We start from the raw sequence: 115,343 nt of genomic DNA, 5'->3' as shown, positions 1-115,343 counted from the left end.
AGAATGTCCTTAACGCCGACGATCGGGCCGACGTCGCCGGAGACGAGCGTCGAGACGATGAGTTTCGGAAAGCCGACGGGCAGCGCCTGCATGGCGGCCGCGGCGATCGACGTGCCCCCGCCGCCGCCCATGGCGATGATGGCGTCGATGCGGCCTTCGGCCACGAGACTGACCGCAACCGCCGCCGCGCCGCGCGCCATGAGGGCAACCGCCTCGCCGCGGTCGCGGCGCGCAACCAAAGTTTCAAGATCGCCGCCGCCAGCCTTCGCCACCTCTGCGGCGGAAATATCGGGCTGGAAGGGCGGCGCGCCCAGCACCCCGGCGTCGATCACCAGCGTTTTCGCGCCCAGCGCCTCGATGCGGGCTTTGAGGAAGGCATATTCGCCGCCCTTGGAATCGAGCGTGCCCAGCAAGGCGACTGTTTTGGTCATCGGCCCTCCCCGCGCGACGGTTTTCTCCCGCCACATCGGGTTGATCGTATGCCTTAGCTGGAGGCCGGCAGACAAGCGTTTGGGATTGCTTGGCTACAGAAGCTCACATGACCGAGTTGGAGATGTATTTCAACCTCAGGGGTCGCGCTGGGACATTGCCTGGCGAATCAACCAAATCGGCGGTCACCGGCGATGCAGAAAGCAACGAATCGCTCTCCTGTGAGCGCATAGCAATTATCCACCCTTCTCAATGCTACGCAGATAGGCGCCGAGCATGCTGGTAAGATAAGTGGAATACACTAGTCAATTGTTAGGTGCAGTCTGCGCCGTCCGCCGACAAGCGCGGGGCCATGGCGGCGCGTCAAAAACTCGGCCGGCAGGGCGACGGGTCGATCCTCGAACGGGCGGTTCCTTCGTGGTAATCTCGAACCGTCATGCTGAAGATGAAGCGCGTCTACGAGCCACCGTCGAGCGAAGACGGTTTCCGCATCCTCGTCGACCGGCTGTGGCCGCGCGGCCTTGCCAAGGCCGACGCCGCGATCGATTTGTGGCTGAAGGAAGTTGCGCCGAGCGCGGAATTGCGCCGATGGTTCGGCCACGATCCGGAGAAATGGCAAGAATTTCGCCGCCGCTACCGTGACGAACTCGACGGCAACACGGAAGCAGTTGAGGAACTGCGGCAAGCCATCTCCGGCAAGGAAAAGGTGACGCTGCTCTATGCTGCGCGGGACGACGAACACAACAACGCGGTCGCCCTACGCGACTACCTGAGAGCGTTTGAAAAGTAGGGCGGACGCCGGCCGCGTTTGTCGGCCGGCGTGGCGCGGCAAAAAGATCAACCGATGGTCTGGCCGGTCTTGGCCCAGTCGGCGAGGAACAGTTCAAGACCCTTGTCGGTCAGCGGGTGTTTCACCAGCGCGCGCAGCGTCGCCGGCGGGGCGGTGATGACGTCGGCGCCGATGAGGGCCGCCTGCTTGACGTGGTTCACGGTGCGCACCGAGGCGGTGAGGATCTCGGTCTTGTAGTCGTAATTGTCGTAGATGGTGCGGATTTCCGAGATCAGTTCCATGCCGTCCGACCCGGTGTCGTCGATGCGGCCGACGAAGGGCGAGATGAACGAGGCGCCGGCCTTGGCGGCCAGCAGCGCCTGGTTGGCCGAAAAGCACAGCGTGACGTTGACCATGCGGTTCATCTCGGTGCGGATGGTCTTGCAGGCCCTTAGGCCGTCGAGCGTCAGGGGTACCTTGATGCAGACATTGTCGGCGATCTTGGCCAGCACCTTGGCTTGCTCGATCATCTCCGAATATTCGGTGGCGACCACTTCCGCCGAGACGGGTCCGGCGACGATGTCGCAGATCTGCTTGGTGACATCGGCGATCTTGCCGCCGGATTTGAGGATCAGCGACGGATTGGTGGTGACGCCGTCGAGCAGGCCGAGATCGTTGAGCTCGCGGATTTCCTTGACGTCGGCAGTATCGACGAAAAATTTCATGGCACCGTTCCTTTGCTGTCGGGATTGTCCCGGATGGCCGCCCGCGCCGCCGGTTGAGGCAGGGAAGGCGCTTTTCAGACGGCCTTTCTAGGCGATCGCAAGCCGCGCTCAAAGCGATGTTTTTGCATGGCGGAAGTTCCACGCCCGCAGACGGAAGCCGGTGCCTGCCAGCCGCCTTGATGGCGCCTGGCCTGCTTCGCTGCAGGCCTGAATCGTTTGCGCGGACCGCGCCGATTTTCTGGCCCTCGAAAGCCGGCTGTTGACAGGGCGGCCGGCTGCGGATATCTCCACTATGAAATAGATGTCACTAAGTGAAATTTATTTCACGCATGACAATTGAAGGCGGACCGGGAGGGCTCCGTCCGCCGCCATCGGAGGAGAACAGTCGCATGAAGAAATTTCTGGTAGGCCTCGCCGCCGGCATGTCGATGCTGGCCGCCACGGCCGCGCAGGCGGAAAGCAAATATCAGTGCAAGGAAGGCGAGACCTATGTGATGAACGTCATGGTCTCCGGCGTGGAATACTGGTTCCCCGTCTACGAGGCGTTCAAGCAGGCCGCCCAGGCGATGGGTTGCAAGACGGCCTATACCGGCACGCCAGAATATGACGTGACCAAGCAGATTGCCAGCTTCGACCAGGCGCTGGCCAAGCAGCCGGCGGGCATTTTGGTCCACCCGATGAACTCGGACCCGTTCATCGAGCCGATCAACCGCGCCGTCGATTCCGGCGTGTCGATCGTGACCTTCGCGGCCGATTCGCCGAACAGCAAGCGCGCCTCCTACGTCACCTCGGACAACAACAAGGAAGGTTCCTACGCGGCCGACGTGATCGCCGAGGCGCTGGGCGGCAAGGGCGAGTACGGCATTCTGGAGAATCCCGGCCAGGACAACCACGACAAGCGCGTCGTCGCCTTCATCGCCCGGATGACCGAAAAATATCCCGACATCAAGCTGGTCGGCCGCGCCGCCACCAACCAGGACCCGACAAAAGCCTACCAGGCGGTGCTGTCGATGGCGCAGGCCAATCCGAACCTCGGCGCCCTGTTCATGCCGGAGGCCAATTCGGCGCTCGGCGCCGCCCAGGCGGCGCAGGAACTCGGCGGCAAGATCAAGATCATGAACGCCGACGTCAACGGCAAGATTCTGGATATGATCAAGGCCGGCCAGGTGTTCGGCGCGGTCAATCCGAACCAGGGCATCCAGGGCTATATGGGCTTCATGCTGCTGTTCAACGCCGCCCATCCGGACCTGATCGATCCGATGAACGACTGGAAGCGATCCGCCTACAACCCGATGGGCGTGCCCTTCGTCGACAACGGTTTCGCTGTGGTCACCAAGGACAATGCCGACGATTTTTATTGGGACGCCTATCTGAAGCGGCGCGGCACCAAGGGCATCGAGGAGTAAACTCCTCCCCCTGTGGCCGGGCGGTTCAGCCGCCCGGCACGTTCCCGAAAACCAACCGGCAATCCGTCATGCATGAAACCCTCGCACTCGAAGTCAGAGGCGTCTCAAAGGCGTTCGGCCCGATCCAGGCGTTGAAGGACGTCAGTTTCGGCCTGCGCAAGGGCGAGATCCATGCGATCGCCGGCGAAAACGGCGCCGGCAAGTCGACGCTGATGAACATCGTCGACGGCATTTTGAAGCCGGATCGCGGCGAGATATTTGTCGGCGACCGCAAGGCCGAGATGACCTCGCCGGAAAAGGCGCAGGAACTCGGCATCGGCTTCGTGCACCAGGAAATCGCGCTGTGCGCGGACATTTCCGTCGCGGAGAACATTTTCATGGCCGCCACCAACCGGCGGCGGGCCCTGTTCATGAACTATGCGGAATTGCGCGAGAAGGCGCGCGCCGTGCTCTCCACGCTGGGCGACATCGACCCGGACCTGCCGGTAGAAAGCCTGTCGATTTCCGAGCAGCAGATCGTCGAGATCGCCAAGGCGCTGACGCTGGACTGCTCCGTGCTGATCCTCGACGAACCGACCGCAGCACTGACCGAGCGCGAGGCCGGAAAGCTGTTCGCCATCATGGCCGACCTGAAGCGCCGGGGCATCAGCATCATCTATATCAGCCACCGCATGGCCGAGATTTTCGGCAATTGCGACCGCATCACCATTTTGCGCGACGGCCGTTACGTCTGCACCGAGGAGATTTCCGGCATGACGCCGGAGGCTGTCGTCGGCCGCATGGTCGGCCGGCACCTCGGCGACCTCTATCCCGAGAAGAACTTTTCGAGCGCCGGGGCGCCCGTTCTGCTGTCGGTCGAGGGGCTGAGCGACGGTGAACGGTTTCGTGACGTTTCCTTCAACCTGCGCGAGAAGGAAATCCTCGGTATCGCCGGTCTGATCGGCGCTGGGCGCACCGAGATCGCGCTGGGCGTCTGCGGACTGCATCGGACAGTCAGCGGCAAGGTCACGTTGCAGGGCCGCGACGTGACACCGGAAAACTATGCCGACAGCATCACCAACGGCGTCGTCTACCTGTCCGAGGACCGCAAGGGCGCCGGCGTTTTCCTCGACCTGCCGATCGCAGCGAACGTCTCGGCGCTGCGGGCCGAGCAGGTCTCGACGCGATATGGTTTCATCGACCGCACTCGCGAACGAGCGCAAGCGAACCGGCTGGGCGACGCGCTCAACCTCAAGCGCGGGTCCATCGACGATCCCGTCTCCACGCTCTCGGGGGGCAACCAGCAGAAGGTGGCGATCGCCAAGATGCTGTCGGTCGACCCCAAGGTGATCCTGCTCGACGAGCCGACGCGCGGGGTCGATGTCGGCGCCAAGGCCGAGATCCACCGCATCCTGCGCGACCTCGCCAATAGCGGCACCGGCATCGTCGCAATCTCCTCCGAACTGCCGGAACTGATCGGCCTGTGCGACCGGGTGATCGTCATCCACGAGGGGCGCATCGCCGGCGAGGTCAGGGGCACGGACATGACCGAGGAAAACATCATCCGCCTGGCCTCCGGCCTGGCGCCGGCGGAAAGGGAGAGGGCATGACTGTCATGAGCGACATCAGAGCGGGCAAGGGCAGTCAGGCGGCCGCGCCGCGCCGCCCGTCGATGCTGCGCGGCATCGGCAACATGCGCGAACTCGGCCTTGTGCTGATCATCCTGGCGCTGTGCGTGGTGATGAGTTTTGCCTCGCCCTACTTCCTCACCTGGACGAATTTCCGGGCGATGCTGATGTCTTTTTCCGTCGAGGGCATCGTCGTCGTCGGCATGACGATCCTGCTGATCGTCGGCGCCATCGATCTATCCGTCGGCTCGGTCGTTTGTTTCTCCATGGTGGTCGGCGGCTTCTTTTTCCTTGCGGGGCTCGATCCTTGGTCCGCTAGCGCGTTGGCGATCCTGGCATCGGCGGGAGTCGGCGTGCTGATGGCGCTGTGCGTGACGAAAATCGGGCTGCATTCCTTCATCGTCTCGCTGGCCTTCATGGTGATCGTGCGCGGCCTGTGCCTGGCGATCACCGGCGGCACGCCGCTGTCGTTGTTCTCGCTGCCGCCGAGTTTCAAGTTCATCGGCCAGGGCACGGTCTACGGCATGCCTTTTGTCATCATCGTCTTCGTGATGGTGGTCGCGCTCTTTGACCTGCTGCTGCGCCGGGCGACGGTGTTCCGAAAGGTGTTCTACACCGGCAGCAACGAGAAGGCGGCGGCGTACTCCGGCGTCCGCACCGACCGCGTCAAATTCTTCTGCATCGTTCTGTGCTCGACGCTGGCCGGGCTGGCGGGGGTCATCTACATGGCGCGTTTCGGCGCGGCGACGCCCACCTTCGGCCTCGGCATGGAGCTCAACATCATCGCAGCCGCGGTGATCGGCGGCGCCAGTCTCAACGGCGGTTCGGGCACCATCCTCGGGGCCATCCTCGGCATGGCGATGCTGTCGGTCGTCTCCAGCTCGTTGATCCTGCTCGATGTTTCGCCTTACTGGCAGGACACGATCCGCGGCCTGATCCTGCTCGCCGCCGTGTCGTTCGACCATGTGTTGCACAAGAACAAGATGGCGGCTGCCCGTGCCGGTCGTTAAGTTGAAGCGCATGGGGGCGACAGAGCAGATCGACGACTATGAACGCGTGCGCAAAATCCACCGCGTACTGGTCATGCATTACGTCGAGGGTATCAGCCAGGCCGAGATCGCCAAGCGGACGGGCATCTCGCATCCGACCGTCAACCGGCTGGTCAAGGAAGGCCACGAGCGCGGCTTCGTCCAGATTTCGGTAAAATCGCCGTTCCAGTCGCTGTTCGAACTGGAGCAGCAACTGGTCGAGGCCGGCGGCCTGCGCGAGGCGATCGTCACGCCTTCGGTGTCCGAACTGGAGGAGGTGAACCTCACCACGGCCGGTAAGGCCGCGGCTGAATTCCTGCTGGCTAACCTGAGAGACGGCGACACGGTCTGCGTGTCCGGCGGCCAGGGCGTCAGCGCGGTTGTGAATGCGCTGAACCCGTCGCATGCGTATGATGTGACGGTGGTGCCGGCGACGGGCGGCGTCCAGGGAAAGCACTTCATCGACGTGAACCACGTTGCCGCGCGGCTGGCCGCCAAGCTGCAGGGCAGGGCGTTCCAGATCCACGCGCCGATCTTCGCGGCCTCGCGCGAGGAACGCGACGTGCTGATGTCGCTGCAGTCGGTGCGCGAGGTTCTGGCCCGCGCCCGCGAGGCGCGGGTGGCGCTGGTCGGCATCGGTTCGGTCCATTCGGACAAGTCGACCTATTTCAATCTGCAGACGACCGGCAAGCTGCAACTGCCGGATCTTGGGCAGAGCGGCGCGGCCGGCGAACTGGTGGCACACCTGATCGACCGCAAGGGCGAGCTTTGCGACTATCCGCTGAACGAGCGGGTGGTGGCGCTGACGCCGGCCGAATTCAAGGCCGTTCCGCTGTCGATCGGCATTTCGGCGGGCGAACGCAAGGCCGAGCCGATCGCCAGCGTTCTCAGCGGCGGGTTCCTCGACGCGCTGGCGACGGATGAGGCCACGGCCGCCCGCGTCGTCGACATCCTGAAAGGATAAGACATTGAAAACGAATGAAATTTCATCCCGTCCCTTGGGCGGATCGGGCATCATGGCGAGCAGCATCGGGCAGGGCACCTGGGCGATGGGCGGCTGGATGTGGGGCGGCACCGACGAGGCGCAATCGGTGAAGGCGATCCGCGCGGCGATCGACGAAGGCGTCACGCTGATCGACACCGCGCCCGCCTATGGACTTGGAAAAGCGGAGGAAATCGTCGGCGAGGCAATTGCCGGCCGGCGTGATGAAGTGGTGGTCGCCACCAAATGCGGTCTCGTCTGGCACACCGACAAGGGCACGCATTTTTTCGACGAGCACGGCAAGAAGGTCCATCGTTATCTCGGCCGCGACACGATCTTTTATGAGGTCGAGCAGAGCCTTCGCCGGCTGCGCACCGATCATATCGACCTTTACATAACCCATTGGCAGGACACGACAACTCCAGTTGCGGAGACCATGGGCGCGCTGCTCGATTTGAAGCGGCAAGGCAAGATCCGGGCGATCGGCGTGAGCAATGTCAACCCCGAAACATTGAAAGAATACATGGCGGTAGGCCCGGTCGACGCGATCCAGGAGCGGTTCAGCATGATCGACCGGGCGATCGAGGCGGACCTGCTGCCCCTTTGCCGCGATAACAACGTGTCCGTGCTGAGCTATTCCTCTCTCGCGCTCGGCCTGCTGTCGGGCAAGATCGGTCCCGGCCGGACGTTCGAGGGAGACGATCTGCGCAAGGACGATCCGCGTTTCTCGCCGGCCAATCTTGAGCGCGTCGCGGCCTTCATGAAGGAGATCGCGCCGGTGGCAGCGGCCAAGCAGGCAACGCCCGCGCAGGTGGTCATAGCCTGGACGGTGGCGCGGCCGGGCGTCACCTATGCGCTCTGCGGTGCGCGCAACGCCGGGCAGGCGGCGGAGAACGCGGTCGCCGGAAGGCTGTCGTTGTCGGAGGGCGAGATCGTGCTGATCGACGCGGCGATCGCAAAACATCTCGCCGGCATCGACGGCTAAGGCTTGCGGAATTCGGGATCATGAGCGGGACGCGCACCGAGAGGCTAGACAGGCTGCGCCGCATGGAGCGCGTCTCCGTGCTGGTGGTCGGCGGCGGCATCAACGGCATCAGCGCCTGGCGGGAACTGGCGTTGCAGGGCGTGGACGCCGTACTGGTTGATCGCGGCGACTTCATGAGCGGGGCGAGCGCGGCGCCTTCGCGCATGATCCATGGCGGGCTGCGCTACATGGAGAATGGCGAATTCGCGCTGGTGCGGGAATCATTGCGCGAGCGTAATCTATTGCTTACCAATGCGCCGCACATGGTGTCTCCGCTGCCGACGCTGATCCCGCTCGCCGACCGGTTTTCCGGGGTGCTGGCGGCGGCAAGGCGCTTCCTTGGCGGCAAGCCGAAACCTCGGCCGCGCGGCGCGCTCATCGTCAAGTTGGGGCTGACGCTCTACGATCTCTATTCCGGCGCCGGCAAGGCGGTGCCGCGCCATCGTTTCTACGGCAGGCGGGAACTAAACCGTCGTTTTCCGGACCTCGACCCGGCGCAGCGTTTCGGCGCGGTCTATTATGACGCCAAGATCGCCTATCCGGAACGGTTGGGCGTGGAGATGGTGCTGGATACGGAAGCCGTCGCGCCGCAGGCGTTGGCATTCAACCACCTGGGAATGGATGGCTTTTCGGATTGTAAGGCATTAGTTACAGATCGGCTGGCCGGCGAAAAATTGTCGCTGCGGCCCGACATCGTCGTCAACGCCACCGGCGCCTGGATCGACATCACCAACGGCTTGATCGCCAAGAATCCGGCGCCGCTGATCGGCGGGACGAAGGGTTCGCATCTGGTCATCGACAATGACCGACTGCGCAACGCGCTCGGCGACAACATGGTCTATTTCGCCAATCGCGAGGGCCGGGTCTGCATCATGTTCGTGCATCTCGGCCAGGTGTTGGCGGGCTCGACGGACATCAGTGTCGAGACACCCGAGGGCGTGCGCTGCGAGGCCGATGAGGCGGACTATATTCTGGCGTCGATCCGCGAGGTTTTTCCGGGCATAAAAATCGCGCCGGAGGAGATCGTCTTCCGCTTCGCCGGCGTGCGGCCGCTGCCGCGCAGCAATGCAGGCGTCAACGCCGAGATATCGCGCGATCACCAATGCGGCTGGCTGCCGGAGCAAGCCGGGCTTCCGCCGGTGCTGAGCCTTGTCGGCGGCAAGTGGACCACCTTTCGTGCCTTTGGCGAGCAGGCCGCCGATCTGGTTCTGGAAAAACTGGGGCGCAAGCGCATCGTCTCCACGCGGGATATGAGGATCGGTGGCGGCCGCGACTATCCGACTGAAGCCAATGTGCGCCGGGACTGGATTGCCGATGCGGTTGCGCACAGCGGGCTGGCGGCGGCGCGCGTCTCGGTCCTGCTCGACCGCTACGGGACAAAAGCCGCGGTCCTTGCCGTCCATCTCGGCGGCGAGGGCGACGAGCCGCTTGCGAGCCTTCCGGCCTATGGCCGGCGCGAGTTTGCCTATCTGGTCGCGCATGAGCATGTCGCCACACTTGCCGACCTCGTGCTGCGCCGCACCGCGATGGCGCTCAAGGGCGAACTGTCGCTCGACGCGATCGAGGAGATCGCTGGCCTCACGGCATCCGTGCTTGGCTGGGGCGAGGAGCGCCGCGTCGCGGAAATCGAGGCGCTGATTACCCTTCTCGAAGACTTTTACGGCGTCGACAGGGCCACGCTGGAACACAGAAACCGGAGGCAAGACCATGTACCAGTCGAAAAAAGTCCGCATGAACCGTCTGTTCGGAAACGGCAGATGTCTTGACGTCGCCATCGACCACGGGGTTTGCAACGAGCCATCCTTCCTCGACGGGCTGGAGGACATGGGCAAGGTGGTGCGGCTGCTGGCGGATGCCGAACCGGACGCCATCCAGATGAATTATGGCCAAGCCGACCTTTTGCAGGACCTGCCGGGCAAGAACAAGCCGGCGCTGGTGATGCGCATCGACATGGGCAACCCGTATAATCGCACGCGGCATCGTGAGATGTGGGCCGTGCTGCAGAATGCCCACGACCCAATCGCGCCGGCGCTGCGTTTGGATGCCGCCTGCGTGGTCGTCAACCTGTTCATGCTGCCGGACGAGCCGGGCCTGTTCAAGCAATGCGTCGAGAACATCTCGCGTGTCGGTCAGGACTGCGAAAAGTACGGTATGCCGCTGATGATCGAGCCGCTGGTCATGCAGCCCAACAGCGAGCGCGGCGGCTATCTGGTCGACGGCGACGCGGAGAAGATCGTCACGCTGGTGCGCTTGGCGCGCGAGATGGGCGCCGACATCGTCAAGGCCGACCCAACCACCGACCCCCAGGATTTCCACCGCGTCGTCGAGGCGGCGCGCTGCCCGGTGCTGGTGCGCGGCGGCGGCAAGGCGGACCTGCGCCAGGTCTTCGCCAACTCACATGCGCTGATGCGGCAGGGCGCGCATGGCATGGTCTATGGCCGCAACATTTATCAGCACGCCGACCCGGCCCGCGTGGTGCGCGCTCTGATGGCGATGATCCACGACGGCGTCGACGACGCCGAGGCGTGGCGGATCTATTCCGCATGACAAAGTTCCTCCTCGGCATCGACGCCGGCAATACGGTGGTGAAGGCCGTGCTGTTCGACCTTGGCGGCAAGGTCGTCGGCGCGGCTTCGGCGGAGGGCCGCTCGCGGCAACCGGCGCCCGGCCATGTCGAGCGCGACATTGCCGAGCTTTGGCGCGGCGCGGCGGATGTGATTGCGCGGTGCCTGAAGGAGGCCGGGGCGACCGGCGCGGACGTCGCGGCGATTGGCACCGCCGGCCACGGCAACGGGCTCTACATGCTCGATAGGGAAAACCGGCCGTTGCTAGGCATCCAGTCGCTCGATACTCGTGCGGCCGTCCTCGCAACGGAACTCAGCGCCGATGGGCGAGGCGAACGGCTTTACACCCAATGCCTGCAAAAACCGTGGCCGTCGCAGACACCGACCTTGCTGAGATGGATCAAGCAGGAGCGGCCGGAGGTCTATGCGCGAGCCGGAACAGCCTTCTTGTGTAAGGATACTCTTACATTCATGCTGACCGGTCGGCGCGTCACGGATTTTTCCGACATGAGCGGCTGCGGCCTGCTGCGCCTGCCGGAGCGGCAATACGACCGTGCCTTGCTGGAAGCATATGGTATTGCCGAGGCGGCTGATATGCTCCCCGACCTCGTCGGGCCGGATGAGGTGGCCGGGCGCATCACGGGAGAAGCCGCGGCGGCTACGGGCCTCGCCGAAGGCACGCCGGTAGCGGGCGGCTTCTTCGACGTGCTCGCCTCCATGATCGGCGCCGGCACCATCTTGCCCGGCGAGGCGGCGATCGTCGCAGGCACCTGGAGCATCAACCAGGTGGTGCTGGAAAGCCCGCTGGTGGACGAGCGCATTTTCCACGCTTCGACCTGGCGACCCGACCGCTATGTGTCCATCGAATCCAGCGCCACGTCCGCGGTCAATCTCGAATGGTTTTTGCGCGAGATCGACGGCGGCCACGGCGCTGAGGCGTTCGAACGCTGCAACGCGCTGGTCGCCTCGGTCGAGCCGGAGGCGGAACTGCCAATATTCCTGCCGTTCCTCTATGGTTCCGCGACGCACCCCAATGCGCGGGGCGCCTTTCTCGGCCTGTCGGGCTGGCATGGCAAGGCTGCCATGCTCCACGCGATTTATGAAGGCGTCGTCTTCGAGCATCGGCGCCATATCGACCGGCTGCGCGCCGCCGGCGCCCGTTTCGACAAGGCCAGCCTGTCGGGTGGTGGCTCGCGCAGCGAGGTCTGGTGCCAGATGTTTGCCGACCTGCTCGGCCTGACAGTGACGGTGGCGGAATGCCGCGAGACCGGCGCACTGGGCGCGGCGATTGCCGGCGGCGTGGCGGCCGGTATCTTTCCCGATCTTGAGACGGGCATGGCTGGCATGGTGCGCGTCAGCCGGGAGTATCGGCCGCGCACGGACGGAAAAACCCTTTCCGATGCGCGATACCGCCTCTATCGTGACCTCACTGAAATGCTGCCGGAACGCTGGGCGGCCTATGGGGAGGAGGCACGGCTCCGGTGACGGACAGAATAGATCTGGGTTCCTACGACTACGTCATCGTCGGGGCCGGTTCGGCCGGTTGCGTGCTCGCCAACCGGCTGAGCGCCGCGCCTGGCAAGCGCGTGCTGCTGCTGGAGGCGGGCGGCTCGGACAATTACCACTGGATCCACATTCCGGTCGGCTACCTCTACTGCATGGGCAACCCGCGTACCGATTGGGGTTACAGCACGGTCGCGGAGCCCGGTCTGAATGGCCGCAAGCTCGCCTATCCGCGCGGAAAAGTGATGGGTGGTTGCTCCTCCATCAACGGCATGATCTATATGCGCGGCCAGGCCGCCGATTACGACCACTGGCGCCAGCTTGGCAATCCCGGCTGGGGCTGGGACGACGTGCTGCCGCTGTTCCGTAAGTCGGAGGATCACCAGAGGCTGAACGGAGCGTTCCACGGCCAAGGCGGCGAATTGCGCGTCGAGCGCCAGCGGCTTTCGTGGCCGATCCTTGACGCGGTGCGCGAGGCGGCGGAAGAACTCGGCGTGCCGCAGGTCGACGATTTCAACGCTGGCGACAATTTCGGCTCGTCCTATTTCGAGGTGAACCAGAAGGCCGGTTTCCGTTTCAACGCCGTACGCGCCTTCCTGCGCCCGGTGCGACACCGGAAGAACCTGACGGTGATGACCGGCGCGCATGTCGAGCGCATTGTGTTCGAGGGGAAGCGCGCGGCCGGGCTGGACCTGCGGCTCGACGGCAGGCCGGCGCGCGTCGGCGTCGCCGGCGAACTCGTGCTCTCGGCCGGCGCGATCGGCACGCCGCAACTGCTGCAGCTTTCCGGTATAGGACCGGCCGACCTGTTGCAGCGGCATGGCATTCCGGTGGTGGAAGACCTACCCGGCGTCGGCGAGAATCTTCAGGACCATCTGCAGATCCGCACTGCCTTCCGCATAACCGGCGCGACGACGCTGAACGAGAGGCAGGCGCGGCTGACCGGCAAGGCCATGATCGCGCTGGAATATGCATTCCGGCGAACCGGGCCGATGTCGATGGCACCGAGCCAGCTCGGCATCTTCATGCGTTCCGACGAGCGTTTCGCCACGCCGAACATCGAGTTCCACGTGCAGCCGCTGTCGCTGGAAAAATTCGGCGAGCCGCTGCATCCGTTTCCGGCGATCACAGTGTCGGTCTGCAATCTCCGGCCGCAATCGCGCGGCCATGTCCGCATCGCCTCGGCCGATTCGCAAAAACATCCGGACATCGCGCCGAATTATTTGTCCACCGACGACGACCGGGCTGTAGCTGCCGATTCGATCCGCATCGCGCGCCGCCTGATGGCGACGAAGCGCATGCGCGAATTCGAGCCGCGCGAGTTCAAACCGGGGCCGGAAATTTCCGGGCCGGAGGAACTGGCCAAGGCGGCGGGCGATATCGCCACCACTATTTTCCATCCGGTCGGCACCGCGAAGATGGGCACCGACCGCTTGGCCGTGGTCGGCGCCGACCTGAAGCTACGCGGCTTCGAGGGCATTCGGGTGGCGGATTGCTCGGTTATGCCGACGATCGTCTCGGGCAACACGCATGCGCCGGCGGTGATGATCGGGGAGAAGGCGGCACAGATGATGCTGGGTTAAGTGCCGGGGACAGTTTGCTTTTTTCCGCTCGCGCCAGCCTTGAGGCTTCGCCGCCCTTCTGGGAAGCAAAATAAACTGTCCTCGGAGTTCATCCTAAAAAAACGAAAAAGCCTCTTGTCTCTCTAGCTGCTAGAGGAATTAGGCATGCTCCCGACACACCTTGTGCGAGAGCGATGAGCGATGAACGAGATCGTCAAGAGCAGCCGGTTCCGGATAGAGGGCATGGATTGCGCCGCCTGCGCGGCGAAGATCGACAGGGCGGCGCGGCGCGTCGAAGGCGTCGAGGACGTGTCGGTGTCGGTCACGGTAGGCACGATGACCGTTGGCCACCGCGCCGAGACCGATCTGGAGGCGTTAGCGCGCAAGGTGACCAGCCTGGGCTACAAGGTCGCTCCGTTGCCAGCCCATGCTGCAAGAGCGTCGGTCGAGGAGCATGACGCGTGCGGCTGTGGCCACGACCATGGCGATGCTCACGATCATACGCATGGCCATGGACACGATCATGATCATCCCCACGACCACGATGATCATGGCCACGACCACGCGCTTGGCGACAAGCATGATCATGCGCACGATCACAAGCACGACCATGCCGATGGACGAGCGCATCAGCATCCCCACAAGCCTGGGCATGACCACGTCCGCGACAAGTCCGGCGCGGCGGGGTCCAGGGGCGATGACGTCGTCGCCGGCCTGCATGGGCACGATCACGGTCCAACCGAAGGCCTCTGGTGGAAGACTGCCAAAGCACGGCTGACCATCGCCTGCGGCGTGGCGCTCACTGCCGCGTATCTTCTCGGACGGGCGTTCCCCGAATACCAGACGCTGCTGTTCATTGCGGCGATGGCGGTCGGCCTGATCCCGATCGCCCGGCGGGCCGTGATGGCGGCAGTCAACGGCATGCCCTTCACCATCGAGACACTGATGACGGTAGCCGCCGTCGGCGCGATGATCATCGACGCCGGCGAGGAGGCCGCGGCGGTGGTCTTCCTGTTCCTGATCGGCGAGCTTTTGGAAGGTGTCGCCGCTGGCCGGGCGCGCGCCGGCATCCGGGCTTTGGCCTCGCTCGTGCCGAAGACGGCGTTTCTGGAGAAGGACGGACGCACGACGGAAGTGCCGGCCGGAAGCGTGGCGGTCGGGGCGGTTATCCTCGTCCGGCCGGGCGACCGTGTGCCCGCCGATGGCGAAATCCTGTCGGGCGAAACCTCCGTCGACGAATCGCCGGTGACCGGCGAATCCGTGCCGAAGCGCAGGGTGCCGGGCGACACCGTGCGCGCCGGCACGATCAACCAGGACGCGGCGATCCGCGTGCGGGTAACGGCAGAGGCGCAGGACAATACGATCTCGCGAATCATCCAGATGGTCGAGCAGGCGCAGGAATCCAAGGCGCCGACCGAACGCTTCATCGACAGCTTTTCCCGATATTATACGCCGGGCGTGATGGTGGTGGCAGCACTTGTCGCCATCGTCCCGCCACTTGCCTTCGGCGGCGGCTGGGACGAGTGGGTCTACAAGGGCCTGGCGATCCTGCTGATCGGCTGCCCCTGCGCGCTGGTCATCTCGACGCCGGCCGCGATTGCCGCCAGCCTCTCGGCTGGCGCGCGGCGCGGCTTGCTGATGAAGGGCGGCGCGGTTCTGGAGACGCTCGGCAAGGTGACGAAGGTCGCCTTCGACAAGACCGGCACGCTGACCGCCGGCAAGCCCGTGGTGACCGATATCGTTGCCGTCACAGGCAGCGAGGCCGAAGTGTTGGACGGCGCGGCCGCACTCGAAGTCGGCTCCAACCATCCGCTGGCGTTGGCGATCCTCGGCGAGGCGAAGCGGCGGGGCATCGAAGCGCGTTCGGCGCAGGATGCGCGCGCCATCGGCGGCGAGGGTGTGACGGGCAAAGTTGGCGAAGCCGAGCTTTTCCTTGGCTCACCGCAAGCGGCAGGCAAGCGGACGCCGCTGTCGGACGAACTGAAAAACCACATCGTGGCGCTCAACGACGAGGGCAAGACGGTCTCCGTGCTGCTGGAGGGCAATCGTATCGCCGGGCTGATCGCCATGCGCGACGAACCGCGCGAGGACGCCGTTGCTGGCATTGAGGCGCTGAAGGCGCAAGGCATCTCGGCGGTGATGCTGACCGGCGATAATAGTCGCACGGCGGCCGCCATCGCCGCAAAACTCGGGCTGGAGCCGCGCGCCGAACTGTTGCCTGAGGACAAGCAGCGCATCGTCGGCGAGTTGCGCAAGGCGGGCGAGATCGTCGCAAAGGTCGGCGACGGCATCAACGACGCGCCGGCATTGGCCGCGGCCGACATCGGCATCGCCATGGGCGGCGGCACCGACGTGGCGCTGGAGACGGCGGATGCGGCGGCGCTCAACGCCCGTGTCAAGGACGTCGCCTCGATGGTGGCTTTGTCGCGGGCGACGATGGCCAACATCCATCAGAACATTACCATATCGCTCGGGCTGAAGGCGGTGTTCCTTGTGACGACGATTGCCGGCATCACAGGTCTGTGGCCGGCGATTTTGGCTGACACCGGCGCGACCGTGCTGGTCACCGCCAACGCCATGCGGCTGCTCGGCTGGCGCGGACTGAAGTGAGGCGTCGCCAGCACACCCACTCCGCGCGTGCGCTGGTCCAGGCCGGACGGGCGAAAGGCGTTGCCGGGAACCGGATCGCGGCATATCTATAGCGACTGGAGTTTTGGAGGTCGCGATGCTGACCATCGGCGAACTGTCCCGGCGCACGGGCGTGAAAATCCCGACCATCCGCTATTACGAGCAGATGGGGCTGATGACCGCGGCCGAACGCTCGGAGGGCAACCAGCGTCGCTATGGCACGGAGGAGCGCGACCGGCTTTCCTTCATCCGCCACGCCCGCGAGCTCGGCCTGACCATCGATGCGATCCGCGAGCTGATCGAGCTCAGCGCCCATCCCGACCGGCCCTGCGCCCGCGCCGACCGCATCGCCGCCGAGCAGCTTGATGCGGTGCGCAAGAAGATCGAGAAACTGCGGCGGCTGGAGCATGAGCTGGAGCGGATCACCACGCATTGCCACGTCGATCAGGTGAGGGATTGCTACGTCATCCGTGCGCTTGCCAACCACGACCTGTGCGAGGCGGAGCATTGATCAGCAGATCGTGATGGCTTGCCGGCCGTCCTTCTTCGCTGGCGATGGCCGTCTTACGGCACGCGTTGTGTAGAAGGAGCGGCTGCGGCGCGGGATATCCTTGCTTTTATGAAGCCTCGAAATAGTGCCCCTGATCGAGGTCCGGAATAAGGCCGGGCTGCGTCGGATGCCATCCCAGAAGCTGCTGCGTTTGCGCGCCTGAGGCGGGCAAGTTGGCCGCCGCGAACTGCGCGAGAAAGCCGAAATGGCCGGCTGCCTCTTCCGGCGTCATGCCGACGATCGTTATGTCCAGGTGCCGGCCGATGAGTTCGGCGATGTTGCGGAACGCCACGCCCTCGTCGCCAACCCCGTGATACCAGGCTTCGGGCGCGCCTTTCTCGAGCGCCAACCGGAACAGACGGGCGGCATCGAGACGGTGCACTGCGGGCCATTGGTTGAGCCCGTCGCCGACATAGGCGGAAACGCCTTTCTCGCGCGCCGAACGGATGATCATCGGGACGAAGCCGTGGTCACCCTCGCCGTGGACCGACGGAGGAAGGCGGACCACCGACACGGGTACGCCCTGCGCCGCCACCGAAGCCGCCGCTGCCTCGGTCGCCAATCGGGGATGCGCGGTGAAGTCGGGCGCGCGCTGGGTTTCCTTCTGCCGCCCGGTTCCCGAGGTGACGACGAGAGGCCGACCCGAACCGGCGAGGCCGGCGCCGAGCGCCTCGATAACCTGCCGATCCGCCTCGCAATTGGCCAGATAGGTGGAAAAATTGTGGTTGAAGGCGGTGTGGATCACGCCGTCCGATGTCGCTGCTCCGTTGCTTAGGCTTTCAAAATCTTCGAGCGAGCCGCGATGCACATCCGCACCTATCGCGGCAAGCGACGCGGCGCCTGCATCCGAACGCGCGAGGCCGAGGACCTTATGCCCTGCGGCAATCAGGTCCTGGACGATGGCAGAACCGATGAATCCGGTCGAGCCGGTGACGAAAACACGCATGAGAACTTCTCCAGCAATTCAGGAGAAGCGCATTTGCGACACTGTCTTATCCGGGTAAAGTAGTGATCTTATCCGGGTATAATACCTAATTGGGAGGGATGCCGGCCACGTCAGGCGGAGCCGGCGCTTTTCATGCGCTCCAATTCCTCGAGCGCATCAACGGGCAGGGGGTAGCCCGCCACGGCGAGATTCTCGCGTAAATGCGCGACGGACGAGGTGCCGGGGATCAGCAGGATGTTGGGCGACCGCTGAAGCAGCCAGGCGAGCGCGATCTGCATGGGCGTGACGCCGAGGCGCTCGGCGACTGCCGACAAGGTCGACGACTGCAGCGGGCTGAACCCGCCAAGTGGAAAGAACGGCACATAGGCGATGCCGTCGCGTGCGAGGTCGTCGATCAGCGCATCGTCGGCCCGATGCGCCAGGTTGTACTGATTCTGCACGCAGACGATCTCGGCGATCCGGCGTCCCTCCGCGATCTGTTTGGGCGTGACATTGCTCAAGCCGATGTGGCGCACCAGGCCCTGCCGCTGCAATTCGGCGAGGACCGTGAGCTGCGCCTCGATCGATCCCTCGGCAGGTCCATGGACGTCGAACAGCACCCTGAGGTTGACGACATCGAGCACATTGACGCCGAGATTGCGAAGATTGTCGTGCACGGCCTGGGTAAGGTCTTCGCGCGAGAAGGCCGGAAGCCATGATCCGTCCGTGCCGCGCCTGGCGCCGATCTTGGTGACGATGACAAGGTCGTCGGGATAGGGCGCGAGCGCCTCGCGGATCAGCCGGTTGGTGATGTGGGGACCGTAGAAGTCGCTGGTGTCGATGTGGTTTACCCCGCTCGCGATGGCTTCGCGCAGCACCGCCAGTGCCGCGTCAGGATCTTTGGGCGGTCCGAAAACGCCGGGGCCAGCGAGTTGCATCGCACCATAGCCGAGACGCTTCACGGTGCGGTCGCCAAGGGGGAAGGTCCCTGATTGGTCGATGCTGGACATGGTTGGATCTCCTGAGGGCGGGGCGGACTCCGGCGGTCCGTGCGGACGAGAGCCTTGTCGCTGCGCGGTCTATCCGGGTAAAGTAGTGATCTTATCCAGGTATAATGACTAACAGGACACGCATGTTGACTCCCGACGATAATCTGCTGGGAATTTACCTCAAGGATCGCCGCGCAAAACTTGATCCGGCGGCGTTCGGCCTTCCCCTGACGCGCCGCCGAACGCCGGGGCTGCGCCGCGAAGAAGTGGCGCAACGCGCCAATGTCAGTGCCACCTGGTACACCTGGCTCGAACAGGGGCGAGGCGGCGCGGCGTCGGCCGATGTGCTCGACCGGATCGCCCGCGCCCTGGTGCTGACGGAAGTCGAGCGCGAGCACCTCTTTCTGCTCGGCCTCAACCGGCCGCCCGAGGTTCGTTATCATGCGGCCGAGAGCGTTCCGCCCCGGCTGCAACGCGTGCTCGACGCGCTTCCGCTCAGCCCGGCCTATGTGAAGACCTCGACATGGGACATCGTCGCGTGGAACCGCGCCGCCTCGGTGGTGATGACCGACTATGGAGCGCTGCCGCCCGAGCAGCGCAATATCCTGCGCCTCATCTTTAGCGACCCTCGTGTCAGGGCCGCGCAGACGGACTGGGAAAGCACTGCGCGGTTCGTGGTGGCCGCATTCCGGGCGGACACGGCACGCGCCGGCGCTACGAAGAAGGTCGCGGCCCTGGTCGACGAACTCAGCCGGCTGAGCCCGGAGTTCGAGGCGATCTGGCGCGACAATGACGTCCGCAGCACCTATGGCGAGGTCGCCAAGACACTGCGGCATCCGCGCGCAGGGCTGATCGGGCTGGAATATTCGGCCTTCGCCGTCGATGGCCGGCCCGATCTCGACCTGGTGATCTACAATCCGGCGACGCCCGCGGATGCCGACCTGATCAGATCGTTGATAAGCGGGGCGGCGTCGAAGGACTGACCCGCTCGGATCAGCCAAAGCCGACAAACTGGCACACCGCGAGCAGCGCTGGCAGTTGCGCCATAGTGCCGTCATCGCCTAAAGCCCGCAGAGACAAGGCGGCGGGACGGCATGGTAGAACTCTGGATTCCAATCACCATTGGCGCGGCCTTCCTGCAGAATCTGCGTTCCGCGGCGCAGAAGCACCTGAAGGGCGTCATGGGTACGACAGGGGCGACCTTCGTGCGCTTCGGCTTCGGCGTGCCCTTTGCGGTCGCTTTCGTTTGCCTGCTGCATTTCGGCTTCGGCTATCCGCTGTCGAAACCGAATCCGACCTTCTTCGCCTGGGCGGTGCTTGGCGGGCTCGGGCAGATATTTGCCACATTCCTGCTGGTCCATCTGTTCTCCTTCCGCAATTTCGCGGTCGGCACCGCCTATTCGCGCACCGAGCCGGCGCAGGCAGCACTTTTCGGACTGATCTTCCTCGGCGAGCGCGTCACCATGGGCGCCCTTTTGGCCATCGCCATCAGCGTCTTCGGCGTCATGCTGATCTCGGTCGCGCATATGGCGTTCAGCCTGCGCACGCTGGTCACCTCGCTGTTTGCCCGCAACGCGCTGATCGGCTTGGCCTCGGGCACGGCGTTCGGCGTTTCGGCAGTTGCCTATCGGGCCGCGTCGCTGTCGCTCGGCGGGCCGAACTTCATCATGCAGGCAGCCTGCACGCTGGCGGTTGTGATCGTCTTTCAAACCGTGTTGATGCTTGCCTGGATGCTTATGCGCGACCGGGCCGAACTCGGCCGCATCGTGCGCGCCTGGAAGCCGGCGCTGTTCGTCGGGCTGGTCGGGGCGTCGGCATCCTTCGGCTGGTTCACGGCGATGACGCTGCAGCAGGCCGCCGTGGTCAAGGCGCTGGCGCAGGTCGAGATGATCTTCACCTTCGCGTCGTCGGTGTTCTTCTTCAAGGAGAAGATCAACCGGCTGGAGATTGCCGGCTGCGTGTTGATCGTTTGCGGAATCTTAACGCTGATCGCAATCGGCTAGCTGTGATTTGCGCTGGCCCGGCGCGACATGGCATGATTTTCGCTCTTTGTTCAGCAAGTGTCCCGAAATCAGAGGACACGACGCAAACCGACCTTGTTCCGGAGCGAACTCATGGCCCCCAACCGAATTGCCCCGCAGGCAACGCGTCGTACGATTCTCCAGGCGTTGCTGTCCATCCCTGCCTTCGCGCTCTTCACCGCGCATGCCGCACCTTCCAGGGAACAGCCCGCCGACGAGCTCGTCGAGGTCAATGGCTGGATCCTGAAGAGGAGTGAGCTCGCATGATATTCGACAATTTTGAGGGCTTCAGCGCCTCCGGCTTCAAGCCGAAGGTCATCCTGATCGGGTCCGGTCCTTCCGGCATCACGATTGCCCGTAAGCTGGCTGCCGCCGGCATTCCCGTCGCGATCTTCGAGGCCGGCCAGTCCGACGTCACCGAGGAGTCGCAGGACGTCTACAAGGGCAAGACGGTCGGTGACTATTATTTCGACCTCGACGTGACGCGCCTGCGTTATTTTGGCGGCTGTTCCAATCATTGGGCCGGATGGTGCCGGGTGATGGACGCGGTCGATTTCGAGCCGAAGCCCTGGGTTCCCGACACCGGCTGGCCGATCCGCCGCACCGACATCGAGCCGTATCTCGACGAGGTCCACGACATTCTCGACCTTGTGCCGTTTCGGGACGACGTGGCGATTTCCGACGACATACGCTGGGTGCAGTTGATCAAGAGCCCGGCGGTACGCTTCGCCGAAAAATACCGGACCGAGATCGAGGAGAGCAAGACGATCGCGCTGGTGCTGGATACCTATGTGACGAAGCTGCAAGGCGACGGCACGAAGGTCACCGGCGCGCATGTGTGGTCGGCGGGCAAGGACCAGGGCGTGGCGACGGCGGATTATTACATCCCCTGCACCGGCGGCCTGGAGAATTCGCGTCTGCTTCTGTGGTCGAACGAACAGTCGAACGGCGCGGTGGTGCCGCATGCGGAAGCGCTCGGCAAATACTGGATGGAGCATCCGCAGTTCGAGGGCGGCAACGCCATCATGAACAATCCCGACCAGTTCGAGATGGACGACGTTTCGGAAGCCTTCTTTTCACCGTCGTTCGAGGCAATGCAGCGCGAGCAGATCATGAATTTCGGCATCCGTTTCATCAAGATGCCCTATCACGGGGCGAAGTGGCTGGTGGCGGAGCTTGCCTGTGTCGCGCCGGAGACCGCCGAATGGGTCTCGAACGGCGTAGGCGGCAATCTGCGCTGCGCCGCACAACTCGTCATGGGCTGGGAGCAGGCGCCGCGCGCCGACAATTTCATCGCGCTGTCGGCGACCGACAAGGATACGCTGGGCATTCCGCGCATCGAACTGCACTGGAAGAAAAGCGAGCTCGAGCATCGCACGCTGCTGCAGGGGCTTCGGCTGTTCGGCAAGACGCTTGCCGAGAAGGACTACGGTCGTGTCCGCATCGACGAGTGGGTGCTGAACGACGATCCCTACCCGACCGATCAGGAGCTTGCCGGCCACCACCATATGGGCGGCACGCGCATGGGCGACGATCTCGCCAAAAGCGTCGTCGACCGCGACCAGAAGGTCCACGGCATGTCCAATCTTTATGTCGGTGGCTCGTCGGTGTTCGCCACATCCGGCCAGTGCAACCCGACCACGACGATCGTGGCGCTGAGCTGCCGGCTCGGCGATCACCTCGCCAAGCGGATCGGCCAGAGCGCCATGGCGCAATAGTTCGCGATCGGCGGTGGTCATATCCGTCGTATCGCCAAGATAAAACACGGAGCGGAAAGACACCGAGGTGCAATTCCGCCAGAAAATGCTGAAATAGGGGGCTACGGCCCCCATTTCTTTTTGATTCCGGACCGGCTACGTCTACCACCACTTCGCCGACAAAAGCTGGGGGATCGGAGCCGTTATGAGTTCATGGACGTCCGGATATGTGTCGGAGGTCGCCTATACGGCCGGCTTCTATCGTGAACTCACCCCCGCCATGCTGGAGCTTGCCGCACTCGGCAAGTCGACGCTGACGACCCAGGCGACGCAGCCGCTCGCCGTGTGCGAACTGGGATGCGGCCGCGGCGTTTCCACCAATGTGCTGGCCGCCGCCAACCCGCACAGCCAGTTCTACGCCACCGATTTCAATCCCGCCCACATCGTCGAGGCGCGCGCGCTGGCAAACGCCGCGGGATCGAAGAATGTCCATTTCTTCGATTCCAGCTTTGCCGAATTCCTCGACGAACCCAGCCTGCCGCAGTTCGACATCATTTCGCTGCACGGCATCCTGTCATGGATCAGCGAGGAGAACCGCCGCACCATCGTCGCCTTCATCGCGAAACATCTGAAGACGGGCGGCCTTGCCTATGTGTCCTACAATTCCCTGCCGGGCTGGGCCTCGGCCGCGCCGCTGCGCCGGCTGATGATGGAATTCGGGTCGCTGCATGCCGAGGGCGCCTTCACCAAGCTCGGCAAGTCGCTCGACATGCTGGGCAAGCTGAAGGAGGCCAATGCCCGTTATTTCCAGGCCAGCCCCGGCGTTGCCGAGCGCCTCGAAAAATTCAAGACGCAGAACAAGAACTATCTCATCCATGAGTTCATGAACGAGGATTGGCATCCCTTCTACCACAAGGACGTGGCGCGGGAGTTTTCCGAGGCAAAGCTGAATTTCCTGTGCTCCGCCCATCTGCTTGATCATGTCGACGCGCTCAACATGACGGAGGCACAGCGCAATTTTTTGAACGAGATTGAGGATGCCGGGCTGCGCGAGACGACACGCGACTACATCGTCAACCAGCAGTTCCGGCGCGACATCTTCATCAAGGGTGGCGTGCCGCTCGGCCTGTTCACGGCCCGCGAGCGCTGGCAGGAGACGCGCTTCGCGCTGTCGATCAACCGCGCCGACGCGCCGACCAAGGTGACCGGCGGGCTGGGCGAGGCGGCCATGCAGACGGAAGTCTACGGGCCGTTCCTCGACGCGCTGGCCTCGGGCCCGAAGACGCTGAAGACCATGCAGGCCATTCCGGCGATCGCCGAGCTGGGCTGGGCGCGCAGCATCCAGGCGCTGCTGGTGCTGGTCGGGTCCGGGCATGTCCAGCCATGCCTCGACGACAAGAACGACGGCAAGCGCCGCGAATCGACACGCCGTTTCAACCGGGCGGTTATGGAAAACGCCCGCCATTCAACGGACATACAGGCGCTGGCCTCGCCGATCACCGGCGGTGGCATCGGTGTCGACCGCTTCGAGCAACTGTTCCTCCTGGCGCGGCTGAACAAGCATGCTGACGCGCCGGCCTTTGTCTGGCAAATACTCTCCACGCTCGGCCAGCGGCTGCTGCGCGATGGTGTGCCGATCGAGACGCCGGAGCAGAATCTCGAGGAACTGCGGACGCGCCACGCAACGTTCCTGGAGAAGCGGCTGCCGGTGTTCGAGCAGCTCGGGCTGACGTGAGAAGCAGGAACGTCCGGTTCAGCCAGCAGAAATTGCCGATCCAACCGTAACCCTTCGTTTCATATCCGGCGTGCAGGCACAGGCACCGCCTCACCGGAACGGTCGGTCATCGTCACTCGCGTCGCGTTACAGGACGCCGTGGATCTCGTCGATCGAGGTATCGCCGATCCGCTTGTCCAGCACGATTTCGCCGCGCGCCATCGCCACGATGCGGTCGCAGCATTCGAAGACGTGGTGCATGTTGTGGCTGATGAACACGCCGGTGACGCTCTGCGCCTTCAGGCCGCGAACGAACCCGATCACCTTGTTGGTCTCCTTGACCGAGAGGTGGTTGGTCGGCTCGTCGAGGATCATCACCTTCGACTTGAAATGCATGGCGCGTGCGATCGCTACGCCCTGCCGCTGGCCGCCGGACAGTTCGCCTACCAGCGCGTCGGGCGAGCGCAGATGCAGATCGACGTCGGCGATGGCCTTGACGCTCTCGCTGCGCATCTTCTCCTGATCTAGGATGCCGATGCCGAACATCGACATCTTCAGCGGCTCGCGGCCGATGAAGACGTTGCGGGCGATGGTCATGGTCGGAACCATCGAGTTGTACTGGTAGATCGTCTCGATGCCGCGATCCATCGCGTCGCGCGGATTGGAGAAGCGCACCGGCTGGCCTTCCAGCCTGATCTCGCCGCCGTCCGGCTTCTGGGTGCCGGAAAGGATGTTGATCAGCGTCGACTTGCCGGCGCCGTTGTCGCCGACCAGGCCGAGCGCCTCGTTCGGATAGATGTCAAGCGACACGTTCTTCAGCGCGTGGACGCCCGAATACCATTTCTGCAGATTGCGGATTTCGATGATCGGCGCGGCCATGGTCAGGTCTCCACCTTGATCGCCCGGGCGCGCTTGCGCATCCACGCATTCACCACCACGGCGAAGATGGTCAGGAAGCCGATCGCCATCTTGAACCAGTTGGCGTCGACCTGGGAGAGCACCAGCCCGTTGTCGATGACGCGGATCAGCGCCGCGCCGACGATGCCGCCGAAAATGGTGCCGATGCCGCCGAGCAGTGACGTGCCGCCGATCACCGCCGCCGAGACCGCCTGGAGCTCCAGCCCCTCGCCGATCGAAGGCAGCGGCGCGCCGAGCCGCATAACCTGGATAGTTCCGGCAAAACCCGCCAGCACCGAGCAGATCATGAAGCAGGCGATTTTGACGCGCGCCGTCGGAATGCCCATCGATTGCGCCGCGGGCAGGAAGCCGCCCGTCGCCCGCACCCAGTTGCCGAAATTCGTGCGCGACAGCAGCACGGTGACGAGAATGGCGACCGCGAGGAACCAGAAGAACGACATGCGAAAAAGCTCGCCGGGGCCGACATAGACGGTGAACAGCCATTTCGGCAGCGAATTGGCGGGAAGGACCGGCGGAAAACCACCGGAGATTACCACCGTCAGCGACCGCGCTATGAACAGCATGCCGAGCGTGGTGATGAAACTCGGTATGGCGAATCGTATCGTGATGAAGCCGTTGATGAAGCCGATCAGCGCGGCGAGCGCCAGGCCGGCCGCGAAGGCCGGCGCAAAGGGCACGCCCGCCGCCAGCATCACGGCCATCGTCATCGGCGTCAGCGCGAAGACCGAGCCGACCGAAAGGTCGAACTCGCCGCAGATCATCAGCAGGGTCACGCCGATCGCCACCAGCCCCATTTCGGGCAGGAGGCCCAGCATGCCACGCAGGTTCTGCGGGTTCAGGAACACGCCGTTCGAGCGGATCTGGAAGACGACGAGCAGGAGAAGCAGGAACACCACCGCGGCGAGTTCCGGCTTCTCCAGGTAGATTTTCATCAGGCGCTTCATGAACGCTCCCGGTGCGAGAGGTTGGAAATACGTGGGCCCCCTCCACCGCCTCCGGCGGTCCCCCTCCCCCGCTTCGCAGGGGAGGAACCAGCGTCGCGGCCGGCCGCGCCGTTGATCCTCCCCCCGTTTACGGGGGGTCCGAAGGACGACCACGCGAAGCGTGGTTGGTGGAGGGGGTTAGCGAAGCTACCGCACGCCCTGCGCGGCGAGTTCCTTGAGCTTCGGCACGTCCTCCTTGACGATAATGCCCTTGCCGGTATCGATGTCGGCCGGCAGAAGCCCGATGTTCTTCGAGAGGTAGGCTTCCATGACCGGCATGAAACCCTGCATGTAGGGTTGCTGGTCGACCTGGACCTGGATGTAGCCGGCTTCCATCTGCTGGAGGACCTCCGAGACGATGTCGAAGCCGCCCATCAGCACCTTGCCGGGCGGAACGCCGCGATCGACCAGCACCTGCGCGACATAAGCATGCCACAGGCCGGTATCGAAATAGACGGTGGTGTCGGGGTTGGCCGACAGGTAGGCGCCGACGCGATCCGCCACCACGGCGCCGTCGGTGCCTGTGTCGAGCCGCTCGATGACCACCTCGCGGCCAGGATTGGCCGCCTTGAACTCTTCTAGGAATTTCATCACGCCGGCGGCGCGCTGCTCCGACCAGTTCTGGCCGGGAGCCGAAACGCCCACAAGCGCACGGATCTTGCCTTCCTTGGGGAAGAACTCCGACATCTTCTTGCCGAGCTCGTAGCCGGCCGGGATGAAGCCCTGGCCGATGAAGGCCTGCCGGGCATTGCCCGCCGCCCCTTCGGTGTCGTCGACATTCGATGCAATCACGGTGACGCCGGCTGCACGCGCGTCGGCGATGATCTGGTCGAAGGCGTTGTTGTCGACGATCGAGGTAATCAGCGCGTCGGGGCTCGCCGCGAGCGCGGCCTGCATGTTGGCGGACTGCTGCTCGATCGAGCCTTCAGTCTGGGTGAACACCATCTGGCAGTTCGCCTGGATTTTTGCGCAGGCGTCGTCAAAACCCTTCTTGACCGCCTGCCAGAACGGGTTGGAGGCCGAGGAATGGTGCGTGAAGACGATGTTCATCGGTTCCTGCGCGCTCGCCGCCAAGGGCATGGCGAGCAGGGCCGCGCCGAGCAGAAGTTTTGCCGTCGTTCTTTTCATAGGTAGTCCTCCCGGTTGGATTTTCAGATGGAAGCCGCGTCGGAGACGCGGCGGTGAACGGTGTAGGCGCGGCCGAGATCGGGGCTGAGTTCAAGCCCGAGACCCGGCCCGGGCGGCACGGTGATCATGCCGCCCTTCACTTCCGGCAGCGCGGTGACGAGATCGCGATACCAGGTCCGGTAGAACGCTCGCACGCTCTCTTGCACGAGGGCGTTGGGCGCGTTGAGCGACAGATGCGTGGAGGCGGCGAGCACCACCGGCCCGGTGCAGTCGTGCGGCGCCACCGGCAGCTTCCAGGCCTCGGCCATGGCGGCGATCTTGCGGGCCTCCGAAAGGCCGCCGCACCAGGAGATGTCGAGCATGACGATCCCGGCCGCACCCGTCTCCAGCAATTCTCGGAAGGCTGTGCGGCTGCCCAGCGTCTCAGACGCCGAGATCGGCGCAGGACTGACCGCCTCATAGCGCTTCAAGTCGGCGAGGCTGTCCATGCGGATCGGGTCCTCGTGCCAATAGGTGCCGTAAGGCGCCAGCGCCTTGGCGATTTTCATGGCCGGCAGGAGCTGCCACATCGAGTGGAATTCGACCATGATGTCGACCTTGTCGCCGACCGCTTTCCGGATCTTCTCGAAGGGCTGGAGCGCCGCCTTCAGATCGGCGGCGGAGATGTCGAGGCCGCGCGTCCTTTCGGCCGCATGGTCGAACGGCCATATCTTCATGGCCGTGATCCCTTCTTCCAGAAGCTCCCCGGCAAGCTCGTCGGCGCGGTGCAGGAAGCCGTTGAGGTCGTCATAGCCGCCTTTCGCGGCGAGGCCGTAATTGGCAGTCGTCTGGCCCTTGTCGTCCTTGATATATTCGGTGCCGGCGCAGGTGTTGTAGGTGCGGATCGATTGCCTGGAGAAGCCGCCAAGCAGTTGGGCGATCGGCTGGCCGGCCGCCTTGCCGAAAATGTCCCAGAGCGCGATGTCGAAGGCGGAATTGCCGCGCACTTCGGCGCCTGTCGAACGAAAACCGAGATAGCCGACGAGATCTGCCGACAGCAGGTCGATCTGCAAGGGGTCGCGGCCGATGACCCGCGGCGCTACATATTCGTGCAAATATTCCGCGACCGTGCGCGACAAGTAGAAGGTCTCGCCGAGACCCGTGATGCCTTCGTCCGTATGCACCTCCACCCAGAGCAGGTTGGGGCGCTCCTCGATGCGGATGGTTTCGATCGCCGTGATCTTCATGTCAGGCGATCCCCGCATCGATCAGCGCCTTGACGCTCATGTCGAAATGTTCCGCCATGTGGTCGGCGGCGCGGCGTGGATCGCCCGCGCCGATCGCCCGGGCGATCTCGATATGGCCCTCTATCATCTTCAACTGCTCCGCTTCGGAGGCGCGGGTGCGCCAGCCGATCACCCAGGTGCGCCGCGTCACGCCGCTGAAGGCGTTGACGATCAGGGCGAAGACGGGATTGTGCGACGCCTTGGCGATCGCCTCGTGGAAGGCGATGTCGTGCTCCATGACGATCTCAGGCTCTTTGCAATTCTCCCGCATCAGCCGGGCGCGATCGGCGATTTCGGCCGCCTCGGCATCGGTCCGCCGCAGCGCGGCGAGCGCCACGGTCCGCATCTCGATCGTGCGGCGTACGTCATAGACCTGCTGGACGCTGATCTGCTCGGTGGTGACGCCATGCTCGATCACCATCGACATGGCGCTTATGTCGAGCTTGGCCACACTGGCGCGCCGGCCCGCGCTCATGTCGATCAGGCGCATCGCCGACAGCGATCGCAACGCTTCGCGCACGACGGTCCTCGACACGTTGAGCCGCCGGGTCATGTCGGCCTCGCTGGGCAGAAGGTCGCCCGGGCCGAGGCCTTCCGTCCGGATATGCTGGGTGATGGCCTGGATGGCGGCGCTCACCAATCCGGGACTGGCGTCCTTCTCCGACCGGGAACGTTCCTCCACGCATGTCCTCCAGAAGCCGATAACCTGTATGACAGGTTTGCTTCAATTTGCGTGTAATATGGGCGGAAGCTCTATGTCAAGTGCAGTTCTACCTAGGGCGCCGATCTCGTCAAAATCCCGTCTCGCCCGTTACCGTTTTTGTTCATCAAACGGCGCCGTTTCATCGACCGAATCGGCGGTTTCATCGAGTTCCGCGTGCTTTCCGCTGCGTAACACACGTAATAGCGTATGTGGCGGTTCGCACAGATTCGAGGCGGGGAGAGGCGGGACATGGCGAACAGGATCGGCCTGCTGGGAGCAGGTTCGTTGCGGATTGCCCTCCGGGCGATCACTCCCGAAACCCTCGTCCATGGATGGTTGCCATTTTTGAACGCGCGGAGAGCGGGTGCCGGCAACGCAACGAAGCACCCATTCGCAGGCAAAGGCCAGGCCGCAAACCTCCCAAGCCGGAATGTACTCCACGTCCTGATCGTATCGGCCCTGGCGCTGTGCGGCGCGGCCATGTCCGGCCAGGCACAGGCAAGCTGCAGCGGCGCGGCAAGCCAGACCCTCGGGGAGGGCAGCTATGGATATACCTGGTCCATCTGCAACGGCGACGCCGGTACCGACAGCAGCGGCAAGAAAGACGGCGCCTGGGGCGACAATATAACGATCACCACCGAGGGAACCTACGCGACCAGCGCCGGCTCTCCGCCTTACACTTTGCCTGCGGGCGCCGTCGGCGGCGTCATCATGACATACACGCGCGGCGGCGACGGCGTTGACGAGGGCAACGCCGGCGGTGGCGGCAGCATAGGGCTCACCAGCTATAACAGCATCACCGTCAGCGGCACGGGGAATTCGGGCTACCTCGGCAGCATGATCTCCGCCTATTCCTGGGGCGGCAATGGCGATTCCGACAATGACAACAACGATTCGGATGGCGGTGACGGTGGCGCGGGCAGTGCGATAAACATCACCAATTACGGCGCCTTGTCCATCGACGGAACGGTTTCGCCGCTGAGCGGCGGCATGTACGGCATCCTTGCGGTGAGCGGCGGCGGCACCGGCGGCGAGCAGAACAACTCGGTCTCGGGCCTCGGCGATCAGGTCGGCGGAGATGGCGGATCGGCCGGCACGGTCTACGTGTTCAATTCAGGCACGATCAACATCGGCAGTACGTCGAGCCGCATGACGGGCAATGCCTCGGGCGCCGGCATCTATGCCGATTCGGGCGGCGGCGCCGGCGGTGTCCACAATGGCGGTGCCGGCAATGGCGGTTCGGTGACCGTCCAGCATGACGGCCAGATCAATAACGTCTGGAACACCACCGGGGGCGGCGGCGATATTTTCGGAATTCACGCGCGCAGCATCGGCGGCATCGGCACGGCTTCCATCGACAACAGCGATGACGGCGGCCAAGGCGGAAACGCCTCGACGGTAACCGTGACCGCGACAGGCGGCGTCCTGCTGGATGTCAGCGGCGATTTCACGGGCGGCGGAGCGGCCATCGCCGCGAGGAGCGTGGGCGAAAAGGGCGGAGACGGTCCTTCCGAGGATCATTCCGGCGGCAATGGCGGATCCGGCAGCTCGGCCACGGTCACATTGCAGGGTCCGGGCGGCAGCATCACCACCAACGGCGACAATCTCTACGGCATCCTGACCCAGAGCCTGGGCGGCCAGGGCGGCGATGGCAGCGACGACACGGCCTTGGCCGGCACCGGCGGCGGCGGTGGCTTCGGCGGCAACGGCGGCTCCGTGACGGTCACGACGGACGCCGGCACCCTCATCACCACGACCGGCGACTATTCCGCCGGCATCGTCGCGCATTCGGTCGGCGGCGGCGGCGGCACGGGCGGCGACTTCACCAGCGTGCTCGGCGGCCAGGCCGGCAATGGCGGCAATGGCGGCAACGCCGGGACCGCGACGATAACCAGCGCCGGAACCATCAACACCTCAGGCGACCATGCCTATGGCGTTCTGGCCCAGTCGATCGCCGGCAGCGGCGGCACCGGCGGCGTCGAAACCGGCGGCGTGGTCGCGCTCGGCGGCGATGGCGCCGGCGGCGGCACGGCCGGCGAGGCGATCGTCCGCAACAGCGGCGACATCACCACCGGCGGCTACAGCGCCCATGGCATCGTCGTCCAGTCGATCGGCGGCGGCGGCGGCGCTGCGGGCTCGGCCAGCGGCCTGATGAGCGTCGGCGGCGACGCCGCCGGCACCACCAAATCCAATGGCGGCGAGATTGTTGCCTCCAACATCGGCACGATCCTGACATCCGGCGACGCGGCGATCGGCTTTTTGGCGCAGTCGATCGGCGGCGGCGGCGGCAGCGGCGGCGACAGCACCGGCATCGCCGGTGTTGGCGGCAAGGGCTCTGCCGGGGGCGACGGCTCGACCGTCAAAATTACCGACCTCGGCGCCATCGAGACGGCGGGGGACTACGCTTACGGCGTTCTCGCCCAGTCGGTGGGCGGCGGCGGCGGCAATGGCGGCGACGTCCTGACCATTTCCACCATCGCCTCGATCGGCATTGGCGGCAGTGCCGCCGGCGGCGGCTCCGGCGGCGGCGTCTGCATCGACAACACCGGCACCAGTTGCACCGACAGCAGCGGGCCGGCCGGCGCGCCCGCGACGGTCGTCACGCATGGCGACTATGCCTCCGGCATGATCGCGCAATCGGTGGGCGGCGGTGGCGGCAATGGCGGCAGCGTTGAGAATTACAGCCTGGCCTCGTTCCTGGCGCTGCAGGTCGGCGGCAACGGCGGCGATGGCGGATTCGGCAACGACGTGACCATACGCCAGAACGACCTGACGCTGGCCACCAGCGGCGCCCATGCCATCGGCGTGCTCGCGCAGGCGATTGGCGGCGGCGGCGGCAATGGCGGCGATGCCTCCTATTTCGACGCCACCATCGGCTTCAATGCCGCGGTGATCGTCGGCGGCGGCGGCGGCAGCGGCGGCTTCAGCGGCAACGCGACGGTGGACCTCGCCAATTCGACGATCATAACCGGGGCGCCGGACGGCAGCGATCCCGCGACCTTCGCGCCGAACGATTCCTTCGGCATCGTCGCGCAGTCGATCGGTGGCGGTGGCGGCAATGGCGGCAGCACCAGCGCCAAGGACTTCCTTGTCGCGGCCCCCACCGGCACCGGCGTGCCGGTGGCCTTCAACTATCAGGCGGCCGTCGGCGGCAATGGCGGCAATGGTGGCGGCGGTTGCTATCTCTCCACCCCGTGCGCCGTGTCGGTGTCGCTGACGGACGGCACGTCCGTCACCACGCTGGGCGACGGCTCCCATGCGGTCGTGGCCCAGGCGATCGGCGGCGGCGGCGGCAATGGCGGCGATTCTTCCGTGCTCTCGACGACGCTCGGCGACAAGGACACGGTCGAACTGACAGCCGGCGTCTCGCTGGGCGGCGGCGTAGGCAACCTGCTGCCGGGCTACGATTTTTCCAGCTCGAACGGTGGCTGGGCCGGGCTGGTCGACGTGACGCTCGGCGATCCCAACGGCACGGCGGTGAGTTCCCCGCCCTCGCTCGAGGCGCCGCCCTCAACCATCCGCACCTATGGCGACTACGCCAACGGCGTGGTGGCGCAGTCGATCGGCGGTGGCGGCGGCAATGCCGGCATCGGCAGCAGCAACGTCTACTCGCAGGGCGGCGTCGTCAGCATCAAGGCTTCGATCGGCCTTGGCGGTGTCGGCGGACCCGGTGGATCGGCCGACCTGGTCACCGTCACCCAGAACCGCGGCCACGCGATCCAGACCTACGGCTCCAGCTCGCGCGGCATCGTCGCGCAATCGATCGGCGGCGGCGGCGGCACGTCGCAGGGCGGGACGTTGTATCTGGCCGGCGGCGGAGGTGGATATGACGCGCGGCTAACTGTCGGCGTCGGCATGACCGGCGGCTCGGGCGGTGACAGCGGCGGCGTGACGGCGACCACGGCCGGCACGATCGTGACCACGGGCGGCGACGCCGACGGCGTGCTTCTGCAGGCGATCGGCGGCGGCGGCGGGCTCGGCGGCTCGCTGGGAGCGGACGCGTCGTCGCACGCCATCCTCGACCGCATCGGCTTGTTCGAGGACAACAAGAACCGGCTTGGCGACGGCGGCGCTTACACATTGACCGTCGATGTCGGCGGCAAAGGCGGCAGCGGCGGCCACGGCGGGACGATCAACCTCGATCATATCGGCCAGATCGATACCAGCGGCGACTGGGCCGACGGCATCGTGGCACAGTCGATCGGCGGCGGCGGCGGTGCCGGCGGCTCTTCCACGGCATCTGGCAGCAAGGTTACCGCCACCATAGCCGTCAGTGTCGGCGGCAAGGGCGGAACCGGCGGCGACGGCGGGGAAATCGACGTCTATTTCGACGGCAGCGACTACAATCATGTCAACACCGCCGGATACTCGGCCAATGCCGTCGTGCTCCAGTCGATCGGCGGCGGCGGCGGTACCGGCGGCGACGGATCCGACAAGTCCAGCGGCACCATCACCGTCGGCGGCTCGGCCGGCGGCACGGGTGGCACGGCCGGCGACGGCGGCATCATCAATGTCAAGACGGCGAGCTGGCTTACCGCGCAGACGCTCGGCGACGATTCGATCGGCATTCTCGCCCAGTCGATCGGCGGCGGTGGCGGCATCGGCGGCGCCGGCAACAGCAGCGGCCAGGCGGAAGTCGACAGCTACGACATCGCCGTGGTCGTCGGCGGCCAGGGCGGCGTATCGGGCAACGGCGGCACCATCGGCATCAGCACCGGCACCAGCATGAATACCTATGGCGACCGAGCCTACGGCATCCTTGCCCAGTCGATCGGCGGCGGCGGCGGCATCGGCGGCGCAGGTTCAGCCGACAACCTCGCCAGCGTGGTGCTTGGCGGCCAGGGCGGTGTCTCCGGCAACGGAAGTTCGGTGTCGCTTGACATTGCCGCCGGCAGTTCCGTGAACACGCGGGGCGCCGGCGCCCATGCGATTGTCGCGCAGTCCATCGGCGGCGGTGGCGGCATCGCCGGCGATGCTTCGGGCGGCATTCTCACGACGACGCCGATCGACCAGAATTCGGCTGGCGGCAATAATGGCAACGGTAACCTGGTTGACGTTACGGTCGACGCCAACATCACCACCAGCGGCGCCAACGCCTTCGGCATTCTCGCCCAATCGATCGGCGGCGGCGGCGGCTTCGGCGGCGACCAGTCGGGCGGCTTCGCCGGCAACACGTCCTCGACGGCTGAGGATGGAACGGGCAGCACCGTGACCGTAAGCCAGACCGGCACGATCAATGCGACCGGCGCAGGCTCGGTCGGCATCTTCGGGCAGAGCCAGGGAAACTTAGACCAGGAAGCGGTAACGGTGACGGTAAATGGCGCTGTGACGGGCGGCAGCGGCGACATCGGCGCCGGCGTCTGGATCGCGGCCGGCAAGAACAATGTGCTGACGGTCAATGCAGGGGGCAGCGTCTCGGCCGCGTCCGGCACGGCCATCCGCTACGATGGCGATGTCAGCGATTCTTACGGCAGCCTGCTGACCGTCAACAATTCCGGTACGATCACCGGCGACATCCTGCTGAACAACCCCGACGGTAACAACGCCGGCACGGTCAACAATTACGGCACGATCAATGCCGCCGCGGCCAAGGCTTCCGACGCCGTCGCATCGGCTGCTGCGACCGCCCCGTCCGGCGGCTTGCTGGTTGGCGCGTCGCTCTACGAAGCGAATGTCGTCAACGGCGGTACCCTGATCGTCGGCTATGGCGGCAAGGCTGACAGCACCGAGATCACCGGGGATTTTGCCCAGTCTGCCGGCGGCACGTTGTCGCTCGACCTCGACATGGCGGCGGGCAAGTCGGACCGGCTGACGGTGCGTGGCGACGCCGCGCTTGGCGGCACGCTCGACATCAACGCGACAAGCCTGCTGCCCCGCCGCGAGCTCGTGTTCCTCAGCGTCGGGGGCGTGGCGACGGGTTCGCTTGAGACCGCGGACAACCTCGCCTTCGATATCGACATCGCTAAGGCCGGCCAGGACTACAGCCTCTCCACCTCGGCCGACTTCGATCGCGTTGGTCTCGACAAGAGCACTGATGAAATCGCCGACCATCTGCAGGAGATCTGGGAGGCCGATGGCAACGACGATTTCGGCAGCCTGTTTGCAACGCTCTATGGTGGGGCAGAGCAGGGCGAGGACACTTATGTCTCCATGCTCGCCGGCCTGCTGCCGGGTGTGAGCCTGGCGCCGGCCGCCCGCTTCCAGCAGACGATCATCGGCTTCAACGATTCGCTGATGAGCTGCCCGAAAACCTCCGCCGGTGGCCTGATGCTCGGCGAGACACGCTGCGTCTGGGCCGACATCAGCGGCGGCCGCTTCGACCAGAACGGTTCGTCGGGCTACACCGACGATATCATCACCTACCGCATGGGCACGCAGGTCGATCTGGCTCCCGGCTGGTTCCTCGGCCTCGCCGGCGCCTATGAGCACAGCCGCATCGACGGCGATGACGGTTTTGTCAGCGGTTCGGGCGACGCCGGTTTCCTCGGCGCCGCGCTGAAGCGGGAGATGGGTCCATGGCTGTTCGCCGGCGTCATCAGCGGCAGCTACGGCAGCTACGACATGCAGCGGTCGGGCATTCCGGGCCTGGCCGGCTCCGCCGAAAGCTCGCCCGACGTCTATGGCGGCGCGCTGCGTTTCCGCGTCGCCCGCACCTTCGCCGGCACGGACTACTATGTAAAACCCTATCTCGACCTCGATGCGGTCTACACCCGCATGTCGGGCTACACCGAGAGCGGGGCAGGGGTAGCCGGGCTCAAGGTCGAGGGCAGCGACGAGTTCGCCTTCGTCGCCTCGCCGATGATCGAGATCGGCGGTTCGGTCGTGCTCGGCGCGGACTACATGCTGCGCCCCTATGCCTATGTCGGCGCAAGTCTTTCGACGGCGGACGAATGGACCGCCGACGCCAGGCTGAGCGGCGCGCCGGCGGGCGTCGGCATGTTCGAAGCATCGCTGCCGATGGACGACGTGCTGTTCAAGGTCGGCGCCGGCCTGCACTTGTCGAAGATCGGCGGCATGGACGTCGAACTGCAATATGTTGGCGAGTTCTCGGACGACACGTCGAGCAACTCGGGAATGCTGCGCGTCAACGTGCCGTTCTGAGCGTGAGCGCGGCGGGCCGATCTTGGCGGCCTCTGACGCGTCCGCCGGCAGCCTGCCGCAGGTCCATGAGAGGTTAAGTCAGGTCCGCCGGGGGCAATGTCGGGTCCGCGCGGCTTTTTCCGGTGGATTTTCGTAACAGGCACATAAGCCCGGACGCCGCGTCTGCCTGCGTGTTGGCGATGCGACCGGTTGACTCCGGCGTGCGGGAACGGATTTCCGAATCGGCGGTATTCTGACTCGATCGAGCGATGCCGAAGCTGCCGTCTCCCGCTCTCAATGATTTGTCGACCGTGCCCGGGCCGGGGTGGTGTCGCAGGTTGAATTTCGGCTTCAAGCTGTTGCGGAAATTATCGTCGAGCGGTTACAGTCCGCTATCTCCAATGAGATATAACGCTATGAACGCAGAGGCGGCGGCCATTACATCATCCCGCAAGTTGCCTTTCGCCTTTGGAGGTGGGGCAATCATAGGAGCGCTCGGTGGATTGATCGGCCTCGGCGGTGCCGAGTTCCGGCTACCACTCCTGATTGGGCTGTTTCGCTTCGCCGCTCTGGAGGCGGTCATCCTCAACAAGGCGATGAGTCTGGTCGTTGTCGCCTCGGCTTTGCCGTTCCGTGCAGCGACGGTTCCCTTCGCGACGATTGCCATGCACTGGTCGATAGTCCTGAACCTGCTTGCCGGAAGTCTGCTCGGCGCATGGATCGGAGCGGGATGGGCAACGCGCCTGAAATCGGAATCCCTCTACAAGGTGATTGCGGGGTTGCTCGTTGTCATAGCGGTGGTGCTGGTGTTTGGGCATGATGCGGCGGCTGGGCAGCCCCTGCTGACCGGATTGGCGCAACTCGTCGCAGGCATCGTCGCGGGTTTCGGGATCGGGGTCGTCGCTTCCTTGCTCGGCGTCGCGGGCGGTGAGTTGTTGATCCCGACGCTCGTCCTGCTGTTCGGCGCGGATATCAAGCTCGCAGGCAGTCTCTCGCTCGCCGTGTCCTTACCCACCATGATCGTCGGCTTCACGCGCTACAGCCGCGACCAGAGCTTTTCCGTGATCGGCCGCAACAGGAGTTTCCTGCTCGTCATGGCAGCGGGTTCGATTGTCGGAGCCTTTGTCGGTGGGCAACTGCTCGGCATCATGCCGAACGGCGTCTTGCTTCCGGCGCTCGCCATTATCCTGCTTTTGTCCGCCTTGAAAGTCTGGCGTCACAAATGACCGCTCGCCATCCTCAATCGAAATTCGAACTGAGACGCTACCCGGGCCGGCATATTCGATGGTGCCAGTCCGGGTAGACTTTCAGGTGGCCGGGTGGCTGAAGCGTGCCCGGCGGGCGTCCCTGGTCAGGTTGCGAAAGTCCTTGCCGCTGACATGCACCAGCGTCCTGTGGTCGCCGCCCTCGAAATAGACGTCGGCGTCGCCCCCCAGGCTTTCATCGAGGATCACCGGCACATCGTAAGCAGCTCCGATCGGCGGGATCGCGCCGATATCGCAGTCGTCGAAGAGCAAGACGACCTCATCCTCGGAAGCGAGGCCGAGGCGCTTGTCCATGACGTCCTGCAACGTTCCAAGCTCGACCCGGTGCGTGCTGGGCACCACGGCCAGCGCATAGCCGATTTCGGAGTGGACAACGACCGATTTGGCCATCCTGCTGCCAGGCACATGGGCGGCCACCGCCGATTGCCTGGTGGTAGACGTACGGTGATGCGCGACGGTATCGTAGGAAATTCCTTCGCCGTCGATATAGTCCTTGAGTCTGTGTGCGATTGTCATCTTGAGCGTCCCTTGCTGGAGTGCGCGACGCGGGATCAACAGAACCATTCTCCTCCAGTCGTTTCCGATGTCAACGGAAATGGCGGCCGGCGTCGAAAGCCTGAAACCGCATGGGAACTCCGTGTCGCGACGGCCTACGATCCTGGTCCGAAATACAGTATGCGCGTGAGCAGCGTGTAATCGGCCTCGAACACCATCATCACCACGAACACCAGCACCAGGATCGGCGGCAGGATGATGGCATATGCCAGCGCCAGCCGCTCCCAGGCCATGTGCATGAAGATGGCGACGATCAGCCCTGCCTTCAGCATCATGAAGATCAGGATCAGGGTCCAGCGCAGATAGCCCTGCACATGGAAGTAGTCGACCATGTAGGAGCCGGCGCTCAGGATGAAGAGCCACGCCCAGACGACCAGATAGAGCTTGATCGGGTGCTCCTGGTGGGTGTCCGCATGGGCTACGGCCGCAGCGGGCGCGTCATGCCCATGCAGGGAGGTGATCCCGTTGGCGGTTGCTTCAGACATGTCCCTTCCTCACCACAGATAGAAGAAAGCGAAAATGAACACCCAGACCAGATCGACGAAATGCCAGTAGAGACCCATGATCTCGACGCTTTCGTAATTTCCCCTGCGGCTCGTGAAAAAGCCGCGCCGCCCGACATCGTAGTCGCCGCGCCAGACCTTTCGCGCCACGATGATCAGGAAGATCACGCCGATGGTGACATGGGTGCCATGGAAGCCGGTGATCATGAAGAACGACGAACCGAACTGCGCCGCACCCCACGGATTGCCCCAGGGCCGCACGCCCTCCGAAATCAGCTTCGTCCATTCGAACGCCTGCATGCCGACGAAGGTCGCGCCCAGCACGGCCGTGAGCAGCATCAGCACGACCGTCTTCCTGCGGTCGCGGCGGTAGCCGAAATTGACGGCCATCGCCATCGTGCCGCTCGACGAGATCAGCACGAAGGTCATGATGGCGATCAGGATCAGCGGGATGTCCTGGCCGCCGATATGCAGCGAGAACACCTCGCTCGGATTTGGCCACGGCACCCGCGTCGACATCCGCGCCGTCATGTAGGACAACAGGAAGCAGCCGAAGATGAAGGTGTCGCTGAGCAGGAAGATCCACATCATGGCCTTCCCCCAGGAGACGTTCTTGAACGCCCGCTGGTCCGACGCCCAGTCGGCGGCGATGCCTCGCAGTCCGTCGGGCCTCGGCTGGCCGGTATGCGTCAGGGTGGTATCGGCCATTCGCTTCCTCCTTCAGGTCAGCAACTGGCGGCAGATGTCGATGAAATCGGTTGCCCAGCCGGCGATCAGCACGAAAATGGCGAGCCATATGAACAGCAGGAAATGCCAGTACATGGCGCAGAGTTCGACGCTGAGGCGAAGCTGGTCGCGCCGGGCGCCGCTCCAGGCTCTGGCTGTCGTGCGGCCGAGCGCCACCAGGCCGCCGGCAATGTGCAGCCCGTGCATCGCGGTCAGCAGATAGAAGAAGCTGTTGGCCGGGTTGGCATTGAGGAAATAGCCGCTGGCGGAGAGTTCCCGCCATGCCATCAACTGCCCTGCCAGGAAGGCGAGCGCGGTCAGTCCGCCGGTGACGAGCGCTAGCCTCGTTGTCTCGATCTCGTTCCTGCGCGCCGCGACGACGGCCATGTGCAGCGCCACGCTGCTCGCCACGAGAACGCCGGTGTTGAACCACAGCAGGCGCGGCACCGGCAGCGCCCTCCAGTCGGCCAACTCCATGCGCATGAAATACGCACTCGCAAACAGCGCGAAGAGGCAGCCGACAACCGCGAGAAATACTCCGAGGCCGATCTTGGCGGTCGGCATCATGCCGGACTCGGTCCCCGGATAGGCAGCGACGGAACCCTGCTCCAGCCAGGGTTTGGACATCAGCCGCTGGTGGCTGAGCCACCAGCCGGCGATGCCGGCAATCACCAGCAGAAAAACCAGGATGACGCTCATGCGTGCCCCGCGGCGGCTTTTGCCGGCCAGGGGTCGTTCTGGGCGATGAAGTCCTCGGGCGCGCCGGGCACGCTGTAGTCATAGGCCCAGCGATAGACGACCGGCGCCTCCTTGCCCCAATTGCCGTGCGGCGGCGGCGTCGTCGGCGTCTGCCATTCGAGGCTCGCCGCCCGCCACGGATTGCCCCCGGCGTCCTTGCCGTAGCGCAGGCTCCAGAACAGGTTGAACAGGAACACCATCTGGGCGAAGCCGACGATCAGCGCCATCGCGCTGATGAAGGCGTTGAGCGTATGCACCGAATCGGGAATGAACGCCGTGTCTCCCAATTCGGGATAGCGCCTGGGCACGCCCACCAGGCCGACATAGTGCATGGGGAAGAAGATCAGGTAGGCGCCGACAAAGGTGACCCAGAAGTGGAACCGGCCCATCACCTCGTTGAGCATGCGTCCGGTGATCTTCGGATACCAGTGGTAGATCGCTCCGAACACGACCAGGATCGGCGCCACGCCCATCACCATGTGGAAGTGCGCAACGACGAACATGGTGTCGGACAGCGGTACGTCGACGACCACATTGCCGAGGAACAGTCCGGTCAGGCCGCCATTGACGAAGGTGACGATGAAGGCCAGCGCGAACAGCATCGGGATGGTCAGGTGGATGTCGCCGCGCCACAGCGTCAGCACCCAGTTGTAGACCTTGATGGCCGTCGGGATGGCGATGATCAGGGTGGTCGTGGCGAAGAAGAAGCCGAAATACGGATGCATGCCGCTGACATACATGTGGTGCGCCCAGACGATGAAGGAGAGCGCGCCGATGCCGACGATCGCCCACACCATCATGCGGTAGCCGAAGATGTTTTTGCGCGCATGCGTGCTGATGAGGTCGGAGACGATGCCGAACGCCGGCAGCGCGACGATGTAGACCTCCGGATGGCCGAAGAACCAGAAAAGATGCTGGAACAGGATCGGGCTGCCGCCGCCATATTTCAGTTGTTCACCCATCTCGACCAGCGCCGGCATGAAGAAGCTGGTGCCGAGCACGCGGTCGAACAGCATCATCACCGAGGCGACGAACAGTGCCGGGAAGGCAAGCAGCGCCATGACCGTGGCGGTGAAGATGCCCCAGACGGTGAGCGGCATGCGCATCAGCGTCATGCCGCGGGCGCGGCCCTGCAGCACCGTCACCACGTAGTTGAGGCCGCCCATGGTGAAGCCGATGATGAACAGGATCAGCGACGCCAGCATCATGATGATGCCCGCCTGCTGGCCGCCGGGCGTGCCACCCAGGATGGCCTGCGGCGGATAGAGCGTCCAGCCGGCGCCAGTAGGCCCTCCGGGCGCGAAGAAACTTGCCACCAGCACCAGCACGGCGAGCAGGTAGATCCAGTAGGAGAGCATGTTCACATAGGGGAAGACCATGTCCCGGGCTCCCACCATGAGCGGGATCAGGTAGTTGCCGAAGCCGCCGAGGAAGAGCGCGGTCAGCAAATAGATGACCATGATCATGCCGTGCATGGTCACGAACTGGTAATAGGCCTCGGGCGTGATGAAATCGAAAGTGCCGGGAAAGCCGAGCTGCAGCCGCATCAGCCAGGAAAGGACCAGCGCCACCAGGCCGATCGCCATGGCGGTGCCGGAATACTGGATGGCGATGACCTTCGCGTCCTGCGAGAACACGTAGGTCGTCCACCAGCTATGAGGATGGTAGAGCTCAAGCTCCGGAACCTCGGCAGGCGGAACGCCGTCGACCGCGCGGGGCGTGATATCGACCATTATGTACCTCCAGCTCCTCCGGCGCGACCCGAGGCGGCCCGGGTCCCGTCAAGTCAAACCTCCTGCCGTGCCGCCTCCTCCATGCTCATGGCCGCAACTGCTCGGCCGCGCCCACCTGTTCCGGCTGGGACAATTGCGCAAAGGTCGACTGCTGCTGCAGCCAGGCCTGGTAGTCCTCCGCTGAATCGACCATGACGACGCCGCGCATGAACCCGTGGCCGGTGCCGCAGAGTTCGGCGCAGAGCACCTCGAAGGTTCCCGTCCTCGTCGGCGTGAACCAGAAATAGGTGACGGAGCCCGGCACCATGTCCATCTTGGCGCGGAATTCCGGCACGTAGAAATCGTGCAGGACGTCGATCGAGCGCAGCAGCATCTTGACCGGCTTGTCGATCGGCAGGTGCAGGTCGGCCGCCTCGACCACGACGTCGTCCTGGCCGTTCGGGTCGTTCGGATTGACGCCCAGCGGATTCTCGGGGCCGACCAGCCGGCTGTCCGAGGTGCCCAGCTTGCCGTCGGCGCCGGGCAGCCGGAAACTCCACTGCCACTGCTGCGCGACGACCTCGACATCCGTTGCGTCCTCGGGGACCGTGACGAACTGGCTCCACACGAACAGGCCGGGAACCAGCATCGCCGTCACCCCGACCGCGGTCACGGCGGTCAGCCACCATTCGAGCCGCTTGCTTTCCGGCTCATAGGCGGCCTTCGCCCCTTCCTTGTGCCGGAAGCGGAACACGCAATAGGCCATGAAGAGGACGACGGCGGCAAAGACGGCCCCGGTGATCCAGAAGGTGATCACCAGCGTGTGGTCGATATAACTCCAGTTCGAGGCGATGGGCGTCCACCACCACGGGCTCAGCACATGAAAAAGGACCGAGCCGACAACCACGAGAACGAGTACAAGCGCAATGGCCATGTCCCAGTTCCTCCCGGCATTCCGAGAGTTATCTCGATAACTCCCAGGATGTCGGTTGCATCATGCTTTATTTGCGCCCGGAATTCCAGTGCCTGAGATTTGCGGGTCAGGAACGCTCATTTTGACCGGTTTCGGTCACGCTTGGACAGGTTTGGCCGGCAACAGATGGGCGACGGTTGACGGTACATCACCGCTACGCCGCATCGGCACGGAAGTCCGATTGCAAACCGCGCATCGACGCGACCAGTGGCAAGCACGAGGTGTTCCGCCCGTTATTGCGCCGACATCCGATCCGGCGTCTCGCAGGACGTGCCGGTCGACGCGCAACTGGTCGACCCAATGGAGCCACGCCTGTCCATCTGACAACCCGCCAGCGTGAACAGGACGGTCACCGCAACAATCAACATCGTCGTTCGGTACATGGGTTCACCCTTGGCGAGCGGATGGACACGGCAGGCTTCAAAGCACCCAGGCAGCCACCAGCGCGGCGACGCCATCATGGCTCCCTACATGATGGCGTCGAGATGGTGACCTGCTGTGGCGTTGTTCAGTGCGCCGTTTGCGAATGCTCGCCACCCGGTTTCGAGATACCGGTCAAAGCCGCCCCGGCTTCCGCCGCTTCGCCATTCGTCGCGAGATCGCCAAGCGAAATAATTCCCACGAGCCTTTTGTCGTGGTTCAGCACCGGCAGCCGGCGCACCTGCAGGTGGCCCATGTTCTCCAGCACCTCCTCGACGTCTTCGTCGTCAAAACAGTATTTGACCTCCGCGCTCATGACGTCGCGCACCTTGGCGTCGGGTCCCATGCCCATCGCCACGCCGCGGATCGCGATATCCCTATCGGTGATCATCCCGACCAGCCGGTCGTTGTCGCCGACCGGCATAACGCCGGCATCGAGCCGGCCCATCATGTCTGCCACTTCGCGAATGGATTGTTCCGGATTCGCGATCTGGACGTTCCTCGTCATGCAGTTGCTGACTTTCATGGCAATCTTCCTTCAGGTGCGAGACCCCGCCGCCGGACCGGTATGACCGAGGGAACGAACTCTCCGGCGGTAACGTTCCATCGAATCCGGAGCGGATGGTCCGCGGATGGTTTTTCGCGCGCGTTCGGAAAGCCGGAACGCGAGATGACGGCTGCCTCGTCCGTCTAATCGCGGAAAGGAAGCTGCTGCACCGACCAGGTGTTGCCATCGGGATCGCTGAAGAACACGAACCTGCCCCATGGGAAATCCTGCACGCCGCTGACGTCGACGCCGCGGCCGGCGAGATGAGCATGCGCCTCGTCAATGTCCGGCACGACCAGTTGCAAGCCTCGCATCGACCCCGGGGCGCTGTCGACGATGCCTCTGCCGATGGCGATCGAACAGGCCGAGCCGGGCGGCGTCAGTTGCACGAAACGGATCTCCTCGCTCACCGTGTGGTCGTGATCGAGATGAAAGCCGAGCTTCTCGACATAGAAGGCGATCGCATGATCGATATCCGAAACGGGCACGGGCACCAGTTCGAGTTTCCAATCCATGCAAAAGCCTTCCCCGACATGGTGGCAAACCGATCCCGCCACCGATCAATTGCGGTCGATCAGGACCGGCCGGCCGGTGGCGGACGCTTCCAGAATGACGATCTTCTCGATTTCGCGATCGGTGGCGTCTTTCAGACCCATTTCCCGGGCCATGGCCACCGCGCGCCGCAGCGAAACCAGCTCGGGCGCCGTCGATCTCAAGACGGATTTGAACTCGGACAGGATGGGGCTATCGACGGCAAGCATTGACACCTCCCATGCCAACCTTCCTCGCCTGCCCGATCCAATTACCGTCACGGGTCAGCCAGGGAGTCAATACGGGATCGGTGCCGTCCGGAAATTTGACGAGACGGCGATTTCCAGCCCTTGGGTCGCGCCGTTCCGCCTTCACTCGGCGGCCGGCTTGAACGCCAGCCGCGCCGCCTCGCGGATGCGCCTGTGCTCGCGGAACCGGCCCCATTGCTGGTCGACGAGCACGCCGACAAGGATCACCGTGCCCATCACCGCGAAGTTCAGCGATGACGGGATTCCCAGCAGGTTGACGAGGTTCTGCAATATCTGCAGCAGGATCGTGCCGAGGATCACGCCGACGATCGAGCCCTCGCCGCCGCGCAGCGAGAAGCCGCCCAGCACTGCCGCCGCGATGGCATAGAGCTCGTAGAAATTGGCGTGGCCGGAAGGCTGCACCGAGCGCGTGTACATGGCGAAGAATATAGCGGCGACCGCCGTCAGCGCGGCGCAGATCACATAGGCGGCGATGACCACCAGATCGGTGCGAATGCCGGAGAATTTCGCCGCTTCCTCGTTCTTGCCAACCGCGTAGAGGTAGCGGCCGAACACCGACCGGTGCAGCACGATCCAGGCGATGACCGCCACCACGAGAAGCACGAACACCGAGGTCGGGATGCCGAAGGGCCGCGCGACGAAAAAATCCAGTCCCGGATAGGTGCTGCCGAAGGGGAAGCCGGCGGTGGCATCCGCCGTATAGCCGCGCGCCACGCCGCGATAGATCAGCAGGCCGCACAGCGTCACCACGAAGGGCTGCATGCGCAGTTTTGTGATCAGCAGCCCGTGGGCGAGCCCCATGGCCAGGCCGAGCGCCATGACGATGGCCGCCGCGATCGGCCAGGGAATGCCCATGCGCCCGACCATGTCGACGAACAGCACGCCGAGCAGCGCAATCATCGAGCCGACGGACAGCTCGATGCCGCCGGTGATGATGACGAAACCCTGGGCGATGGAGAACAGGCCAAACAGGCCGATGAGGTTGGCGGTGTTGGCGAGGTTGTTGGCCGACAGGAACAGCGGGTTGCGCAGATAGACGAACAGGCCGACCACCAGGATGAGCACCAGAAGCCCGAGGTCTTTCTTGTTCATGCGCCCGCTCCCGTTTCTTCCACTTCGCGGCCGACGGCCAGCATCAGCACGTTCTCCTCGCTGAAGCGGTCTCGCGTCAGCGTGCCGGAAATGCGCCCCTCATGCATGACCGCGATGCGATCCGACACGCCGATCACCTCCTCCATGTCGGACGAAATCATCAGCACCGCGACGCCCGCGTCGGCAAGCCCGCGCATCAACCTGTAGATCTCGAACTTCGCGCCGATGTCGATGCCGCGCGTCGGCTCGTCGAGGATGATCACCTGCGGGTTCATCGCCAGCCACTTGGCCAGCACCACCTTCTGCTGGTTACCGCCCGACAGCGCACCGGTGCGCACCCCGACGTTCGGCGCGCGGATGTCGAGTTCGGCCTTGCTGCGCTCGGCGCGGCCGGTCTCGGCCTTGGCGAGCACGATGCCGCCGCGCGAATAGGCCGTAAGGTTGGGCAGCGTGATGTTCTCGGCGATCGACAGGTCGAGGACGACGCCGGCGCCCTTGCGGTCTTCCGGCACCAGGAAGATGCCGCGCCGCGCCGCGTCGCTCGCGGTCCCGGTGGCAAGCGGCTTGCCCTCGAAGACGATCTCGCCGCCATAGATCGGATCGATGCCGAATATGGCGCGGGCAAGCTCGCTGCGGCCCGCGCCGACCAGCCCGGCGAGCCCGAGGATCTCGCCGCGATGCAGGTCGAGCGTGACCGGTTGCTTCGGATAGGCGGCGGTCCTGACGTCGCGCGCCGACAGCGCCACTTGGCCGGGCGGGCGCGACGGCGGCGTGTAGACGACCTTGAGCTCGCGCCCGATCATCATCCGGACCAGCTTCTGGTAGGTCACCTCGGTGCGCTCGAGTTTTCCGACGAACTCGCCGTCGCGGAGCACGATCACCCGGTCGCAGGCGCGCTCGATCTCGTGCAGGCGGTGCGAGATGAAGATCACGGCGATGCCTTCGGCCTTCAGCCCGCTTATCACCTCCAGCAGCTTCTCCGTCTCCTGCAGCGGCAGGCTGGATGTCGGCTCGTCGAGGATGATCAGCCGTGCATCATAGCTCAGCGCCTTGGCGATCTCGACGATCTGCTGCTGGGCGAGCGACAGTTTGCGCACAGGCGCCTCCGGCCCGAAATTGGCTCCGAGCCTTTTCAGGATCGGCGCCACCGCGGCGCGCTGACGCTCCCTGTCGACGATGTTGAGGAACCCGTATTTCCGCTGTTCGCGGCCGATGAAGACGTTGGCGGCAACATCGAGATTGTCGAAAAGATTGAGTTCCTGGTGCACGAAGGCGATGCCGGCGCGGATCGACTCGCTGACGGTGAAGGACTGGCTCGCCACGCCGTCGACCTCGATCGTGCCGCCGTCGGGAACGACGACGCCGCCGAGTATCTTCATCAGCGTCGATTTGCCGGCGCCGTTCTCGCCGACGATGCCAATCACCTCGCCCGGGCGCACCTCCAGGTCGAAACCGGCGAGCGCCACGACGCCCGGATAGACTTTTCGCACGCCGCTCAACCGCAGGAACGGCTTTGCGTCGGCAATCGGCGCGGACGGTGTTTGAACAGAACTCATCTGATGCAAGAAAGCCGATCCCTGGCTATTCGTTTTGATGGCTCGCGCCGTCGCTCACGGCCACCATCTTCTCTCCGTTGAAGGCCATCGCGTTCACACATCCAGTTCGCCAGTATATGCATGCGCAGCCGGTTCTGCATCGGCTTTGGCTTCGCCACTTTCGAGGCGGCGGTGAAGTCAGAGTGGGTGCAGAAAATCCTACTCGACTGCACGGGCTGAAACCCGACTGTAAAATGTGTGAATCCGATCGCCGTTCACCGGATCCCAATGACAAGCAAGGCGCGCGACTCTCCCGCTGGATGCCCGGCAGGACAGTCCGCGCAGACAGCCATGGGAATCAACCGCAGCACAGGGCGCGGCGTCAACGCCGCGCCCTGGCTCACGCCTTCCGGATCAGCCGCCGATCTTGGCCTTGAGGTCGGCCGAGAACGCGTCGACATTCTCCTTGTTGATGACGGCGGTCGGCACGATGATCAGGCCGTCGGCCGGGACCATCGACTTGTCGCCGCCGAGATAGGCCGCCATCAGCTTCATGCCCTGGTAGCCCCACTCGAAGGGCTGCTGCACGACGGTCGCCGAGAAGCTTCCCTCCTTGACGGCGCCCAGCGTGACCGGATCCTCGTCGAAGGCCACGACGGTGATCTGGCCGAGCTTGCCGGCGGCCTGCAGCGCTTCATAGATCTTCGGCGGGTTGTAGGAATAGAACCCGACCATGCAGTTGATCTCGGGGTTGGCCACCAGCACGTCGTCGACATTGGTGCGGGCGCGGGCAAAATCCACGTCGTCGCCGCGGACGTCGACCAGCGTGATGCCCTTGCCCTCGATCGCCGTCTTGAAGCCGTTGATGCGCTCCACGGCGTTGTCGGCGCCGAGGAAGCCGACGAAGCCCATGCACTTGCCTTCCTTGCCGCCCATGGCCTTGACCATCTCCTCGCCGGCCTGCACGCCGGCGGCGGTGTTGGACGAGCCGAGATAGGCGATGCGCTTGGACTGCGGCGCGTCGGAGTCGGTGGTGAACAGGGGAACCTGCGCGGCCACCTTGTTGAAGGCGTCGATCGAGTTCTTCGGGTCGGCCGACGAGATCATGATGGCGTCCGTGCCGGCGGCGACGAGGTCGTCCATCAGCGCGTTCTGCAATGCGGCCGTGCCCTGGGCGGGATAGCGGAACTGCAGTTCGTAGCCGTCGCCCAGTTCGCCCTGCGCTTTCTTGACGCCCGCCTCGGCCAGTTTCCAGAAGTCCGAGGACGCGTTGACGACGAAGGCGAGCTGTTTCTTCTCCTGCGCGATTGCCGAACCGGCAAGCAGCAGCCCAGCCGCCGCGGTTGCGGCGAGCAGTAGTTTGAAATTCATAGATGTCTCCTCCTATTATGCCCGGCTGTCGCGGACATGCGGTTTACTTCCAAGCCGTCTGAGCCCCTCCCGGGCAATGGCTGAGCCATCAGGGCATATACTGCTCCAGGCTTTTGCCGATTACCAGCCATTTTGAGGCGCTGCGAACGCGATGAGATTGGTTTGCTTGCGGAATATGAAGGGGCAAAACAGGGCGCCGACGCCACGTGTCGAATTCGGCAGGCCCGACTGTCCTACGCCCGCCGTCGTGACTTCAAGAAGTGGCGCTCGGAAAGTCGAGCCACGCCCGGTCGAGCGATTCGACCAATGGCTGGTAATCGCTGAGCGGAATCTGGTCGAGGCCGTCGCCCCTTGCCAGAAAGGCGCCAAAATGCCGGTCGACAGCGGCGGGATCGGTGATCCTCAGACCCAGCGCGACCAGATCCTCGGCGATGGAGCCCTGGGTCGGCAGATACGCATCGGCGGTGCTGAGCCTTGCATTGGCGGCGGGAAGCCTGATCATGGCGATGCGGGTGACGGAAGGCTGCGCCACCGGACCGATGACCGGGGTTCCGCACATCAGGCCCGCCAGGACGCTGACCGGCGGAGTGGGCGGGAACAGAAAATAGGCGAAGTGGGCGTCGCCTCCCCGTTCGCGCAAATCGAGATGGATCGTCTGCTTTTCTATGGAGACCGAACCTTCAACAGAAAGCCGGCCGGTCGGCAGAACCTCCGCATAGCTCGCCTGAAACCGGTTGGGACCCGAGCCCGGCCTGATCACCAGTTCTCCGCGGACCACCCGGCCGCGAAAATAAGGCGACCATGAATGGGAGTAGCAGGCATAGGTGCCGGCGAGCATGAACCCGCGTTCCGGGCGGGCGGCATGCCCGTTCGGCGGTCCGATGTGCCGTTTCAGCGTTTCGCGGTCGCGGTCGTGGCGCGCGCAGACAGCGTCAAGAAAGTCTTCGGCATCCGATTCGGCGACCCAATTGCCGGACCGGTCGAGATCGAGCAGCCTGGCCCAGTCGGCATAGAGTTGAAGCTCGCGCGGGCTGGCGCGTCCCTGGATCCATTTGTGGGCACGCTCGACGTCGAACGACGTTGTAGGGTTGATACGCCGGAACGCCGCTCCGAGATCCTTGAGCGTGATCGTGCCCAGCAGCGCAGCCGTTACCCGCAGCTTTCGGTCGATGTCCTTGGCCAACGGGCAATCCTCGGCTGTGGAATTTCCAGGCTCATTTTCCTGGAAAAGAAAAAGAATTCCAAGCGTTTTCCGTCCATCGGGGATTGTGGACGCAGCACGTGCCGGGCAGTGCCGTCAGCCGCAGGACTACCCAGGGGGTGTCAGATGTTCACAGCGTGGTAGTGAGGGTGACCGCGAAAGCTTCTTTTAAAGCGTGTCGCATTCAATCGGCCTCATTCTGTCGGAGACGATTTGTGCCAAGACCGAGGGCTTCGTCGCAGGTCGGGCTGGTGGCCCGGAAAAGATGAAGGCCGAAGGATTTGGTCCAAATCGGCCCGGCATAATGAGGCCGATTGGGTGCGACATGCTTTAGCAGGAAATCACTCCCGGCCATGCCGCTAGGCGCTGACGTGCTCCAGCGCGTGACCGTCTCTTGTGGACGGTTCCTTGATAAATTCCAAATGAAACAGCGTGGTCGGATTAAGCACGTTTCCGATTGCCGCAAAATCGACTTCCTGAGCGATCATTTTGATTTTGTTCGCCCTTCTGTTTCCGGAGATGATCGAAAACAGATTGGTGTTGTAATTCATACGCCACGACCACCATGCCGCATTTTCAGCCTGAACCATCCTCTTGTATTTGGGGTCCGGTGTCTTCGCCTGTGGTTCAACCACTCCGGCGGCCACGCGCGCGCCAATTGCTTCAAAGAATTCCACGTCGTCGGCTGTGCGTCTCGCCACCAAGCTGGAGAACGTCTGCCACCCGACCGGCTCCAGGTGAACCAGGGTCACCGCAGCTTTCAGGGCGCCCAGTTGGTCATACAGCAGCGGGCTGATCTCATCGACCTGCTCTATGGAATGGCGCGTAAAGGCCAGAATGTGCCCGCCATAGCCATTCAGGAACGAGACATCGGGCTTCCGGTAGTCAAAACTATGGGCATAATAGTTTATATTCTTGTCGTAGGCGGCCATCTCGGTCGCTGTCTGCTGGCCTTCATCTGTATATTCGGCGCCGTGATAGTCGATCTTGCGGGAGACAGTGGCCCCTAATCCGACGTAAAGCTGAAACAGGTTGGCTGACCAGCCGCTGCCAAACTCAACGATGGCGGCCGTATCGGGACGGATCTGATTCATCAGATATCGGATGGGGCTGATTGCAGTAGCGGTGTATTCCCCGGCGATGACATTTGGATAGTAGAAGCCGCCTTCCAGCGAGTGGGGAACCACATTTAGGATGTTCACTCCGAAGGCTTGGACAAAGTCACGCTTCCGGTAAAAGTGGCATGGGTCTTTTCTACTGATATCGAGCTCACGCAGCCGCGTAAGATGCGCCGAGATATGGTCCTGCGGAAACTTTCGAGCATAGAGCTCGAACTTCTTTCGCACCGAAAGCCAGGCTCGTTCCTGGCTGGTCTTGGTACGGCCCGTCCCGGGGGGCATCGGTCCATCAACCTCCAGTTAGTTCAGACTCCTACTCGGCGGCGGCGGCAAGCGTCTTGAAGTTTGGATCGTAGTGGGCCTCCTTGAAGGCCTTCACGATTTTCGAAACGACCCAGTTTGCAACATGCCTTCCATCATCCTCCCGGAAGCTGACCGGCGAATTTGCCATCACAATCTCATAGGAAGGGAAGTACACGACATTCTCGTATTTGCGGGCGAGTGCCCCCAGGACGGTGCGCAGCAGGCTTTTGCCCTCGGTGTTTGCCGTGATGATGTCGTCTTCTCCAAATGTCCTGGCAAGTCCGACGGGTGAAACCGTAACGACAATCCGTGCGTCGGGGTTGATCCCGGTGATGATTTCGACAACGCGGCTCATGTTGTCGAGGTTCTCCTCGTAGGTCGACATGTGGAACTCCGTTTCCTCCTCGCCTACGCCGCCCGCATACCCCGGCTTCTGGCATGCCATGAGGCCGGTCTTCTTGTTCCGGAAGACCTCGGCCATCCCGAGCGTGATAAAGAAAACGGACGCCTGACGAATGCTTTCGTCGATCGCTCGGTCAAGGTGGCGAACGGCCGCCATCAGAGACTCGGGGGTCCTGCCGAAAACGGCACGCCGATAGGGATCCTGATACATCGCTTCGCCACCCCAGAACTTGTCACGGGGGTGCACCCAGAAGTCGTCGTCGGCCTGACGCCACACGCCGATGTGACGCTCGAACTCCTGGCGGATGGTGAAGGAATTGTAATAGTTCATGTGAGGGCGCGAAGGCAGGTTGTCGATCCTGTAGTTCTCCGCGGCCATTGGGATGCCCCCCACATATGGCCCGACATTGACGCGTTCCGCAGTCAGAGCAATCCGGATTCTCTCGGCGAAACAGCTTCCGATGGTGTAGACGATGTCGTCGGGGCCGAAGATCGGCGCCTTTTTCACCGTAAGAAGCTTGTTCGTAAAGTGCGACGACCAGCGTGGGTTCGGCTTGTCCCGGACCACAATCTTCTTGATCGGAGCGGCAGCGGGTATCGGCTCGTCAAATATTGGCGCCGCGTTCTGGTCGTCGTCGTCGTCGCTCATCGGAAGTTTCTCCGTTCGATCAGCTAGATCAAGTTCTGCATGAAACGCACGCCGGAGCGCTTGGCATATTTTCGAACCAGCACAGCAGCCTTTTCCATGTCCTTGCTGTTCGATGTCTGAACAAGCTCGATCTTGTGGTCCGATTTCGCCAGCGGGCGACCGAACAGCGAGTTGGCATATTGGACCTGTGCCATGATGCGATGACCGGCCTCGGGCCTGAGACCCTTGTGGAGCGCGCTGGTGTCCACCAGGAAAACGGTGCCAGCCTTCCCGCCGATGCGAACCTCCCTGGCGTCAAGCTCGTGCCGAGCGATGGTCTCGTCCGAATGACGTCCATCGGCCCACAATGGAGCCGGCCGGGAGCGATGCGAGCCGCTGATGAGCGTGTGAGGGCCACTCTTTTCATCGACATCCGTCAAATACACAAAAACTTTCACAAAGCCGAGCCTGTGCATGTCATGATGATAAAGTTGCGCGTTGTCCGAGAGTTCCTTCGCGGTCTTGGGCTTTGCCGAGGAACTGATGAAGCAGATCGGTGTGTTGAAGATCGGCGGCAGGCCTAGGTAGGTTTGCACGATCGACAGAAGGAGCGGATCGGCGGAAATCTTGTACATCTCCTCGAACGTCGTGAGCCATTTTGAGTCGCCCTTCAGCAGGCCGGGTGCCCCTTCTTTGCCTTGCAGCATGGCCTCGACAGCAGGCCCGTGATAATGCTCCATCCTCTTGAGGATCCTCGCCTTGAGGCTCTCGACGGTCGCTTCAGGGACGCGGAATTTGCTGATCCAGTATCCGTGCTCCTCAAGATGCCTTGCCGCGCCCTGGATGATCTTTTCCCACGCGCCGGCGTTGACGTCTTCCCCATCCTCACCATTCGCCATGGTGACGAGCGTGTCCGCCCCGTCGCCTTTCTCACCGGTGACGTAGCCGCCGAACATGGTCTGGGACATGTCGTATTCGGCATTCCTGGTATGGAATGAAAGTATATCCGAGAAGACCTTGTTACTCTTCCCGCGGGTCTCCGAGTAAGCGGCTCGGATGTGAAGGTACGCCTCCTGATCGTTGCGGCCAGTCCTGACGTAATTTTCCCACCCGCCAACTATTCTTCGAGATCGCCAGTTTGGCTCTAGGTAATCTCCCAGATTTCTTTTCAGATCATCAACCGTGATCTGCTCGAGCTGAATAGATGTGTCTCTCGCTTCGAGTAAAATTCTGTCGTCGGAGATATCCATGGCAGGCCTCTATCAATCCCTTTTCGATATTGAACTGTATCCCCTGTTGATCTCCTAAAACTTGCACTGATTATAGTGGCGCATGATGGCCAGATGCACGATACCGGCTCCGCCGCAACGGCAGGGCCTCGGGTTAAAACGCCAATGCAGCCACGCGCGATTTCCAGCGTTGCATCAGCATTGCCCGCACAACAGCGATGACGCCTTGCGCGCCATTCGCTGCAAACAGGCGCACGACATTCTGCTATCCGTCGCCAGCTTCGCCTTGCGCGTATGTGACCCTTTCGCGGGACCCGTGAGAAGTCCAATCCGCATTGGATCTCACATACATACCCAGCGGCAAGCCGAGGCGCCGGAACAAGATCGGCGGTCGCCTCCATCAATTTGGCTGAGATACCTATCCTGTTGCCGGACAAAAATCAACTTCGTGCCAGAGGGGCAACTGCAATCGAACTGGTTTCGGCAGTGTTGCGCTTAGTGTAGCCGGAGCACCAGGATCGATCATTTCTCTTCTTGCGCGGCTATCAACGGCATCGGCGCCTGCGCCGTCATCGGCGCGAAGCTGCCTGTTTCCTCCGCCGGCACCGGCGCCACCTTCAGCACGCGCCAGAAGACGAAGCCGGCGAAAGCCGCGGCAATGGCGATCGCCACATAGATGAAACTCTGCGTGCCGTAGAGTGCGGTCAGCACCGTGCCGAGGCCCGGCGCGATGAAACCCGCCACCGACCATGCGAACAGCATGGTGCTGGACAGTGTCACCAGATCGCCCTTTTGGGCGCGGTCGTTGCCGTGGGCGCTGGACAGCGAATAGATCGAATCCGACGCGCCGCTCCAGACGACGTAGATGACGATGATGGTGAGCAGCGCGCCGCCGTCGAAGCGGATCGCCACCACGCCCATGACCGCCACCAAAAGGGCAGCGGCGATCAGCACATAGCGGCGGTCGGTGCGGTCGGAGATCCAGCCGAGCGGGAACTGGAACATCAGAGTACCCAGCGGCATCGCCGACATCAGCGTCGCCACTTGGCTCTGCGAATAGCCTTTTGCCGTCGCATGGATCGGCGCGAAGCCGGCGATCATCATAGACAGGCCGCCGACCGCCAGCATGCCGGCGATGCCCACCGGCGAGATGCGCCAGGCCTTTCGCCACGCCACCGAAGCGCCCTGCGGCGCGGGCGGCTGCGCCAGATTGGTCAGCCCGACCGGCAGGATCGACAGGGCGGTGAAGATGATGCCGAAGATCGGCGCGTCCGGTGTCGCGAGGTCGGCGAAACCGAGCAGGAAGGCGCCGGTGCCCAGCCCTACCACATAGGCGACATAGAAGATCGCCATCACCCGGCCGCGTATGGCGTTGGCGACCGCGTCGTTCAGCCAGCTCTGCGCGACGATGAACAGGCCGGATATGGCGATGCCGTAGAGCGCGCGCGCAAAAATCCATACTGGCGCGTCGACCTCGATCGCCACCAGCGCGTTGGCCAGCACGATCAGGCCGGAAAACAGCAGATAGCTGCGCGCATGGCCGACGCGGCGCACCAGCGGCCCGGTCAAGAGGCAGCCGAGCAGCCCGCCCGCCGACAGGCCAGTCAGGATCGACCCGGCCCAGGTCGGCGCGAACCCCTCCATGCCGAGTTTTACCGGGATGTAGGCAAACAGCAGCCCGTTGCCGACCGCCACCAGCGCCATCGACACGATGATCGAGGCGACGGCGAGCATCGGCGCGGGGTTCTTGTCCCCTGCCTCGGCGGGGTTTTTATCCCCCGCCTCGACCGCTGCACTGGAACTCGCCAAAACATCTCCCATCGCCCGAAGATGCCGCGCCGCCGGACCGGGCGCGGCGTCAAAAACGACATCGCCCGGACATGTCCGGTCGGTCGGAGCGATTTTCGGCCGGTCGCCGGGCAGGGGCATGAAAGACGGCCGTGGGTCACTTCAACGAGGTACAATGTCCGGCTTGTCGGCGCGTTTCCTCCTGACACTCCATGCAAGCATTTGATTTCGCGCCTTCTTCCAAGCATGACATGGCGCGCGTTGGCATCCGCCACTGTTGTTTTTCCTTGGATTTTCGGGATGGTGTCGCGGCCCGATGGCAGGAAGGCGTGCGACCACGCGGATGTCAGCGGTTGGTCCGCGAAGTCAATCGCTGTACGAAAAACGCTCCGCGGCACAGGGACCGCGGAGCGCCCGGATGCACGGGCGTGAAAAGCCGGAAACGGTCCGCGCACCCAACAGCCTGGGACGGTATTGTTTCCGGCTATCGCTATGACCGCCGTTCCTTACATCTTCGGCAGCAAAACCTTGTCGATGACGTGGATCACGCCGTTCGACTGCTCGACATTGGCGATCGTCACGTTGGCGACGTTGCCGTTCTCGTCCTCGATCGTGATCTTGTCGCCGCTGTACTTCGCCGTCCAGGTGCAGCCGCCGACGGTCTTGACCGGATGCGCGCCCTTGTCGTCGTCGACCATCTTCATGATATCGCTCGACAAAGCCTTGGCGGCGACGACATGGCAGGTCAGGATCTTGGTCAGCTTGTCCTTGTTCTCGGGCTTCAGCAGCGTCTCGACCGTGCCGGCCGGCAGCGCCGCAAAGGCCTCGTTGGTCGGCGCGAGCACGGTGAACGGACCGGCGCCCTGCAAGGTCTCGACAAGGCCGGCGGCCTTCACGGCGGCGACCAGCGTGGTGTGGTCCTTCGAGTTGACGGCGTTCTCGACGATGTTCTTGTCGGCATACATAGGCGCGCCGCCGACCATCGGGTTGCCGGCATAGGCGAGCGTTGCGGCGGACAAAGCGAGAGCGCCGGCGACGAGTGCAGTGAACTTGCGCATTTCAGGTTCTCCTTGGCTTGTTCCCGTTTCTCGGGGGCAGCAGAAGACACGCGCCCGGTTGCACATAAGTTTCAGATTTTTTTGAGTTTTTTGGCGCGGCGCACGATCCATAAGAACCAGATACGAGGGGCGGCGGCGCAAAGTTTCAGCGCCGCCGGGATTTGAGTCAGCGGTCCCGCATTTCAGCCGGAATCGGACAAACGGCGGCGATTGCCGGTTTCAACCATTCGTACCGGGCCTTACCATCCTGCCGGTAGCCTCTCCTCATTTCGCCGATTGGATCACGCATTTTCAAAGTCGGCTTTTTCGCGTACACTCAGGAGAATTTTCCGCAGGGCGGCGATTTTTCGCTCTCTTCTTCGGATAGGTCATGCTCCACGTTATTCTACCTCGCCGGAGCACTTCACTACCGGTACGGCATGGTTCCTAGGGTCTCCGCACTCGCTTCGCTCCTGCTCCGCCCTAGGATGACGAACGCGTCGGCCGTTTCCGCCAATCGCCAACGCCGGCGATTTGCCTCGAAGCCCCGCGCCTTCGTCATCCTAGGGCGGAGCACGAGCGAAGCGAGTGCGGAGACCCTGGGAACCATGCCGTACCGGTGGCGAAGCACTCCAGCGGTCCCGAAAAAGCGCGGCACGGCGACCCGAAAACGGGGATGAAAGACCGCCGCCAGACAGAAAATTTTCCCGGACGGTGGACGGCGAGGCCCGCCAACCCATTGTTTTTGCTTCGCACGCCTTCGCCCGCCCGACGCACAAAACGCCGTCCAACAAGATTCTCATCCCCCTCCCCAAAACCTGCCTCATACTTGCAGCCGGTTCCCGTGCGGGGACGGAAGGAGGCGGCATTGGACTTCGGAGACGCAAGTGCAACGATCGAGGGATACCGGCAGGCGCTGAAGCATATCCTGTTGATGCTTATCGGCATGGCCGAGATGGGGTTCGGCAGGCCGCTGTCGCTGGTGCTCCAGGAGGCCGCGGTTGCCCCGAGGCCGGGACGGGCGGGAAAGACGGGGCGGAACAAACCGTCTCCGGCACTCTGCCTGCCACGCCATCTCTACCGCGCCATTCTTCTGCTCTTGCGTCCGGCCGAATCCGCCGCGCGTCGGCTGATCATCGCGGCAGCGCAAGGCATCGTGGTGACGCTGCCGCCGTTTCGCCCGCGCAAGCCGAAGCCAAAGATATCCGACACGGTGGCCGCCATGCGCCGCCTCGGCCTTGCCGTCACCCTGTCGAGAGAAGACTTTGCCCGCTATGAAGCCGAACGGAAAGTCGCCGAACGGCGCGCCGCCAGGCCGCGTGGACAAAACCTTTCGCTGCTCGATGCGCTCAAGAATCCGTTCCGCATCCGCCGCAACTATGTTCCCGCGCGTGCCGTGCCGCGCATCCGGTCGCTCGACGACGACGCGCCACGCATCCCCCTGCCGCCGCCGCCGTCGCATGACGATCCGATCAATGCGGCAAAGCTGACGCTCAGGCTGGACGCGCTGGGTCAGGCACTCGACGATCTTCCCGGCCAGGCGCAACGTTTCGCCCGCTGGAAGGCGCGCAACGACGCAAGCCTTGCACGCGACAAAGCGGCTCGCGACGCGGCGGCAGCGCAGGGCAAGCCTGGTCCGGTGCGCTTCCGGCGTTTTTCGCCGCTGCGGCGCGGGCGGCCGCCCGGCGGAAGATTGCCGCGCTTCGACCCGGATGCTCCGAAACGCAAGAACATCCGCGAGGTCGATGAGATCTTGGCACATGCCAATGCGATGGCGTACTACGCGCTGGAGCCGCCGAGGCGGGATACGTCATGACGGCGCCGGCAGGACCGGCGGTTCTCGAAAAGCAAAATATCTCAATGATTTAATGGCCAGCCGGAAAAGTCCGGGCGTGGCGGCGAAGATGGCTGCCTACAGGGGACAGTTTACTTTTTTCCGCACAAGGGCGCAGCCGCTTCAAGGCTGGCTCAGGCGGAAAAAAGTAAACTGTCCCCGGCGTTTGCGCCGGCCCGGCCACGACGGGACTGTGGGGCGAAGAACACCGGCGCAAATCCGAGCTGACTACCAGTCCCAAGGCAACGGGCTCAAAGCCGGAAGAGATCGCCCACCGAGATCACCGGCCCGGTCGGCAGGCCCGTCGGCGAGCCGCCGGCCGGCTCCAGGCTGATGGCGAGTTTTGCGCCGACGCCCAACTTGACGGCGGAAGCGGGATCGACGGGAAGACGGACCGATGGACCGGAGGGAATGACGCCCATCGACACCGGCGCATTCGAGCCCTCGATCATCCACAGTTGAAAATCCTTGCCGGCGGCCCTTTCGCCGGAGACATGGCTGAGACCGACTTCGCCGGCCGCCGGATCGTAGACGGCGAGATAACGCACGTCGCTGCCCTCGGCGGCAAGCGAAGCGACCAGTTGCTCCCGCGGCGCCCCGGCCGGGGGACGCATATAGGGGATCGCCACCGCAAGCAGCAGGGCGGCGACCGCTGTCGCGGTCAGGCCGCGCCAGAATGTCAGGCTGGACCAGAAGGACGGCTTCTCCGCCGCGGCCGGCTGCCGCGAAAACAGCCGCCGGTCGAGCGCCGCCTTGACCGAGGCCGGCGGCTCGACGGGCACATAGGCCGACGCCATCGGCGCAAAATGACCTTCCCAGCGCTCGACCGCGCGCGAAAAATCCGGCTCGGCCTCGATCCGGCGCGCCGCCGCGGCGCGCTCCTCGGCCGGCAGCACGCCAAGCACGAATTCGGCGGCGAGCAGATCGTCGCCGCCTTCATCCGGCCTATGATCGTCGGCGATGCTCATCGCTCAAGACATTCCCTCAGTTTCAGCAGGCTGCGGCGCAGCCAGGTTCGCATGGTGTTCAGCGGCACGCGATAGCGCTCCGCCAGTTCGGCATAACTTTCGCCGCGCAGATAGGCGCCGCGCACGGCCTCGGCCCGGTCCTTTTCCAGTTCGTCGAGGCACGAATATATGCGCTTGCTCTCGCCGCCCGCCGCGACCATGGCCTCCGGCCCCGGCGCCGGATCGGCGATGTCGAGCGCCTCGCCTATGTCGACCGAAGCCTGCCGTCGCTGGCGAACGCGGTCGATCGCATGATTGCGCGCCACCGCCACCAGCCACGAAATCGGGCTCAGGTCGGAAATGGCGAAGCGGTCGGCCTTCATCCAGATTTTTACGAACACTTCCTGCAACGCCTCCTCGGCTTCTGCCCGGTCGTTCAAGACACGCAGGCACACGCCGAAGAGTTTCGCGCTGGTATGGCGGTAGAGCAGGTCGAAGGCCGCGCGGTCCTTCATCGAAGTGCGCACGATCAGTTTTGTAATATCCTGCGGCGCCGGCGCCCCGTTCTGGGGCTGACGGCCGGTCGGAAAGGCTGAGGTCCTCGGTTCCATGCCTGGGAAGGATTACCACGAATTGAAGCGGCCTTCAGCATGATCCGCTCCCGGACCGGACCATGCAGGCCGCCAGTTGTTGCTAGAAATACGCTGGGCTGGCCGCGCCGGATTTGTCGTCGGACGAATTTCGATCCGGCTGGGTGGAAAATTCTCCGCCCGCGCTTTCCGGGGTCTCGCCCTTGTGCGGCATCGGCCGGCGGGCCATCTATCCGCCAGACCTCCGGACGTGGGACATCGCGATGCTCGCCGGCCAACTCGCCCTCATCGTCGCCGCCATCTTCGCCGGCGCGGCGGTCTACATAAACGCCGTGGAGCAGCCGGCCCGCCTCGGCCTCGACGACCTCGCGGCGCTCGCGCAGTGGAAACCTGCCTACAAGCGCGGGTTTGTCATGCAGGCGTCGCTGGCGATTTTCGGCTTCCTGCTCGGCCTTCTCGCCTGGTGGCAGACGGGCTTCTGGCTATGGCTCGCCGGCGCCGTTGTGCTCGTCGCCAACTGGCCCTTTACGCTGATCGTCATCATGCCGACCAATAAAATACTCATGGCGACCGATCCGTCTCAGGCTGGTCCGGAAAGCCGCGCGCTGCTGATAAAATGGGCCGGCCTGCACGCCGTGCGCACCGTGCTCGGCTTCGCCGCGACTGTCATCTTCCTGCTGGCTTCGCTGCGTTAAGTCAGCCCGAGCAAACACCACTCCGCAACGTGCAAGCGGGCCGACAGCGGCATTTGCCCGCCACCTTCTTTCCCGCTAAGACGCCCGCCGAATCAGCGCTTTCCCGAGGGATTTTCACGACCATGGACATCACCGAAACCGCCGCCGCCCAGGCTGCCCTGCTCTCCAGCGCCTTGCCCTACATGCAGCGCTACGAGAACAAGACCGTGGTGGTGAAATATGGCGGCCACGCCATGGGCAATCAGGCGCTCGGCCAGGCGTTTGCCCGCGACATCGCGCTCCTGAAACAGTCGGGCGTCAACCCGATCGTCGTCCATGGCGGCGGCCCGCAGATCGGCGCCATGCTGACCAAGATGGGCATCGAATCGAAGTTCGAGGGCGGCCTGCGCGTCACCGACCAGAAGACGGTCGAGATCGTCGAGATGGTTCTGGCCGGCTCGATCAACAAGGAGATCGTGGCGCTGATCAATGCCGAGGGCGAATGGGCGATCGGGCTCTGCGGCAAGGACGGCAACATGGTATTCGCCGAGAAGGCCAAGAAGACCGTCACCGATCCCGACTCCAACATCGAGCGCGTACTCGATCTCGGCTTCGTTGGCGAACCCGTCGAGGTCGACCGCACCCTGCTCGACCTGCTCGCCCGCTCCGAGATGATCCCGGTGCTGGCGCCGGTGGCGCCCGGCCGCGACGGCCACACCTACAACATCAACGCCGACACCTTTGCCGGCGCCATCGCCGGCGCGCTGGAGGCCAAACGCCTGCTGTTCCTGACCGACGTTCCCGGCGTGCTCGACGCCGACAAGAAACTGATCGACGAACTTTCGGTGGCCGAGGCCAAGGCCCTGATCAAGGACGGGACCATCTCCGGCGGCATGATCCCCAAGGTCGAGACCTGCATCGAGGCGATCGAGCGTGGCGTCGAGGGCGTCGTCATTTTGAACGGCAAGACGCCGCACGCGGTGCTTTTGGAACTGTTCACCGAGCATGGCGCGGGTACGCTGATCGTGCCGTAGGGGACGCATGTATGCCGGTGGTATTTCGTCACCAGGACTTTCGTTTCTATTTCTTCTCGAACGAAGGCAATCCGCGCGAACCGCCGCACGTGCATGTGCTCAAGGATGGCATTGACGCCAAGTTTTGGCTGAGGCCTGATGTTGTGGTAGCGTACAATGATGGCTTCGATGCCCGAACGCTCCGGGAATTGACGGAGATAATCGAGCGCAGACGCAACGAAATCGAGCGGGCTTGGAATGACTTCTTTGGTTAAGGCCACCAGGGTGACTTTCGATCAGGACAGCATGTGGGTGAGCCTGTCCGACGGCCGTACCTTGAGCGTGCCTCTCGCCTGGTTCCCACGGCTTTTGCACGCTTCTCCAGCCGAACTTCAAGAAGTATCGATCAGCAGCCGTGGGCTTCACTGGGAGGCGCTGGATGAAGATATCTCCATTGCCGGTCTGCTCGCCGGACGCGGCGATCAAGGGCGGCCGATGACAAAGGCGGCGGCGGAGTAGGTTCGGGCTCGTTCAAGCGGCATGATCCCCAAGGTTGAGACCTGCATCGAGGCGGCGCTGCTGGAACTCTTCACCCAGCATGGCGCCGGCACGCTGATCGTGCCGTGACCGGTCACAAGGCTCCGCTCATCATCGCTGCCGTGGCAGCCCTGCTTTGCAGCACGGCCACTTCCCCGGCGCAGCAACGCGCCTGCGGAAGCCGCGAGCCGATCAACACGCTGGCCGAACTCTGGCCGGCGCTCTATGCCTGCTGGTCGCCACCTGCCGGCACCCAAGGCAAGGAGCTGACGCTGACCTTTTCCGTCCGCCGCGACGGAACGCTGATCGGCAAGCCGCGCGCCACCTATTCCAAGCTGCAAGGCAGCAGCGACCTCGACCGCGCCTTCGTGACCTCGGTGCTGCAGGCCCTCGACAAGACCCTGCCCCTGCCGATCACCGAGAGTTTTGGCGGCGTCATCGCCGGACGGCCGATGGTGCTGCGGTTCGCCGTGCCGGCTGGGCCGGAACTCTGACCGCCGGAAGCGGCGCACCGCATTCGGAAGCGCTGTTCACCACCGATACTTCGGGGCTCCGCTCGGGTTTGCGAGCCTTGCCACGATCGCGCCGAGACAACCATCGACTCTTCCTCCCGATCCTGCGGGGCTCCCCAGAATTCCGCCAGGCTCGGTCCGCCGGTGATGCGTCGGTCGCGCGCGAAAAAATCCCAGACTTCATGAAACCAGACACGCCGGCCCATCTTCGTGTACCAGCGCATCGAGTGCCGCTGCTCGGGGTCGGGATGGAGCAGGATGCGCGCCAGCGCCTTCGGCCTGGATTGCACCATCACCTCGATCAGCTTGACGCCGAGGAACAGTATCCACGGCTTCAACCGGCTCATTTCAAGCACCTGGTGCTTGTAGTCCCAGAGGCGTGCGTCGGTCTGGATCACCGTCCTGTCCCGCGCGATGCGGAACAACGGCGTCCAGCGGTGTGGCGTCACGTAGAGCGCCTGGATCTGATCGGGGTCGTAGGCGAGCAACTGCCGGAAACCGCGCCACAGGTCGGAAAACCCTTCGTCCTCGAAGCCGACCACCCAGGTGGCCATCGACAATATGCCATGCTTGCGCAACAGGCGGATCGCCTCGCGGTCGGATTTCGTGCTGGCGCCCTTCCTGATCAGCGAGAGCGTCTGCTCGTCGGTGTTCTCCATGCCGAGCAGCCAGCGGATGACGCCGGCCCTGCGGTAGAGATGCAGCGAATCGGCATCGCGCACGATGTCGTCGGCGCGGGTCGATCCCACGATCAGCACCGGCACGTTTTCGGCGATCATCGCGTCGAGGAAGGCGCGCCAGGCCTTTTTCGACGAGGTGGGGTTCTCGTCGGCGAGGTTGACCAGTTCGACGCCGTGCTCGCGATGCAGGCGCGCGATCTCCTTCGCGAACAGTTTTGGGTCGCGATGCCGCCAGCGCGTCCAGAAACCGCGCTGGCCGCAATAGTTGCAGAGATGCGGGCAGCCGCGCGAGAACTGCATGACCATGGCGCGCTTGCCGCCCCAGTAGCTGTAGCGGGCATGGTCGATCAGTTCCCAGCCGACGCGAAAATCGTCGAGATTGGCGATGGTGCGCGCCGGCCGCGTCGCGAAAGGCCGGCCGAGATCGTCGCGGTAGGCGATGCGCTCGACCGACGACAGCGGCTTTCGCCAGGCAAGCGCCGCCACAAGCGCTACGATGGTCGCCTCGCCCTCGCCGCGCACGAGGATATCGAAGGCGTCGGTCGCGGCGAGGATGTCGCGCCAGTGGTAGGTCGGGAACACGCCGCCATAGACGACCAGCGTCTCCGGCGCGACCGCCTTCAGCATCCGCGCGATCGACAGTGCCGTCGGATGCGCGGAGGTCGAGCCGGAATGGCCGATCAGCACGAGATCCGGGCCGTTGCGCAAGGCGTCCGAGACGAGGGCGTCCAGCGTCATTGGCCCGAATTCGGCGTCGACCAGCCGCACCTGGTGCCCAGCGTCGATCAGCGGGCCACCCAGGCAGAGCAGGCCGAGTGGCGGCAGATGATCATCAGGGATACGGCTGCCGATCGCCGTGTGCGGCGGGTTGACGAGAACGATCCGCATGTCCGGGTCTCCAGCTTTCCCGGCACAGGGCTAGGCTGGGAAGTGGACCGGCGGTTGGCTGGAACAAGGCGGGCTGGGGCGCGTGATCAGCAAAGATTGTGCAGAGGCTGCCGGACGCACGCCGGCGCCGCGGAAATCACTCAGCCGTCAGGTCGCTCCGCGTCGGGACGGCAGCGTCCTTGCTCTTGCCGGTCAGGCGCAGCGGCGCTGCTTCCGCCTGGAGCACTTCCGTTCGCCGGTCATAGTCCGGCGCGATGGTTCCGAAGACACGGTCCCAGAACGAAAAGTAGTTTCCAAAGTTGTAGCGGAATTCCGAATGGTGCTGGTCGTGGAAGAACACGCACAGCATCGGCGACGGAAACCGCGCGGTCGGCGAGGCGAAATATTCGAAGCCGGCATGGCCGAAGGTGCCGTTGATCTGGTCGTAGGCCCGGTTGGCGAGAATGATCAGCGGCGGGAACGGTATGATGAAGACCATCAGCGTGTGATGCGCCTGCGACAGTGCGGTATCCACCACAGTCATCGAGTCATGGCTCCATGCCGTCGGCGCAACGCTGCGATGATGCCAGGCGTGGTGCCGGTAAAAGAGTTTTGTGTGCAGCAGGCGGTGCGCCGCATAGAACCAGAGGTCGGATATGACCATGCACAAAAAGAACAGCGGCAGCGCATTCCACCAGGTGAGCGCCCAGGGGGCCGGCGCCCAGCCCATGTGCTGCGAGAACAGGCCGAGCGAGACGGAGGTCGAGGTGACGAGGATCGAGACCATGCTCTGGCGGATTTCGGCCCACATGCGCTTCTCGCCGCGGCGGGTCTTCTGGATGCGCCGGTCGGGATTGCGGCCGTTGAGCCATGTGATGCCGAGACCATAGAGGAAATACAGCGCCAGCGTCACGCCATAGACCGCCGCAAGCAGGGTCAGGAACGTCAGCAGAGGGTCGAGGAATGCAGTCATCGGCTCCGCGTCGGTTCCCCTGATCAGCGAGTTTCAAACGCCTACCACAACTTCCAACTGCGGCAAACTTGGCCGAAAGCCGCGGCCCGCGCATGCAGACTGCGAAAGCGGTGGAAACGGCCGGAGCAATCGCGCTATAGGCCCCGCATCGCGGCCAGATCGGCCACACTCAAGATCGAAGCGACCGGTCCTCGCGACACGGGAGCCATGGGAAGGAACCCAATCATGACTGTCAAACAGGAAACGCAGGAGCTTCTCGGACGCATGGGCGTTGCGGCGGACCGTCTCTCGGGCGGCGACCTCATCGTCCGCAGCCCGGTGACCGGCGAGGAGATCGCGGCGCTGAAGAGCATTTCGGCTGCCGATGCGGCAAACGCGATAGAGGCCGCCGACGCGGCCTTTCGCGACTGGCGCAACGTGCCGGCGCCGAAGCGCGGCGAGCTGGTGCGCCTGCTCGGCGAGGAATTGCGCGCCCACAAGGCCGATCTCGGCCGGCTGGTCTCGATCGAGGTCGGAAAAATCCCGTCCGAAGGTCTCGGCGAAGTCCAGGAGATGATCGACATATGCGACTTCGCGGTCGGGCTGTCGCGCCAACTCTACGGCCTCACCATCGCCACCGAGCGCCCCGGCCACCGCATGATGGAGACCTGGCATCCGCTCGGCGTCGTCGGCGTCATCTCCGCCTTCAATTTTCCGGTCGCGGTGTGGTCGTGGAATGCGGCGCTTGCCTTCGTCTGCGGCAATTCGGTCGTGTGGAAGCCTTCGGAAAAAACGCCGCTGACGGCGCTGGCCTGCGAGGCGATCTTCGCCCGCGCCGTTGTCCGCTTCGGCGGCGCGCCGGAGGGGCTGCTGAAGGTGCTGATCGGCGATCGCGCCGTTGGCGAGGTTCTGGTAGACCATCCCAAGGTGCCGCTGGTGTCGGCGACCGGCTCGACGCGCATGGGCCGCGACGTCGGCCCGCGGCTGGCAAAACGTTTCGCCCGCGCCATCCTCGAACTCGGCGGCAACAATGCCGGCATCGTCTGCCCGTCGGCCGATCTCGACATGGCAGTGCGCGCCATCGCCTTCGGCGCCATGGGCACCGCCGGCCAGCGCTGCACGTCGCTGCGCCGCCTGTTCGTGCATGAAAGCGTCTACGACACGCTCGTGCCGCGCCTGAGGAAGGCCTATGAGAGCGTCTCGGTCGGCAGCCCGCTGGAGACATCGGCGCTTGTCGGCCCGCTGATCGACAAGGCGGCTTTTTCCGGCATGCAAAAGGCGCTGGACGCGGCGAAAGCCGAGGGCGGCAAGATCACTGGCGGCGTCCGCGTCGAGAACGGCCACGCCGACGCCTATTACGTCCGCCCGGCGCTGGTCGAGATGCCGAAGCAGGCCGGGCCGGTGCTGGAGGAAACCTTCGCGCCGATCCTCTATGTGATGAAGTATTCCGACTTCGACGCCGCGCTGGCCGACCACAACGCCGTCGGCGCCGGCCTGTCGTCGTCGATCTTCACCCGCGACCTGATGGAATCCGAGCGCTTCCTGTCGGTCGAAGGCTCGGATTGCGGCATTGCCAACGTCAACATCGGCACGTCGGGCGCCGAGATCGGCGGCGCGTTCGGCGGCGAGAAGGAGACCGGCGGCGGCCGCGAGAGCGGTTCGGACGCCTGGAAAGCCTATATGCGCCGCACCACCAACACGGTGAATTATTCCAAGGCACTGCCGCTGGCGCAGGGCGTGTCTTTCGACATCGACTGAGCGCCGGCTGTCAGGCGACGCCGACAACCCGGTCGCCGCCAATCCACACGCGGCGGACATCGAGGCCGTCCGAAAGCGCCACTATGTCGGCACGCGAGCCCGCAACAAGCCGGCCGTGGCGAGAAAACCCCATCGCCTCGGCCGGATAAAGCGAGGCCATGCGCAGTGCCTCGCCGAGCTCCAGCCCGATCTTGCGATGCATGAAGCGTACTGCAGAGATCATGTCGAGATCGGCACCGGCCAGCGTACCGTCGGCCAGAGTCAGCCGGCCGTTCTCGCGGCGGATGGTGCGGCCGTTCAGCGTGAAGGATTGCATGTCCGTGCCGATGGTCGACATGGCGTCGGTGACGAGGAAGATTTTCGCCGGGCCGATCTTGGCCCGCATTGCTATGCCGATCGTCGCCGGGTCGACATGGATGCCGTCGGCGATCAGCCCGGCCCATAGGCCGCCATTGTCTATCACAGCGCCGGCCAGCCCGGCCTCGCGGTTGCCGATCTGGCTCATGGCGTTGAACAGGTGCGTGGCCATCGTCGCGCCAACCGCGGCGCAAGCCGTGGCGGTGGCGTAGGTCGTGTCGGAATGGCCGAGGCTGACGACCACGCCCGCTTTCGCCAGCGCCGTCATCCGCTCCGGCGTCACCGATTCCGGCGCGACGGTGGTCAGCAACGCCGGCAGGCGATTTCGCGTCTCGATCAGGAACGCTTGATCGGCATCCTCCATGGTGCGGATCAGCTTCGGATCGTGGGCACCCTTGCGCGCCAGCGACAGATGCGGGCCTTCCAGATGCAGACCGGCGAAACCGGGCACCTTGGCCGCAGCCGCCGCCACGCCTGCCGCGACGGTTCGCGCGGTGATTTCCGGCGTGTCGGTGATCAAGGTCGGCAGCAGCGCGGTGGTGCCGAACGGCGCGTGGGCGGCACAGATGGTGCGGATTGCCTCGATATCCTGACGGTCGTTCAGCATCACGCCGCCGCCGCCATTGACCTGCAGGTCGACGAAACCCGGCACCAGCATGCCATCACACTCGGCAACAGTCACTTCGGAGGGGATTTCGCGACGCGGCACGATCGCCTCGACGGCGTCGCCGCGCACCAGAACGGCGGCATCGCGATGCCAGATCACCCCATCGAAAATCCGCGGGGCGGAAAGCGCGAAAGACGACATCAGCGGGTTTCCGTGACCTTGCGCAAATTGCGCGGCTCGTCGGGATTGAGGCCGCGATGCCGGGCGAACGCCTCCACGAAAGCGTAGAAGGATACGATCAGCGGCAGCGGGTCGGTCAGCGGATGGCCGGTCGCCACATGCGGCAGGCGACGCGCCTGGCCGGTACGCAGCGATGTCGCGAAAGCCGCCGCGCCCTTCGCCGCCAAAGCGTCCACCGTCTCGGCGACGGAGGCTTCCGAGGCGTCGCGGGCGGCCAGCGCCAGCACAGGAAAGCCAGGCCCGACCAGCGCCAGCGGGCCGTGCATGACCTCGGCGGCGCTGTAGGCCTCGGCATGCATGCCGCAGGTCTCCTTGAATTTCAGCGCCGCCTCGCTGGCGATGGCATAGGACGGCCCGCGCCCGAGGATGAACAGCGACTGCTCGTCCTCCAGTTCGCCCGCGATCTCCATCCAGTCGCAGCCGACCGCCGTCCGCAACTGCTCCGGCAAACGCGCAAGCGCGGCGAGCAACGCATCGTCCTCGGTGCAATGCGCCATCAGCGCCAGCCCGGCGACGGCAGAGTTCACAAAACTCTTGGTCGCCGCGACGCTGCGCTCGAGCCCGGCAAGGATGTCGATCGGATAGTCTGCCGATTTCGCCAGCGGCGAATCCGGCGTGTTGGTCAGCGCCACCGTGAGCGCGCCGCCGGCCTTGGCCTGCTTCGACATGGCTACGATGTCCGGGCTCTTTCCCGACTGCGAGATCGACAGGCAGACCGTGCCGGCGAGCCGCAGTTTCGCGCCGTAGATGGAGGCGATGGAAGGGCCGACCGAGGCGACGGGTATGCCGGCGGTCAGCTCGATCGCGTATTTCAGGAAGGACGCTGCGTGGTCGGAGGAGCCGCGCGCCACGGTGATGACAAAATGCGGATTGCGCCGCCTGATGTCCGCACCGGCCTCCGCCAGCACCTTGCCGCTGCCTTTGAGCAGCCGCGCCGCCGCGTCCGGTATTTCTTCCACCTCGCGACGCATATGGGTCATGTCGGTCATGGGCTTACCCCGCCTTCCGCGCCGCCGCCGATTCTCAACTCGGCGACGAAATCATAGGTATCGCCACGATAGATCGACCGTGTGAATTCCACCACCTTGCCGGTGGCGAGATAGGAGATGCGCTCGATGTGCAGTCCGGCGGCGCCAGTCGGCACGTCGAGCAGGCGCGCGTCGACCGCGCCGAGATTGGCGGCCGAGATGCGCTGCACGGCGCGCACCGGCCGGCTGCCGGTCTTTTCCAGCGCGGCATAAAGCGAGGACCCCACCGCCATCGGATCGGGCAGGACCGCCGCCGACAGCGAGGCGCGCTCGATCGCCAGTGGCGTGCCGTCGGCGATGCGCAGCCGGCTGACCCGCGAGACCGATTCCTTGGAGGAGAGGCCGAGCACCATCATCTCGTCCGGCGAGGGGGCGTAGATGCCGCGCTCCAGCCATTCGGAGCGTAGCGTCATGCCGCGCCGCGCCATGTCCTCGGTGAAGGAGGTGAGCAGCGACAGCGACTGCTCCACCCGCTCCACCGGCCGCGCCACGAAGGTGCCGGAGCCGTGCCGCTGCACCAGCAGGCCGCCCTTGACCAGATCCTGCACGGCCTTGCGCACGGTTACGCGCGAGATGCCGGCTTTTGCCGCGATGTCGCGTTCGGAGGGCAGCGCGTCGCCGGGACGGATCACCCCCTCCTGCACGGCGTCCTCGATCGAGCGCTTGAGCTTCAGATAGAGCGGCGCGCCGTTCTGGCCCGCCTCCCTGACCGCTCCCAGAATGCGCTCGGCAAGGTCAGCCATGCGCCGCCTCGCCCGTGGCGAACCTGCGGACCGCCATCGACACCGCGCCGCCCAGCGCATCCTGCAGCGGCTGGCGCAGCCGCGCCCGATATTCGGGAGAAAGCCGCGTCGCATAAAGCGCCGCCAGCCCGCCCAGCAGGCAGAGCGGTTCGCTGTCCTTCAAACCCAGTACACCCAGCGATGCCTCGATATCGGCGACGGCGCGCGTCAGGATAAACTGCGCGACGATGTCGCCCTTCTCGGCATGGTCGAACACCATCGGCGCGAAGCCGCCGAAGTCGCCGGGTTTTGCATTGGTGGTGAACTCGACCACATCCTGCGGATCGCCGCGGAAGACGGTAAGCAAGGCCTGCGTCAGCGGGGAGCTCGGCCGGGTCCCGTCATAGGCGAGCAGGGTCTGCTCCAGCAGGTCGCGGCCTATGCGCGCGCCGCTGCCCTGGTCGCCGACCAGAAAACCCCATCCGCCGACGGTGCGCACCGCGCCGGCGCGCCGCATCATATAAGCGGTGCCGGTGCCGAGGATGACGATGGCGCCGTCGTCCGGGCCGAGCGCGCCTTCCAGCGCGATCGCGGCGTCGCTCTCGACAACGCTCTGGCTGAAGGGCAGGATGGCTTCCAGTTGCTGGCGGTAGGTGCCGACATTGCTGCCGGCCAGTCCCAGCACCGCCGGCGTCCTGGCGATGAGGTCGGGGTCCAGGCCGGCATCGGCGAAGGCTCGACGCGCGGCTTCGACGATGCTGGAGCGGGCGCCCGTCAGGTCGGTGCGGATGTTGGCGGCGCCGCTTTTGGCGCGCCCCAGAATGCGTCCGTCGGCGGTCGCTACCGCCGCCCGGCAGCTCGTGCCGCCGCCATCGATGCCTAGTACCAGATTCACGCGGATGCTCCTCTGTGGATATGATACCAATAAAATACCAATATCCAAGCGTTAATTTTTACATCCAGGTAATTTTTCTCAAATCCTTGTAATTTAATCGATTTGTCGCCTGCCTGCCGCGGGCGGCCGAAAAATCCGTTAACGACCGCTGGACAAGTGGTATTTTTTTGGTATTGTCCACTTATCGGAGGACAATTGATGGCGCTGACCGGCACCGAGGCAGTGAACGCGAAGGCGAAGGGGCTCGACTTGCAGCCGCCCGCCGCGATCCTGCGCCTGCTGGCGGACGCCCAGGTGGAAGCCGCCAAGAGCGTACAAGCCGCCATCGCGGAAATCGCCCAGTCGGCCGAACTGGCCGCGCAAAGGCTGGCCGCGGGTGGGCGGCTGTTCTACGCCGCAGCCGGCAGCTCGGCCTTGATGGCGCTTGCCGACGCGCTGGAACTGCCCGGCACCTACGGCATTCCGCACGAGCGCGTGGTGGTGCTGATCGCCGGCGGCAGGCAGGCTTTCGTCGACCTGCCGGGGGCGCCGGAGGACGATGCCGCGCAGGCTGCGAAAGAGGTGACTGACAATGGCCTGAACGCCGGCGATTGCCTGATCGCGCTGTCGGCCAGCGGCACCACCCCGTACGCGCTTGGGGCGCTGGAGGAAGCATCGAAACGTGGCGGAGCGACGATCGGCGTCGCCAACAATGCCGGCACGCCGCTGGTCACGCGCGCCGATGTCGGCATCGTGCTCGCCACGCCGCCCGAAATCGTCGCCGGCTCGACCCGCATGGGCGCCGGCACGGCGCAGAAGATCGCGCTCAACATGTTTTCCACACTGGTCGCCGTGCATCTCGGCCATGTCCACGACGGCTACATGGTCAATCTGCGCGTCGACAACATGAAGCTGCGCAAGCGCGCGGCGCGCATCGTCTCGGCCATCGCCGGCTGCTCCGAGGAAGAGGCGGCCGGCTTTCTGGAAAAGGCCGGCGGTTCTGTGAAGATCGCGGTTTTGCTGGCGGCTGGCGCGAAAAATGTCGCCGCCGCGGATGAACTTCTGGAGGGAACCGACCACAAGCTGCGGCCGGCGCTCGCCAGTCTTGAAGAGGGGAGCATAAGCTCTCGTCAAAATCGAACCTGAACAGGTCAAAACAGGGAGACTACACATGAAAACGAGACTTTTGACGGCATTGCTGCTCGGCTCCACCGTCCTCGGCTCGGCCGGGGTGGCACTTGCGCAGGACAAGACGCTCACCATCGAGAGCTGGCGCAACGACGACCTTGCCATCTGGCAGGAGAAGCTGATCCCTGCCTTCGAGAAGGCCAACCCTGGCATCAAGGTGGTGTTCGCGCCCTCCGCACCGACCGAATACAACGCCGCCCTCAACGCCAAGCTCGACGCCGGCTCGGCGGGCGACCTGATCACCTGCCGCCCCTTCGACGCGTCGCTCGACCTCTACAACAAGGGCCATCTGGCCGACCTGACCGCGCTGCCCGGCATGGAAAACTTCTCCGACGTCGCCAAGTCCGCCTGGCAGACCGACGACGGCAAGGCGACCTTCTGCGTGCCGATGGCCTCGGTCATCCACGGCTTCATCTACAACAAGGACGCCTTCGACAAGCTCGGCATCGCCGTGCCAGCGACCGAGGCGGAATTCTTCGCCGCCCTCGACAAGATCAAGGCCGACGGCACCTATATCCCGCTCGCCATGGGCACCAAGGATCTCTGGGAGGCCGCCACCATGGGCTACCAGAACATCGGCCCGAACTACTGGAAGGGTGAGGAAGGTCGCTTGGCCCTCATCAAGGGTACGCAGAAGCTGACCGACAAGGACTGGGTCGAGCCCTATGCGACGCTCGCCAAGTGGAAGCCCTATCTCGGCGACGGCTTTGAGGCGCAGACCTATCCGGACAGCCAGAACCTGTTCACGCTCGGCCGCGCCGCCATCTATCCGGCCGGTTCGTGGGAGATTTCCGGCTTCAACACCCAGGCGCAGTTCAAGATGGGAGCTTTCCCGCCGCCCGTCCGCAACGCCGGCGACACCTGCTACATCTCGGATCATACCGATATCGCCATCGGCATGAACCCCAAGAGCCCGAACGCCGATGCGGCCAAGACCTTCCTGACCTGGGTGGCCTCGCCGGAATTCGCCGATATCTACGCCAACGCGCTGCCGGGCTTCTTCAGCCTGTCGTCGACGCCGGTGAAGATGGCCGACCCGCTGGCGCAGGAATTCGTGTCCTGGCGTGAGAAGTGCAAGCCGACGATCCGCTCGACCTACCAGATCCTGTCGCGCGGCACGCCAAACCTCGAGAACGAGACCTGGGTCGAGTCCGCCAACGTCATCAACGGCACCGATACGCCGGAAGCGGCGGGCGAGAAGCTGCAGAAGGGCCTCGACGCCTGGTACAAGCCGGCGAAGTGATCGCCTGTTACGGGGTCGCGCTGCGCGCCGCCCCTCATCCGCCTGCCGGCACCTTCTCCCCGTGAACAACGGGGAGAAGGGGACTGGCCGCAACGCTGACGCCTTCCTCTCTTCGTCCTTCACGGGGAGAGGGTAAGGGTGAGGGGCAGCGCCAACACCGCCGCGTCAGGCTCGTTGACCAATACGGGCCGAAGATGACCGCAGCCGATACCGAAATTCCCCGCAAACCCTTCCGCTGGCACATCCTGGTGTTCCTGGCGCCGGCTTTCCTCGTCTACACGGCCTTCATGATCGTGCCGCTGGCCGGCACCTTGCAGCTCTCGCTGTTCCGCCGCATCGACCAGCAACTCGTCTATGTCGGCCTCGACAATTTCCGCACGCTGTTCGGCGACCCGCGCTGGTCGGTGAATTTCTGGAATGCGCTGTGGAACAATTGCTGGTTCTTCATCATCCACATGCTGGTACAGAATCCGATCGGCGTGCTGCTCGCGGCGCTGCTCTCCAGCCCGAAACTGCGCTTCCGCGCCTTTTACCGCACGGCGATCTTCATCCCGACGATCCTGTCCTTCGTCATCGTCGGTTTCGTCTGGAAACTGATCCTGTCGCCGCTGTGGGGCGTGGCGCCGAACCTGCTCGACCTGATCGGCCTGAAAAGCCTGTTCACGCCGTGGCTGGGAAAGGAGGAATACGCGCTGACCACGCTCAGCCTGATCTCGGTCTGGCAGTTCGTCGGCATCCCGATGATGCTGATCTATGCCGCGCTGCTGTCGATCCCCGACGAGGTGATCGAGGCCGCCGAGTGCGACGGCATCACCGGCCTTTCGCAGTTCTGGAAGATCAAGCTGCCGCTGATCCTGCCGTCGATCGGCATCATCTCGATCCTCACCTTCGTCGGCAATTTCAACGCCTTCGACCTGATCTACACGGCGCAGGGCGCGCTGGCCGGCCCCAATTTCTCGACCGACATTCTGGGTACCTTCCTCTACCGCGCCTTCTTCGGCTTCCAGCTCCAGCTTGGCGACCCGAACATGGGCGCGGCCATCGCCACCATGATGTTCTTCATCATCTTGGCCGGCGTCTGCGTCTATCTGTTCGCCATCCAGACGCGGCTCCGCCGCTACCAGTTCTGAGGGGAGACGATGAGCCGCGCAACATCCTCCCCCGCCCGTTCGATCGGCGCTCATGCGGTGCTGATCGCTTACACGGTCATCGCGCTGTTCCCGGTGGTGCTGATCGTCATCAACTCGTTCAAGTCGCGCGCCGCGATCTTCCGCTCACCGCTGTCGTTCCCGACGCCGGAAACCTTCGATCCGGTCGGCTACACGACCGTCATGGCGCAGGGCGACTTCATCCAGTATTTCCAGAACAGCCTGGTCGTCACCGTCGGCTCGCTGTTCTTCGTCATCCTGTTCGGCGCCATGGCGGCCTTCGCTCTGTCGGAATACCGGTTCCGCGGCAACACGTTGACCGGCCTCTATCTCGCGCTCGGCATCATGATTCCGATCCGGCTGGGCACGGTGGCCATCCTGCAATTGATGGTGGCGAGCGGGCTAGTCAACACGCTGACAGCGCTGATTCTTGTCTACACCGCGCAGGGCCTGCCGCTTTGCATCTTCATCCTGTCGGAATTCATGAAGACCGTGTCCGACGACCTGAAGAATGCTGGCCGCATCGACGGGCTTTCGGAATACCGCATCTTCTTTCGCCTCGTGCTGCCGCTGGTGCGCCCGGCGATGGCCACGGTGGCGGTGTTCACCATGATCCCGATCTGGAACGATCTGTGGTTCCCGCTGATCCTCGCCCCGTCCGAGGGCACCAAGACGGTGACGCTCGGCGCGCAGATTTTCATCGGCCAGTTCGTCACCAACTGGAACGCTGTGCTGGCCGCACTGTCGCTCGCCATCCTGCCGGTGCTGATCCTCTACCTCATCTTCTCGCGGCAACTGATCCGCGGCATCACCTCCGGAGCGGTGAAATGACGGTTTTTCGCAAGGCATCGGCCGGATTGGTTCTGCTTACTCTCGCAATTGGCGGCGCCAGCGGTGCACACGCCGCGGACAAAGGCTTCAACAGCATCCTTTCGGATGACGCAAAAACGCTGACCTACTCGCCGTGCAGTGAGGAAGAAGCGGCCGAATGCGTCGCCTATGCGCTCGATTGCCGCGCCGACAACGCCTTTGGCGGCTTGCGCGTAACACTCATGGGCGATGAAGCGTCCGGGCCCAATGTGCGGTCGCTGGCGAAGGCGTTGCTTGAGAAACCCTTCGGCGAGGCGATGATGCGTATCACGCCGAAAGGCAAGCCTGTCGACCTGCAGGTGACCGCCTTCACCGTGAGCCAGAACGAGATGGACGGCGACTGGGTGCTGGATCTGCATACCTACCAGCAGCAGGCCTTCTTCGACGCCATCGACAAGGCTTCGGCCTCCGCGGTGAAGCTGGATATCGCCGGATACTCCGTCATGCTCTCCGACAGCCCGAAGGCCGCGGAAAAACTCCTCCGCTTCGCATCGACTTGCACGAATTGACCGACATGACCGAAGCTACACCCCTCCGCGTCGTCGTCGCCGGGCTGGGCAACATGGGCCGCAGCCACGCGCTGGCATATGCCACCAATCCCGGCTTCGAGATCGCGGCGCTGATCAACCGATCGGACGTCGGGCTTCCCGGCCCGCTGGCTGGCCGCCCGATCGGACGATCCTTCGAGGACGCGCTTCGCGATCAGAAGCCCGACATTGCCTCCATCAACACCTACTCCGACAGCCACGCCGACTATGCTGTGCTGGCGCTGGAGGCCGGTTGCCACGTGTTCGTCGAAAAACCGCTGGCGACGACGGTGGCCGACGCGCGCCGCGTGGTGGACGCCGCCAAGGCCAATGGCCGCAAGCTGGTGATCGGCTACATATTGCGTCATCACCCTTCCTGGATGCGGCTGATCGCCGAGGTGCGCAAGCTTGGCGGACCCTACGTCTTCCGCATGAACCTCAACCAGCAGTCTTCCGGCGCGACCTGGGAAACCCACAAGCAACTGATGAAGACGACTTCGCCGATCGTCGACTGCGGCGTGCACTATCTCGACGTGATGTGCCAGATCACCGAGGCAAGGCCGGTTGAAGTGCGCGGCATGGGCGTGCGGCTGAGCGACGAGGTCGATGCTGGGATGTACAATTACGGCCACCTTCAGGTCTTGTTCGAGGACGGCTCGGTCGGCTGGTATGAAGCCGGCTGGGGTCCGATGATCTCGGAGACTGCCTTCTTCGTGAAGGACGTGATGTCGCCGCGCGGCTGCGTGTCGATCGTCATGGCCGAAGGCGTCCGCTCCGACGACATCGACACCCACACAAAGACCTCGACCATCCGCCTTCATAGCGCCGACCGCGGGCCGGACGGCAAGTTCGCCAGGCCGGACGAGTTGCTGTCGATGCAGGGCGAACCCGGTCATCAGGAGCTTTGCGATTTCGAACAGGCCTTCCTTCTGAAGGCCATCCGCCAGGACCTCGATCTGACGCAACACATGGACGACGCAGTGAGGTCGCTCGCGGTCTGCCTGGCCGCGGATGAGAGCGTACGGACCGGAAAGGCGGTGCGGCTTTGATATTCCCGAGCGCCGAAGACAGGAGATCAGCATGGGCTCTTTGACCATCGAGAACGTGCAAAAATCCTTCGGTAAGGTCGACGTACTGAAGGGCATCGATCTCAAGGTGAACGACGGCGAATTCGTCGTGTTCGTCGGCCCGTCCGGCTGCGGCAAGTCGACCCTGCTGCGCGTGATTGCCGGGCTGGAGGACGCCACCTCCGGAAAGGTGCTGATCGACGGCGTCAACGTCGTCGCCACGCCGCCGGCCAAGCGCGGCATCGCCATGGTGTTCCAGACCTACGCGCTCTATCCGCACCTGACCGTGCGCGACAATATGGGGCTCGGCCTCAAGCAGGCCGGAACGCCCGCGGCGGAGATCGACAAGCGCATCGGCATCGCCTCGGCGATGCTGTCGCTGGAACCCTATCTGCAGCGCCGGCCTGCGGAACTGTCCGGCGGCCAGCGGCAGCGCGTCGCCATCGGCCGCGCGGTGGTGCGCGAGCCAAAACTTTTTCTCTTCGATGAGCCGTTGTCCAACCTCGATGCCGCGTTGCGCGTCAACACGCGGCTGGAGATCGCGCAGCTTCACCGGCGGCTGAAGGCGACGATGATCTATGTCACCCACGACCAGGTCGAGGCGATGACGCTGGCCGACAAGATCGTCGTGCTGAACGCCGGCAAGATCGAGCAAGTCGGCGCGCCGATGGACCTCTACAACAATCCGGCCAACGAATTCGTTGCCGGCTTCATCGGTTCGCCGAAGATGAACTTTTTGGACGCCGCGCGGCTGGGCGATAGTCAGGCCAAGACCGTCGGGGTGCGGCCTGAACACCTGTCGGTCAATACGTCGTCAGGCGCCTGGAAAGGCACGGTCGTGCATGCCGAACATCTCGGCGCCGACACTAATCTTTATCTCGACTGCGAAAAGGCGGGGCTGATCACGGCGCGTATTTTTGGCGTGTACAACGCCGAGCCCGGAGCGACGCTTTATGCCACGCCCGATCCGGCCAAGACATATCGCTTCGACGGCAGCGGTCAGACCATGCGCTGACGGATTTTCATCGCCGTAGCGGGAGTGTCCTGCGACCAATTCGGACAGCGGCGACCGTCTCAACCAAAGTTTTGGCTACCAGTCAGCGCTCGAATGCCACAGATGGCACCAGGCAGCCGGTCTTCGCAAACCAGCCACCCCGCGGCGATTACCTCCCCGGGCGAAAACCCAGATTGGCGGACACCTTGTCGGCGGCGGCCAGAAGGTTGCGGACTTGGTCCGTCGTTGGGGTTTCAGCGATGAACTGGACCGAATCGGTCAGCGCGATCGATCCGACATAACCGCCCAGCGCATCGAAGATCGGGGCTGCCAGCGAGTTCAGACCGACCATCGCCTCGTTGGCCGCCGTCGCCCAGCGCTGACGGCGTACCGCCTCGACTTCGGTGCGCAGGCGCTCCGGATCGGTGATCGTGTAGGGCGTGCGCATCTCCAGCTTTTCGGAGAGTATGCGCGGCAGCAGCAGCCGGTCGCCGAAAGCCAGCGAAATTTTTCCTTGCGCGCTCGAATGGAAATGCAGGATGGAGCCCGGCTTGACGTGGATCTCGATGTTGGAACGGCTGGGCACGATCAGCAGGATGCGGTTGCCTTCCCGCTCGGGCTGGCTGATGGCCACCGCATGGCCGGTGAGGTCACGCAGTTCGCGCGCGATGTCGCGCGCCGCGGTCGCGACCTCAAAACTTTCGCTCACCGCATGGCCGAGCGCCATCAGCCGCGCGCTGATAGAGTAGCGCTCGGTGTCGCCATTGCGGATCAGGTAGCCGGCGGCGACCAGCGTCTGGAGATGGCGATGGATGCGGCTCTTGGTCGTGCCGAAGGCCCGCGCCATTTCCGACACACCCACGGATGTCTGGCAACGCGCGACATATTCCAGGATTTCGAGCGCGAACTCGACAGCCTGGATCGAACCGCCTTTTGCTGTTTCGCTCATCGCCTGCCCATTGTCGGAAGGTGTTTTCCCCCGCGCCGGTATTTTGGCCGGCCCTGAAGGCATATCGCCTTTCGCGGATCGCGCAAACGTGCCGCGCGGGGAGCCATGATCTTAGCCGGCTGAAGCCGGCACCGGATACTCGTCGGCATTGAGCACCCAGCCCTGTGTGGAGAAATCGACGCGCGGCGGGGAGAAGATGTCGACAAGCTGGTTGAGGCCCGCCTCCATGCCGCGCGAGGTGTGGATGGCCGGCGGCGGGATGACCGTCAGCGACGGCGACCGCACCAGGGCGTGCTCGTCCTCGCGCCAGGCGTTCAGGTTCGTCGTCCACGGCCAGCGCAGATGGTGGGTGAAGGCGCCGTCCAGCGCCAGCGAGCCCTGCTCGAAATCGTCATGATGATGCGGCGACAGTTTTGTGATGTCGCGCGGGCCGTGCTGTGGGTCGAGATAGTTCACCATCATCGTGGTGCAGCGGAAGATGCGGCCGAACCGTCCGGGCGTCGCCGGCACGTCGAGGCTGTAGACGCGGATGCGAAAACCGCCCACCGGTTCCGGCCACGGTTCGAGCAGCGTCACATTCGGATGCGGCTCGGCGTAGGATTCTGCATTCGAGCAGAGTTCGTTGAGGTCGTCCGACCGGGTGGAGAAGATGCGGGTGGCGCGGCCACCTTTCGGCAGCGTGATGCGGCTGTCGCCGGGCGGAAAAATCACCAGCGAATAGCCGTCGACCTCCAGCTGTTCGCCGTTGGCCTCCAGGATGGCCGGCGTATCACGATCGGGCAGCAGCAGCACGTATTCGTCCGGCTGATTCGACCGCGACAGCGAACCACCCGCATCGACCTCGCTGTGGCCGACGAGAAAATTCTGGCCGCGCGTCAGCCAGGTCCGGGCGCCGTCGGCGACGATCTGCGGCTTGGCGTCATAGAACAGGCCGTAGTCGGCTCCCGCGAAGGCTATCGGCGCGGCGCCCGCCGGCGAAGCTGTCGCGGCGGCCATGCGCGAGCGGGGGTCGCTTGGATCGTACATTGTTCTCTCCCAACGTCGTTCTTTTATGCAGAACAGATACTACAGAATTAGAAATCTGCTTACAGGAACTTTGTCAAGCCCGGCTCATGGAACGGCATTCCGCAAAATGTTGCTCACCCGCTTGACAGAAGCAATCGATCAATGGACTATTCCTCGCAACAGCGTTCTGCATAACGAAACGGAGGAAACGTTCATGCTGACCCGCCGCCAACTCATCGTGTCGACAGGCGCGATGGCCGCGACCCTTGCCATGCCCAACATTGCGCGTGCCGCCCCGATCCCGATGCGGCTCGCCCATGCCGCCAACGAGATCCACCCCGGCCACATCGCCGCCGTCGAGTTCAAGAAGGCGCTGGAAACGCTCGCTCCCGGCGCGATCGACATCACCATCTTTCCGAACCGCCAGCTCGGCGAGGACAAGCAGAATCTCGAATCCGCGATGGCGGGGACGAACGAACTGTGTGGCTGCTCGGGCGTGCTGTTCCCGCTGGTGACCGGGCGGCAGGCGCTCGACGCCTACCAGTTGCCTTTCCTCATCCGCGACTACGACCATTTCGCCAAGCTGGCGACGGGCGAAATCGGCCAGAAGGTGCTGGACGATCTTGCCCCAGCGGGCCTGGTCGGCCTGCAGACCACCGACATCGGCCAGCGCCATTTCCTGTCAGCGGCGAAGGTGGTGAAGACGGTGCCCGACTTCGCCGGGCTGAAGACGCGCATCCTGCCGGTGCCGCTGCACAAGGCGATCTGGGAAGGCGTGGGTACCGCGCCCGTCGGCCTGCCCTATGGCGAGGTCTATGGAGCGCTGGAGACCAAGGTGATCGACGCGGTCGAGATCAACGTCTCCTCGATGCTGGCCGAAAACCTCTGGGAGGTCGGCAAGAACTTCACCCTGACCGGCCACTACCCCTGGCACAACGTCATCGCCATGAACAAGGCGGTGTTCGACGGCTTGCCGGCGGAACTTCAGGCAGCCGTGCGCGAGGCCGGAAAGCAGTCGGTGGCGCCGACGCTGGAATACACCAGGAACCAGGATTTCTCCGGCCGCGACGAGCTCAAGGCCAAGGGCGTCACCTTCTACGAGCTCGAGAATCTTGCCGAGATGCAACAGAAGGTCGCGCCGATCGTCGAGACCTGGAGCGCCAAGGACCCGCTCATCGCGGAGTTCGTGACCGCCGCGCGCAGCCTGACCTGAGCGCGGATCAACCGCGTCCGGCCGCCCGCACGCGACCGGACCGGCGCTAAACCCCGGCGAAAGCGGCCGTGAGGCAGCGTGGCCCCTGGTCCACGCGCCCTTCGCACCCGCGATCGTCCGACGAGGGGAGATAGGGATGGCATCAACAGGTATCGCAAGGCTTTTCAGCGTCTATGAACGGACCATCCAGGTGCTTGCCGGTGGGTCGATGGCCGTCATTGTCGCCGTCATGGTAGTGCAGGTGATCGCCCGCTACATCTTCAATTCGTCGCTGATCTGGGCCGAGGAACTCTGCCGCTACATCCTGATCTGGCAGACGTTTCTGTTCGTCGGTTATGCCTATCACCGCGGCGAACTCGTCGTGCTCGACCTGTTCAGTGCCCGCGTCTCGCCGAAGACCTACATGGCGATCCGCTTCGTCACCGCGATTCCCATAGCCATCTTTCTCTACCTGATCATCTCGGCCGGGCTCGGCCATGCCTTGCGCTTTTCGGCGCAGATGATTCCCGCCATCGACTTCATCTGGATGTCGCTGACCGGGAGCGAGCTGCACGTCCCCGTTTTCTGGATCTATGTCGCCGTACCGCTCGGCTGCGCCATCCTGCTTGCCCACTTTCTCGGGCGCCTCGCCTACGACGCCTGGCGCGTTGCCAACGGCCTGCCGATCCAGGCTCCGCCAACCGTGGAGGCGGCGACGTGATCGGCTTCCTCGGCATTTTCGCCGTCTTCCTCATCCTCGGCATCCCGATCTCGCTAGCCCTCGGCGCGGGCGGGCTCACCTACCTCTGGCTGACCGGCAACGGCGCGCTGGTCATGGCCCTGCCGCAGCGCATGCTGCAGGGCGTTGACCAGTTCGTGCTGCTGACCATTCCGCTGTTCCTGCTTGCCGGCAATTTGATGAATATGGGCGGGCTCTCCGGACGCATGATCGGCTTCGCCAATGCGCTAGTCGGGCATTTCCGCGGCGGCCTGTCGCTGGTCACGGTTCTGGCCAGCACGCTGTTCGCCGGTATCTCCGGCAGTGCCATCGCCCAGGCCTCCGCCATCGGCAGCTTCATGATCCCGGCCATGGCGCGGCAAGGCATTCCGGCGGCCTATGGCGCGGCACTTGTGGCGATGAGTGCGGTCATCGACCCGCTCATTCCGCCGAGCATTACGATGATCGTGTTCGGCGTGCTGTCCGGCGCCTCGATCGGCCAGATGTTCATCGCCGGCGTCATCCCGGGCCTGATCCTCGGAGTCTCGCTGCTCGCCTATGCCTGGTGGAAGGCCGCGCGCAACGACTATCCGCGCATGCCGAAAGTGCCGTGGAGCGAACGCGGCACGTCGCTGATCGCGGCCATCCCGGCGCTGATGCTGCCGGTGATCATCGTCGGCGGCGTCAAGACCGGCATCTTCACCGTCACCGAATCCGCGGCCGTCGCGGTCGCCTACGCGCTTTTGGTCGGCCTGCTGCACCGCGAACTGTCGTGGGACAAGATCTGGCAGGCGCTGATCTCGACCGCCGTCGCCACATCGGGCCTGCTGTTCATCTTGGCCATGGCGAGCATCGTCGCCTTCGCGCTCACCATCGAGCAGGTGCCGACCAAATTCGCCGAACTGCTGCTTGGCGTCAGCGACAACAAGCTGGTCATTCTCCTGATGATCAACATCATGCTGCTGGTGCTCGGCAAGTTCCTGGAGCCGATCTCGGTGATGATCGTCACCATGCCGATCCTGCTCAAGGTGGCCGACGTGATCGACATGGACCTCGTCCAGTTCGGCGTGATGGTCACCCTCAACGTCGTCATCGGCATGGTCACGCCGCCGGTCGGTGTGTGCCTGTTCGTGGTCTGTGCGATTTCAGGACAGTCACTGGGCGCCGTCAGCAAGGAGGTCGTGCCGATGTTCTTCATCTGCATCGCGCTGCTCGCCCTCATCGCGCTGGTGCCGGCGGTGACGCTCTGGCTCCCCAATTTCATGGTCCCGGCGCCCTGAAAAATCACCGGAAAGGACGAAACGACACGATGGCTGCCACAACCGCCCCGACGGGCTTCCGCAAACGTTTCATCGCGGGCGAGACGCTCGTCGGCACCTTCATCAAGACCCCCAAGACGCATCCGGTCGAGATCCTCGGCAGGGTCGGCTTCGAGTTCGTCGTCATCGACGAGGAGCACGCCCCCTGGGACCGCGTCGCCATCGACGGCGCGCTGCTGGCCGCACGCGCTTCCGGCACGGCCGGCATCGTGCGCGTCGCCGAGCCGACGGCTGCAAAAATCCTGGCGGTGCTGGACGACGGCGCCACCGGCGTGCTGGTGCCGCATGTGAGTTCGGCGGCGAAGGCCAAAAGCATCGCCGAGGCCTGCCGCTTTCGCGGTGGGCGGCGCGGCTTTTCCAACACTACCCGTGCCGGCGATTTCGGCGCGGTCGGGGTCTGGCCGCATGTCGATGCGCAGGACAGCTCGGTCACCTTCATCGCCATGATCGAGGATCCGGAAGCGCTCGACGACATCGACGCCATCGTGGCGACGGACGGGCTCGACGGCGTCTTCATCGGCCGCGGCGACCTGACCGTGGCGCTCGGCGCGCCGGCGATGGACGCGCCGGAGATCATGGCGGTCTGCGAAAAGATCATCGCGGCCGCCAGGAAGGTGAAGAAGCCGGTGGCGATGATGGTCGCCAATGCGGATGACGCACGCCGCTTCCACCAGATGGGGGCGACGACCTTCATCGTCGCGTCGGACCAAGGCTTCATGCGCCAGGCAGCAACGAAAGCCTATGCCGACATTTCAGCCGTGGGCGCCAAGAGCGCCTGAACGGGTTCATGCAAGGAGAATACCGATGGCCGACACCACCACCAATTATCCACTCATCGTGCCGATGCCGCCGGTGGAGCCTGCGCGCGCCGCCGAGGTGGCCGACCTGCTCGTCGGTGCGGTCGACCTGCACTGCCATTCCGGCCCGGCCGCCATGCCGCGCATCCTCGGCCATCACGAGGCCTTCCAAATGGCGCTCGACGCGGGTTTCAAGGCGCTGCTCTACAAGGACCATTATTATGTCGGCATGCCGCATTGCGCGGTGCTGAAGGACATCTATCCCGATGCGCCGATCGAGCTTTATTCCGGCGTGGCGTTGAACAACGCCTCGGGCGGCATCAACCCCCACGCGGTGGATCACTCGATCAAGCTTGGCGGCAAGATCGTCTGGTTCCCGACCTTCGCGGCGCAGAACCACATCCAGGCCTATGCTGCAAAATCCTTTCCCAAGACGGCGAAGCCCATGCTGGCACCGATCCCGCTCACCGTGCTAGACGCCAATGGCAGGCTGACCGACGAGACAAAACAGATCTGCGACCTGATCGCCGAGGGCGACATCATCCTGGCCGGCGGCCACCTGCATGTTTCGGAACTGTTCCTGCTGTTCGAAGAGGCCGGCAAACGCGGCGTCAAGAAGATGCTGGTGAACCATCCGAGCTACATCATCGGCTGCTCGGACGAGGACATTCGCGGGCTGGTGGCGCTCGGCGCCCATATCGAGCATTCGATCTGCATGTTCATTCCCGGCCGTGCCAAGCAGCACGAGACCGAGGACCTGATCCACATGATGGAGGTGGCGGGCGTCGACCGCACCGTCCTCGGCTCCGATCTCGGCCTGACCCAGGCGCCGAAGCCGGTCGACGGATACCGCATGATCGTCTCCGACCTCTTGGACCATCAGGTTCCCAAGGCCGACATCAGGAAGATCATCTCGACCAACGCGGCCGGCCTGCTAAACCTCGCGGCGTGACAAGGCATATCCGGGAAGGAGAACGAGATTGGCCACACGCAAAGTCATCATCACCTGCGCGGTGACGGGATCGATCCACACGCCGTCCATGTCGCCGCATCTTCCGGTCACGGCGCAAGAGATCGCAGACGCGGCGATCGGCGCGGCGGAGGCCGGCGCGGCGATCGTCCACCTGCATGCGCGCAATCCCGAGAACGGCCTGCCCGACCAGTCGCCGGAGGCGTTCTCGCCGTTCCTCAAGGTGATCAAGCAGCGCTCGGACTGCGTCGTCAACATCACCACCGGCGGCGCCGCCACCATGACCATCGAGGAGCGGCTTCGCCCGGTGGCGACCTTCAAGCCGGAGGTCGCCTCGCTCAACATGGGCTCGATGAATTTCGGCCTCTATCCGATGCTCGGCCGCTTCAAGGAGTTCAAGCACGATTGGGAGCGGCCCTATCTGGAAGGCTCGCGCGAGCGCATCTTCAAGAACACCTTTGCCGACATCGAGCACATCCTGACGACCTGCGCCGAGAACGGCACGCGTTTCGAGATCGAGTGCTACGATATCGGCCATCTCTACACGCTGGCGCATTTCGTCGACCGCGGCATCGTCAAGCCGCCCTTCTTCGTGCAGAGCGTCTTCGGCATCCTCGGCGGCATCGGCCCCCATCCCGAAGACGTGATGCACATGAAGCGCACGGCCGACCGGCTGTTCGGAGAGGACTATCATTGGTCTGTGCTGGGAGCCGGCGCCAACCAGATGCGCATCGCCGCGCAGGCGGCCGCGATGGGCGGCAACGTCCGGGTCGGCCTGGAGGATTCGCTGTGGATCGGACCGGGCCAGTTCGCAAAGACCAATGCCGAGCAGGTCGCCAAGGTGCGGGGCCTCATCGAGGGGCTGGGCCTGTCGATCGCCACACCGGCCGAGGCGCGTGAAATCCTGCAGCTCAAGGGAGCCGACAGGGTCGCGTTCTGAGGCTTGGCAATGAATGTCCTGATCGTCTTCGCTCATCCCGAGCCCGCCTCCTTCAACGCCGCCATGTGCGAACGCGTACGTGCGGTTTTGACCGAGGCGGGACACGATGTCGTCGTCTCCGATCTTTACCGGGAGGCGTTCAATCCGGTCGCCGGCCGGCACGATTTTCTGAGCGTCGCCGACCCGGACGTCTTCCACTACCAGACGGAGCAGGCGCATGCGTCGCGGCACGGCAGTTTCGCGCCCGACGTGGCGCGCGAGCAGCGACGCGTCGCCGATGCCGATCTCATCGTCATGCAGTTCCCGCTCTGGTGGGGCGGCGCGCCGGCCATCGTCAAGGGATGGGGCGAGCGCGTCTTCGCCTACGGCTTCGGTTATGCCGACGGTCTGCGCTTCGACACCGGCGTGTTTCGCGGGCGCCGGGCGATGGTGTCGATGACATCGGGCGGCACGCTGGCCCGTTTCGGTGCCGGCGCGCCCTATGGCGAGCTCGAACGGCAGGTGCTCTGGCAGATCCAGCATCTTGGGCTCGAATATATGGGCTACGAACTGGAGCCGCCCTTCGTCGCCTATGGCGCGCCGCGCATCGACGATGCGGGCCGCGCGGCCTATCTCGACGAACTGGAAAAACGCGTGCTCGCGGCGGCCGCAAAACCGGTCGACCGCGCTCTGCGCATCAAAAACCCGCTCGACCTCGTGCCCGACGGCGCGTGGAGACAGCAACGTTAGGAGACGCAGCATGGCCGAAAGCAATGGCGCGCGAGTGGCGCTTGTGGCCGGCGGGTCGCGTGGCATCGGCGCGGCGGTAGTGCGCCGGCTTGCCGCCGACGGTTTGGCCGTCGCCGTGGGCTATCGCGCGGCGGCAGCCGAAACCGAGACGTTGGTCCGGGAAATCGAATCCGGTGGCGGCCGAGCCGTCGCGGTGCAAGGCGATATCGGCCGCGACGGCGACCCGGCCAAAATGGTCGAGCAAACTGTGGCGCGGTTCGGCCGCCTGGACGCGCTGGTGAACACGGCAGGCGTCGGCATCTACCGGCCGCTCGCATCGATCGACGAAAACTTTGTCCGGCAGATGTTCGACACCAATGTGCTCGGCGCGATCATGCTCACCAAGGCGGCGGCCGCCGTGATGCAGGAAGGCGGACGGATCATCCACGTCTCATCGCGCCTTGCTTTCAGTCCGATCCCGGCCAGCGCGGTCTACGCCGCCTCCAAGGCTGCCGTTTCGGCCATGGTCCACGGTTTTGCGCGCGAACTCGGCCCGCGGGGCATCACCATCAACGCGGTAGCGCCGGGCGTGATCGAGACGGACATGACGACAAAAATCATCGCCGAACGTGGCGACCAGATCCGGTCATCAACGCCCCTCGGCCGCATCGGCCAGCCGGACGACATTGCCGGCATCGTCGCCTTTCTCGCTTCGAACGATGCCCGCTGGATCACTGGGCGCACGATCCTTGCCGATGGCGGGTTGACGTAGGGCCTGCGTCGACGCGGAAGCTGACCTGGCTCAGACAGATTTGAGACGGATTGAATAGACGACGAGTTCTCTCCGAAGCTCAAGTTGCTCACGCTCGATAATCAAGGGCCGGACCGGAACGTTTGACGTTCTCGGCGACCTGGGAAAACCCGCATCTCGTATGAGGCGGACCTTGCCATTCCGCGCGTGATAGAGCGGCGGCGGCGTGAGGCTGAGGAATTCGTGAATTATAGTGGTGCGTCACTATGTGGCGACAAGCTCGTTCTCCGCCCCGCCTTCATCGTTGTCAGGTGGAAACGCCTGGAATTTCCATGGAAAAGACAAAGAATTCCAAGTGTGTTCCACTCGATGCGATATACGATGTTCGCTGGTTCGGATATCAAAAGCGACCAACGAAGCCTCCTCTGATAGCTACAATTCTGAGATAAGGTTGCGGGAATAGCTCATACGCTTTTCGCTTCCGGGCTTCTCTGTAACGGGAGAATTGGTAATGCCAGGAGTGTTTCGGTACACCGCAACCGGGGATTACCGGGCGGCGACTTCGTTCGACATTTTCCGCCTAGATGGATCGACCATGGCTAGCCAGGTCGAAATCAACAATCCCCTTGCGGTGGGGATCAATGGCGATCTGAACATGCCGCCTGCGAGCATGAACAATGTGTTCTACTATGCGCCTGGCCCTGCGACGGTTTTCTCGCTGAGAGACACCGCCAACGCTGTCCTTACGCCGTCCAACGCCGGCCTGTATCTGGATATTACCGGAGGTGCCGGGGTCGCGTCGTTTTCAGGCAGTGACTTCGGCGATCAGTTTATCGGCGGTCTCAATGACGACTTCCTCATTGGCTACCTGGGGAACGACACGCTTGAGGGCGGGGCAGGCTTCGATTCATTGAACGGAGGCGCGGGCATCGACACCGCGAGCTACGAGCATTCGGGTGCCGGCGTTCTCGCCGATCTGTCGAACGCCGGCAATAATACGGGCGACGCGCAGGGCGATACCTACACCAGCATCGAGAACCTGCGCGGCAGCCGCTTCTCCGACACGCTGACCGGCAACGCCGGCGACAACATTCTCAACGACGGTGGCTTAGGCGGCGCCGATAAGCTGACCGGCGGCGGCGGTGATGACAGCTATTCGGTCTACAATGCCGGAACGGCCATCGTCGAGAACTCCGGTGAGGGCACCGACCGCGTCAATGCCGGCGTCGACTATGTGCTGGCCAGCGGCATCAGCGCCGAATATTTGAACACCACCTCGGTGCACGCGACCTACGCCATAAACCTGACTGGCAACGAGATTAAGCAGTTGGTGCGCGGCAATGACGGCGGCAACGTGCTGGACGGAGCGGGCGGCAACGACTGGCTGTTCGGCATGGGCGGTTCGGACACGTTCCGCTTCTCAACGGCGCTATCCAACGGCAACGTTGACAAGATCATGGACTTCAACGTCGCTGAGGATCAGATCGCGCTGTCGAGTTCAATCTTCGCCGCGCTCGGTGTCGGCGCCCTCGACGCCTCGGCCTTCAAGGACAGTTTCCTGGCGCCGCGTGATGCCGACGACCGCATTATCTACAATTCGAACACGGGTTCGCTGTTCTACGATGCCGACGGCTCGGGCAATGCTTTCGCGGCCGTGAAATTCGCCGTGCTCGCGTCCGGCCTCAGCCTCACCGCCGCCGACTTCGTGGTGATCTGACAAGCCGGTCATGGTTTCAGGTTGGGGCAAATATACGCCCGCTACGAGCCGGAGTTCGGCCCTTGGCCTGCACATCTTGGTGCTCGTGCTGCTGGCTGTGGCCGTGATCGGCGCTCTGCAGCTCTAAAACGCAAAAAAAGGTCCCGCCAGCCTAAGCCAGCGGGACGTTCATTTAGAGACATCGGGAAGAAGATCAGTGGGCAGCCTCCGGCTTGACCTACCACACTATGATTTCGAACAGGACGTAATATCAGATCACCACGAAGTCGGCGGCGGTGAGGGCAAGGCCGGGAGCGAGTACGGCGAACCGCACGGCTTCGAAGTCTGTGCCTGTACCGTCCGCGTCGTAGTAGAGCGACCCAGAGTCCGAATTGTAGAAGATGCGGTCGTCGACATCGCGGGGTGCGAGAAAATTGTCCTTGAACGCCGAGGCATCGAGAGCCCCGAGGCCGAGCGTCGAAAAGATCGCGTCGTCGAGTGCGATCTGGTCGTCCGCCACGCTGAAGTCCAGGATCTGGTCGACGTTGCCAGCGCCCAGTGCCGTCGAGAAGCGGAACGTGTCCGAACCGCCCATGCCGAACAGCCAGTCGTCGCCACCGCCGCCGTCCAGCACGTTGGCGCCGTCATTGCCGCGCACACGCTGGAGCAGTTCGTTGCCTGTCAGGTTGACGGCGTAGGTGGCATAAAGCGAGGTGGTGTTCAGATATTCGACGCTGAGGCCGCCGGCCAGCACGAAGTCGACGCCGGCATTGACGCGGTCCACTCCCTCGCCGTCGGTCTCGACGATCACCGCACCGGCATTGTAGACGGAGTAGGTGTCGTCGCCGTCGCCGCCGGTCAGCGTGTCGGCGCCGCCGACGCCGCCATCGTTCAGATGGTTGCTGCCGGCATCGCCGGTCAGCGTATCGGCGAACAACGAGCCCATCAGGTTCTCGATGCCGGCCAGCGTGTCGCCCTGGGCATCGCCGCCGATGCCGGCGCCCGAGGTGAGGTCGACCACGACACTGGCGCCCGATCCGCGATAGCTCGCCCAGTCGAGGCCGTCGCCGCCTTGCATCGCGTCCGCGCCGGCGCCGCCATGGAGAAGGTCGTCTCCGCCTGCGCCGTCAAAGGCGTTGGCGCCTGCGTCGCCGGTGAGCGCATCGGCGAGAGTTGAGCCGGAGACGTTCTCGATGCTGCTGAAAGTGTCGCCCTGGGCATCGCCGCCCGTGGCGGCGCCGGCCGCGAGGTCGACTGCGACGCCCGCGGCGGAGCCGGCATAAGTCACCGTGTCGGCGCCCGCGCCGCCATTCAGCACGTCGGCTCCGGCGCCGCCATTCAGCAGGTCGTTCCCGTTTACACCGTTCAGGGTGTTGGACCCGGCATCGCCGGTGAGCGAGTCGGTGGAGTTCGAGCCGGAAAGATTCTCGATGCTGCTGAAGCTGTCGCCGGTGGCGTCGCCGCCCGTCGCGGTATTGGCCGCGAGGCTGACCGTGACGCCGGCGGAAGCGATGTAGTCGGCCGTATCGATGCCGTTGCCGCCTTGCAAAATGTCCGCGCCGCCGCGGCCTGCCAGCGTGTCGTCGCCGTCACCACCGTTCAGCACATTCGCCCCGGTCTGGCCGTTGATCACATCGGCAAAGGCCGAGCCGATGATGTTCTCGATGCCGCTGAAGCTGTCGCCTTGAGCATCGCCACCCGACGCGGTGTTGCTCGAGAGGCTGAGCGCTACGCCGGCGGCGGAGGTCGCATAGGTCACCGTGTCGGTGCCGTTGCCGCCCTGAAGGGCGTCACCGCCCGCGCCGCCGTTCAGCAGGTCATTTCCATCGGCGCCATTGAGGATATTCGCTCCGGCGTCGCCGGTCAGCGTGTCGGGGAGGGCCGAGCCGGTCACATTTTCGATGCCGGTCAGCGTGTCGCCCGCGGCGTCCCCGCCGGTGGCCGAACCGGCTAGCAGGTTGACCGTAACCGCCGCCACTGAGCCCGTATAGTCGGCGGCATCCGAACCGTTGCCGCCATTAAGGGCGTCGGCCCCGGCCGCGCCGCGCAGCACGTCGTTGCCGTCGCCACCGGTGAGGGCATTGGCCGCTCCATCCCCGATCAGGGTATCGGCAAGGTTCGAGCCGTTGACGTTCTCTATCCCCGTAATCGTGTCGCCCTGGGCCTCACCGCCCGTGCCGGCGCCTGTCGCCAGGTTGATCGTGACGCCAGCGGCGGACGTGGCGTAGTCGGCCGTATCGATACCCGCGCCGCCAATCAACGCGTCGGCTCCGGCGCCGCCGTTGAGCAGGTCGTTGCCACCGACGCCGTCGAGGCTGTTGGCCCCGGCATTGCCGGTGAGCGAGTCGGCGGAATTCGAGCCGGAGAGATTCTCGATGCTGTCGAAAGTATCGCCGGTGGCATCGCCGCCCGTTGCGGTATTGGTCGCGAGGTTGATCGTGACGCTGCCGGTGGCGATGTAGTAGGCCGTATCGCTGCCGGACCCGCCGCGGAGGATATCCGCGCCGCCGCGGCCCGCCAGCAGGTCATCGCCGGCGCCGCCGTCCAGCACATTAGCTCCGGCCTGGCCGTTGATGTTATCCGCGAAGGTCGAGCCGATGACGTTCTCGATGCTGCTGTAGGTGTCGCCGGCGGCATCGCCGCCCGACGTGGCGTTGCTCGTGAGGCTGAGCGAGACGCCGGCAGCGGAGGTCGCATAGGAGGCCGTGTCGATGCCGGTGCCGCCCTGAAGGACATCACCGCCCGCGCCGCCATTGAGCAGGTCGTCTCCGCCGGCGCCGTTAAGGACATTGGCCCCGGCGTTGCCGGTCAGCGTGTCTGCGAGGGCTGAGCCGGTAACGTTCTCGATTACCGTCAGCGTGTCGCCCGCGGCGTCGCCGCCCGTGCCCACCCCGGTCAGCAGGTTGACCGACACCGCCGCCGCAGAACCCGTATAGTCGGCGGTGTCCGTGCCATTGCCGCCGTTGAGGGCGTCGGCCCCGGCCGCGCCGCGCAGTATGTCGTTGCCGTCGCCGCCATTGAGGGCATTGGTCGCGCCGTCGCCGATCAGGGTATCGACGAGGTTCGAGCCGTTGACGTTTTCTATCCCCGTCAGCGTGTCGCCCGCGGCGTCGCCGCCCGTGCCGGTGCCCGTCGCCAGGTTGATGGTGACGCCAGCGGCGGACGCGGCGTAGCCGGCCGTATCGATGCCCGCGCCGCCAATCAACGCGTCGGCTCCGGCGCCGCCGTTGAGCAGGTCGTTGCCACCGGAGCCGTCGAGGACGTTGGCCGCGGCATTACCGGTAAGAGAGTCGACCAGGGCCGAACCGATGAGGATCTCGATTGCCGTCAGCACGTCGCCCTGGGCGTTGCCGCCCGCGCCGCTCCCGGTCACGAGATTCACCGTCACGCCCGCGGCGGACGCCGCGTAGCTCACCGTGTCGATTCCCGCGCCGCCATCCATCGCGTCGGCCCCAACGCCGCCGTCGAGCAGGTCGTCACCGCCGGCGCCGCTGAGGCCATTGAAGCCGGCATTGCCGATGAGGATGTCGGCGTGGTTCGAGCCTCTGATGCTCTCGACGGCGCTGAAGGTATCGCCCTGGGCGTCGCCGCCGGTCGCGGTGTTGGCGGCGAGGTTAACCGTGACACCCCCGGAAGAAGCGATGTAGTCGGCCGTATCGGTGCCGATCCCGCCTTGCAGGTTGTCCGCGCCGCCGCGTCCAGCCAGCATGTCGTCACCGGCGCCGCCGATGAGAACATTCACCCCGGCGCTGCCGTTGAGCAGGTCGGCAAAGGCCGAGCCGGTGAGATTCTCGATGCCGCTGAAGGTATCACCCTCGGCATCCCCGCCCGTCGCGTTGAAGGTCGAGAGGCTGACCGTGACGCCGGCAGCCGAGGAGGAATAGCTCGCCGTGTCGGTGCCCGCGCCGCCGATCAGCGCATCGCCCCCAGCACCGCCCTGAAGCACATCGTCTCCGGCGACGCCGTCGAGTGTATTGGCCCCCGCATTGCCGGTCAGCGTATCGGCCTGGTTCGAGCCGGAGACGTTCTCGATGCTGTTGAAGCTGTCGCCCTGGGCATCGCCGCCCGTGGCAGTGTTGGTCGCGAGATTGACGTTGACGGCCGCAGAGGCGATGTAGTTGGCCGTGTCGGTGCCGTTGCCGCCTTGCAGGTTGTCGGCGCCGCCGCGGCCCGCCAGCGTGTCGTCGCCGTCGCCGCCGTCCAGGATATTCGCCCCGGCCTGGCCATTGATCGTGTCGGCGAAGGCCGACCCGATGATGTTCTCGATGCTGCTGAAGCTGTCACCCTGTGCATCGCCACCCGTCGCCGTGTTGGACGACAGGCTGAGATTGACGCCGGCGGCGGAGGCGGCATAAGAGGCGGTATCCGCGCCGTTGCCGCCCTGCAGTATGTCGGCGCCGCCGCGGCCCTGGAGCGTGTCGTTGCCGTCGCCGCCGGCCAGGACATTCGCCGCGGCGTCGCCCGTCAGCGCATCGTTGAAGGCCGAGCCGGTCAGGTTCTCGATGCCGGACAGGGTGTCGCCCGCGGCCTCGCCGGCCGAGCCGGCGCCATTGACCGTGACCACGACAGCGGCCGCGGCGGCCGCGTATGTGGCGGTGTCTGTGCCGTTGCCGCCCTGCAAATTGTCCGCGCCGCCGCGGCCCTGAAGCGTGTCGTTGCCGTCGCCGCCGGCCAGTACATTCGCGGCGGCATCGCCGGTCAGCGTGTCGTTGAGGGCCGAACCGGTCAGGTTCTCGATGCCGGTCAGGGTGTCGCCTGCAGCGTCGCCGCCCGAGGCGGCACCGTTGACCGTGACCACGACGGCGGCGGCCGAAGCGGCGTAGGACGCGGTGTCCACGCCATTGCTGCCCTGCAGCGTATCCGCGCCGCCGCGGCCCTGAAGCAGGTCGTTGCCATCGCCGCCGGCCAGCACATTCGCCGCGGCGTCGCCGGTCAGCGTGTCGTTATAGATGGTGCCGGTCAGGTTCTCTATGCCCGTCAGGATATCGCCCTCGGCATCGCCGCCCGAGCCGGTGCCGTTGACCGTGACCACGACCGCGGCGGAGGAGAAGGTGTAGCTCACCCTGTCGATGCCGGCGCCGCCCTGCAGCGTGTCGGCGCCGCCGAGGCCCTGGAACACGTCGTCGCCATTGCCCCCGGTCAGCACATTGTTCCCGGCGCCGCCCTGCAGCGCATCGTTGAAGGCCGACCCTATGACGTTCTCCACGGCCAGCAAGTCGCCCTCAGCGGTGCCGCCGGTGTTGACGTTGGTCAGCAGGTTGATGGTCACAGCCGCATTGGACGCGGCATAGGTCGCCGTGTCGGTGCCGGCCAGGCCGTTCAGCGTGTCGGCCCCGGCGCCGCCATCCAGCACGTCATTGCCGTTGCCGCCTGTAAGGCTATTGACCCCGGCGCTGCCGATAAGCACGTCATCGAAGTTGGAGCCCCTGACGTTCTCGATACTGGTGTAGGTATCGCCCGTGGCATCGCCGCCGGATGCGGTGCCGGTGGCGAGGTTGACGGTCACCGCGGCGTTGGAATCGGCATAGCCGATGGTGTCGGTGCCGGCGCCGCCGTTGATCTGATCGCCGTTCTTGCCGCCCTCGAGATAGTCGTTGCCGTTACCGCCATTCAACGTGTCGGTGCCATTGCCGCCGATCGCGCTGAAATTGTCGCCGTAGAGCTCGTCGTTGCCGTCGAGGCCGTTGAGGATGTCGTTGCCGCCGCCCCCGGACAGGATGGTGTTGATCGATTGATTGGCGGTCTGGATGTCGTCGAAGGCCGTGCCCAGGGTCCATTCAATGTTGAGGACGGTGGTGCCCCCGGCCCCGAACCCGGACACGGTCCCGGCGGCCAGGTTGACGGTGAGGCCCGCGCCCCAGACGCGGAGGTCGAGGATGTCGGCGCTGCCGGTTCCGCCGTCCATCGTGTCGCCGCCGCCGGTGAGCTGGATGTAGTCGTTGCCGCCGCCGCCGCTGATGACGTTCTTGCCGCTGTCGCCGCCGAGCTGGTCGTTGAAGGCGGTGCCAATGAGGTTCTCGAACCCGCTCGCCGTGTCGCCCTGGGCCTCGCCTCCCTGATGGACGTTGTTCAGGGCGACCGCGATGCCCGCGGTGGCGTTGGCGTAGGTGAGCGTATCGATGCCGGCGCCGCCGCTCATCGCATCGGCGCCTGCGCCGCCGGCAATGGTATCGTTGCCGCCCAGTCCACTGAGCGTGTCATTGCCAGCGCCGCCATTGATGATGTCGATGCCGTCGGGATTGGCTGGGTTGCCAGGATCGGTGCCTGTGAGCGTGTCGGGGCCGGCTGTGCCGTTGAGGGTCTGGGTCATCGATCGCCTCCCGTGCTGAAAATACAACTTTTCAAGCGCGCGCCATAAGGCCCGCAACTGCTATTCGAGGTTGTAGCTTAAACGATCGACACGTCTACCAGACGAAGCGGTCTACGGTTCGCCGCATCTGGAGATGGCTAAAAAGCGATTAATTGCGCGTCTCAAAATTCAGAGGGGCAATCAGAGACGGAGACTGTCATACGAGACTCCCGTACGGCGGCGCACGAGGCCTGATATCAGGGCAATCTTTTTGAGTCAGGCTCTCGGCAAAACGTGACCCCGGCAGGACATCTCACGTCTGGACTGACACATCCGGCTCCTCGGCCAGAGGCCCGAGCAGCACCTTGCCGAAGAGAGGCTGGTAGCGTTTGCGCTGCGCCGGATCTTCCTTGAACGAGATCGCATACTGGCCGATCTGGTGGAAATAGGTGATGCGGGCACGTACGATGCTCTCGTCCGACGCATAGCCCATCGCCAGGAAGGAGCGCTCGAGCAGCGAGATGCGCAGATCGTCGATCTCCGCCACTTCCTTGCCGAGCGATTTGGAGGTGCGCGCCCAATCGCGCACCGCCAGATCGAGCAGCGGGCTGAACGGTTCCTCATCGACCCAGACATGGACGATGGTGGAGAAGAACGCGTAGCCGTCTATCTCGGTCGTTTCGCGCAACTTCCAAAACGGCGCGCAGTTTATGCGCCGCCACTCCTCCAGAAGCTCGTCGTGAAGATCCTTCAGGCTGGAAAAGTGAAAGTAGAAGCTGCCGCGGGTGACCTTGAAGCGCCGTGCCAGACGATCGATCTTCACCTCGGCGATGCCGCGCTTCTCCAGCACCTTCCTCGCCGCCGCGACCCAGGACTCGCGGCTCAGCGTCTGGCGCGGAGCGGCCGAGATCTGTCGTTTCGCCGCAGTTCTAGCGGATGGTCGTGCTGATTTCATCAAGGACCATCTCCATTCGGACCGGCCCGATGTTCTCTGCACGGGGCCAATTCAATACAGCCGATGGCAGCCGCCGGCGAAAGGCGCGGATTTGGCCATCCACCACTCGTTGATCACGGCAGCGAACCGATGCGCTCCAGCATCAGCTCGAAGAAGGGCGCCGGCTCGATGCGGCGCAGCACGTTGCAGTTCTTCGGGCGTCTGGTGACATGCCACCAGTCGACGACCGTCATGCCGATCGTCTCCGGCGAGACGATGTCGACCGTCACGTTGCACTGGCGCTGCTCGTAGATCTTCGGGGCAAGCAGATAGCCGGTCACGCAGGCATCGTGGATCGGCCGGGCAGCGGTGGGGAACTTGTGGCTGCCGTACTGGCGAAAAAAGTCCGCCATGTTTGCAGCCTCGATCGCAGCGCGGCTGCCGGTGGCACGCAGTTGGTCCAGCCATTCCGGCGTCATCTGCGCGCTGTAGGTGCAGTCGATCGGCGCCATGGTGACCGGGACGCCGGAGTGGAAGACCTTGTGGGCGGCGTGCGGGTCGACAAAAATGTTGAACTCGGCGGCCGGCGTGGCATTGCCGCCCTCGAAGAATCCGCCGCCCATCAGCACCACCTCGCGGATACGCGGGACGATGCGCGGCTCCATGGTCATCGCCATGGCGAGGTTGGTCATAGGCCCAAGCGTGCAGACGGTCAGTTCGCCCTCCGGCGCGTCCATGATGGCGCGCGTCAGGTAGTTGACGGCATGCTCGGCTTGCAGCGGCGTGACCGGCTCGGGCAGGTCGGCACCGTCGAGGCCGGTCTCGCCATGCACATATTCGGCGGTGATCAGTTTTCTGACCATCGGCGCCGGACAGCCGGCAAACACCGGCACGTCCGGCCGGCCGGCGAGCTCGATCACCTTGAGCGCGTTCTTCGCTGTCAGCGCGAGCGGCACGTTGCCGCCGACGGTGGTGACGCCGACCACTTCGAGTTCCGCCGGCGAGCCCAGCGCGAACAGGATGGCGAAGGCGTCGTCCTGGCCCGGATCGGTGTCGATGATGATTTTTCGGGGCGCCATTTTCGTCCGATCCTGCTTGCATTCGATGGGGCTTGCCGATAGCACGCCGATGTGTAGAGATACAGTACTGTATCTTATGTTCAAGGCAGGACGACAAGGATGTTTACGAGCGCGCGCGGCGACTTTTCCGAGATTCCGATGCTGGATGTCTCCGGCCTATACAGAGCGGACGAAGGGGCGATCCGCGCGGTCGCGCAGACGTTGCGCGGCTATCTCGAGAACATCGGTTTCCTCTATGTCGTGGGTCACCCGATCCCGCGCGCCGACGTCGAGGCGGTGCGCGAGGCCGGCAAGAAATTCTTCGCGCTGCCGGACGAGGAAAAACTCAAGCTGAAGATCGACAAGAATTTTCGCGGCTACCTGCCCTTCGCCGGTTCGACCATCGTCACTTCCTCGGTCGCCACGGTGAGCAAGCCCAACCAGAGCGAATCGATCTTCTTCATGCACGAGGTCGAGGCCGACGATCCGCGCGCGCTTGCCGGCAAGCCGCTGCAGGGGCCGAACCAGTGGCCGGACGAGGCGCTGTTGCCGGACTTCCATGCGACGATCCAGAACTATGTGGACGAGATGAGCACGCTGGCGCGCAAGCTGGTCGGCGCGATCGCCATCTCGCTCGGTATGCCGGCCGACAGCCTGGACGGCTATTTCGAACAACCCACGACTTTCCTGCGGCTGCTGCACTATCCGACGCAGCCGAAGGAGGAGGGCCTGTTCGGCTCGGCGCCGCATACCGACTACGGCTTCATCACCCTGCTCGCCCAGGACGATGTCGGCGGCCTGGAAGTCAAGAACAAGGCCGGCGACTGGGTGCCGGCGCCGCCCGTTCCGGATTCCTTTGTGATGAATGTCGGCGACATCCTTGCCCGCTGGTCAAACGACCAGTTCGTGTCGACGCCGCACCGGGTGATCAACCGCTCGGGGCGCGAACGCTATTCGCAGCCCTTCTTCTTCGATCCGTCGATGGAGGCGATGATCGAGGCGCTGCCGGTCTGCGTGCCGAAAGGCTCGGAGCCGAAATACGGGCCGGTCGAATATGGCGACTATCTGATGGAACGCATCGACAAGAACTACCACTATCGCAAGAAGCTGGCGGCCGAAGCGGCGAGCTCTTGAAGCAAGGCCAGCCGCATGCAGAAATTCGGTCGGCCCGCCATTGGCGGCTCGATCGGAAACCGTCCCTCCGGCCCGATACGTGGGACCGGAGGCGGAACCGAGAGCGTCAAGAAAAACTCCAGAGGAGAATGGGAATGACCAAAGATCTCTTTCAACTGGCGGGGCTTGGCCTTGCCGCGATGGTCACGGTATGGAGCGCTGGTGCATTTGCCGCCGACGTGCCGAAATCGCCCGAGGTCGAGCAAAGCGGCAAGCTCGCCGTCGCCAATACGCTCGACTACGCGCCGTTCGAATACATCGATGCCGAAGGCAAGCAGGTGGGCATCATCATCGAGCTCGCCGGTGAGGTTGCGAAGCTGGTCGGTGCCGAACTCGACGTGCAGCGCACGCCGTTCCCGTCGATGATACCCGGGCTGGCCGCCGGCCGTTTCAAGATCGCCTGGGAGACGTTTTCGGCCAATCCCGAGCGCCTGCAGCAGGTCGACTTCGTGATGTTCGTCAAGGCCGGCATCGCCGCCTCGACCTCACCGGAAAAGAAAGACAGCTTTACCGGCGACATGCCGCTCTGCGGCAAGCGCGTCGGCGTCTCGGCCGGCACCGCGTCCGACTTCCTGGTCGACAAGCTCAGCAAGGAATGCACCGACAAGGGCCAGAAGGCGATTGAGAAGTCGGTGTTCAACTCCTCCACCGACATTGTTCAGGCCGTCCTCTCCGATCGGGTCGACGCGCGCATGGATGACGCCACCGCCTCCTCCTATTTCGAGGTGACCAGCAAGGGCCAACTGGTCGTGCTGCCGACGCTCTACGATGTCGCGCCGCTCGGAATGGCGATCGCCAAGAACGACAAGGGCACCGCCGACATGATGGTGGCGGCACTCGCCGAACTGTTCAAGAACGGCACCTACCAGGCGATCCTCGACAAATACGGCATGGGCGCCTACGCGATCAAGGAACCCTATTTCGTCGGCAGCATGGACGCGCTGCGCGCCGAATGACACAGGCACGGCGCCGGGTCCTTGTACCGGCACCGCTACCCACGGACGACCGAGCGGAGAAGCGATGAGCACGGCTGAACGAAGCCATTCAGGGGCGCAGCCGGCCGTCGCTTCGGTCGCCGAGCGGCTGGTCGTCGTGCCGCGCCGGCACTATGGCATCTGGGTCGGCACGGTGTTCGCCCTGCTCATCGCCTTCTTCATTATCCGAGCCTTCGCCAGCAATCCTGCCTTCGCCTGGGGCACGGCGGCGAGCTACCTGCTCCACCCGCCGATCCTGCGCGGGCTCGGCAACACGCTGATCCTGACCGTGCTGATCATGGCCGTCGCGATCGTGGTCGGGACTGTAATTGCGATCATGCGCGTGTCGCCGAGCCCGGTGCTGCGAACCTTCGCCGGCGTCTATGTCTGGTTCTTCCGCGGTGTGCCGGCGCTGATCCAGCTCATCTTCTGGTTCAACCTGTCGCTGCTCATCCGTGAATTCTCGCTGACGCTGCCTTTCGTCGGCACGCTGTTTTCCATTCGCACCAACGATTTCATGACGCCGTTCTTCTCGGCCGTTGTCGCGCTATCGCTGTGCGAGGCGGGCTACATGGCGGAAATCATCCGCGCCGGCATCAAATCGGTGCCGAGTGGCCAGGCGGAGGCGGCAAGCGCGCTGGGAATGCCCTACCGCATGATCCTGAAGCGCATCGTACTGCCCCAGGCCATGCGTTTCGTCGTGCCGCCCACCGGCAACGAGGCGATCAACCTCTTGAAGATGACCTCACTGGTGACGTTCATCGCCGTCGACGATCTTTTCTATTCCGCACAATCGATCTATGCGCGCACCTTCGAGACCATCCCGCTGCTGATCGTCGTGGCCTTCTGGTATCTCGCGGTGGTCAGCATCATGTCGGTCGGCCAGCACTTTCTGGAGCGGCATTTCGGCCGCAGCGAGGTGCGCCGTGATCCGATGGGCATGCGCATCCTGCGCAACGCCTTCGGGCCGCGACCGGTGGGAGCTGCGCGATGACCAACATCAAGGCCGAGAACCGGGCGCGCTTCGACGTCCCGGCCAACTCCATGGTTTTCGCGCGGGCCGTGCATAAATCCTACGGGCAGTTGGAAGTGCTTAAAGGCGTCGATATCGACGTGTCGGCGGGAACCGTCGCCTGCATCATCGGCCCGTCCGGATCGGGCAAGAGCACGTTTCTGCGCTGCATCAACCATTTGGAGAAACTCAGCGGCGGCATCCTGCTGGTCGACGGCGAATTTGTCGGCTACGACCTGCGCGGCGACAAGCTCTTCGAGGTCAAGGACGACGAACTGTGCAAGCGTCGTGCCGAGATCGGCATGCTGTTCCAGTCCTTCAACCTGTTCTCGCACATGACGGTGATGGAGAACGTGATCGAGGCGCCAACTCAGGTGCGGCGGGTGCCCGTCGATCAGGCGAAGGCGGAGGCGGAAGTGCTGCTCGCCCGCGTCGGGCTTTCCGACAAGGTCGACCGCTATCCGCGCGAATTGTCCGGCGGCCAGCAGCAGCGCGTGGCGATCGCCCGCGCCATGGCGATGAAACCCAAGGTTCTGCTGTTCGACGAGCCGACCTCGGCGCTCGATCCTGAACTGGTCGGCGAGGTGCTGCAGGTTATGCGCGACCTGGCGCGGAGCGGCATGACCATGGTGGTGGTGACCCATGAGATCGGCTTTGCCCGCGAAATCGGGGACGAGCTGATCTTCATGGATGGCGGCGTGATCGTGGAACGCGGCAATCCGCGCGAGATGATCGCCAGTCCGAAATCACCGCGCACCGCCGAGTTCCTATCCAGGGTTCTCTAACTGTCTGAATCGAAATGATGGCATGTTTTGAATACCGCATGACATAGCCGAGATCGACGAGGTGCTGATTGGCGGCCATCCGAAGCGTAGATGAGGCTAGAACCAGTCGGGGAACGCGGCGCGCGCGACCTTCGCCAGCGCCGTTATGTCCTCGTCGGGCACCGAGGAATAAGGCCACAAAAGTCGCGGCCCAATCGCACCCCAGCCGCCGGCCGCCGCCATCGCCTTGTCAAGAGCGGCGTCGCTGACGGCATAGTGTGCCCGAAAGGGCAGGACGTGGTCGGCGAGAAAGGCCTGGATGCGTGCCTGCATCTCCACGGCTGCCTGCTCCCCGGCGCGTATCTCAGCCCACCATCGCAACGCGCCCCTCGGGCTGAGGCAGGCGACGTTGGAGTAGCTGCCATGCGCGCCCTGGGTGTAGCCGGTCGCCAGCGTGTGGCCGGGCACGAAGACAGAAAAGCCGGGCAATTCGCGCCGCATGTCGGCATACCAGCTTGCGTCGCCACCCGGCAGTTTGGCGCCGACAAGCGACGGCACCTCCGCCCGCAATGCGGCGATCGCCTGCAGCGTCAGCCGCCGCTTGGCATGCGGTGGATTGTAGAGGACCAGCGGCAGGTCCGGCGCAGCATCCGCCAGCCCTGAAACGAAACGCGACACCTCTTCGTCGCTCGGCGGCCACCAGTCGGGCAGAGTAAACTGCACGGCCGAAGGTTTCAGCCCCGCGACGCGGCGCAACCTTTCGCGTGCCACACGTGGGTTGGACTGGCTGATGCCGATCTGGAAGGGGATTTTCGCGCGGCCCGCGACCTCGGCCACCAGTTCGCTGAACCGGTCGAACTCGACCTCGGTCTGGCTGTGGAACTCGCAGGCGGTGCCGTTGGAATAGAGTCCGTCGACGCCCGAGGCGCCTAGCCGAGCGATCGTTTCTTGCGTGGCGCTCCAGTCGATCTCGCCATCGGCGCCGACCGCCAGCATGACGGCGCCCCAGATGCCGCGCGGCGCATGCGCGGGCAGGGCGGAGAGATGATCGCTCATGGCGCGAGTCCGGTGTGAAAGAGAAAGGGTATAGGTTCGGCAAATTCGACGGGGTCAGCCGACATAGGCGATCGTCTCCTCCCGGCGGGACTTGTTCGAAGCATAGGCGGCTTCGATGATGGCGATGATCTCGCGCCCATAGGCGCCGGTTACGGGTACGAGTGTCTCCTCGGCAATGGCATCGCGGAAAGCGGCCCATTCGCGTTTTACCGCATTGTGCATCCAGTCGGGCTCGAACGAATCCGGGAGGTCGGTCCACGTACCGTCTCGGCCAATCATCGTTCCGCGATTCATGTCGATGCGCAGCGTTCCGCGTTCGCAGACGAGGTCCATGGCAAAGCCGACAGCGCCATTGCGGTAGCCGACGCTTTGGACCTGACCCATGCCGCCGCGTTTGAAGCGCAGCGCCAGCATCGAGGTATCGTCAGCTTCCTGTTCGTGGAATTTCGCGCCAAGCATGGCGTTCACCGAAGTCACCTCGTCGTCCATCAGCCAGACCAGCCGGTCGAGCGCGTGGATGCCGGCGGTCATCAGCATGCCGCCGCCCGTTGCATTGCGCAGGTGCCAGTCGCGCCGGTTGTGCTCCATCCAGAGTTTTATCATCCAGCTCGAGCCGATCAGCGGCCGGCCAATCGTGCCGTCCTCGATCACTTTCCTTGCGGCCATGCATGGTTTTGAAAAATGGATGAGATGCGCGACCATCAGTTTGACGCCGCCAGCCGCGACGGCGGCGTTTATGGCGTCGCATTCGGCCGCCGTTCGCCCCATCGGCTTTTCAAGCAGAACGTGCTTGCCGGCTCTGGCCGCGCCGATGGCCATTTCGGCATGCATCGCGTGCGGCGTGGCGATGACGACGGCATCGACCCTGTCGTCGGCCAGGAGTTGGCGCCAGTCGGTATAGCCCTTGCCGCCTAATTCGGCGGTGAAATCGGAGAGGGCGGTCGCGTCTTCACGGCAGGCGGCGGCGAGGCGAAGGCCATCGATCTCCCGGATCGCGCGCGCATGCGCCGCACCGAAATTCCCTGCGCCGATAATGCCTACTCCAATCATCGTGCTGCCTTCCGATATGCGGCGTCGATCAGCGACATGGCTTCGACATAGTCGTCCAGGGAAATCGTGGGCGGCATTTTGCGCTGCAGCCGTTCGAATGTGTCGCGCATACACAGGCGGTAGCGCGTGGCCGGCAGTTCGACCGGCAGGTCGATGAACGTATCGTCGTCGAGCGTCGCTGACGTTGCCTTGTCGCCGCGGTCGATCAGCGTGGCGTTGGCGCTGACGATGCGCCATTCGAAGTCGCCACCCGGCAGCATCGATGCAAACGTATAGCCGGCCTCGATGGTGAAGACCGCGCCGGCTTCATCCTCCAGCACCAGCAGAGCATAGTCCTCGACCGGCGAAATGTGGATGCGGTTGCCGATCGATGCATATCCGAGGCTGAGCTTGCCGCTAGCAAGGCTGAGCGCAGCATCGACGCCGTGAATGCCAAGATTGCGCAGGGCGCCGCCACCGCCGATCGCGGGATCGACGACCCAAGCCACGCCGTCGGTGGCATAGCGTTCCGGCGGTCCGTTGACGATGCGAAAATGCGCGTGCGCGATTTTGCCGGCGCGGCCCACTTGCCGAAGTCTTTGAAAGGCGGTCACCGCCGGCCCGAAGCGATTGGGCAGTGGTACACCGACGAAGGCTTTCCGCTGGCGCGCCAGATCGCGCAGCTCCACCAAGGCTGCCGAACTGCTCGCGGCAGGCTTTTCCAACATCAGAGGAATGCGGGCCTCGATCACGCGGTGCGCATATGCCGGCACCGTCGAAGGATGCCCCATCAGCACGACGAGATCGGGCGCGATTGAAAGAACCTGTTCGAATGTAGCAAGTGCGTTCAGCGAATTACGCACCGCAAAGCCGCGCGCGTGCTCCGGGTTCTCGTCCCAAACCCTGACAATTTCGGCTTCCGCCCAGCGCGCCGCATCGAGATGCATGCCGGCATGCCAATGGCTCGTGCCGGCCAGAACGACTTTCATTCCCGGTTATTCCCTCTTATGGCCTTGCAGGATATCCTACAAGTCGCTATACGACAAGTCATCAACCTCCTTGGTGGCTTTGTCATCCAGATCACTCGCGTGGCGCAGAGAGAAAATGACGGTAGTGAAGTCGATCGAACCGCTCAGCCGGCCGCCGCTTCTCCACGTCTCCGTGCAGGAGAGCCTGCGCAACTACATCGCAGCGAACAGCCTGAAGGCTGGCGATCCGTTGCCGCCGGAGACATTTCTGGCGCAGCAGCTCGGCGTTGGCCGCAACTCGGTGCGCGAGGCGATCAAGGCGCTGGAATCGATCGGCATCCTGGAAACGCGGCGCGGCATCGGCGTCTTCGTCAAGGAATTCTCGTTCAAGCCGCTGCTCGACAACCTTGCCTACGGACTTCAGGACTCGTTGCGCGATGTCGAGGAACTGCGCGAGATCCGCCGTGTGCTCGAGACGGGTCTGATCGCCAAGACGATCGAGATGATCGATGCGGCTGATATCGTCGAGTTGCGCCGGCTTACCGAAAGCATGCGCCAGCGCGCCGAGCGCAACGAGAGCTTTGCGGAAGAGGACCAGCAGTTCCACCAGATGCTGTTCCGCTGCCAGAACAACCGCATGCTGAGCGCTCTCATCGACATCTTCTGGGTGGCGTTCAACAAGGCGTCGAATTTCACCAATCTCGACAATCCGACGCCGCTCGCCACCTGGCGCGATCACCACGAAATCGTCGAGGCGGTTGCCGCCAAGGATGTCGACGGGGCGCGGCGCCGGCTCGACGATCACTACAGGGGCATCCAGCAAGTCATCGCCAAAAACCGCACAACCTGAAAAATGCCAAGGGAGGAAACCATGCGCATCAAGACGATAGCGATCGCCACCGCGCTGCTGCTCGGCAGCGGCCTGCCAACGGTCGTCCAGGCCCAGTCGCCAAAGACAATCGCCGGCGGTTTCGACGTCGGTCCAGGCGGGCTGCCCAAGAACTTCAATCCGCTGGTTTCGACCGCCGGCTTCACCTGGCTCAGCAACTATTACGAGCCGCTGATCCTGTGGAATGCCGACCTGACCCAGCTCACCGGCGCCCTTGCCAAGGATTACAAGGTCAGCGACGACCAGCTTAACTATACGTTCAACCTGGCCGAAGAGACTTGGCACGACGGCAAGCCGTTCACATCCAAGGACGTGAAGTTCACCTTCGAACTGGCGAAGAACAAGGCCTCGGGCAGCCTCTTTGCCGCCCGTCTGGGCGACATCGCCTCGGTCGAAACCCCCGACGATCGGACCGTCGTGATCAAGCTATCCAAGCCGAACGCTTCGTTCCTGGCGATCATCACACAGATATTGATCCTGCCGGAGCATGCGCTTGCAGGCATGGCGCCGGAATCGCTGGCGAACAGCACCTGGTGGTCGACGACCCCGGTCGGCACCGGACCCTACAAGTTCAATCGTTATGTCACAGACCAGTATGTGGAACTGGCGGCCGACGACGACTATCGCGGCGGCAAGCCGAAGGTCGACGTGCTGATCAACCGCTATTTCGAGAACCCGGCCGCGGCCGTCGCGGCGCTCAGGGCCGGCGAGATTCAGTTCACCTATGTCGAACCCGACGATGCGGCGGCGTTCAAGACCGACGCCAACTTCAAGGTCATCGAGGGCGGCTCCTATGTCGTCAACTATATCGGCCTCAACCAGAAGGTCGATCTCTTCAAGGACATAAAAATTCGCCAGGCGATCATGTATGCGATCGACCGGAATGCGATCATCGAGAGCCTCTACGGCGGCGCAGCCAAGCCGGCAAATTGCGGTTATGTCGCGCCGCAACTCATACCGGAAGGGCTGGAGTCCTATGCCTATGATCCGGAAAAGGCGAAGGCGCTTCTGGCCGAGGCGGGCTGGGACAAGATCAATGGCGACAAGCCGATCACCTGGCTGACCTATTACGGCTCGCCGCAGGCGGCCAATGTCATGGCCGCCGTCCAGGCGATGCTGGCGCAGGTCGGCATCAATGTCGTGCCGCGCGTCGTCGATACGCCGACCTACAACGGCATCGTCTACAAGGAAGGTACGCCGAACTGGAACGAGTTCCCGATGATCTATGCCGGCTTGCAGAACGGACCGAACCCGGCCGGCCTAAACCCGGGCCTCAACATGTCCCAGCTTCCGCCGGCCGGGTTCAACACGATGCGCATCGAGTTCGACGATCTGAGCGCCGCCTTCGACAAGGCGCTTGGCGAGACCGATAAATCTAAGCTCGATGCCGCCTGGCAGGACGTCTGCAAGGTCATGAACAAGGAGCTTCCCTGGGCAACGCTCTGGGTGGCCAACCGCTACGGTGTCGCCTCCAACAAGCTCAAGGACTTCGTGTGGACGCCCGCGCCCGCCGGCGGTCCTTTCGCGGCCCATCCCGAGACCTGGGATATCCGGTAAGCTGGAGCAGGCGGGTCTCTCCCGTCCCGCCTGTGGGACGGGCATCTCTTCAACGCCGGTCCCACTTCATCCATTTCCGGAAAGCCGATGCTGAGCTTCATCGCCCGACGCTGCGCCACTGGATTGCTGATGCTGGTCGCGCTGAGCGTCCTCATCTTCATCCTGCTGCGCCTTGCGCCCGGCGACCCGATCGATGCCTACATCAACCCCTCGTCGCCGATGTCGGCATCGGACCTCGAGACGCTGCGGGAGCGGCTCGGCCTCGACCAGCCGCTGCCGCTCCAGTATTTCGGCTGGCTGCGCGCGGCCCTCTCGGGCGATTTCGGCTACTCGATCCAGCGCAGTGGCGTGCTGGTGCTGCCGCTCGTCATGGACCGTATCTGGCCGACCGTGCTGCTGATGGGCACGGGCCTGGCGATCGCCATTGTCGTCGGGGTCGCCGCCGGCATCTACAGTGCGGTGCGCCGCAACGCGTGGCCCGACATTCTAATGTCGGTGCTGTCCTTTGTCGGCATATCGAGCCCCGCCTTCCTGACGGCGCTGCTCGGCCTCTATTTCTTCTCAGTGCTGCTGCGCTGGGCGCCATCCGGGGGCATGCAGACGGCAGGCGCGCCATTCTCGGTCGGCGACGTGCTCGCCCATCTGATCCTGCCGGCCTGCCTGCTGTCGATCGGCCACGCGGCGCTGATCATGCGCTATATGCGCGCCTCGCTGCTCGAAGTGCTGAGCCAGGACTATGTGCGGACCGCACGCGCCAAGGGCGTGCGCGAGTTCTGGGTGATTATCAAGCATGCCACCCGCAATGCACTGCTGCCGGTCATCACGCTGATCGGATCGACAGTGGGCATCGCCGTCGGCGGCGCGATTTTCCTCGAAAGCGTCTTCAACTGGCCGGGCATGGGGCTGCTGCTGGTCAATGCGGTCGGCACGCGCGACTATCCGGTGATCATGGGCGCGACGCTGGTCATCGGCGCCTGCGTCATCCTGGTCAACATCCTCACCGACGTCGCCTACGCCTTCGTCGATCCGCGCATCCAGGTGGGATGATGACGGCCGCCGCGATCGAACCGCCAGCCATACGGCGCACCAAAGGACCGCTGCGCCGCGCGCTCGACCGCTTCATCGAGAACCGTGCCGCACGCGCCGGCCTGTTCATCCTCGTGCCCGTGCTGCTCGCGGTCATGACGTATCACTGGTGGTGGCCCTACGCGCCGAATGCGATCGACCTGAAAGCCATGAACAAGGGACCGTCGGCTGCGCATTGGCTAGGCAGCGACGGCGTCGGCCGCGATGTCTTCGCCCGGCTGATGCAAGGCGGACGAATTTCGCTGCTGGTCGCGGTGTGCTCGGTGGCGATCTCCCTGGTCATAGGCTTCCTCGTCGGCGCGATCGCGAGCTTCGGCGGACGGGTCGTCGATGCAACCGCGATGCGTTTCGTCGATCTCGCCATGACGCTGCCGCCGGTCATCTTTCTCCTGGTGCTTGCCTCGATCGCCGGCACCGGCATCGCGCCGACGATCCTCGTCATCTCGCTGCTCTCCTGGCCTGTCCTGTCGCGCATGGTGCGGGCCCGGCTGCTCGAACTGCGCGAGCGCGACTTCGTCGTGGCCGCGCGCGGCATGGGGGCGGGGCTGCCGCACCTCCTGTTTCGCCACGGCCTGCCCAACTGCATCGACATATTGGTCGTCTACGCGACCTTGCAGATCGCCAACGCGATCCTGCTGGAAGCCGGCCTCTCCTTTCTCGGGCTCGGCATCGCGCCGCCGGAGGCGAGCTGGGGCAACATGCTCAACCTGGCGCGCTCCACCATCGTCCTCGAACAATATCCCTGGCAGTGGATGTTTCCCGGCGCCGCCCTCGTTCTCACCGTTCTCGCCATCAACTTCATCGGCGACGGCCTGCGTGATGCTTTCGATCCTCGATCCGATCTCAACTGAAGGTTCCAAGAATGCCCCTTTTTACCGGCGTCGTGCCACCCGTCGTCACTCCCCTCAATGCCGATTACAGCATCGACTTCCCGTCGTTCACGCGAACGCTGGAGAACCTGCTCGATGGCGGCGTCCACGGACTGTTCGTGCTTGGATCGACCAGCGAGGTGGTGTTTCACGAGGCGGAAGCGCGCAAGGCGATCGTCGAGCACGCGGTGAAAGTGAACAATGGGCGCGTGCCGGTCTTCGTCGGCGTCATCGACCCGACGACCGACCGCGTCATCAACCATTCGAAGATCGCCAAGACGGCCGGCGCCGACGCGATCGTGGTCACCGCGCCCTTCTACGCGCGCACCAGCCAGCCGGAGATCGCCGATCATTTCCGCTACATCAAGGATGCGATCGACATCCCGATTATCGCCTATGACATCCCGGTCTGCGTGCACGTGAAGCTGGAGCGCAAGACGACGGTGACGCTGGCGAAAGAGGGGACAATCGCCGGCCTGAAGGATTCCAGCGGCGACGACGGCAATCTGCGCTACGTACTGATGGACATGGCCGGCGACACCAGCTTCTTCGGTATGACCGGCTCTGAGATCATGGTCGATACGGCGCTTGCCATGGGTGCGCATGGCGTCGTGCCGGGCATCGCCAATGTCGACCCGCACGGCTACGTCAGGATGTGGAACCTGATGCAGGCCGGCAACTATGCCGAGGCCCGCGTCGAACAGGAGCGCCTGCTGAGGCTGTTCGAGATCGTGTGGATCTCGCTTGGCCGCACCAGCGCCGGCTCGGCCGGTGTCGGCGCCTTCAAGACCGCGATGCGCAGCCTCGGCATCATTGCCACCAACCGGATGGCGCGGCCGCAGCGCGACCTGAACGCCGAAGAGGCGGCGAGGGTGGACGCAATCCTCCGCGACGTCGGTCTGCTCCGCTGACGATGCAAGCGCCGATCCTCCAGATATCAGGCTTGCGAACCGTGTTCCGCATCGCGGGCCGCGACATCGCGGCCGTGCAGGATATCGACCTCACGATCGGCTCCGGTGAAACCGTGGCGCTGGTCGGCGAATCCGGATCGGGCAAGTCGGTTACCAGCCTGTCGATCATAGGGCTCCTGCCAAAAAAGATCGGCCATATCGCGGAGGGGCGCATCTCGATCAGGCGCCGCGACGGGTCGGTCACCGAACTGACCGGGCTCGACACCGAGTCGCTGCGCCGCGTGCGCGGCAACGACATCGGCATGGTCTTTCAGGAGCCGATGACCAGCCTGAACCCGGTTTACACGATCGGAGAACAGATCGCCGAGCCGATCCGCATCCATCTCGGCAAATCGCTTCGCGAGGCGGCGGCCGAGGCGGTGCGGCTCCTGGCGCAGGTGGGCATTCCGGATCCCGCGCGCCGCGCGAAACAGTATCCGCATGAGCTCTCCGGCGGCATGCGCCAGCGTGCCACCATCGCGATGGCCCTGTCCTGCAACCCCACCTTGCTGATCGCCGACGAGCCGACCACCGCGCTCGACGTGACGATCCAGGCGCAGATCCTCGACCTGCTCGCCGATCTCCAGGCGGAACGCGGCATGGGCATCCTCTTCGTCACCCACAATCTCGGCGTGGTCGCCGAGATCGCCGACCGAGTTGCCGTGATGTATGCGGGGCGCATCGTCGAGACCGGCCCGGTGAGCGAGGTCTTCGCCCGCCCGCGCCATCCCTATACCGTCGGGCTGATGCGCTCCGTGCCGCGGCTCGGCCAGGCGACCGTGCTGAAACAGGCCGGCACGCCGCTGCCGACAATCGCCGGCAACGTTCCGTCGCTGGCGATGCTGCCCAAGGGCTGCTCGTTCGCGCCGCGTTGCCCCATGGCCATCGACGCCTGCCGCGCTGCCGTGCCGCCGTTGTTCCAATCTAGCCCGATGCAGTCCAGCCGTTGCATTCGCTGGGAGGAGCTATGACCGCGCCGGCTCCCTATCTTTCGGTCCGAAAACTGACCAAACATTTCGCCCCGACGGCGTTTTCGCGCGGGCCGGTGGTCAAGGCGCTGCAGGATATTTCGTTCGACATCCCGCGCGGCCAGGTAGTGGGGCTGGTCGGCGAATCCGGCTCGGGCAAGACGACCATCGGCCGCTCGGTGCTGCGGCTGATCGAACCGACCTCGGGCGAGATACGCTTCGACGGCAAGGATATCGTCAAGCTCGGCGCCGGCGAACTGCGCCGCCAGCGCCGCACCATGCAGTATATTTTCCAGGACCCCTTCGCCAGCCTCTCGCCGCGCATGACGATCGGGCAGATCCTCACCGAAGGGCTCGACATACAGGGCATCGGCAACCGCGCCGAGCGGCGTGCGCGTGCCGAAAAGGCGCTGGCCGCGGTCGAGTTGCCGGCCGATGCCTACGACCGCTACGCGCATGAGTTTTCGGGTGGCCAGCGGCAGCGCATCGGCATTGCCCGCGCCTTGACACTCGAGCCGGAATTCATCGTCGCCGACGAGCCGGTCTCGGCGCTCGACGTGTCGATCCAGGCCCAGGTGATCAATCTTCTGCGGGACCTGCAGGTGCGGCTCGGCCTGACGATGCTGTTCATCTCGCACGATCTCGCGGTGGTCGAGTACATCTGCGACACGGTCATCGTGCTCTATCTCGGGCGCATCATGGAGATCGCACCGGCGGCGAGCCTCTACGCCCGGCCGCAGCATCCCTATACGCGGGCGCTGCTGTCGGCCATTCCTTCGCCGGACGCGACGAAACGGCCGCGCCGCCAGATCTTGAAGGGCGATATTCCGAGCCCCGCCAACCCGCCCTCGGGCTGTGTCTTCCGCACTCGCTGCCCCCATGCGATCGAAGCCTGCGCCAGGGTCGTGCCGGAGTTGCTGGAGACCGATGCAGGCCACCTCAAGGCATGCATCCGCGACGACATTCCGGCATTAAGCCCTTGAAGCCGGAATGACAGGGGGAAATAGGCGACCTTGGATGCGTACGAAACAGGTTGTGGTTCAAGCATTGGGCTTGTGGTGCAGACGATTGTACGAACTTGCGCGAACAAGCACCCGGCCGTCAGTTTGCCGGGACGACCAGCGGCTTGCCTTTTTCGACAATGTAGGTTGCGAGTTCGGCAGCGTTCCCAGTGCCGACATTCTTCGCCGAATGAATCGCTCCGGCTGGAATGAAGAGGACCTCACCGGGTTTGAGTGTTATCGGCTGCTGGCCTTCGATCTCGTATTCAAGCGAACCTTCGAGGACGTAGACAATTTCTTCACCGGGATGGGAGTGCTTCGGCGCTAAAACACCTGGCGCGATATCAACGCGCACCTGAACGACCTCACGCCCGGCAATGCTTAACTCATGCCGCTGGAGATCGGTTCGCTTGATCCCGTCCTGGGCTAGTGCCGCGCTCAACGCTGCGTCGCTTCCGACGATCAATATCGTCGTCAGCATCGCCGGAATAATCAAAAACCCGTTCAGCCGTGCTGGCATTGCAATCTCCTGATTGATTTGTTTGGTTGCTGAAGGCCCTGAAGAAATAGGGCGGCGGCACACCGCTGCCCTATTCTGCATGGGTCTAGAGAGGCAGTTCCCTGCCGGTGTGCTCGGCCACCATGTATTCGGCGTACCAGTCCGGCCAGTTGACATCGTGCCGGCCGCCATCGTGCTTTTTATGTTCGCCATGCGCGGCGGCGGCGCGGCGGAGCGCGGCAGCCAGATCCGGTACCGGGACGAAGCTCGTCGTATTGGGGTCGACCCGCCCAGGGAATCGGGCGGTGATCTCCTGGAGCAGCCAACTGTTGCCGTCAGGATCGCTGAAGGCGGCGAACGAGACGTAGCTGCGCCCTTCCGGATCGCGGCCGCTAACTGCGGGCTGCCCCGGACCGGAACGGTGGAACACTTCGCTCACATCCGCACCCCGGCCGACGAGTTCGGCGCGCGCCGTCTCGATGTCCGATACCACGAGGACCGGTCGTTGGGTCGAACTCGGCGCTGCCGAGGTGATGCCCTTCCCGAAGTGGATGGAACCGGGTGAACCCGGAGGGGTGAACTGATCTGCTAAGTTCGCCCAGTCCTCAGTCCATCGCATAAGATGATCAAGTTCGCCGATGAGGATGCTATGATCGCGCCCAATTTCCTTGAAGGACACCTCTGGTAGGTTCAGCCCAGCTTCCACAATTTCACGCAACAACTCGGCAGCTTTCGAATTGAGCCGGCGCCAGGTCTCGGATGCTGATTTCCAATCTTCTCGCAGTTCCACGACTGTCGGTGCCGTCAGGTATTCGCGAACGATCTCCTCCAGGTCGGACCGGGAATCCGCCGACATTTCACCGAATGCGTCGGTGATTTGCCGCCATTCCTGATCGCTGTAGCGAAAGTCTAAAGCGTAAGGAAGTTGTGCCCCGGCGTGCCCCTAGTGGTTTCATCGGCGTGTGCATGGCACTTAACTCGTTGAAATTATTGGCGCGCCCGAAGAGATTCGAACTCCTGACCCCCAGATTCGTAGTCTGGTGCTCTATCCAGCTGAGCTACGGGCGCGCGACGGCCGCGAGACACGACCTGCAAGGGCCGACCGACAGGCCGACCGCAAGCGAGGAGTTCCCTAATCGCTGGCTTTCGGAAAAGCAAGCCGCTCCGGGAAACTTTTGCCGGCACCTGTGGAGGGAGGCTATCGCATTTGCGTTGTGAGATGGACGAGATGGGCATCGTTCCCGTGGCGGCAAAGTGGATGCGCCAGTCCTGCCGGCTGCGTCAGCCGTGCCGGCGCAGGCCGCCGCGGGCTTCGTCGAGTTTTACCGGCTGGTCGGGGATGGTCACCGAAAACACGGTGCGGCCGCCCATGCTCTCGACGAGTTCCAGCGAGCCGCCATGGGCGCGCACCAGTTCATGGGCGATGGCGAGACCCAGCCCGGTGCCGCCGCTGCGCGCCGCGCCGCGGAACGCCGCGAACAGGTTTTCGCGCGCCTTCTTCGGCAGGCCGGGACCGGTGTCGGTCACCAGGATGCGGCTGACGCTGCCCTGCCGCTCGGCGGTGACGCTCAGCCGGTTGACGGCGGCCGCCTCGGTCTCGGCCGTCATCGCCTGCACCGCGTTGCGGCAGAGATTGGTCAGGATGCGAAAGAGCTGCTCGGCGTCGGCGTCCACCTCGAAGGCGGCATCGACGCCGTTGACGAATTCGATGCCGCTCTCCGGTTCGATGCCGAGCAGATTGTGGACTTCGTCGACGACTTGCCTGAGCCGCAGCCGCCGGCGCGCCGGCGGCGGCTCCTGTGTGCGGCCATAGGCGAGCACGCCCTCCGAATAGGAGACGGCGCGGTCAAGCGCACGCAGCAGGCGCGGCGCCAGCACCTGCACGGTCGGATCCTTCACCGTGCCCAGCCTGTCCGACATCAGTTGCGCGGAAGCCAGGATGTTGCGCATGTCGTGGTTGATTTTTGAGACGGCGAGGCCGAGGTCGGCCAGGTGTTTCTGCTCGCCCAGCGTCTTCTGCAGCCTTGTCTGCATCTCGGCCAGTTCGCGCTCGGCGACGCCGATCTCGTCGCCGCGATCCTCCGGCCGGATGATGCGGCCGGGATCGTCGGGCTGGCGCGAGAAATCGAGCATGGAGCGCGTCATCGCCCGGACCGGCCGGATCATGATGCGGTCGATCGTGTAGAAGACCAGCGTGGCGGTGACCAGCGCGATCAGCAGCGAAAACAGCGCGACGTTGCGCGAATAGGTGAGCATCGCCATGCGCAGCCGGCTGTCGGGGATGATCAGCTCGAATTCCTTGTTGCTGTCGCCGACCTCGCCGAAGACGCGCAATACGCGATTGCCGCCATAGACCAGCGTGTCGACCGCGCCGGTCATCGCCTCGAAAAGGCTGGTGTTGCCGAGGTCGATGTGCTCGTCGACTTCCGGCGGCACCTCGGTGACCACCAGCAGGCGCGACATGCCGTCGTCGCGCACGGCGATGGCCTTGGCGCCGATGGCCATCAGCACGTCGTCCTGCACCTGGCGCGACAGGCTGTTGGCGTCTTCCTCGACCAATATAACGGAGAGCGCGGCCGCGGTGCCGAGCCTCTCCTCCAGCCAGCCCAGCCGGAAATTGGCGACCGATGGCACGAAGATCAGCACTTCGGCGATGAGCACGAAACAGGCGGTCAGCACCAGAAGCTTCGCCGAAAGCCCGCGCGCCAGCGAGACCGTCCTCGCCGGATCCGCTGTGTCTTTGACTTCCCCAATCTGCCGGTCGCTCATGCGGCCGTTCCGGTTCCTTCTGGGCGGCCGCACAATGTCCTCCGGACTGGAGGGCGGCGTCCGCAAAGCAATGAATGCGGCGCGCCGGCACCATTCGGGCAGCATGATGAAGATAGGTGATCGTATCGCGTTTGCCAAATTGGCCTATGGAAGCAGTCCCGATGGGCAGGAGGTTTTGCCTTTTGCGGGAAGAAATCGTTCCCGCATGCAGCCTCCGTCGCTGCCGAGGCGCAAAAAATCCGCGCCGGCCATCGATTTTCGGCTTTTCAGGTTCGAGGCGGCACGCGTCATGACGTATCGCGCCGCGGCGGCTCCAGCGCGTAGTACGCCATGGCATTGGCGTGCGCCAGAATCTCGTCGACCTCGCGGATGTTCTTGCGTTTCGGAACATCCGGATCGAAACGCGGCAATCTTCCGCCGGGCGGACGCCCACGCCGCAGCGGCGAAAAACGCCGGAACCGCACCGGGCCCGGCTTGCCCTGCGCTGCCGCCGCGTCGCGGGCCGCTTTGTCCCGTGCAAGGCCTGCGTCGTTGCGCGCCTTCCAGCGGGCGAAACACTGTGCCTGTCCCGGAAGGTCGTCGAGTGCCTGACCCAGCGCATCCAGCCTGAGCGTCAGTTTTGCCGCATTGATCGGGTCGTTCTGCGACGGCGGCGATGGCGGCGGCGGGACGTATGGCGCATCGTCGTCGAGCGACCGGATGCGCGGCACGGCATGCGCGGGAACATATCGGCGGCGGATGCGGAACGGGTATTTGAGAGGATCGAGCAGCGAAAGGTTTTGTCCACGCGGCCTGGCGGCGCGCCGTTCGGCGGCCTTCCGCTCGGCCTCAAAGCGGGCAAAATCTTCTCTCGACAGGTTGACGGCAAGGCCGAGGCGGCGCATGGCGGCCACCGTGTCGGAAATTTTTGACTTGAGCTTTCGCGGACGCAGCGGCGGCAGCGTCACCACGATGCCTTGCGCCGCCGCGATGATCAGCCGCCGCGCGGCGGATTCGGCGGGGCGCAGCAGCAGCAGAATGGCACGGTAGAGATGGCGCGGCAGGCAAAGCGCCGGAGACGGCTTTTTTCTCCCCGTCTTTC

At 64.3% G+C, this 115,343-nt stretch carries 100 protein-coding genes, 1 tRNA gene and 2 pseudogenes (1 of these 103 running past the window's edge); 54 read left to right on the top strand and 49 right to left on the bottom strand.

Annotated features, from left to right (window positions below):
• Positions 1 to 431: the beginning of a Tm-1-like ATP-binding domain-containing protein gene (locus ACH196_RS11675; protein WP_396647063.1), read on the bottom strand. It extends 790 nt beyond the left edge of the window; 431 of the gene's 1,221 nt are visible here — the first part of the coding sequence; the start codon lies at positions 429 to 431; its stop codon lies off the left edge, out of view.
• Positions 432 to 865: 434 nt separating this feature from the next.
• Between ACH196_RS11675 and ACH196_RS11670 the strand changes: the two genes are divergently transcribed.
• The gene (locus ACH196_RS11670; protein ID WP_396647062.1) at positions 866 to 1,219 is read left to right on the top strand and encodes a DUF488 domain-containing protein; all 354 of its coding nucleotides are present in this window, start codon (positions 866 to 868) and stop codon (positions 1,217 to 1,219) included.
• 47 nt (positions 1,220 to 1,266) lie between these two features.
• Here ACH196_RS11670 and fsa read toward each other — a convergent pair whose 3' ends face one another.
• Positions 1,267 to 1,923 (bottom strand): fructose-6-phosphate aldolase, encoded by a 657-nt coding sequence (gene fsa, locus ACH196_RS11665; RefSeq protein WP_396647061.1) that lies wholly within the window; start codon positions 1,921 to 1,923, stop codon positions 1,267 to 1,269.
• Between the two features lie 422 nt (positions 1,924 to 2,345).
• On the opposite strand from fsa, the gene ACH196_RS11660 reads away from it, so the two are divergent.
• The 11 genes from ACH196_RS11660 (at position 2,346) to ACH196_RS11610 (ending at position 16,738) form a co-directional block, all read left to right on the top strand.
• Positions 2,346 to 3,329, top strand: a complete 984-nt coding sequence (locus ACH196_RS11660) for a substrate-binding domain-containing protein (RefSeq protein WP_396647091.1) — start codon at positions 2,346 to 2,348, stop codon at positions 3,327 to 3,329.
• Positions 3,330 to 3,397: 68 nt separating this feature from the next.
• The gene (locus tag ACH196_RS11655; RefSeq protein WP_396647060.1) at positions 3,398 to 4,918 is read left to right on the top strand and encodes a sugar ABC transporter ATP-binding protein; all 1,521 of its coding nucleotides are present in this window, start codon (positions 3,398 to 3,400) and stop codon (positions 4,916 to 4,918) included.
• A 5-nt stretch (positions 4,919 to 4,923) separates the two neighbouring features.
• Positions 4,924 to 5,946, top strand: coding sequence for an ABC transporter permease (locus tag ACH196_RS11650; protein ID WP_396647059.1), 1,023 nt, complete (start codon positions 4,924 to 4,926; stop codon positions 5,944 to 5,946).
• Positions 5,933 to 6,928 carry a sugar-binding transcriptional regulator gene (locus ACH196_RS11645; protein WP_396647058.1) on the top strand — a complete coding sequence of 332 codons (996 nt, stop codon included), beginning with the start codon at positions 5,933 to 5,935 and terminating at the stop codon, positions 6,926 to 6,928. The genes ACH196_RS11650 and ACH196_RS11645 overlap by 14 nt, the downstream gene beginning before the upstream one ends.
• Before the next feature lie 52 nt (positions 6,929 to 6,980).
• Positions 6,981 to 7,931 (top strand): aldo/keto reductase, encoded by a 951-nt coding sequence (locus ACH196_RS11640; protein ID WP_396647057.1) that lies wholly within the window; start codon positions 6,981 to 6,983, stop codon positions 7,929 to 7,931.
• 20 nt (positions 7,932 to 7,951) lie between these two features.
• The gene (locus ACH196_RS11635) at positions 7,952 to 9,736 is read left to right on the top strand and encodes a glycerol-3-phosphate dehydrogenase/oxidase (protein WP_396647056.1); all 1,785 of its coding nucleotides are present in this window, start codon (positions 7,952 to 7,954) and stop codon (positions 9,734 to 9,736) included.
• Positions 9,678 to 10,517 (top strand): class I fructose-bisphosphate aldolase, encoded by an 840-nt coding sequence (locus ACH196_RS11630; protein ID WP_396647055.1) that lies wholly within the window; start codon positions 9,678 to 9,680, stop codon positions 10,515 to 10,517. The genes ACH196_RS11635 and ACH196_RS11630 overlap by 59 nt, the downstream gene beginning before the upstream one ends.
• A complete protein-coding gene (locus ACH196_RS11625) occupies positions 10,514 to 12,019 on the top strand; it encodes an FGGY-family carbohydrate kinase (protein ID WP_396647054.1) in 1,506 nt (501 codons plus the stop codon). Before ACH196_RS11630 ends, ACH196_RS11625 begins: the two co-directional genes overlap by 4 nt.
• Entirely contained in the window at positions 12,016 to 13,620 is a 1,605-nt protein-coding gene (locus ACH196_RS11620; protein ID WP_396647053.1) for a GMC family oxidoreductase, read from the top strand. The genes ACH196_RS11625 and ACH196_RS11620 overlap by 4 nt, the downstream gene beginning before the upstream one ends.
• 180 nt (positions 13,621 to 13,800) lie before the next feature.
• Positions 13,801 to 16,209 carry a heavy metal translocating P-type ATPase gene (locus tag ACH196_RS11615; RefSeq protein ID WP_396647052.1) on the top strand — a complete coding sequence of 803 codons (2,409 nt, stop codon included), beginning with the start codon at positions 13,801 to 13,803 and terminating at the stop codon, positions 16,207 to 16,209.
• A gap of 115 nt (positions 16,210 to 16,324) precedes the next feature.
• On the top strand, positions 16,325 to 16,738 hold the full coding sequence (locus tag ACH196_RS11610; protein ID WP_396647051.1) for a helix-turn-helix domain-containing protein: 414 nt from the start codon (positions 16,325 to 16,327) through the stop codon (positions 16,736 to 16,738).
• A 106-nt stretch (positions 16,739 to 16,844) separates the two neighbouring features.
• On the opposite strand, the gene ACH196_RS11605 is transcribed toward ACH196_RS11610, so the two are convergent.
• Both ACH196_RS11605 and ACH196_RS11600 read right to left on the bottom strand, forming a co-directional pair.
• Positions 16,845 to 17,723, bottom strand: a complete 879-nt coding sequence (locus tag ACH196_RS11605) for an SDR family oxidoreductase (protein WP_396647050.1) — start codon at positions 17,721 to 17,723, stop codon at positions 16,845 to 16,847.
• A gap of 110 nt (positions 17,724 to 17,833) precedes the next feature.
• Complete coding sequence (locus ACH196_RS11600; protein ID WP_396647049.1) at positions 17,834 to 18,712, bottom strand: aldo/keto reductase family oxidoreductase; 879 nt, start codon at positions 18,710 to 18,712, stop codon at positions 17,834 to 17,836.
• Between the two features lie 122 nt (positions 18,713 to 18,834).
• On the opposite strand from ACH196_RS11600, the gene ACH196_RS11595 reads away from it, so the two are divergent.
• The 5 genes from ACH196_RS11595 to ACH196_RS11575 all read left to right on the top strand — a co-directional run bounded on the left by ACH196_RS11595 (position 18,835) and on the right by ACH196_RS11575 (position 24,144).
• On the top strand, positions 18,835 to 19,674 hold the full coding sequence (locus ACH196_RS11595) for a helix-turn-helix transcriptional regulator (protein ID WP_396647048.1): 840 nt from the start codon (positions 18,835 to 18,837) through the stop codon (positions 19,672 to 19,674).
• A gap of 111 nt (positions 19,675 to 19,785) precedes the next feature.
• Positions 19,786 to 20,694 (top strand): EamA family transporter, encoded by a 909-nt coding sequence (locus ACH196_RS11590; protein WP_396647047.1) that lies wholly within the window; start codon positions 19,786 to 19,788, stop codon positions 20,692 to 20,694.
• Between the two features lie 111 nt (positions 20,695 to 20,805).
• Positions 20,806 to 20,979, top strand: a complete 174-nt coding sequence (locus ACH196_RS11585; protein WP_396647046.1) for a hypothetical protein — start codon at positions 20,806 to 20,808, stop codon at positions 20,977 to 20,979.
• Positions 20,976 to 22,430, top strand: coding sequence for a GMC oxidoreductase (locus ACH196_RS11580; protein ID WP_396647045.1), 1,455 nt, complete (start codon positions 20,976 to 20,978; stop codon positions 22,428 to 22,430). Before ACH196_RS11585 ends, ACH196_RS11580 begins: the two co-directional genes overlap by 4 nt.
• 184 nt (positions 22,431 to 22,614) lie before the next feature.
• Positions 22,615 to 24,144, top strand: a complete 1,530-nt coding sequence (locus ACH196_RS11575; protein WP_396647044.1) for a methyltransferase regulatory domain-containing protein — start codon at positions 22,615 to 22,617, stop codon at positions 24,142 to 24,144.
• Positions 24,145 to 24,270: 126 nt separating this feature from the next.
• Here the strand turns inward: ACH196_RS11575 and ACH196_RS11570 are convergent, their stop codons facing one another.
• The 6 genes from ACH196_RS11570 to ACH196_RS11545 form a co-directional block, all read right to left on the bottom strand.
• Positions 24,271 to 25,002 (bottom strand): ATP-binding cassette domain-containing protein, encoded by a 732-nt coding sequence (locus ACH196_RS11570; protein WP_396647043.1) that lies wholly within the window; start codon positions 25,000 to 25,002, stop codon positions 24,271 to 24,273.
• A 2-nt stretch (positions 25,003 to 25,004) separates the two neighbouring features.
• Positions 25,005 to 25,985 (bottom strand): ABC transporter permease, encoded by a 981-nt coding sequence (locus tag ACH196_RS11565; RefSeq protein ID WP_396647042.1) that lies wholly within the window; start codon positions 25,983 to 25,985, stop codon positions 25,005 to 25,007.
• Between the two features lie 186 nt (positions 25,986 to 26,171).
• Positions 26,172 to 27,152 carry a sugar ABC transporter substrate-binding protein gene (locus tag ACH196_RS11560; protein ID WP_396647041.1) on the bottom strand — a complete coding sequence of 327 codons (981 nt, stop codon included), beginning with the start codon at positions 27,150 to 27,152 and terminating at the stop codon, positions 26,172 to 26,174.
• Between the two features lie 23 nt (positions 27,153 to 27,175).
• Positions 27,176 to 28,378 carry a mandelate racemase/muconate lactonizing enzyme family protein gene (locus ACH196_RS11555; RefSeq protein ID WP_396647040.1) on the bottom strand — a complete coding sequence of 401 codons (1,203 nt, stop codon included), beginning with the start codon at positions 28,376 to 28,378 and terminating at the stop codon, positions 27,176 to 27,178.
• Between the two features lies 1 nt (position 28,379).
• Entirely contained in the window at positions 28,380 to 29,099 is a 720-nt protein-coding gene (locus tag ACH196_RS11550; protein WP_396647039.1) for a FadR/GntR family transcriptional regulator, read from the bottom strand.
• 129 nt (positions 29,100 to 29,228) lie between these two features.
• On the bottom strand, positions 29,229 to 29,561 hold the full coding sequence (locus tag ACH196_RS11545) for a hypothetical protein (protein WP_396647038.1): 333 nt from the start codon (positions 29,559 to 29,561) through the stop codon (positions 29,229 to 29,231).
• A 39-nt stretch (positions 29,562 to 29,600) separates the two neighbouring features.
• Here ACH196_RS11545 and ACH196_RS11540 point away from each other — a divergent pair, with 39 nt between their 5' ends.
• Positions 29,601 to 36,221 carry an autotransporter outer membrane beta-barrel domain-containing protein gene (locus tag ACH196_RS11540; protein ID WP_396647037.1) on the top strand — a complete coding sequence of 2,207 codons (6,621 nt, stop codon included), beginning with the start codon at positions 29,601 to 29,603 and terminating at the stop codon, positions 36,219 to 36,221.
• A 395-nt stretch (positions 36,222 to 36,616) separates the two neighbouring features.
• Positions 36,617 to 37,426: a sulfite exporter TauE/SafE family protein gene (locus tag ACH196_RS11535; RefSeq protein WP_396647090.1), complete on the top strand. Its 810-nt coding sequence runs from the start codon at positions 36,617 to 36,619 to the stop codon at positions 37,424 to 37,426.
• Between the two features lie 81 nt (positions 37,427 to 37,507).
• Here ACH196_RS11535 and ACH196_RS11530 read toward each other — a convergent pair whose 3' ends face one another.
• The 18 genes from ACH196_RS11530 to ACH196_RS11445 form a co-directional block, all read right to left on the bottom strand.
• Positions 37,508 to 37,981, bottom strand: a complete 474-nt coding sequence (locus ACH196_RS11530; protein WP_396647036.1) for an aminoacyl-tRNA deacylase — start codon at positions 37,979 to 37,981, stop codon at positions 37,508 to 37,510.
• Positions 37,982 to 38,115: 134 nt separating this feature from the next.
• On the bottom strand, positions 38,116 to 38,505 hold the full coding sequence (locus tag ACH196_RS11525) for a cytochrome C oxidase subunit IV family protein (protein ID WP_396647035.1): 390 nt from the start codon (positions 38,503 to 38,505) through the stop codon (positions 38,116 to 38,118).
• A 9-nt stretch (positions 38,506 to 38,514) separates the two neighbouring features.
• Positions 38,515 to 39,231, bottom strand: coding sequence for a heme-copper oxidase subunit III family protein (locus tag ACH196_RS11520; RefSeq protein WP_396647034.1), 717 nt, complete (start codon positions 39,229 to 39,231; stop codon positions 38,515 to 38,517).
• Positions 39,232 to 39,243: 12 nt separating this feature from the next.
• Complete coding sequence (locus ACH196_RS11515) at positions 39,244 to 39,948, bottom strand: cytochrome c oxidase subunit 3 (RefSeq protein ID WP_396647033.1); 705 nt, start codon at positions 39,946 to 39,948, stop codon at positions 39,244 to 39,246.
• A complete protein-coding gene (gene ctaD, locus ACH196_RS11510; RefSeq protein WP_396647032.1) occupies positions 39,945 to 41,720 on the bottom strand; it encodes a cytochrome c oxidase subunit I in 1,776 nt (591 codons plus the stop codon). Before ctaD ends, ACH196_RS11515 begins: the two co-directional genes overlap by 4 nt.
• Before the next feature lie 85 nt (positions 41,721 to 41,805).
• A complete protein-coding gene (gene coxB / locus ACH196_RS11505) occupies positions 41,806 to 42,633 on the bottom strand; it encodes a cytochrome c oxidase subunit II (protein ID WP_396647031.1) in 828 nt (275 codons plus the stop codon).
• 547 nt (positions 42,634 to 43,180) lie between these two features.
• The gene (locus ACH196_RS11500) at positions 43,181 to 43,618 is read right to left on the bottom strand and encodes a CBS domain-containing protein (protein WP_396647030.1); all 438 of its coding nucleotides are present in this window, start codon (positions 43,616 to 43,618) and stop codon (positions 43,181 to 43,183) included.
• A gap of 164 nt (positions 43,619 to 43,782) precedes the next feature.
• Complete coding sequence (locus tag ACH196_RS11495; protein ID WP_396647029.1) at positions 43,783 to 44,154, bottom strand: glyoxalase superfamily protein; 372 nt, start codon at positions 44,152 to 44,154, stop codon at positions 43,783 to 43,785.
• A gap of 45 nt (positions 44,155 to 44,199) precedes the next feature.
• Entirely contained in the window at positions 44,200 to 44,400 is a 201-nt protein-coding gene (locus ACH196_RS11490) for a hypothetical protein (protein ID WP_396647028.1), read from the bottom strand.
• 141 nt (positions 44,401 to 44,541) lie between these two features.
• On the bottom strand, positions 44,542 to 45,531 hold the full coding sequence (locus ACH196_RS11485; protein ID WP_396647027.1) for an ABC transporter permease: 990 nt from the start codon (positions 45,529 to 45,531) through the stop codon (positions 44,542 to 44,544).
• A complete protein-coding gene (locus tag ACH196_RS11480) occupies positions 45,528 to 47,087 on the bottom strand; it encodes a sugar ABC transporter ATP-binding protein (RefSeq protein WP_396647026.1) in 1,560 nt (519 codons plus the stop codon). Before ACH196_RS11480 ends, ACH196_RS11485 begins: the two co-directional genes overlap by 4 nt.
• 393 nt (positions 47,088 to 47,480) lie before the next feature.
• Positions 47,481 to 48,437, bottom strand: coding sequence for a sugar-binding protein (locus ACH196_RS11475; RefSeq protein WP_396647025.1), 957 nt, complete (start codon positions 48,435 to 48,437; stop codon positions 47,481 to 47,483).
• Positions 48,438 to 48,690: 253 nt separating this feature from the next.
• Positions 48,691 to 49,620 (bottom strand): hypothetical protein, encoded by a 930-nt coding sequence (locus ACH196_RS11470; protein ID WP_396647024.1) that lies wholly within the window; start codon positions 49,618 to 49,620, stop codon positions 48,691 to 48,693.
• Between the two features lie 377 nt (positions 49,621 to 49,997).
• Positions 49,998 to 50,984 (bottom strand): hypothetical protein, encoded by a 987-nt coding sequence (locus tag ACH196_RS11465; RefSeq protein ID WP_396647023.1) that lies wholly within the window; start codon positions 50,982 to 50,984, stop codon positions 49,998 to 50,000.
• An 85-nt stretch (positions 50,985 to 51,069) separates the two neighbouring features.
• Entirely contained in the window at positions 51,070 to 52,110 is a 1,041-nt protein-coding gene (locus ACH196_RS11460) for a GSCFA domain-containing protein (RefSeq protein ID WP_396647022.1), read from the bottom strand.
• 23 nt (positions 52,111 to 52,133) lie between these two features.
• Entirely contained in the window at positions 52,134 to 53,339 is a 1,206-nt protein-coding gene (locus ACH196_RS11455; RefSeq protein WP_396647021.1) for a phytanoyl-CoA dioxygenase family protein, read from the bottom strand.
• Between the two features lie 501 nt (positions 53,340 to 53,840).
• Complete coding sequence (locus ACH196_RS11450; protein WP_396647089.1) at positions 53,841 to 55,052, bottom strand: MFS transporter; 1,212 nt, start codon at positions 55,050 to 55,052, stop codon at positions 53,841 to 53,843.
• A 560-nt stretch (positions 55,053 to 55,612) separates the two neighbouring features.
• A complete protein-coding gene (locus tag ACH196_RS11445; protein WP_396647020.1) occupies positions 55,613 to 56,164 on the bottom strand; it encodes a fasciclin domain-containing protein in 552 nt (183 codons plus the stop codon).
• 847 nt (positions 56,165 to 57,011) lie between these two features.
• On the opposite strand from ACH196_RS11445, the gene ACH196_RS11440 reads away from it, so the two are divergent.
• The gene (locus ACH196_RS11440; protein WP_396647019.1) at positions 57,012 to 57,959 is read left to right on the top strand and encodes a hypothetical protein; all 948 of its coding nucleotides are present in this window, start codon (positions 57,012 to 57,014) and stop codon (positions 57,957 to 57,959) included.
• A gap of 269 nt (positions 57,960 to 58,228) precedes the next feature.
• On the opposite strand, the gene ACH196_RS11435 is transcribed toward ACH196_RS11440, so the two are convergent.
• Both ACH196_RS11435 and ACH196_RS11430 read right to left on the bottom strand, forming a co-directional pair.
• Positions 58,229 to 58,945 carry an anti-sigma factor domain-containing protein gene (locus tag ACH196_RS11435; RefSeq protein WP_396647018.1) on the bottom strand — a complete coding sequence of 239 codons (717 nt, stop codon included), beginning with the start codon at positions 58,943 to 58,945 and terminating at the stop codon, positions 58,229 to 58,231.
• Entirely contained in the window at positions 58,942 to 59,535 is a 594-nt protein-coding gene (locus ACH196_RS11430; RefSeq protein WP_396647017.1) for a sigma-70 family RNA polymerase sigma factor, read from the bottom strand. Before ACH196_RS11430 ends, ACH196_RS11435 begins: the two co-directional genes overlap by 4 nt.
• Positions 59,536 to 59,777: 242 nt before the next feature.
• On the opposite strand from ACH196_RS11430, the gene ACH196_RS11425 reads away from it, so the two are divergent.
• The 6 genes and pseudogenes from ACH196_RS11425 (at position 59,778) to ACH196_RS11400 (ending at position 62,232) form a co-directional block, all read left to right on the top strand.
• Positions 59,778 to 60,209, top strand: a complete 432-nt coding sequence (locus ACH196_RS11425) for a DUF1772 domain-containing protein (RefSeq protein ID WP_396647016.1) — start codon at positions 59,778 to 59,780, stop codon at positions 60,207 to 60,209.
• 122 nt (positions 60,210 to 60,331) lie between these two features.
• On the top strand, positions 60,332 to 61,222 hold the full coding sequence (gene argB, locus ACH196_RS11420) for an acetylglutamate kinase (protein WP_396647015.1): 891 nt from the start codon (positions 60,332 to 60,334) through the stop codon (positions 61,220 to 61,222).
• Between the two features lie 11 nt (positions 61,223 to 61,233).
• Positions 61,234 to 61,476, top strand: a complete 243-nt coding sequence (locus tag ACH196_RS11415) for a DUF4160 domain-containing protein (RefSeq protein WP_396647014.1) — start codon at positions 61,234 to 61,236, stop codon at positions 61,474 to 61,476.
• Positions 61,460 to 61,720 (top strand): DUF2442 domain-containing protein, encoded by a 261-nt coding sequence (locus tag ACH196_RS11410; RefSeq protein ID WP_396647013.1) that lies wholly within the window; start codon positions 61,460 to 61,462, stop codon positions 61,718 to 61,720. The genes ACH196_RS11415 and ACH196_RS11410 overlap by 17 nt, the downstream gene beginning before the upstream one ends.
• A 12-nt stretch (positions 61,721 to 61,732) precedes the next feature.
• Positions 61,733 to 61,828: pseudogene (locus ACH196_RS11405) on the top strand (acetylglutamate kinase); the annotation flags it as partial.
• Positions 61,825 to 62,232, top strand: a complete 408-nt coding sequence (locus ACH196_RS11400; protein WP_396647012.1) for a hypothetical protein — start codon at positions 61,825 to 61,827, stop codon at positions 62,230 to 62,232. The pseudogene ACH196_RS11405 and the gene ACH196_RS11400, both read left to right, overlap by 4 nt.
• Positions 62,233 to 62,330: 98 nt before the next feature.
• On the opposite strand, the pseudogene bchE reads toward ACH196_RS11400, so the two are convergent.
• Positions 62,331 to 63,818, bottom strand: a pseudogene (bchE, locus tag ACH196_RS11395) (magnesium-protoporphyrin IX monomethyl ester anaerobic oxidative cyclase); the annotation flags it as partial.
• A 136-nt stretch (positions 63,819 to 63,954) separates the two neighbouring features.
• On the bottom strand, positions 63,955 to 64,770 hold the full coding sequence (locus ACH196_RS11390; protein ID WP_396647011.1) for a sterol desaturase family protein: 816 nt from the start codon (positions 64,768 to 64,770) through the stop codon (positions 63,955 to 63,957).
• A 225-nt stretch (positions 64,771 to 64,995) separates the two neighbouring features.
• Between ACH196_RS11390 and ACH196_RS11385 the strand changes: the two genes are divergently transcribed.
• Positions 64,996 to 66,507 (top strand): aldehyde dehydrogenase family protein, encoded by a 1,512-nt coding sequence (locus ACH196_RS11385; RefSeq protein ID WP_396647010.1) that lies wholly within the window; start codon positions 64,996 to 64,998, stop codon positions 66,505 to 66,507.
• A gap of 10 nt (positions 66,508 to 66,517) precedes the next feature.
• Here ACH196_RS11385 and nagA read toward each other — a convergent pair whose 3' ends face one another.
• The 4 genes from nagA to ACH196_RS11365 are packed head-to-tail and all read right to left on the bottom strand — an operon-like array spanning position 66,518 to position 70,356.
• On the bottom strand, positions 66,518 to 67,675 hold the full coding sequence (gene nagA / locus ACH196_RS11380; protein WP_396647088.1) for an N-acetylglucosamine-6-phosphate deacetylase: 1,158 nt from the start codon (positions 67,673 to 67,675) through the stop codon (positions 66,518 to 66,520).
• Entirely contained in the window at positions 67,672 to 68,700 is a 1,029-nt protein-coding gene (locus tag ACH196_RS11375) for an SIS domain-containing protein (RefSeq protein ID WP_396647009.1), read from the bottom strand. The genes nagA and ACH196_RS11375 overlap by 4 nt, the downstream gene beginning before the upstream one ends.
• A complete protein-coding gene (locus tag ACH196_RS11370) occupies positions 68,697 to 69,482 on the bottom strand; it encodes a GntR family transcriptional regulator (RefSeq protein WP_396647008.1) in 786 nt (261 codons plus the stop codon). Before ACH196_RS11370 ends, ACH196_RS11375 begins: the two co-directional genes overlap by 4 nt.
• Positions 69,475 to 70,356, bottom strand: coding sequence for a BadF/BadG/BcrA/BcrD ATPase family protein (locus tag ACH196_RS11365; protein ID WP_396647007.1), 882 nt, complete (start codon positions 70,354 to 70,356; stop codon positions 69,475 to 69,477). Before ACH196_RS11365 ends, ACH196_RS11370 begins: the two co-directional genes overlap by 8 nt.
• Before the next feature lie 198 nt (positions 70,357 to 70,554).
• On the opposite strand from ACH196_RS11365, the gene ACH196_RS11360 reads away from it, so the two are divergent.
• From ACH196_RS11360 to ACH196_RS11330, 7 genes are all read left to right on the top strand, one after another.
• Positions 70,555 to 71,481: an N-acetylmuramic acid 6-phosphate etherase gene (locus ACH196_RS11360; protein WP_396647006.1), complete on the top strand. Its 927-nt coding sequence runs from the start codon at positions 70,555 to 70,557 to the stop codon at positions 71,479 to 71,481.
• A gap of 25 nt (positions 71,482 to 71,506) precedes the next feature.
• A complete protein-coding gene (locus ACH196_RS11355) occupies positions 71,507 to 72,766 on the top strand; it encodes an ABC transporter substrate-binding protein (protein WP_396647005.1) in 1,260 nt (419 codons plus the stop codon).
• Between the two features lie 194 nt (positions 72,767 to 72,960).
• On the top strand, positions 72,961 to 73,896 hold the full coding sequence (locus ACH196_RS11350) for a carbohydrate ABC transporter permease (RefSeq protein WP_396647004.1): 936 nt from the start codon (positions 72,961 to 72,963) through the stop codon (positions 73,894 to 73,896).
• A gap of 9 nt (positions 73,897 to 73,905) precedes the next feature.
• Positions 73,906 to 74,745: a carbohydrate ABC transporter permease gene (locus ACH196_RS11345; RefSeq protein ID WP_396647003.1), complete on the top strand. Its 840-nt coding sequence runs from the start codon at positions 73,906 to 73,908 to the stop codon at positions 74,743 to 74,745.
• Positions 74,742 to 75,293, top strand: a complete 552-nt coding sequence (locus ACH196_RS11340) for a hypothetical protein (RefSeq protein ID WP_396647002.1) — start codon at positions 74,742 to 74,744, stop codon at positions 75,291 to 75,293. The genes ACH196_RS11345 and ACH196_RS11340 overlap by 4 nt, the downstream gene beginning before the upstream one ends.
• 5 nt (positions 75,294 to 75,298) lie before the next feature.
• Entirely contained in the window at positions 75,299 to 76,360 is a 1,062-nt protein-coding gene (locus tag ACH196_RS11335; protein ID WP_396647001.1) for a Gfo/Idh/MocA family protein, read from the top strand.
• Positions 76,361 to 76,391: 31 nt separating this feature from the next.
• On the top strand, positions 76,392 to 77,393 hold the full coding sequence (locus tag ACH196_RS11330) for an ABC transporter ATP-binding protein (protein ID WP_396647000.1): 1,002 nt from the start codon (positions 76,392 to 76,394) through the stop codon (positions 77,391 to 77,393).
• A gap of 148 nt (positions 77,394 to 77,541) precedes the next feature.
• Here the strand turns inward: ACH196_RS11330 and ACH196_RS11325 are convergent, their stop codons facing one another.
• Both ACH196_RS11325 and ACH196_RS11320 read right to left on the bottom strand, forming a co-directional pair.
• On the bottom strand, positions 77,542 to 78,321 hold the full coding sequence (locus ACH196_RS11325; RefSeq protein WP_396646999.1) for an IclR family transcriptional regulator: 780 nt from the start codon (positions 78,319 to 78,321) through the stop codon (positions 77,542 to 77,544).
• Between the two features lie 111 nt (positions 78,322 to 78,432).
• The gene (locus tag ACH196_RS11320; RefSeq protein ID WP_396646998.1) at positions 78,433 to 79,347 is read right to left on the bottom strand and encodes a hypothetical protein; all 915 of its coding nucleotides are present in this window, start codon (positions 79,345 to 79,347) and stop codon (positions 78,433 to 78,435) included.
• A gap of 193 nt (positions 79,348 to 79,540) precedes the next feature.
• On the opposite strand from ACH196_RS11320, the gene ACH196_RS11315 reads away from it, so the two are divergent.
• The 9 genes from ACH196_RS11315 to ACH196_RS11275 all read left to right on the top strand — a co-directional run bounded on the left by ACH196_RS11315 (position 79,541) and on the right by ACH196_RS11275 (position 88,438).
• The gene (locus tag ACH196_RS11315; RefSeq protein WP_396646997.1) at positions 79,541 to 80,539 is read left to right on the top strand and encodes a TRAP transporter substrate-binding protein; all 999 of its coding nucleotides are present in this window, start codon (positions 79,541 to 79,543) and stop codon (positions 80,537 to 80,539) included.
• Between the two features lie 136 nt (positions 80,540 to 80,675).
• Positions 80,676 to 81,239, top strand: coding sequence for a TRAP transporter small permease (locus tag ACH196_RS11310; protein ID WP_396646996.1), 564 nt, complete (start codon positions 80,676 to 80,678; stop codon positions 81,237 to 81,239).
• Complete coding sequence (locus tag ACH196_RS11305) at positions 81,236 to 82,516, top strand: TRAP transporter large permease (protein ID WP_396646995.1); 1,281 nt, start codon at positions 81,236 to 81,238, stop codon at positions 82,514 to 82,516. Before ACH196_RS11310 ends, ACH196_RS11305 begins: the two co-directional genes overlap by 4 nt.
• 29 nt (positions 82,517 to 82,545) lie before the next feature.
• A complete protein-coding gene (locus ACH196_RS11300; RefSeq protein WP_396646994.1) occupies positions 82,546 to 83,334 on the top strand; it encodes an HpcH/HpaI aldolase/citrate lyase family protein in 789 nt (262 codons plus the stop codon).
• 25 nt (positions 83,335 to 83,359) lie between these two features.
• On the top strand, positions 83,360 to 84,304 hold the full coding sequence (locus ACH196_RS11295) for a DUF6282 family protein (protein ID WP_396646993.1): 945 nt from the start codon (positions 83,360 to 83,362) through the stop codon (positions 84,302 to 84,304).
• Positions 84,305 to 84,332: 28 nt separating this feature from the next.
• Positions 84,333 to 85,262 carry a 3-keto-5-aminohexanoate cleavage protein gene (locus ACH196_RS11290; protein WP_396646992.1) on the top strand — a complete coding sequence of 310 codons (930 nt, stop codon included), beginning with the start codon at positions 84,333 to 84,335 and terminating at the stop codon, positions 85,260 to 85,262.
• Between the two features lie 9 nt (positions 85,263 to 85,271).
• Positions 85,272 to 85,991 (top strand): NAD(P)H-dependent oxidoreductase, encoded by a 720-nt coding sequence (locus ACH196_RS11285; RefSeq protein WP_396646991.1) that lies wholly within the window; start codon positions 85,272 to 85,274, stop codon positions 85,989 to 85,991.
• A gap of 10 nt (positions 85,992 to 86,001) precedes the next feature.
• Entirely contained in the window at positions 86,002 to 86,742 is a 741-nt protein-coding gene (locus ACH196_RS11280; protein WP_396646990.1) for an SDR family NAD(P)-dependent oxidoreductase, read from the top strand.
• Between the two features lie 574 nt (positions 86,743 to 87,316).
• Entirely contained in the window at positions 87,317 to 88,438 is a 1,122-nt protein-coding gene (locus ACH196_RS11275; RefSeq protein ID WP_396646989.1) for a calcium-binding protein, read from the top strand.
• Between the two features lie 250 nt (positions 88,439 to 88,688).
• Here the strand turns inward: ACH196_RS11275 and ACH196_RS11270 are convergent, their stop codons facing one another.
• The 3 genes from ACH196_RS11270 to ACH196_RS11260 all read right to left on the bottom strand — a co-directional run bounded on the left by ACH196_RS11270 (position 88,689) and on the right by ACH196_RS11260 (position 96,719).
• Complete coding sequence (locus tag ACH196_RS11270) at positions 88,689 to 94,727, bottom strand: hypothetical protein (protein ID WP_396646988.1); 6,039 nt, start codon at positions 94,725 to 94,727, stop codon at positions 88,689 to 88,691.
• A gap of 292 nt (positions 94,728 to 95,019) precedes the next feature.
• Entirely contained in the window at positions 95,020 to 95,661 is a 642-nt protein-coding gene (locus ACH196_RS11265; protein WP_396646987.1) for a TetR/AcrR family transcriptional regulator, read from the bottom strand.
• 113 nt (positions 95,662 to 95,774) lie between these two features.
• Positions 95,775 to 96,719 carry a nucleoside hydrolase gene (locus ACH196_RS11260; protein ID WP_396646986.1) on the bottom strand — a complete coding sequence of 315 codons (945 nt, stop codon included), beginning with the start codon at positions 96,717 to 96,719 and terminating at the stop codon, positions 95,775 to 95,777.
• Between the two features lie 99 nt (positions 96,720 to 96,818).
• Here ACH196_RS11260 and ACH196_RS11255 point away from each other — a divergent pair, with 99 nt between their 5' ends.
• From ACH196_RS11255 to ACH196_RS11240, 4 genes are all read left to right on the top strand, one after another.
• Positions 96,819 to 97,832, top strand: a complete 1,014-nt coding sequence (locus ACH196_RS11255; RefSeq protein ID WP_396646985.1) for an isopenicillin N synthase family dioxygenase — start codon at positions 96,819 to 96,821, stop codon at positions 97,830 to 97,832.
• 134 nt (positions 97,833 to 97,966) lie between these two features.
• The gene (locus ACH196_RS11250) at positions 97,967 to 98,827 is read left to right on the top strand and encodes an ABC transporter substrate-binding protein (protein WP_396646984.1); all 861 of its coding nucleotides are present in this window, start codon (positions 97,967 to 97,969) and stop codon (positions 98,825 to 98,827) included.
• A gap of 64 nt (positions 98,828 to 98,891) precedes the next feature.
• The gene (locus tag ACH196_RS11245) at positions 98,892 to 99,839 is read left to right on the top strand and encodes an amino acid ABC transporter permease (RefSeq protein WP_396646983.1); all 948 of its coding nucleotides are present in this window, start codon (positions 98,892 to 98,894) and stop codon (positions 99,837 to 99,839) included.
• Positions 99,840 to 99,889: 50 nt separating this feature from the next.
• Positions 99,890 to 100,642, top strand: a complete 753-nt coding sequence (locus ACH196_RS11240; protein ID WP_396647087.1) for an amino acid ABC transporter ATP-binding protein — start codon at positions 99,890 to 99,892, stop codon at positions 100,640 to 100,642.
• A 96-nt stretch (positions 100,643 to 100,738) separates the two neighbouring features.
• On the opposite strand, the gene ACH196_RS11235 is transcribed toward ACH196_RS11240, so the two are convergent.
• The 3 genes from ACH196_RS11235 to ACH196_RS11225 are packed head-to-tail and all read right to left on the bottom strand — an operon-like array spanning position 100,739 to position 103,695.
• Positions 100,739 to 101,677 carry a dihydrodipicolinate synthase family protein gene (locus ACH196_RS11235; RefSeq protein ID WP_396646982.1) on the bottom strand — a complete coding sequence of 313 codons (939 nt, stop codon included), beginning with the start codon at positions 101,675 to 101,677 and terminating at the stop codon, positions 100,739 to 100,741.
• Positions 101,678 to 101,731: 54 nt separating this feature from the next.
• Positions 101,732 to 102,727, bottom strand: a complete 996-nt coding sequence (locus ACH196_RS11230; RefSeq protein WP_396646981.1) for a Gfo/Idh/MocA family protein — start codon at positions 102,725 to 102,727, stop codon at positions 101,732 to 101,734.
• Positions 102,724 to 103,695: a Gfo/Idh/MocA family protein gene (locus tag ACH196_RS11225; protein WP_396646980.1), complete on the bottom strand. Its 972-nt coding sequence runs from the start codon at positions 103,693 to 103,695 to the stop codon at positions 102,724 to 102,726. The genes ACH196_RS11230 and ACH196_RS11225 overlap by 4 nt, the downstream gene beginning before the upstream one ends.
• Before the next feature lie 115 nt (positions 103,696 to 103,810).
• Between ACH196_RS11225 and ACH196_RS11220 the strand changes: the two genes are divergently transcribed.
• From ACH196_RS11220 to ACH196_RS11190, 7 genes are all read left to right on the top strand, one after another.
• Positions 103,811 to 104,524, top strand: a complete 714-nt coding sequence (locus ACH196_RS11220) for a FadR/GntR family transcriptional regulator (RefSeq protein WP_396646979.1) — start codon at positions 103,811 to 103,813, stop codon at positions 104,522 to 104,524.
• Between the two features lie 21 nt (positions 104,525 to 104,545).
• Positions 104,546 to 106,120 (top strand): ABC transporter substrate-binding protein, encoded by a 1,575-nt coding sequence (locus ACH196_RS11215; RefSeq protein ID WP_396646978.1) that lies wholly within the window; start codon positions 104,546 to 104,548, stop codon positions 106,118 to 106,120.
• Positions 106,121 to 106,207: 87 nt separating this feature from the next.
• Positions 106,208 to 107,167, top strand: coding sequence for an ABC transporter permease (locus ACH196_RS11210; RefSeq protein ID WP_396646977.1), 960 nt, complete (start codon positions 106,208 to 106,210; stop codon positions 107,165 to 107,167).
• A complete protein-coding gene (locus tag ACH196_RS11205) occupies positions 107,164 to 108,057 on the top strand; it encodes an ABC transporter permease (protein WP_396646976.1) in 894 nt (297 codons plus the stop codon). Before ACH196_RS11210 ends, ACH196_RS11205 begins: the two co-directional genes overlap by 4 nt.
• A gap of 11 nt (positions 108,058 to 108,068) precedes the next feature.
• Positions 108,069 to 108,986 carry a dihydrodipicolinate synthase family protein gene (locus ACH196_RS11200; RefSeq protein WP_396646975.1) on the top strand — a complete coding sequence of 306 codons (918 nt, stop codon included), beginning with the start codon at positions 108,069 to 108,071 and terminating at the stop codon, positions 108,984 to 108,986.
• A gap of 2 nt (positions 108,987 to 108,988) precedes the next feature.
• A complete protein-coding gene (locus ACH196_RS11195; protein WP_396646974.1) occupies positions 108,989 to 109,996 on the top strand; it encodes an ABC transporter ATP-binding protein in 1,008 nt (335 codons plus the stop codon).
• On the top strand, positions 109,993 to 110,976 hold the full coding sequence (locus ACH196_RS11190) for an ABC transporter ATP-binding protein (protein ID WP_396646973.1): 984 nt from the start codon (positions 109,993 to 109,995) through the stop codon (positions 110,974 to 110,976). The genes ACH196_RS11195 and ACH196_RS11190 overlap by 4 nt, the downstream gene beginning before the upstream one ends.
• A gap of 118 nt (positions 110,977 to 111,094) precedes the next feature.
• Here the strand turns inward: ACH196_RS11190 and ACH196_RS11185 are convergent, their stop codons facing one another.
• The 5 genes from ACH196_RS11185 to ACH196_RS11165 all read right to left on the bottom strand — a co-directional run.
• Positions 111,095 to 111,514 (bottom strand): cupin domain-containing protein, encoded by a 420-nt coding sequence (locus tag ACH196_RS11185; RefSeq protein WP_396646972.1) that lies wholly within the window; start codon positions 111,512 to 111,514, stop codon positions 111,095 to 111,097.
• An 85-nt stretch (positions 111,515 to 111,599) separates the two neighbouring features.
• A complete protein-coding gene (locus ACH196_RS11180) occupies positions 111,600 to 112,349 on the bottom strand; it encodes a hypothetical protein (protein ID WP_396646971.1) in 750 nt (249 codons plus the stop codon).
• A 135-nt stretch (positions 112,350 to 112,484) separates the two neighbouring features.
• Positions 112,485 to 112,561 (bottom strand) — tRNA-Arg (locus ACH196_RS11175).
• 213 nt (positions 112,562 to 112,774) lie between these two features.
• Positions 112,775 to 114,262: a sensor histidine kinase gene (locus ACH196_RS11170; RefSeq protein WP_396646970.1), complete on the bottom strand. Its 1,488-nt coding sequence runs from the start codon at positions 114,260 to 114,262 to the stop codon at positions 112,775 to 112,777.
• A 287-nt stretch (positions 114,263 to 114,549) separates the two neighbouring features.
• Positions 114,550 to 115,343: hypothetical protein (locus ACH196_RS11165; protein WP_396646969.1), on the bottom strand; the 794-nt coding region annotated here is incomplete at its 5' end.

Source organism: Mesorhizobium sp. IMUNJ 23232 (genome assembly GCF_044326205.1).
Taxonomy (GTDB): domain Bacteria; phylum Pseudomonadota; class Alphaproteobacteria; order Rhizobiales; family Rhizobiaceae; genus Kumtagia.
The sequence above is the reverse complement of the archived record's forward strand: the minus strand, read 5'-3'. Positions and strand labels throughout refer to the sequence as shown.

Coding starts and splice junctions, on each gene's coding strand:
- ACH196_RS11670 (WP_396647062.1), top strand. CDS start 866: ATGCTGAAGATGAAGCGCGTCTACGAGCCACCGTCGAGCGAAGACGGT.
- fsa (WP_396647061.1), bottom strand. CDS start 1,923: ATGAAATTTTTCGTCGATACTGCCGACGTCAAGGAAATCCGCGAGCTC.
- ACH196_RS11660 (WP_396647091.1), top strand. CDS start 2,346: ATGTCGATGCTGGCCGCCACGGCCGCGCAGGCGGAAAGCAAATATCAG.
- ACH196_RS11655 (WP_396647060.1), top strand. CDS start 3,398: ATGCATGAAACCCTCGCACTCGAAGTCAGAGGCGTCTCAAAGGCGTTC.
- ACH196_RS11650 (WP_396647059.1), top strand. CDS start 4,924: ATGAGCGACATCAGAGCGGGCAAGGGCAGTCAGGCGGCCGCGCCGCGC.
- ACH196_RS11640 (WP_396647057.1), top strand. CDS start 6,981: ATGGCGAGCAGCATCGGGCAGGGCACCTGGGCGATGGGCGGCTGGATG.
- ACH196_RS11635 (WP_396647056.1), top strand. CDS start 7,952: ATGAGCGGGACGCGCACCGAGAGGCTAGACAGGCTGCGCCGCATGGAG.
- ACH196_RS11630 (WP_396647055.1), top strand. CDS start 9,678: ATGTACCAGTCGAAAAAAGTCCGCATGAACCGTCTGTTCGGAAACGGC.
- ACH196_RS11625 (WP_396647054.1), top strand. CDS start 10,514: ATGACAAAGTTCCTCCTCGGCATCGACGCCGGCAATACGGTGGTGAAG.
- ACH196_RS11615 (WP_396647052.1), top strand. CDS start 13,801: ATGAACGAGATCGTCAAGAGCAGCCGGTTCCGGATAGAGGGCATGGAT.
- ACH196_RS11610 (WP_396647051.1), top strand. CDS start 16,325: ATGCTGACCATCGGCGAACTGTCCCGGCGCACGGGCGTGAAAATCCCG.
- ACH196_RS11605 (WP_396647050.1), bottom strand. CDS start 17,723: ATGCGTGTTTTCGTCACCGGCTCGACCGGATTCATCGGTTCTGCCATC.
- ACH196_RS11600 (WP_396647049.1), bottom strand. CDS start 18,712: ATGTCCAGCATCGACCAATCAGGGACCTTCCCCCTTGGCGACCGCACC.
- ACH196_RS11595 (WP_396647048.1), top strand. CDS start 18,835: ATGTTGACTCCCGACGATAATCTGCTGGGAATTTACCTCAAGGATCGC.
- ACH196_RS11590 (WP_396647047.1), top strand. CDS start 19,786: ATGGTAGAACTCTGGATTCCAATCACCATTGGCGCGGCCTTCCTGCAG.
- ACH196_RS11585 (WP_396647046.1), top strand. CDS start 20,806: ATGGCCCCCAACCGAATTGCCCCGCAGGCAACGCGTCGTACGATTCTC.
- ACH196_RS11580 (WP_396647045.1), top strand. CDS start 20,976: ATGATATTCGACAATTTTGAGGGCTTCAGCGCCTCCGGCTTCAAGCCG.
- ACH196_RS11575 (WP_396647044.1), top strand. CDS start 22,615: ATGAGTTCATGGACGTCCGGATATGTGTCGGAGGTCGCCTATACGGCC.
- ACH196_RS11570 (WP_396647043.1), bottom strand. CDS start 25,002: ATGGCCGCGCCGATCATCGAAATCCGCAATCTGCAGAAATGGTATTCG.
- ACH196_RS11565 (WP_396647042.1), bottom strand. CDS start 25,985: ATGAAGCGCCTGATGAAAATCTACCTGGAGAAGCCGGAACTCGCCGCG.
- ACH196_RS11560 (WP_396647041.1), bottom strand. CDS start 27,152: ATGAAAAGAACGACGGCAAAACTTCTGCTCGGCGCGGCCCTGCTCGCC.
- ACH196_RS11555 (WP_396647040.1), bottom strand. CDS start 28,378: ATGAAGATCACGGCGATCGAAACCATCCGCATCGAGGAGCGCCCCAAC.
- ACH196_RS11540 (WP_396647037.1), top strand. CDS start 29,601: ATGTCCGGCCAGGCACAGGCAAGCTGCAGCGGCGCGGCAAGCCAGACC.
- ACH196_RS11535 (WP_396647090.1), top strand. CDS start 36,617: ATGAACGCAGAGGCGGCGGCCATTACATCATCCCGCAAGTTGCCTTTC.
- ACH196_RS11530 (WP_396647036.1), bottom strand. CDS start 37,981: ATGACAATCGCACACAGACTCAAGGACTATATCGACGGCGAAGGAATT.
- ACH196_RS11525 (WP_396647035.1), bottom strand. CDS start 38,505: ATGTCTGAAGCAACCGCCAACGGGATCACCTCCCTGCATGGGCATGAC.
- ACH196_RS11520 (WP_396647034.1), bottom strand. CDS start 39,231: ATGGCCGATACCACCCTGACGCATACCGGCCAGCCGAGGCCCGACGGA.
- ACH196_RS11515 (WP_396647033.1), bottom strand. CDS start 39,948: ATGAGCGTCATCCTGGTTTTTCTGCTGGTGATTGCCGGCATCGCCGGC.
- ctaD (WP_396647032.1), bottom strand. CDS start 41,720: ATGGTCGATATCACGCCCCGCGCGGTCGACGGCGTTCCGCCTGCCGAG.
- coxB (WP_396647031.1), bottom strand. CDS start 42,633: ATGGCCATTGCGCTTGTACTCGTTCTCGTGGTTGTCGGCTCGGTCCTT.
- ACH196_RS11500 (WP_396647030.1), bottom strand. CDS start 43,618: ATGAAAGTCAGCAACTGCATGACGAGGAACGTCCAGATCGCGAATCCG.
- ACH196_RS11495 (WP_396647029.1), bottom strand. CDS start 44,154: ATGGATTGGAAACTCGAACTGGTGCCCGTGCCCGTTTCGGATATCGAT.
- ACH196_RS11490 (WP_396647028.1), bottom strand. CDS start 44,400: ATGCTTGCCGTCGATAGCCCCATCCTGTCCGAGTTCAAATCCGTCTTG.
- ACH196_RS11485 (WP_396647027.1), bottom strand. CDS start 45,531: ATGAACAAGAAAGACCTCGGGCTTCTGGTGCTCATCCTGGTGGTCGGC.
- ACH196_RS11480 (WP_396647026.1), bottom strand. CDS start 47,087: ATGAGTTCTGTTCAAACACCGTCCGCGCCGATTGCCGACGCAAAGCCG.
- ACH196_RS11475 (WP_396647025.1), bottom strand. CDS start 48,437: ATGAATTTCAAACTACTGCTCGCCGCAACCGCGGCGGCTGGGCTGCTG.
- ACH196_RS11460 (WP_396647022.1), bottom strand. CDS start 52,110: ATGAGCGACGACGACGACGACCAGAACGCGGCGCCAATATTTGACGAG.
- ACH196_RS11455 (WP_396647021.1), bottom strand. CDS start 53,339: ATGGATATCTCCGACGACAGAATTTTACTCGAAGCGAGAGACACATCT.
- ACH196_RS11450 (WP_396647089.1), bottom strand. CDS start 55,052: ATGCTCGCCGTCGCCTCGATCATCGTGTCGATGGCGCTGGTGGCGGTC.
- ACH196_RS11445 (WP_396647020.1), bottom strand. CDS start 56,164: ATGCGCAAGTTCACTGCACTCGTCGCCGGCGCTCTCGCTTTGTCCGCC.
- ACH196_RS11435 (WP_396647018.1), bottom strand. CDS start 58,945: ATGAGCATCGCCGACGATCATAGGCCGGATGAAGGCGGCGACGATCTG.
- ACH196_RS11430 (WP_396647017.1), bottom strand. CDS start 59,535: ATGGAACCGAGGACCTCAGCCTTTCCGACCGGCCGTCAGCCCCAGAAC.
- ACH196_RS11425 (WP_396647016.1), top strand. CDS start 59,778: ATGCTCGCCGGCCAACTCGCCCTCATCGTCGCCGCCATCTTCGCCGGC.
- argB (WP_396647015.1), top strand. CDS start 60,332: ATGGACATCACCGAAACCGCCGCCGCCCAGGCTGCCCTGCTCTCCAGC.
- ACH196_RS11415 (WP_396647014.1), top strand. CDS start 61,234: ATGCCGGTGGTATTTCGTCACCAGGACTTTCGTTTCTATTTCTTCTCG.
- ACH196_RS11410 (WP_396647013.1), top strand. CDS start 61,460: ATGACTTCTTTGGTTAAGGCCACCAGGGTGACTTTCGATCAGGACAGC.
- ACH196_RS11390 (WP_396647011.1), bottom strand. CDS start 64,770: ATGACTGCATTCCTCGACCCTCTGCTGACGTTCCTGACCCTGCTTGCG.
- ACH196_RS11385 (WP_396647010.1), top strand. CDS start 64,996: ATGACTGTCAAACAGGAAACGCAGGAGCTTCTCGGACGCATGGGCGTT.
- ACH196_RS11375 (WP_396647009.1), bottom strand. CDS start 68,700: ATGACCGACATGACCCATATGCGTCGCGAGGTGGAAGAAATACCGGAC.
- ACH196_RS11370 (WP_396647008.1), bottom strand. CDS start 69,482: ATGGCTGACCTTGCCGAGCGCATTCTGGGAGCGGTCAGGGAGGCGGGC.
- ACH196_RS11360 (WP_396647006.1), top strand. CDS start 70,555: ATGGCGCTGACCGGCACCGAGGCAGTGAACGCGAAGGCGAAGGGGCTC.
- ACH196_RS11355 (WP_396647005.1), top strand. CDS start 71,507: ATGAAAACGAGACTTTTGACGGCATTGCTGCTCGGCTCCACCGTCCTC.
- ACH196_RS11350 (WP_396647004.1), top strand. CDS start 72,961: ATGACCGCAGCCGATACCGAAATTCCCCGCAAACCCTTCCGCTGGCAC.
- ACH196_RS11345 (WP_396647003.1), top strand. CDS start 73,906: ATGAGCCGCGCAACATCCTCCCCCGCCCGTTCGATCGGCGCTCATGCG.
- ACH196_RS11340 (WP_396647002.1), top strand. CDS start 74,742: ATGACGGTTTTTCGCAAGGCATCGGCCGGATTGGTTCTGCTTACTCTC.
- ACH196_RS11335 (WP_396647001.1), top strand. CDS start 75,299: ATGACCGAAGCTACACCCCTCCGCGTCGTCGTCGCCGGGCTGGGCAAC.
- ACH196_RS11330 (WP_396647000.1), top strand. CDS start 76,392: ATGGGCTCTTTGACCATCGAGAACGTGCAAAAATCCTTCGGTAAGGTC.
- ACH196_RS11325 (WP_396646999.1), bottom strand. CDS start 78,321: ATGAGCGAAACAGCAAAAGGCGGTTCGATCCAGGCTGTCGAGTTCGCG.
- ACH196_RS11320 (WP_396646998.1), bottom strand. CDS start 79,347: ATGTACGATCCAAGCGACCCCCGCTCGCGCATGGCCGCCGCGACAGCT.
- ACH196_RS11315 (WP_396646997.1), top strand. CDS start 79,541: ATGCTGACCCGCCGCCAACTCATCGTGTCGACAGGCGCGATGGCCGCG.
- ACH196_RS11310 (WP_396646996.1), top strand. CDS start 80,676: ATGGCATCAACAGGTATCGCAAGGCTTTTCAGCGTCTATGAACGGACC.
- ACH196_RS11300 (WP_396646994.1), top strand. CDS start 82,546: ATGGCTGCCACAACCGCCCCGACGGGCTTCCGCAAACGTTTCATCGCG.
- ACH196_RS11295 (WP_396646993.1), top strand. CDS start 83,360: ATGGCCGACACCACCACCAATTATCCACTCATCGTGCCGATGCCGCCG.
- ACH196_RS11285 (WP_396646991.1), top strand. CDS start 85,272: ATGAATGTCCTGATCGTCTTCGCTCATCCCGAGCCCGCCTCCTTCAAC.
- ACH196_RS11280 (WP_396646990.1), top strand. CDS start 86,002: ATGGCCGAAAGCAATGGCGCGCGAGTGGCGCTTGTGGCCGGCGGGTCG.
- ACH196_RS11275 (WP_396646989.1), top strand. CDS start 87,317: ATGGCTAGCCAGGTCGAAATCAACAATCCCCTTGCGGTGGGGATCAAT.
- ACH196_RS11270 (WP_396646988.1), bottom strand. CDS start 94,727: ATGACCCAGACCCTCAACGGCACAGCCGGCCCCGACACGCTCACAGGC.
- ACH196_RS11265 (WP_396646987.1), bottom strand. CDS start 95,661: ATGAAATCAGCACGACCATCCGCTAGAACTGCGGCGAAACGACAGATC.
- ACH196_RS11260 (WP_396646986.1), bottom strand. CDS start 96,719: ATGGCGCCCCGAAAAATCATCATCGACACCGATCCGGGCCAGGACGAC.
- ACH196_RS11255 (WP_396646985.1), top strand. CDS start 96,819: ATGTTTACGAGCGCGCGCGGCGACTTTTCCGAGATTCCGATGCTGGAT.
- ACH196_RS11250 (WP_396646984.1), top strand. CDS start 97,967: ATGACCAAAGATCTCTTTCAACTGGCGGGGCTTGGCCTTGCCGCGATG.
- ACH196_RS11245 (WP_396646983.1), top strand. CDS start 98,892: ATGAGCACGGCTGAACGAAGCCATTCAGGGGCGCAGCCGGCCGTCGCT.
- ACH196_RS11240 (WP_396647087.1), top strand. CDS start 99,890: ATGGTTTTCGCGCGGGCCGTGCATAAATCCTACGGGCAGTTGGAAGTG.
- ACH196_RS11235 (WP_396646982.1), bottom strand. CDS start 101,677: ATGAGCGATCATCTCTCCGCCCTGCCCGCGCATGCGCCGCGCGGCATC.
- ACH196_RS11230 (WP_396646981.1), bottom strand. CDS start 102,727: ATGATTGGAGTAGGCATTATCGGCGCAGGGAATTTCGGTGCGGCGCAT.
- ACH196_RS11225 (WP_396646980.1), bottom strand. CDS start 103,695: ATGAAAGTCGTTCTGGCCGGCACGAGCCATTGGCATGCCGGCATGCAT.
- ACH196_RS11220 (WP_396646979.1), top strand. CDS start 103,811: ATGACGGTAGTGAAGTCGATCGAACCGCTCAGCCGGCCGCCGCTTCTC.
- ACH196_RS11215 (WP_396646978.1), top strand. CDS start 104,546: ATGCGCATCAAGACGATAGCGATCGCCACCGCGCTGCTGCTCGGCAGC.
- ACH196_RS11210 (WP_396646977.1), top strand. CDS start 106,208: ATGCTGAGCTTCATCGCCCGACGCTGCGCCACTGGATTGCTGATGCTG.
- ACH196_RS11205 (WP_396646976.1), top strand. CDS start 107,164: ATGATGACGGCCGCCGCGATCGAACCGCCAGCCATACGGCGCACCAAA.
- ACH196_RS11200 (WP_396646975.1), top strand. CDS start 108,069: ATGCCCCTTTTTACCGGCGTCGTGCCACCCGTCGTCACTCCCCTCAAT.
- ACH196_RS11195 (WP_396646974.1), top strand. CDS start 108,989: ATGCAAGCGCCGATCCTCCAGATATCAGGCTTGCGAACCGTGTTCCGC.
- ACH196_RS11190 (WP_396646973.1), top strand. CDS start 109,993: ATGACCGCGCCGGCTCCCTATCTTTCGGTCCGAAAACTGACCAAACAT.
- ACH196_RS11185 (WP_396646972.1), bottom strand. CDS start 111,514: ATGCCAGCACGGCTGAACGGGTTTTTGATTATTCCGGCGATGCTGACG.
- ACH196_RS11180 (WP_396646971.1), bottom strand. CDS start 112,349: ATGTCGGCGGATTCCCGGTCCGACCTGGAGGAGATCGTTCGCGAATAC.
- ACH196_RS11170 (WP_396646970.1), bottom strand. CDS start 114,262: ATGAGCGACCGGCAGATTGGGGAAGTCAAAGACACAGCGGATCCGGCG.